Source organism: Microcystis aeruginosa FD4, from assembly GCF_009792235.1.
Taxonomy (GTDB): Bacteria; Cyanobacteriota; Cyanobacteriia; order Cyanobacteriales; family Microcystaceae; genus Microcystis; species Microcystis viridis.
Genome location: NZ_CP046973.1, coordinates 864940 through 980282 on the forward strand (window position 1 = coordinate 864940; position 115343 = coordinate 980282).

Sequence of the window (115343 nt, forward strand, 5' to 3'; positions counted from 1 at the left end):
AAAGACGAATACAGTCAATCCTGCTAGAATTGTCCCCGCTAGTCCCGACGAAACCACGTTATTAACCGCGTTTTGGATAAATACAGACTCATCGGTAGTGGTGACGACTTGTATTCCCCCAGTGATTAACCCGGATTTTTTTAATTCGGCAATGCGTTTTTTGACCCCTTCTACCACAGCAATCGTGTTCGCATTCGGTTGTTTTTGGACGCTAACCCGCACGGCATTTTTTCCATTTAGGGTGACAAAAATTCTTTGTTCTTCTGTCCCATCGATAACTCTGGCCACATCCCGCAGATAGATTTTTTCTTCGGGATTATTACTATCGGTCAGTGCTAAATCTTGGATATCCGCTACGTTGTTAAATTTCCCCACCGTGCGGGTTAAAGGTTCCCCGGTTTCTCCCTCTAGTCGGCCCCCAGAGATGTCCTGATTACGTCTTTTTAGGGTGTCTAAAACCTGATTTAATCCCACTCCTAAAGATTGTAATCGCTGCAGGTCAATATTAACTTGAATTTCTTCTCTAACTCCCCCAATCACGTCCACCACTGCCACTCCTTCCACAAATCCTAATTCTCTCCCTAATTCTTCATCAGCAAATAATCTTAAATCTTTTAGGGGTAGGGTATCAGAAACGAGAGCGAATTCATAGACGGGTAAACGAGAGGGTTCAAATTTGTTTAAGCGCGGTTCCTCAATAATATCGGGTAAATTTTGTCGGACACGATTAAAACTTTCGGTAGCTTCATTTAAAGCAACATTTAAATCTCCCCCCGGTTGAAAAAATAAATCTACTCGCATCCTTCCCTCGCGAGTTTCTGAATAAACTTGCACTACTCCCTCGGTGGCACTCATTCCTTCTTCTAGGGGTTTAGTTACTTCTTCGAGAATAACTTCCGGGGAAACTCCCGGGACATTCATTCTTAAACTAATGCGGGGATAAGTGATAGAAGGAAGCAAATCTACTTGTAACCGATTTAGAAAAAAAAGACCGATGATGATAACTGCTATAGTTAACATCAATACTCCTATGTGACGACGAATTGACAGACCGCTTAGGGAGATTTTTTCTGACATGATTATCTATGGGGGAGAGTGAGAAGTTAGGGGTTAGGGTTTTGGGGTTTTGGGGTTTTAGGGTTTTAGGGTTTTGGGGTTTTGGGGTTTTGGGGTTTTGGGGTTTTGGGGTTTTGGGGTTTTAGGGTTTTAGGGTTTTGGGGTTTTAGTTGAAATTTCCCCATTTCCCCATTTCCCCATTTCCCCATTTCCCCATTTCCCCATTTCCCCATTTCCCCATTTCCCCATTTCCCCATTTCCCCATTTCCCTGATAACTGCTCACTGATAACTGATAACTGATTAATTGTGCATAACTCGACCGAAACTCCATAATTTTTGATAATAATGACGACTGACGCTATCCCTATCATCGGTGAGCAGATTTATAGCGATACCATTATTACCTGTTTCTTTTCCTGAACTGTGGATATATTGATTATTCCCTAGATATAAAGCCACATGATTAACTCTTTTATCACCAAAGAAAATTAAATCTCCCAGTAGTAATTCCTCTCGGTTTATTTTTTGACAAAAAGCTTCTTGTTGATAGGAATCCCTCGGCAACCAAATGCCAAAAGTGGCAAAAGCAGCCTGGATTAATCCTGAACAATCGTAATTAGGTGCAAGGGTTCCCCCCCAGAGATAATGATTGGTACGGTTCATTGCTTCCTGAGTAAAAGTGATAATCTCAGGAATATGTTTTTCTATTTCTGAACGAGTTAGAGGAATTTTTTGATAAGCTGTGGCGGCTGCCGCAATTGCATCTAAATCTTCTAGAGATAACCAAGCTAAATAATTATCTTCCCTTAGCTGAATTTGTAGTCCTTTTTCGGTAATTTCTAGGGAAATAAATATTAATTGTCTTCCCTGTTGTGCTTGGGTCGCTAACTCTTGACAACTGGGAGAATTGTAGAGATTTAAGTCTCTTATACAGAGATATTCCTGGGTGAATGATGGGGTAAGAGAGATGATTTTCATAAAAAATAGATCAGAAGTATATTGACAGAAAAAACTGCATTACTAGCCAAAAGCTAAGGTATAAAATCGAGGATTGAATCAGAAAATAAATAAGGAGAATAACCTTAGTTCTGTCATCTTCAAGTTTCCACCTCTCTTAATTCTTGGCCACAAAGATAATCTAAGACGCATTTTAACCGCCTATCCTTAGATTAACTCAATCTCCCCCAATCCCTTTGCTGTTAACTCTTGCCTGTTACCTCTTGCCTTATCTCAACAACCAATTTAAATGTGCGGGCAGCTTAATCTATAACCGAACCGAATCCCTGAAAAATTATTAAACCTCTTGCATAATTAACTTTTCAGGCTTCAAAAACCGCAAAAATAAGGATTAAATGGCATAAAATCTGGAAATAGACTATTTAATGGCTTATTATTCATCTTTAATTCTTCTGACTACTGACTCCTAACCCTAACAACAATTTTGGGTTTTTACAAGAGGTCTATTATAGCCAGTTCCTTAACAATATGTTACAATAGCCGGCGAGAGGGGAGTGACCAATATCTGGAACTTTTGCGCTAGAGATAGATTCTATGGATCAGCAGTCACATCCTAAAGTAAGCTTTTAATCAGATGTTGAGGTTAGTCCATGGCCAATGTTTCGGGGCGGTTTGAAAAGCAGGAATACAGCCAAAACTCAGAAAATACCGTCACGGTGGTCAGTTCGGTCATGTCCGGTTTAAAAAAAGCATCTCCCCTGCAAAAGGGCTTATTTTGGGGAATAACCCTCAGTTTTACCGCCCTAGTTTCCGCCACTGTTGGGGCTGCCGTCGCTTTGATTAGTCCCTTACCCGCACCAATTGGGGCCATCTTCCAAAAAACATCTTTTCCCACCCAAACAGACATCCTTGAGGCTCAAGCTTGGAATAGCTTAATTAACCAGCAGCTTTCTCGTCCTGTTAATATTTTAGTTATGGGCATCGATCGAGTTTTAGATGCCAAAAACGGCGACGATGTATTTAAAGGTCGCAGCGATACCATGCTCCTAGTGCGCTTCGATCCCAGCGATAAAACCGTGAGAATGTTGTCTATCCCTCGCGATAGCCGCGTCAGAATCCCCGGCCACGGTTTCACTAAAATCAACGATGCCAATGTTCACGGCGGACCAACTCTAGCGGCAGAAGTGGTCAATAATACTTTAGGGGGTGTCACCGTTGATCGCTATGTGCGGGTGACTACCGATGCCTTTAAGGAATTAGTCGATTTAGTCGGGGGTGTAGAGGTTTATGTACCCGAACGAATGTATCATAAAGATGTCACCCAAAAATTAGAAATTGATTTACAAGAGGGTTGGCAAAATCTCAACGGCGACCAAGCAGAACAGTTTGCCCGTTTTCGTAACCAGCAATACGGCGATATCGGTCGCGTACAAAGACAACAAATTTTATTAAAAGCACTACAACAAAAGATTTTTAGTCCGACAATTCTCCCCAGTCTCCCGAAAGCAGTACAGGTTTTACAACAATATATCGATACGAATTTAACCGTCGAGGAAATGCTGGCTATCGCTAATTTTGGCCGGGAAATTAAACAGGATGACTTGAGAATGATCCTACTCCCCGGCCGGTTTAATAACCTCGAGGAATACGATGGTCGCAGTTATTGGGTTTTGAACCGTCGCGAAATTAGAACCATTGTGGCTAATAATTTTACCGATAACTACACGGGGGGAGAAACCTCCGTTTATAGTCTGCGGATTGCCATTCAAAATGCCACCCATACCAAAGGTTTAGCCCGTCGTACTCGTAATTATCTGGCCAAACGGGGCTATACAAATGTTTATATTAGCGATGACTCCTCCCAAAAGCTAGAAACCACGGCAATTATTGCCCAAAAAGGTGATATTCAGTCCGCTAACCTCTTGAAAAATCAATTGGGAATCGGTAAAGTAGAATCATCCTCCACTGGTGCTTTAGACTCAGACCTAACTATTCGGGTGGGTGATGATGTGGCCCAGTTTCTCGACGCTCAACAGTAACAATGTTGAAAAATTTTTTCAGTCTGGTTTTAATTATTTTGCTGGCGATTCTTTGGCTACTTTTCGCGGCCCGTCCGGTGGCCTTGGCCCAAGATAAAACGATTAACTATAGTTTTGCCCAGCTGCAAGATCGGGATTTTTCCCATCAGGATTTGCGCGGAGGGGTTTTCGCAGCTGCCGCAATGCGGGGAGTTAACCTAGAAGGGGCCGATTTATCCTATAGCATTCTCACCGAGGCTGTCCTCTTAAAAGCTAACTTAAAAGGGGCCGATTTAACCGCCTCTTTGGTAGATAGAGTTACCCTCGATTTTGCCGATTTAACTAATACTATTTTTACCGATGCGATCGCTACTCGCAGCCGTTTTTATGACACAATTATTACTGGGGCCGATTTCACTAACGCGATAATTGATAACTATCAGGTCAAGTTAATGTGTAAAAGGGCCGATGGCATTAATCCAGTCACGGGAGTGGCCACAAGGGATAGTTTAGGCTGTAATTAGCAATTCCGGGCAGATTCTAGCTGACGGCACAAAAATAGCTGACCTCCTATGGCGCTGCTATCTCGATCGAGACAGCAGAGATGTAGAATGAAAATAATGAGCGAGGCTAAAGAAAGGAGAGGGACTCTTGATAATCGTCATCGATAACTATGATAGTTTTACCTACAATTTAGTCCAGTATTTGGGAGAATTAGCGGCTGAGTTTCCGATCGCCTTACCGATCGAGGTCTATCGTAATGATAAAATCGATCTGGCCACAATCGAACAAAGGCGGCCCGATGGGATTGTCATTTCCCCAGGTCCCGGTCGTCCAGTCGATGCGGGCATATCTCTGGAATTAATCGCCAAATTTAGCCCCCATTTGCCAATCTTGGGGGTCTGTCTCGGTCATCAAAGTATCGGTCAGGTATTCGGAGGGGATGTGGTCTCGGCCCCGGTCTTGATGCACGGCAAAACTTCCCCAATCTATCACAACAATGAAGGGGTATTTCAAGGCTTAGAAAATCCTTTTACTGCCACCCGTTACCATAGTTTAGTGATCGATCGCTCCACCATGCCGGATAATTTAGAGATCACGGCCTGGGTCGAAGATGGTACGGTCATGGGAGTCCGTCATCGGGATTACCCCCACATTCAAGGAGTACAATTTCATCCCGAAAGTATTTTAACCACTGCCGGCAAGGAACTTTTAAGAAACTTTCTCCGATCCCTCTAGTGTTCACTAATCCCCAACCCCTGAAATTAACCTTAACTTGATTAATTCTGCATCTATATCTATGAAAAGGCGAGATTTTATCTTATCGGCGGGGGCAAGTTTCTTAACCGTGGCAGTAAGCTCAGTTTTAGCGGAAACTAAACCCAAACCCACTGCCCCCCAAAAACCCGATGATTCCCTTTTAGTTCAATGGTTGGGTCATAGTTGCTTTTTATTCACCGGAGAAGGACAAAGAGTCCTAGTTAATCCTTTCCGGGCCATTGGTTGTACGGCGGGTTTTCCTTTGCCAAAAGTAGAAGCAGATATCGTTTTAATTAGTAGTCAACTGTGGGATGAAGGGGCTGCCGAGGGTTTACCCGGTAATCCGAAAATTTTGTTTGAGCCGGGGGCCTACGATCTGGGTAAATTAAAATTACAGGGCATTAGTATCGCCCACGATCGCATGGGGGGGCAACGTTTCGGTATGAATGTAGCCTGGCGTTGGACCCAAGCGGGGATTAGTATTGTCCATTTAGGGGGGGCAGCGGCCCCAATTGAATTAGAACAAAGAATTCTCTTAGGTTCGCCGGATTTAGCTTTTATTCCCGTGGGAGGTGGTCCCAAAAATTATAATCCCCAAGAGGCAAAACAGGCGATCGAAGTTTTACAGCCGCGCATTGCTATACCGACCCAATATTTTACCAGTGCCGCCGATAAAAAGGCCTGTGAATTGGTCTCTGTAGATGAGTTTCTCAAGTTGGTCAAGGATAAAAATATCCGTTTAATCGAGGACAATAAATTACGGATTCGTGCCGCCGATTTACCCCAAAAAGGGACTCTCATTCGCGTGTTTGACTACCGCAAACTGTTACAGAAATCCTAATTTTTAGGAGCCAATGAACTAGGCCTATTGATTAACTAATTTTCCTCGCTCAAGGGCGATCTAGAGCATCTCCTAGTTAGGCTTACAGAAAATGAGTTATACTAAAATCTATAGGGAGCATCTCCTAGTTATGCAAGCGAGTAATTATACTTGAAGGTCAGAGAGTTCATTCAAGAGGCAAATGTTTCTATTCAGCATAAAGTTGAAGAAGAAATTCAGGCCATGCAAGAAGAAGTTGACAAGTTAAACCGCAGTGATCTTTTTCTTGCATTCCAAGCTAGATTAGAAGCAGCAGAGGGTAATAGAGTCTCTATGTCTGATTTTGACTTGGCAATGCTAAGAGAGCAAGTTGAAGGATTTAGAGATGTCACCAAAGAACTAACAATGGAGATTTACAGGCTGTCCAAGATAGCCCTACAGCCCTGATCATAATCAAGGTTATAATTATTTTTAATAAATTCCGGAATATTCAGCCCCAAGCAATGTCTATGTTACTGCAAGACCTAAAGGAAGAAGCGGTTAAGCTATCACCGAGCGATCGACTTGATCTGGTTAGCGCCATTATTGAGTCCTTGCAGAAGACCCCAATTGCTAGACCTGATCGTTCTGGTGCAATTCAACGGATGCGTGGCTTACTCAAAACAGACCAACTTGCACCAACCGACCAAGAAGTAGCTGCCATGTTGGAAGATCGTCGGGTGGAGAAATATCTTTAGTGAGAGTTTTAATTGATACTAATGTTCTTCTAGATTTTCTATTGCAGAGAGAGCTATTTTTCCAAGATGCAGAACGACTATTTCAGGCGATCGATTCTGGTCAGATCGTCGGGTATGTCACAGCTACAACGCTCACGGACATTTTTTATATTGCTCGAAGACACACTCGCAGTATTGAGCAGGCACGGCAAGCAGTTTCAGAGACATTGACAGCAATGGAAATCTGCCCTGTAAACCGGGAGGTTCTAGAGGTAGCGTTTAGTTCAGGTTTGGCTGATTATGAGGATGCGATTCAGGTCGCTTGTGCTGTAGATCAAGGACTTGATGCTATCTTGACCCGCGATAGTCAAGGGTTTTTGAATTCATCCGTACCTGTGTTATCAGTTCAGGAGTGCTTGCATCGCTTGGAAGAGCCAAATAATAGCAAATCCACCTGATAAAATCCAGTTTACAGGCTTTTTGGTTCGTGAGGGGGTGAGGAGTGAAAAGTGAGCAGTTACAGCCAAAATTTGGCGGCATGGGCAAAGAGCCTTTGTGGCAGATTGATGACAGCATTATTACCGAAATTTTGGGTTAAAGCCCCGTCCTTTTAGGACGGCTTTTTAAACTATAGCTTGTTAACTTAACTTTTATTGTGCTATACTGATTTTATCTAAGTACCCCCTGCGTAAAATGTTTGTCTTAGAGTTTAAAGTTAAAGCTAAAACTCAACAGTATCAAGCCATAGACGATGCTATTCGTACTGCTCAATTCATCCGTAACAAATGTGTAAGGTTATGGATGGATACAAAAGGTACGGGTAAGAACGATTTATACCGATATTCTAAAGAATTAGCTCAGGACTTTAAATTTGCCGATGAACTTAATTCAACTGCTAGACAGGCAAGTGCTGAACGTGCTTGGAGTTCAATTAGTCGTTTTTACGACAACTGTAAACGTAAAGTATCAGGCAAAAAGGGGTATCCTCAATTTAAGAAGTTTAGTCGTTCGGTTGAATACAAACAATCAGGATGGAAGCTTCTTAGCCCGAAAACTGTTAAGTTCACTGACAAGAAAAACCTTGGTGTTCTTAAGTTGGTAGGAACTTGGGATTTAGGGTACTTTCAAGAATCCGATATTAAACGGGTTAGGTTGATTCGGAGAGCGGACGGTTATTATTGTCAATTTGTCCTTTCTTGTGACGTTAAAGAAGATGTTAAACCATCAGGTAAGTGTATTGGCTTAGATGTAGGTTTGGCTTCTTTCTATACAGATCACAATGGCAACAAGGTTGATAATCCTCAATTCTTGAGAAAGTCCGAGAAACGATTAAAACGACTTCAAAGGCGATTATATAAAAAGAAAAAGGGAAGTAAAAATCGTCAAAAAGCTAGACAAAGATTAGCTAAAGCTCACCTTAAAGTAAGTAGGCAACGTAAAGACTTTGCTGTGAAATTAGCAAGGTGCGTAGTTCACTCTAGCGATGTGATAGCCTACGAGGATTTAAGAGTTAAGAACTTAGTCAAGAATCATTGTCTAGCTAAATCGATAAATGATGCGGCCTGGTATCAGTTTCGGGAATGGATAGAGTATTTTGGGGTTAAATTCGGCAAGATAACGATTGCTGTCGCACCGAATTATACAAGCCAAAACTGTTCAAACTGTGGTGAAACTGTCAAAAAATCTTTATCGACTAGAACCCATCAGTGCAAGTGTGGATGTGTTTTGGATAGGGATGAAAACGCCGCAATCAACATCCTTAAAAGGGGACTAAGTACGGTAGGGCATACCGGAACCTTTGGGCTCGACCCAATAAACGCTTGGGGAGAGAATACCTCTACTTTTTCAGAAGCAATTCTGTCTAAGCAAGTAATCTCTGTGAACCAAGAATCCCCGTCTCTTTAGAGCGGGGAGTGTCAATCTATCAGTCCCTAGGATTTGCCCCCACCTTAAAAATTGCTTTAACAATCTTATTAAAAATGTTTTTACTGAAAGAATCTCGCTCTTTTTTTAGACAGGGATGGACAATTGCGGTTTTACTAATTGCCCTGCTTGTTTCCCTGCCGATTTTATCGGTTGCCAGTAGTTTATTAACTAATTCCAGTCAAGTCTGGCAACATCTGATCGAAACTGTTCTCTGGGATTATCTAGTTAATTCTTTTTGGTTAATGTGCGGGGTGGGCAGCGGCGTTTTAATCATCGGTGTCGGCACAGCTTGGTTAATAACGATGTGTCAATTTCCCGGTCGTCAACAATTTCAATGGTTATTATTACTACCCCTTGCCGCTCCTGCCTATCTCTTGGCCTATACTTATACCAATATGATGGACTATTTTGGTCCGGTGCAGACGTTCTTAAGAAGTGTTTTCGCTTGGAATAGTGTCGAAGATTATTGGTTTCCTAATATCCGTTCTCTTTGGGGGGGGATTCTGATGTTAATTCTTGTCCTTTATCCCTACGTTTATCTGTTAGCAAGGGTCGGTTTTTTAGAACAATCTGTCTGCACAGTGGAGGCAAGTCGCTCCTTAGGATGTAATCCTTGGCGCAGTTTTTTTACTGTCGCTTTACCCCTAACAAGACCGGCAATTATGGCGGGATTAGCCCTAGCTTTAATGGAAACTCTGAACGATTTTGGTACGGTGCAGTATTTCGGTATTAATGCTTTTACCACGGGGATTTATAATACTTGGTTCGGCATGGGCGATCGCATAGCGGCGGGGCAGTTATCCACAGTTTTAATGGTATTTATCCTCGTTTTAGTTTTCCTTGAACAATCCTCCCGTCGTCAAGCTCGTTACTATGAAATGACCAATCGTTTCCAGTCACCGACTAAGTACGAACTAGGATTTGTTCGGAGTTTTTTGGCAATGATCTCCTGTTTTTTGCCAGTATTTCTTGGGTTTATTGCTCCTGCTTTTTATCTAGCTTATCTAGCCTTTAATCATGCCCAAGAAACTTTTAATAATGACTTTATTAGTTTATCGGGAAACAGTTTTTTTCTGGCTAGTTTAAGCGCAATTATTGCGGTAGTTTTAGCTTTAATTCTCGCCTACGGGGAAAGACTTAATCCGAATAAAACTATTAAGGGTTCTGTGCGGATTGCCGCCGCTGGTTATGCTATCCCCGGCATCGTTATCGCAGTGGGGGTTTTAATTCCTCTCGGCAAATTAGATAACTTTTTCAACCAAGGATTAAATATCAATTTAATTCTGAGCGGCACGATTTTCTGTGTGGTTTTTGCCTATATTGTCCGGTTTTTAGCCGTAGCTTTTTCCACATTAGAATCGAGTTTAAGTAAAATTAAACCTAGTTTAGATGATGCTTCCCGCAGCCTTGGCTATGGCACTGGTGCCACTTTAATTAAAGTGCATATTCCTCTTTTGTCAGGGGGATTATTGACCGCAGCCATGTTAGTTTTTGTCGATGTGATGAAAGAATTACCCGCTACTTTGGTGTTAAGACCTTTTAATTTTGATACCCTAGCGGTGCGCGTTTATCAATACGCCAGTGATGAACGTTTAGTGGAAGCGGCGGCACCGGCCCTGGCCATTGTCTTAGTGGGATTAATTCCGGTAATTTTTTTAAGTTGGCAAATTTCCCGACGGGCGATCGATTAAAGTGGTGGCCGATTCCTAGACAAGTTGGCGATCGGCCAGCAGCTTAGTTCTATAGTCTAGTACAAAATAATGTTACAGTTCTTGACAAGACTACTAGAGAGAGGGGGTGTCAGTGATAGGATTCCCTAAAACCCCTTTTCTTTATTTGTGTAGAGAGAACAAAATCCTATGACAGAACTTTCTGGAAAAGCTCCTAAGTTCGGTGGCAGCACGGGCGGTTTACTCGCCAAAGCCGATCTGGAAGAAAAGTACGCCATCACCTGGACAAGCAGCAAAGAACAAGTCTTTGAAATGCCCACCGGTGGCGCCGCTATCATGAACGAAGGCGAAAATCTCCTCTATTTGGCCCGCAAAGAACACGCGCTCGCTCTTGGTACCCAATTCCGGACGAAATTTAAGCCCAAAATCGAAGATTACAAAATCTATCGGATTTACCCCAGTGGTGAAGTGCAGTATCTCCACCCCGCTGATGGTGTCTTCCCCGAAAAAGTTAACGCCGGTCGTGAATTTTTCGGCAAAAAAGACCGCAATATCGGCAAAAACCCCGAACCGGCGACAATTAAGTTCTCTGGTGTCACTCCCTACGAAGCATAAATAAACCCTAAAATCGAGAGTGGGGAGTTAGATTTAGAAGCTATTTAGCCCGAAGATTTAACTTCTGACTCTCGATTTCTCTGATCGCAATCGCAATCAATTGCTAGTTAGGGTTTGCTGAAAAAGTTTTTCCTGGGGTTAGGAGTTAGGAACCAGTCGTCAGGAGTCAGGGTGATCACTGCGTGCGCGTTGCGGGGGGTTTTGGGGTGTTAGGGTGATGAGACAACTTTCCCATCTCCCCACTCCCCCACTCCCCCATTCCCCCATTCCCCCACTTCCCCACTTCCCCACTCCCCCACTTCCCCACTCCCCCACTTCCCCACTTCCCCACTTCCCCACTTCCCCACTCCCCCACTTCCCCACTCCCCCACTTTCCCACTCCCCCACTTCCCCACTCCCCCACTCCCCCACTTCCCCACTCCCCCACTTTCCCATTCCCCCACTTTCCCACTCCTTCATAATTCATAATTTATAATTCATAATTCATAATTCCTTCCGTTTCCTGAACCATCAAAATATGATCTTCCCCGACTTCGATCGCTTTCGTCAACTCGCTGGTCAAGGTAACTTTATTCCTGTCTATCAAGAATGGATCGCTGACCTAGAAACACCCGTTTCGGCCTGGTATAAAGTTTGTGCCAATCAAGCCTACAATTTTTTATTAGAGTCGGTGGAAGGGGGTGAAACCTTGGGACGCTACAGCTTTTTAGGAGGCGATCCCGTCTGGGTATTAGAAGCACGAGGAAACACCACCACCCAAACTTTTCGCGATGGTTCTCAAGAGATTTTTTCGGGGGATCCTTTCGAGATTTTAACCCAATGTTTAGCCCCGATTATTCCGGTTAAATTGCCGCAATTACCCGCGGGAATAGGTGGTTTATTTGGTTTTTGGGGTTATGAATTAATTAATTGGATTGAACCGCGAGTGCCTATTTATCCCGCTACCGATGCCGATCTACCGGATGGTATTTGGATGCAGGTGGATAATCTAATTATTTTCGATCAAGTTAAACGGAAAATCTGGGCGATCGCTTATGCCGATATCCGGGGTAAAAATCCCGATTTAGCAGCCGCTTATCAAGCGGCCTGCGATCGAGTGACACAATTAGTTCTGAAGTTACGATTACCCCTACCAACTAATGCCAAAACCCTGGAATTATTACCCGTTGGTCAGGGGAAAGAATTAGTCTATGAAAGCAATACAACTCAGGAAAAATTCTGTCAAAATGTCCTAAAAGCGAAGGATTACATCAAAGCGGGGGATATTTTTCAGGTGGTTATTTCCCAGCGTTTAAATGCCAATTATCAGGGTCATCCCTTCGATTTATATCGTTCCCTGCGTCTGATTAATCCTTCTCCCTACATGGCTTTTTATAACTTTAAGGATTGGCAGATTATTGGCTCTAGTCCTGAAGTGATGGTTAAGGCAGAACGGGACGAATTAGGTAAAATAAAGGCTACGGTCAGACCAATTGCTGGAACCCGTCGCCGGGGACAAAACTTCAGTGAAGACCAAGCTTTAGCAACAGATTTACTGCAAGATCCCAAAGAAATTGCCGAGCATATTATGTTAGTGGATTTGGGGAGAAATGATCTAGGTCGAGTCTGCGATCGAGGTACGGTCAAAGTGGATGAATTAATGATAATTGAACGTTATTCCCACGTTATGCACATTGTTAGTAATGTGGTGGGGGATTTAGCAACCAATAAAAGTGCTTGGGATTTATTAAAAGCTTGTTTTCCTGCGGGGACCGTCAGTGGGGCCCCGAAAATTCGCGCCATGGAAATTATTCATGGATTAGAACCCTGTCGTCGTGGTCCCTATTCAGGGGTTTATGGTTACTACGATTTCGAGGGACAGTTAAATAGTGCCATCACAATTCGCACTATGATTGTTCGTCCCCAAGGTAATCAAAATTATCTGGTTTCTGTGCAAGCGGGAGCGGGGTTAGTAGCCGATTCTGAGCCAGAGAAAGAGTATGAAGAAACCCTCAACAAAGCGAGGGGTTTATTGGAGGCAATTCGCTGTTTAAGTTAGATTTTTTAGACCGGGATCCAGTTAAGGGGATTTTGCCATGATTTCCGAGAAAGAATAGGTTGACGCTCCCCGCTCTAAAGAGACGGGGATTCTTCGTTCATTGAGTCTCCGTTAGCCAGCAGGATTTCTCCAACCAACCAAGAGGGAATCTCTCCCGAAGCGTTTCAAGTTTGCGTGCGCCCCACGCTACTTAATCCCTTTTGCAAGATGTTTAAAGCGGCGTTTCTATCTCGACAATCTGTGTACCCATAATCAGGACAAACATGGGTTCGAGTAGATAGCGACTTTTGGACTTTTTGCCCACAATTAGAACAATCTTGAGACGTATTATGAGGTGAGACAGCTATAGTTAACTTGCAGTATTTGTCCCCAAAATACTCTAGCCATTGCCTAAAAACAGACCATCCTGCATCGGTTATCGACTTCGCTAAATGACGATTCTTAACCATGCCTTTGATATTTAAGTCTTCATACGCGATTAAGTCGTTAGACTTAACTAGGGTTTGCAGCAAAAAGTACGGGCGAAGCATTCGGATAGAAAATCTCCGGTTTCACCGATAGGTTATTGCCCGAATGCTTCGCCCCTACAGGACGCGGGCCGATGAAGATGCAAGGTTTTGAACCACGATTCTCTCAAAATCTTGCACCTGTTTCGCTCGTAAAGCCCCAAAACCCTTACTTTGCATACATTTCACATTTATTCAGCAAGCCCTAACTAAACGGAGTGCCACACTCTTGACAAACTCTTCTCGTTGCCTACTTACTCTTAAATGTTTCCGAGCAGATCGCTTTCTAGCTTTGTGATAATTACGAGATTGTTTTTTACCCTTACGGTATTTCTTTGACTTTTTCCTGTTTAATCGGTTTAATTGTTTTTCAGCTTTTGGATAGTAGTTCGGAAAATCAATTTGATTACCTTCGCTATCTACTAAGAAAAACTTTAATCCGACATCAATCCCAGTGGCTTTCTGGGAAGGTGTTAAAGGTTTAACCGTGTCTCTGGGGTCTAATTTAATGCAGAACTGCACATAATAACCATCGGCACGATTAAGGATTCTTACCCGTTTAATCTGGTCTGGTTGATAGTAATTAATATCTCTAGAGCCAATCAGTTTAAGAGTGCCAATACCTTTTTTGTCTGTAGAGGCAATATGACGTTTATCTTTTGATAGCTTCCATCCAGATACTTTATACTCAACGGAACGGGAATGTTTTTTAAACTTAGGGTAGCCTTTCTTTCCTTTAACTTGATTTTGGCAATTATCGTCAAACCGAGTAATTGCCCGCCAGGTTCTTTCTACAGCAGTCTGGCAAGCATGGGAGTTTAAATCATCAACAAATTTCAACTCTTTCCTTAATGCTGTGTTGTACCGAAATAACTCGGTTTTGCCAACACCCCGATTATCCATCCAATAACGCAGAACTTTATTCCGAACAAATTGAGTTGTCCGTATTGCTTCGTTAAGGGCTTCTATCTGATTAGGTCAACTAACCAGGATAAAAAATAAAATTTTGACAAAAAAAGCTTCAAGTTAGCTCGGGGTGGTTTCAACTTGGGGAAACGTATCAAAATATACAGCCTAGCTGCGTAAAATAGGCATCTGTCTGAAATGGCAAAATTTTGTCAAAAAAATAACATCGAGGTTCCAGCTTATTGCCATAAGTTTAACGAGGGGTAATAGTTACTAAAACCTGATATGTGGCGGAGGAGTTCTTAAACTCGAATAAAATTTGGTTACTATTAAAACTTTCATCTTTCATAATACTTTCGATGTTTTTAGGTAAAGTGCTGCTATCAGAGGTATAGGTATAGACAGTTACGGTGTCACTGAGGGGCCCATAGACATTACGCATCCCATACACAAGAATCCTAATGCTATCCCCAGGATTTGCCTCAACAGCTGAACCCACCATATGCTCGCCCCATTTTGCCAGATCAGGGTTGGCAAGGCTTTTCGGTATAACAGCAATACGGCATTTGTCAGATGCACAATCTGGTTCTCCAATAACTTTAGCTGTAACAGTTGCTGGCTGGGTAACGATGGGTAGAGTGCTAGCTCCCGACATCCCCCCACCTGTACTCAGAGCAAAAGGAGGGGTCAGGAAAAATGGCTTTCCATCATCGGTAGTTCTCGGGAAAACTCTGGTACTGACAGAGTAGTTAACTTCCTCATTGGTAGTCATCTTTACCTGAGCGTTGGCATTCAAAATCACTTGACGACCACCATCGCGAACACAGGCATAAAAACCGTCCACACTGCTAGGACTAGGACTGGCGGCGATTAGCTTAAAACTCTCACAAACAGGCTTAACAGCCGCTGCTAACATATCGGTGACAGGGGATTCGTTCCAGGATGTAATATCGTCGGGGGTGATGTAGTTGCCATTTTCGTCCAAGTCTGGACCATAGCGCCACAAGACTCGCGGACCGGTCAAGCTATCTCCAGGGCCTTTAGTATAGTAAAGGATCTTCTGGTCGAGCGCCCTACTGGGAGCGTTGGGGTCGGGAATTTGGAAAGATAGAACTGATTGCGCTCCGTCGGGTAATCCATCATCCTTACTAGCTACAGTCTCAGTGATAATTCTTGCCCGTCTCACGTCGTCTGAAACAAACTCTAGAGTACGATTAAGATTATTTTGGATTTCACTATCGGCATTAGCTCGATAATTGCTTCTGAGCAGGTTAATCACGCCAATTCCCGACACCAAGACGGCAATCAGCATCATTAAACCTGCCAGTAAAACTTCTGTAATTGTGAAACCCGCTTGCAGACGACGGTGAGAGGATTTTTTCTGTAAACGACCTAAGTGATTGATATACTCTAAATAAAAACGCATAGCTTTAACCCGTCTCAATTTCTCTGTTCTGTACTCCCCTAAATATTTAACATTTATTGCAGTCACAGAGGTTTTATTAAACTATAGGTCAATCAAGTCGAAAGGGGTTTTCAGAAACCAGTGAAAATTTACTACTACCTACTACCTTCACAATTTCCCCAGAAAACTCCCGCTCAAAAATGTCTTGACCTAACTAACTTTACCACTAACTACACAATAGACCGAGAAAATCCTCTAGATAGTGATTTAGGTATGGCCAAAAATGTGATTTTGGTTACAGCTATCGCTTTTGGGAGTAGGTGATTTTACAGGTGAGTTTTCTGTACACTTGTATTGGTATAATTGTTGACCCCCAAGGAGATAAGAAGGCACAAGGACTGGTTACAATCAAGGATGAGTAATTTTTCGATCGATGTCATCTAAAAATAATCATGCGTCTCTTACACACCATGCTCCGGGTCAATAACTTGCAGGAATCTCTACAATTTTACTGCGATGTGCTAGGAATGAAGTTATTGCGCCAGAAAGACTATCCCAATGGTCAATTTACCCTCGCTTTCGTCGGTTATGGTGATGAAGCTAATCATGCTGTCATCGAACTGACCTATAATTGGGGAGTCGATCGCTATGAAGTCGGTAATGCTTACGGTCATATTGCCCTGGGGGTGGATGATATCTATAGCACCTGTGAGAAAATTAAAGCTCTTGGTGGCAATGTCACCAGGGAACCGGGCCCGATGAAACACGGTTCTACGGTGATTGCTTTCGTGGAAGATCCTAATGGCTACAAGATCGAGTTAATTCAACTAGGAACCCCAGCTGCTGCCGTGGCTACGGCTTAAATTTATTGTCGTCAAAAGCTTATGTCTGTGGAAATCGAACGGAAGTTTCTGGTTAAAGGGGATCACTGGCGATCGCTTGCGACCGGCAAGTTGTATCGTCAGGGATATATTCCCACCCAAGATGGATTGACAACCGTGCGGGTTCGTGTGGTTGGAGATCGGGGTTATTTAACCATTAAAGGCAAGACTGAGGGCATTAGTCGCCAGGAATTCGAGTATGCAATTCCCCTAGAAGATGCGGCACTCATGTTAGAAAACCTCTGTAAAAAACCTTTAATTGAAAAGATTCGTCATCGCATTTCTCTGGAGAATTTAACTTGGGAAGTTGATGAATTTTTGGGAGATAATCAAGGTTTAATTATGGCTGAAATTGAGCTAGAACAAGAGGATCAAGTCATTATTATTCCTGATTGGATCGGCGAAGAAGTCACGGGAGATGAGCGATACTACAATATCAATTTACAGAAACTTCCCTATAAAATGTGGTCATTGTAGTATTAATTTCTTTCGGGGTTAACTCTGGGTAGATACGGCTTTTTCTGCTTCGTTTAGCTTATTCGTTACCCGTCGGAGAACGCCATTAATAAAACGATAACCTTCATCATCAGAATAACGTTTTGCTAACTCGATCGCCTCATTAATCGCCACTTTTTGAGGTATATCGAGATAGAGCATTTCTGCCACGGCAATTTGCAGGATATCCCGATCGATTCTCGGTAAACGATGTAGTTGCCAATCCACTAAAGCGCCGGTTAATTCCTGTTCGATTTCCGCACGACGACGATAGACTGTACCGATTAATTCTAGGGCATATTCCCGCACTTCGTACTGACTAGATAACTGGACAATTTCGGGAAAATCTATCACGGTTCCTAAACGATTAATGGCATTGTGGGTAAGAGAAATTGCTTCTTTTACCATGGTTTGGGCGCTTTTTAGATTTGTTGCCTTAGTGTCACTAGCGAGAATCCGTTCATTACCACGACTAATTTCGGCAGCGGCAGTTTCTAAGGTTTCTTGAATTTCCAGGGTTAAGGTTCTAACTGCGACTAAAATTAAATCGCTTAAAGTTTGCTGTTCTAGGTTTTCAGGATTGCCTTTAATCTGACTTAAACTCAAAAGGGCAAGTTCTCGAGCAATGCGGCGGGGTTGTTGACGGGGAGACATAGAAGTTTAGAAGTAGAGGAAAGAAAATTATACAACTTTATCGATCGCTATTCGGTTGGGTTAATTTTTCTCGGCGATCAATTCTTGACTAACCTCTATTTTAGCATAAAAGCTGCCAAGATTTAACTTTTCAGGTTTTAATTAGACAAAAGACAATATCTATCTTGAATCTCCCCTAATTTAGTCTCAGCTTCTTGAGCATTAATAGCTAATTTGGCAAACTCTAGAAAGCGTTTTAATTCCTTGCGTAATAAATTCCTTTCTACTTCCCAGGTTTCTCGATCTAAGGTCGGTGGCATAACAATCATATCAAATAAAGTCGCCTGTTTTTTATCGGGATGGGGGCGCAATATTCGCCCGCGACGCTGAATAAATTGGCGAGGATTACCGCTACTAGCCAGAATGACTGCGTTTTGAATTGATGGCAGATCTACTCCTTCATCTAAACATCTAATTGCCACTAATCCTTGCAGATAACCCTCCTCAAATTGTTGGCGAATTTTTTCTCGTTCTTCTAGGGAAGTTTCTGCGGTGTAGGTAGCAACTCGATAACCTAATTGATTGCCCAATAAATGAGTAACTGCCGCTACCTGACGACGATAATTAGCAGTATAATTTTCCAGATAACCATCCCCACAATAAAACAAAGTATGATCCGTATCTAACCGCTCTTGCATCAGTTGTTGTAAAGCCTGTAATTTATTACTCGCTGAACCAACTAATCGTGACCTTTGCATTAACAAAGCGGTGAGGTTTTCATTGCCATTAAAATTACTATTTTTCTGTAAAGTCCAGCCGATTCTTTGGGTTAATTTTGCGTATAATAAAGCCTCGCCATCGGTTAATTCAACCAAGACTGGATAATAAAAATAATTGACTAAAGCTCCTTTGCTAATAGCATCAGCTAGGGTAAATTCTGGTTGTAGAATTTGTCCAAAATATTCAAAAATAGCGTCGGTTCCTTCCTCATCAAAATATCTTTCAGGAGTAGCAGATAAAGCTAATCTTAGACCTAAAGAACGGGGTAATAATTCTTCTAATCGGGGGGAACCTAAATTATGGGCTTCATCACCAACGATTAAAGTTTTATCGGGAAAAAATTTTATTTGTGATTGAAACCCTTCGCTAATAAAAGTTGAGTTAGTAGTTAAAATAGTGACAAATTTTTGATTACCCGCTTGCACATTATATAATTCTGTGGATAGTTGACTTTGCCATGTATGGACACTTTCGTAGGCTAAAATCGGTTTAAGATTAAATTTTTCCGCTTCTCGTTGCCATTGATTGACTAGGTGACGATAGGGGCAAATTACTAATAATACTTGCAGTTCTATCGCTTCGTAAAGTTCCATGGCAATAGCTAAAGCAGTAATAGTTTTACCGCTGCCGGTGGCCATTTTTAAAGTTCCTCGTCCCCGATTACGAAACCAACTGATAATCGCTGTATTTTGGTAGTCTCTCAATTCCAAATCGGGAGGAATTCTAGGAATACCAGAGGGATTAACTCGATAGAATCCTCGCAATTCAGCAACTTGCTTGATTTTGCGGGAACTAAGAAAATCCCTAGTTATTTTTTCCCAATCTATCCAGCAACTATTCATAGGACCTCTTGTAAAAATCAAAAATTGTTGTTAGGGTTAGGAGCCAGTAGCCAGGAGTCAGGAGAATTAAGAATAAATAATAATCAGTTCAATGGTCTATTTACAGATTTTAGGCAATTTAATCCTTATTTTTGCCGTTTTTGAACCCTGAAAAATTAATTATGCAAGAGGTTTATAATAATAAATCCTGTTTAAAAGGTATCGGGGAGCAGCGGAGCGCCGGAGCAGGGAGAAACAATCCATAACTTGGGAGTTCATCACACTATTAAAAATAGTTTTTGTATAAGCTCAAAAATAGCAGAAAGCCAAAAACCTAAAAGCTCAAGGTTGCCACCTATACAATGGGGATGGACTAAAAAGACCATCCCACAGCTATCAAACCACTCTTAACTGTTATCCTGGAAACCTAGGGGATGATTGAGATAATTTACCTGGTCGCTACTTCTTCTTTTTGGGGAGTATTTTGTCGAAGTTTTTCTTGATCTTGGCGACGTTTTTTAGCATAAAGTTGGATTGTCACCGCCATTAATACCACTAAAGCTACAATTAACCAAGTGGTCAAATCGAGGGGTAATTGATTCTTAAATACTGCCAAAAGGACAATAACCACTAATAACAGGGTTGGTGCTTCATTTAAGGCCCGAAATTGCTGTCCTGTCCAATTACATTCCCCTTTTTCTAGCTTCTTCATGATGCGACCACAGTAGAAATGATAGAGCAGTAAAAGAGCCACAAAGGATAATTTAATATGTAACCATCCCGATTTTAAAATTTCCGGTTCTGTGGAGATTAAACCGATCGCCATGGCCACGGTGACAATCATCCCCGGTGTGGTGATGATATTGTAGAGTCGCTTTTCCATGATCTCGTATTGCGCTTTCAGAATAGCTTGTGCGGGTTCCGTTTCTGTTGCTGCCTCCGCATGATAGACAAACAAACGTACTAAATAAAATAGTCCCGCAAACCAAACAACTACCCCAATCAGGTGAAATGCTTTAAACCAATAGTAAGCCATAGTCTATATTGTGATGTGAGTCCCGAATTAATTAGTCTAAGAGTTATCCATACTTTCCCAGACTATCCCTATACAAAAGTTTAGACGCAAAATAGGGGTTGCGGGTTAGGGAGCAGGGAGAGGGATGTGGGGTGTGGGGTGTGGGGTGTGGGGTGTAGGGTGTAGGGTGTGGGGTGTGGGGAGCTTTTTCAGTAAACAATAAACTAAAAACTCACATCTGATAACTGATAACTGATAACTGATAACTGATAACTGATAACTGTCTCCTAACCCAATTTTGGACAAAGATAAGCAAAAATTATTGATTGAATCCAAAAACTTGAGAATATTTAAATTAACATTCCGCAATATTTACAAATTCTTAAGAATTAATTGAGAAAGATTTTTATTTAACAACGATGTTATGAAGGTTACAGCGATTTGATAGAATTTCAGAATGGGTTGTTCTATGCTTTTTTAGGCAGCAACGATTGAAACCCTTACCACATCTAGAAGGTAATCCTAATTAAGACAGGTAAATGAGTCAATTTCACCCACAACGATGATCTTTTTTTTGTGTAGTTTTATTGCAAAAAAAAAGTTTTTTTGACAAAAAGCACAAAGTATGATAGGGTCTAGCGGATTTCTAGCTGCGAGTAGTTATTGGAGAGAGGGGAGCAGGGAAGTGGGAAGTGGGGAGGTGGGGAGGTGGGGAAGTGGGGGGATAGGGAGAAGGGAAAATAAATAAAAATAATCTCCTGACGACCGACTCCGATCTCCTATCTCCTGACGACCGATAGCTAATTATCTAAAAGCAAGGGTCGCAGAAAACCGCCATAATTCTCGTCATCTGTACCGATAAAGACTTCTACTTCACCTCTAGGAGATTCTCTGGTGGTTACAGCTTCCACTTTGGAGCCGTCGATTTCCGCAATTTTTTGGGGATTAGGGGCAAGAATGAGGCTATTATCGGCTGTAACTTGACCAATACGGTAAACAGCACTCCTAAACACTCCCGCACTATCTGGATCGTAAGCGGAAGCTATGTAGATATTACCTTGCTTATCTACGGCTAAATCGGAGATGGGGCGAATATTTTTACCACTACCAAAAGGACTCCGAAAAGTTACCGACTGAAATTCCCCGAATTTTAAGGGATTGAACGAGATATCCGTCCAGCGAATTTTTGTACTCTCTTGACTATCGGCCCGTTCTGCGTAGATAAATAGATAACGATCGCCCTGTTTGCTAACAGCGATCGCCTCTACATTTTTCACTGGAATTGGCCAATTTATTTGCTCAACTATCTTGACTTTTTGCTGGCTGTATGCTGCTAAAAATAGTCGTTGAAAAGGTTTTTTCTCGCCACTTTCAGCCAACAAAAATAAATTAGTTTCTGGGATAGAAGTAATACTTTCGAGATCGTTGCTCAATCCCTCTGGATTGGGCCAATCTACCCTTAAAACCTGCCATAATAGCGGTTTTTCCTGCGTAGGTAACTGTAAAAGACTCAGCCTTGGTTGAGATGGATCACTGTTTTTGCCCTTATTTTTGGCATCGTGAACCCCTAGAAAAATATCCGCTTCTACCCAAGCTAAACCACTGAGATCTGGGAGATAAGTCTCCAGTCGTCTCGATGCTTGGGCAAAAGAGACTTGAGCGGCCGAAAAAAAGAAAACTAGGACTAAAATCGCTGAAAAAACAGTTTTTAATCGGCTATTCTTGCTAAAAAATGCTCTCTTCTCTAACACCTATTCCCTAACTCCTAATATCACTGATTAACTCCTCCACCACGCGATTTAAACCGACGGAATGGGAAGCCTTGCATAAAATGCGATCGCCTGAATCGATCACTTCCTGTAAACGATTAATTAAATCTGCGTGAGTTTGAAAACATTCGCAATCGACCCCAGTAGCCGCCTCAGCAATAAACTTAGCTTCTGGGTCATCCACCAAGACAAACAAGCGATCTATGCCTAGTTTTTGCACCCTCTCACCCACTTGGCGATGTAATTGCTCCGAAAAAGACCCCAACTCCTTCATCGTGCCTAAAACAGCAATATGACGCTGACCGGGGGTAGCTTTCAGTAAATCCAAGGCCGCTAACATTGATTCTAGACCGGCGTTATAGGTTTCATCGAGGAGTAGGATATCGGGAGCTAATTGGTAACGTTTAGCCCGACCACTGGGTAAATTAACCTTAATTCCCTGTTGCAAAGAAGTCCAATCGATGCCTAAAATTTTCGCTACGGCCAAGGCTGCCATAAAATTTAAAGCATGATGACGGCCGGATAACGGTAAGTTAAAATCTAGTCCATTGACTCGTAAAGTAGTTAAATCCAGTAATTCCCCGACTACATCCCCTCCAGAGAAGCCATAGGTAAGCGTTTCCCCCTGCCATACCCGTTTAGCTGTTTCAGTAAGTAAAGGATGATCGTAGTTAAGAACAGCTATACTACTAGAAGCAGACTCGGCCAATAACTCGCATTTGGCCTCTGCGATCGCATCTTCCGACCCTAAACGACCGATGTGAGCGGTTCCCACATTAGTAATCACTGCGATCGTTGGTTGGGCGATTTGAGCAAGCAGGGCAATTTCTCCCCGTCCCCGCATTCCCATCTCGATTACGGCACTATCGTGAGTTTCATCCAGTTCGAGGAGAGTTTTCGGCACTCCGATCTCATTGTTATAATTAGCCAGGGTTTTATGTACCTTTCCCTGGGTTGCTAATACGGAGGCGATTAATTCTTTAGTGGTAGTTTTTCCCACCGATCCCGTAATAGCAATCACGGGTATAGTGAATTGATTCCGCCACCAGTGGGCTAATTGCTGATAGGTTTCTAGGGTATTCTTAACTAGGAATACAGGAATATTTTTAGAATAATTTACCGAAACTGGCTGATCGACAATCAAGGTCGCCGCTCCTCTTTCGATAGCCATATCGATAAAATCATGACCATTAAAATTATCACCCTTTAATGCCAAAAATGCTTGTCCTGGCTCAATACTGCGGCTATCGGTATTAATGCCAGATACTAAACTATCGGGTCTAAAACTTATGTCAACCTTATTTTGTAAGAACAATAATTGAGCTAGTTGCTTGAGGGATAAATGACAGGGCATAGACAATAAAAATACTTAGGAGTAAATTCCGAATAATTTAGAAGATAGATTGAGGTTTAACGGAGACTTAGATCAGATAAAATCGATTTTTCTTGGCTCTCTCAATCAGACTGGGTGCAATGTAGGGACGCAACGTGGTCAGTGAGTTTATCGAACTGCTTGCGCCCATAATGTAATATTGTGAATATTTTTCAGCCAATGTCCGAGAGAACCAACTCGATCAGTAGAATAACCCAAAACAGGGACAGCCTAAGAAGGGAGCATCTACTATCTAATCACAATTGACTCCTTTACAGCAGTTAGGGACTTGCGCTTTGATAATGTACCTTTTGGGCGAACGCAGTTCGCCCCTACATTGTGGACAAAATCCGTTACTGTAGGGGCGCAATGCTTGCGCCCTCCGCGCGCAGGGGGTTTGCTGATCACCCTAAGTAGGGGGAGAGCCTTCGAGATGTTAGGGACTTGCGCTTTGATAATCTGCCATCTGGCTGGTCTGGTTCTTCTACAGAGCGATTTTCAAAGCTGGGATATTATTCCTACGCAAGTCCCTTATCTAATCACCTCCGTAGGACTAGGGTTATTGCTCAACAGGTGGGGAGCGAGGATTAAAAAGTTAAGTAATCTCAACTTCTAGCCAATGGCACCCCGGAGCTAGGGGATAATTAAACCATTGTCATTTAGGCTGCGTTTATCCGTGAAAATTATCGTTATCGGCAGTGGTGGTCGAGAACACGCTCTAGCTTGGAAACTGCTGCAATCGCCTCAAGTAGAACAAGTGTTCTGTATTCCAGGTAATGGGGGAACGGCAATTTTACCTCAATGTGAAAATATCCCGATATCAATGGAGGATTTTGCCGAAATTAGCCGCTTTGCCCGAGAAAATTGCGTCGATCTGGTGGTTGTCGGGCCAGAATATCCCCTCTCCCTCGGTATTACCGATTATTTTCTCAGCCAGGAAATTGCCGTTTTTGGCCCCACACAAACCGGGGCCTTAATTGAAGCGAGCAAATCCTGGGCAAAAGAATTAATGAGCGAAGCTGGAGTGATCACCGCCGCCGCGGAAACCTTTACCGATGCAGAATTAGCAAAAACCTATATCCGAGAGCAAGGAGCGCCAATTGTGGTGAAAGCCGACGGATTAGCCGCAGGAAAAGGGGTAATTGTCGCCGAAACCGTAGATACAGCCCTAGAAGCGATCGATGATCTTTTTACCAGTGGCTTTACTAAAGTCGTGGTGGAAGAATTCCTAGAAGGGGAAGAAGTGTCTATCCTCACCCTCACCGATGGGATCAGCTTTCGTTCCCTACTACCCGCCCAAGATCACAAGCGCATCGGTGAAGGCGATACCGGCAAAAATACCGGCGGTATGGGAGTTTATGCCCCCGCACCCATAGCCACCGCCGCCATTATCGAAGCGGTGGACCGAGACATCCTCGCCCCCATCGTCGCCACCCTGCAAAAACGCGGCATTGACTATCGGGGAGTCCTCTATGCGGGTTTAATGATTTCCCCCGCCGGAGAGCCAAAAGTTCTCGAATTTAACTGTCGTTTTGGCGATCCCGAAACCCAAGCGGTTTTACCCCTACTGGAAACTCCCCTGGCACCGCTGCTGCTGGCTTGCGCTCAACAAAAATTAACTGATTTCCCCTCTTTACAATGGCGATCTGGTAGTGCCGTTTGTGTGGTGGCCGCGTCTGCTGGTTATCCCGACCACTACGAAAAAGGCCAGTTAATCACTGGAATTAAGGCCGCTGAAACCGCAGGGGCGATCGTTTTCCACGCCGGCACGGTTTTAAAACACGGCGATATCTTCACCGATGGCGGCCGGGTTTTGGGTGTCACGGCGATGGGAGCCAATTTTAATCAGGCGATCGAACTTGCCTATCAATCGGTGAACAGGATACACTTTCAGGGCATCTATTATCGTCGTGATATCGGCCACCGGGTAAGGGAAAAATAAGGGTCAGTATTTAGGCCGGAGTAAGGGGGAATAGTTACACCGCTAATCCTCACCTCTTTCTAGGGTAATCCCTGACAAAAGCGCATCTGATTTGTCAAAAAACCAGTAACTATTGATAAAATCATGAAACTGAATCGCCCAACCAAATTACCCTCCCTATGCGAATTTTGCTCTATTCTTATAACTATTATCCCGAACCGATCGGCATTGCTCCCCTAATGACAGAATTAGCGGAAGGATTGGTTAAAAGAGGTCATCAAGTCAGGGTTTTGACGGCTTTTCCTTGGTATCCTAATAGTGAAATCGATCCCGAATACCGAGGAAAAATCTATCTGGAAGAAGAACGAAATGGTGTTAAAATTCAACGTTCCTACGTTTGGGCGCGCCCCCAAAGAAGTTTAAAAAATCGAATTTTCTTTGAGTTGAGCTTTGTTTTTTTGAGCTTCTTTCAGGCTCTCAAAGGTGAAAAACCCGCTCTAATTTTCTTAACTGTCCCCGGATTACCCGTTTGCGTTCCCGCCGCTTTATTGAGTAAATTATATGGGGTGCCGATTATTCTAAACTTACAGGATATTCTGCCCGATGCGGCAGTTCATGTGGGATTATTAACTAATGAGAAAATGATTAAGGTTTTTAGTAGCCTCGAAAAATTTGCCTACAAAACTGCCAGCAAAATCTCAGTTATTGCCGATGGTTTTACCAAAAATCTCCTCACTAAAAATGTGCCGAGTCAGAAAATTATTGAAATTCCTAATTGGGTGGATGTAAGCTTTATTAAACCTCTGCCGAAAAACCATAATTATTTCCGCCAAGAAAATCATCTTGAGGGCAAGTTTGTTGTTTTATATTCTGGCAATATTGCCCTAACTCAACCCTTAGAAACTTTGATCGATGCTGCGGTTCAATTAGTTAATATTCCTGAGATTAAAGTGGTAATTGTTGGTAAAAAAGAAGCCCTTGATCGTCTAGAAAAGTATCGCCAACAACAGGGGGCCAGTAATGTGCTTTTATTACCCTTTCAACCCCGGGAAAAATTACCCGAAATGTTAGCGGCAGCCGATGTGGGTATGGTGATGCAAAAACATAACGTTATTTCCTTTAATATGCCGTCCAAAATTCAGGTATTATTAGCTAGTGGTCGTGCTATTATTGCTTCTGTTCCCGCCGATGGAACCGCTGCTAGGGCGATCGAGCGTAGTGGTGGTGGTTTGGTGGTTAATCCTGAAGATCCAGAGGCATTAGCTACAGCTATTTTAAAGCTATACAAAAACCCAGATTTAGCAACTATACTAGGAGAAAAAGGACGACAATACGCAGAAGAAAATTATGCCTTTGAAAAGACTTTGGATCAATACGAAAAGCTTTTTTCTCAAGTAGTTAGTTAATAATTAGGGTATAGGGATTAGGGATAGGGAAATGGGGGAATGGGGAAATGGGGAAATGGGGGAATTTCAACTAAAACCCTAAAACCCTAAAACCCTAAAACCCTAAAACCCCAACACCTATTACCCAACCCCCATCACCCCATCACCTAACCCCTAACTCCCACTTAACTATTTTCATGTTTGATAATTTCTCAAAAAAACTACCCTGGCAAAGTCTCAAACAAGCGATCGCTTTTGTCTTAACAATTATTGCCTTAACCCCAGTGGTTACAGCTTTAATTTCTAGTGTTAACCAGCCCCAAATCCAATCGAATATTCAACTATATCAAACCAATCTCAACCTACAAGCTACGACTCTAAGCACCGATGCTGACCCTAATAGCGAGGAATTTGCTAATCTTAAATTAATGCAAACTTCCCTGATCGGTGAAGAACCCTACAGCACCGCCGAAGAACAGTATTTATCAGCGCAGAAAAGTGCCAAAAAAACAATCACCGAACTAGAAAAATCAGCAGTTAATCCCGAACAAAAAAAATCCCTTGAGCGGGAAATCAATTCCCTAAAGGATTTAGAACTGAAATTAAGTCTCATTCAAGCTAGTCAAGGTGACTTGGATTCAGCACGGCAAATCTGGCAAAACATCAAGGAAAAATCAGAATTTGAACAGTATAAACCTGCTGTTTTAGGAAATGCGCTGCTGTTAGAGGGATTGTACAGTGAACCCCCCCAAATTGCTGCCGATGCTGAAGCGAGAATCGATCGCAATTTTCAAGGATGGTTTCGTTATACCATTCTGGAAAAATTATATAGTCTCGAAAATCGTCAAGAGGATTTACTCGCTTTAGAGGAAGAACAGAGTGAAGTGGCGGCTAATGCGTTAATTAAACTAATTTTACTGGCTTTGTTGCCTCTTATCGGCGGTTTAATCGGTTTTGTTCTGTTGATCTTTTTATTAGTGCAGTGGCTTCTCCGCCAACAGCGATCGCTACTCTTTTTAGATGATAGTCTCGCTTGGCAAACTAAGTGGGGAGGAGAAACCCTCTGGTGGGCAATAATTATCGGTTTCTTTTTCGTCGGACAAATTGTTTTACCGGTAATTTTCGGGATTTTATCGAGTTTCTTGAGTCTCAATCCGGAACAATTTAACCTAGAAGCTAAAGCAATATACGTTGTAGTTAGTTATTTAGCCTTAACAGTGAGCAGTTTATCGGTTTTATATCTAGCAATCAAGCCTTTTCGCCCTTTACCTCCCGATTGGTTTCGTTTTAACCTCTTTAGTCCTTGGCTTCTCTGGGGATTAGCCGGCTATTTTGTCGCTTTACCCCTCGTTATTATCGTTTCTTTGCTCAATCAACTAATTTGGCAAGGACAAGGAGGCAGTAACCCGCTGCTGACTTTAGCCCTAGAATCCCAGAATACCTTCGCTTTACTCTGTTTTGCCTTTACTGCTTCCCTTGCCGCTCCTTTTTTCGAGGAAATTGTTTTTCGCGGCTTTTTACTAGCTTCTTTGACTCGTTATCTACCCGTCTGGGGTGCAATCGCTCTTAGTAGTTTGATTTTCGCCCTTGCTCACCAAAATTTGTCAGAAGTGCTGCCTTTAACCGTTCTAGGTTGTGTTCTTGGCTTTGTTTACACCCGCTCGAAAAATTTATTATCCTCAATGTTGGTTCATAGTCTCTGGAATGGTGGCACCCTGTTAAGTTTATTTTTATTGGGCAGCGGTGCGGGTTAGGTGAGGTCTCTGGTTTTCGGGGTAGCCTAGAGATGATGACAAATACCGTCTAATAAATTATCAACCTATCTCTGTTGGATAAACCATGACTATCGCTCAAAGCTTACCCCTAGTCGAGTCTCATGTCAACCCTGAGATAATCTTCCCAGAAGGCGAATTTTGGAGTCATGAACCCCCTTTGGAAAGTAACCTACATCTACAACAAATTATTTTATTAATTCAGTGTTTAAAATGGTGGTGGCGCGAGCGAGAAGATTATTTTGCCGCCGACAATTTAACCATTTATTACAGTCCCCACCAGAAAAAGTCAGAATTCTGCCCTGGTCCCGATTTTTTCGTCGTTTTGGGGACAAATCCCAACCATAACCGCAGAAGTTGGGTAGTTTGGCGAGAAGAGGGCAAATATCCCAATTTAATTATCGAAATTCTCTCCGATAGTACCGCCAAAGTTGACCGAGAGGAGAAAAAACAAATTTATCAAGATATATTTCGCACTCCCGATTATTTTTGGTTTGACCCAGAAAGCTTAGAATTTGAAGGATTTACCCTAATTAGCGGTCAATATCAACCGATTACCCCCAATGCCCAGGGATGGCTCTGGAGTCAACAATTAGGCTTATATTTGGGTTTATCTGCCAATAAATTGCGCTATTTTACCCCCGAAGGCGAATTAGTACCCACTCCCGCAGAAGCGGCACAACAGGCGGAAAACCAAGTTGAACAGGAAAGGCAGAAATCCGCAAAATTAGCGGCTAAACTGCGGGAATTGGGCATAAATCCCGATGAAAATCTCTAATCTTTTTCTGTCATCCCTTGGACTTAATTAGGGTTTGCAGCAAAAAGTACGGGCGAAGCATTCGGATAGAAAATCTATGGTTTCACCGATAGGTTATTGCCCGAATGCTTCGCCCCTACAGGACGCGGGCCGATGAAGACGCAAGGTTTTGAAGCACGATTCTCTCAAAATCTTGCACCTGTTTCGCTCGTAAAGCCACAAAACCCTTACCTTGCCTACATTTCACATTTATTCAGCAAGTCCTAATTAGATAACCACATCGTTGCTCACCTTGGTTGATCCAGTGAGTCCGTTCGATCGTACAATCGGGTAGCAGCAGCGCAAACATTTCTAATTCATGGCCACAGATACTGGGATAGGAACCAGCCACCTCAGCAATAGCGCAATGATGCTCGGCTAGGACATAACTTTTTTCTGCTTCCAGTGCCACTAATTCTGCCATGTAACCCTCTTCTTGGCGAATTTCCAGCAATTTTCTCATTCTTTCCCCTAAAGACCCCTTCCCGACCCGCAATTGATATTCTGCCGCTTTGTGTTGCCACTGTTTTTTGAGAATTTCCCCCACCTGTTGCTCTCCCACCGTCTCCACCAGAGTATTGAGGAAAGAAACAGCGAAATTATCGTAATTATGGGGAAAACGGCCACGACCTTGACGACTGAGACGATAAATGTGCTGGGGTCGTCCTATCTTATTTTGTACCGCAAAATATTCGATCAGTCCTTCCCCCTCCAAATCCTTAAGATGGCGGCGCGTCGCTTGCGGACTAATACTTAACTCCTCAGCCAAGTCTTGGGCGGTAGATTGACCGTTTTTGAGCAAATATTGCAGAATATCGTCTTTCGTCGAGGCGGGTTGAGTCGTGGTCATGATACCAAAAACAGAGGCTTTAGCGTACAATCGCTGAGGGTCAAGGAGCGGCCAATTACCCCTACAGAGTAACTTGAATAACAGAGGTTTACCAGAATCCTCTGAAATTTTCCCTGACTTTGACAACAGCTTTGTTGTTAATCTATTATATAATCAATTTAAACAACAAGAAAGTTGTTTTACTGCCTCCCCTGCCTACCGCGTAGAGAGAACACTAACCCCCATGAGTGCAACCACCGTTAAAAACCTCGTTAACCAACCCTACAAGTACGGTTTCATCACCGATATCGAATCGGAAACCATCCCTCGCGGTTTGAATGAGGAGATTATTCGCCTAATTTCAGCGAAAAAGAAGGAACCGGAATTCATGCTCGATTTTCGTCTCCGGGCCTACCATCAATGGCAAAAGATGACCGAACCCAGTTGGCCGCACGTTTCCTATCCTGCCATTGATTATCAAAATATTATCTACTACTCTGCACCTAAACAGAAAAAAGAAAAACTCAACAGTCTTGAAGAAGTTGACCCCACTTTAATCGAAACCTTTGAAAAATTAGGCATTCCCCTTTCGGAACAAAAACGCCTTTCTAACGTCGCTGTCGATGCTATCTTTGACAGCGTTTCTATCGCCACAACTTTTAAAGAAAAACTAGCAGAACAGGGGGTTATTTTCTGTTCTATTTCGGAAGCTTTACAGGAACATCCCGACTTAGTGCAGAAATATCTCGGCAGTGTGGTTCCCGTGGGTGATAATTATTTTGCCGCCCTTAATTCTGCCGTTTTTAGCGATGGTTCCTTTGTTTTTATCCCCAAAGGTGTCGCCTGTCCGATGGAATTGTCCACCTATTTTCGGATTAATAACGGTGAGACGGGACAATTTGAAAGAACTTTAATTGTCGCTGAAGAAGGGGCATCGGTAAGTTATTTAGAAGGTTGCACCGCTCCGATGTACGATAGTAATCAACTTCATGCCGCCGTCGTGGAATTAGTCGCCCTCGATAATGCGGATATTAAATATTCGACTGTACAAAATTGGTACGCTGGCGATGCCAATGGTAAGGGAGGTATATACAATTTCGTCACTAAACGGGGTCTGTGTAAAGGAGTTAATTCTAAAATTTCTTGGACGCAGGTGGAAACTGGTTCGGCGATTACTTGGAAGTATCCCAGTTGTGTCTTAGTTGGCGATAATTCCGTCGGGGAATTCTACTCAATTGCCCTAACTAATAACAAACAACAGGCCGATACAGGTACGAAAATGATTCACATCGGCCGCAACACCAAAAGTACGATTATTTCTAAGGGAATTTCGGCAGGTAATTCCCAAAATAGTTATCGCGGGTTAGTGAAAATGGGACCGAAAGCCAAGGGAGCAAGAAATTACTCCCAGTGTGATTCTATGCTCATTGGAGATAATGCCGAAGCTAACACTTTTCCCTATATTCAGGTGGATAATAACAGTGCTAAAGTAGAACATGAAGCTTCCACTTCTAAAATCGGTGAAGACCAATTATTCTACTTTGCACAACGAGGCATTTCCGAAGAAGATGCTGTCTCTATGTTAGTCAGTGGTTTCTGTAAGGATGTCCTCAGTAAATTACCGATGGAATTCGCCGCCGAAGCTGATAAACTCCTCAGTCTCAAGCTAGAAGGAACCGTCGGATAATCAGTAAACAGTAATCAGTAATCAGTAATCAGTAAACAGTAATCAGTAATCAGTGAAAATATAATTAGGTAGGTGTTAAAAATTGTCATATCCCCCCCTTATTAAGGAGGGCGGGTTAGAACCACTTACTTGATTAGTCTCTAGAAATATTTGCACCTGCCAACAAAAAAAACATGAGTGAAGTAATTTTATCGGTAAAAAATCTGACCGCTAGTATTGATGGAAACCAGATTCTTAAAGGAGTTAACCTCGAAATTAAAGCGGGTGAAACCCACGCAATTATGGGACGCAAAATTACCTTTCCCCCTACAAACCCTACCATATTACACTACATCCTACAATTTTTTCTCCCACTCTCCAAATAAACAACCCCTTTCCCCCAAAACTCACCTACCTCATTTCCCTCATTAACATTTACACCAATAAACCCACAAACTCCCATTCTAACTACCCCCCATCAAAAATTATTAACCAGCTCCCACCCACAACTTATTCTCCAACTCACTAAATCAAATCTTTTCCAACTATCTACCCCAACTCCATAAACCCTAATCCAAAACTAAACTATTCCTCTAAACCCTCATTACAACACCTTAATATCGTCCCCCACCCCCTACCATCCCACACTCCACAATTTCCAACAACTCACCCTCCAAATTCCCTTGACACTTTCGAAGAACTTGACTCGGTCTCCTCAGACACCCCCGAAGCTCTTCCCCCGCGACCTAGCATGACCCGCGGACCCCCACCCCCCCGTCAATCAATTAGCTACCCCCGATAACGCTTTTTTACTTATCACTCACTACCAGCGTCTGCTCAACTACATTGAACCCGATGTTATTCATGTTATGTACGATGGACGCATTGTCACCAGTGGCAGTAAAGAATTAGCCCTCGAATTAGAAAGAACTGGCTACGATTTCCTCGACGAACAATTATTAGCCGTTAAATAATCTAGCTATCAGTTATCAGTTATCAGTTATCAGTTATCAGTTACCAGTTACCAGTAGTCAGGAGATTATTTTTACTTATTCTTCCTACACCCCACACCCTACACCCCACACCCTACACCCCACACCCTACACCCTACACCCCGCACCCCACACCCTACACCCCACATCCCCTCCTACCAATGACAGCCATAATCACGAAACCTGAACAATCAGGAGAATTATTGTTAAAATTGTCCCGAGAAACGGTTCCCACTATCGATAACGGTAAAATTCTCGAATTAAGAGAATCGGGAGCCAGTAAAGCTCAAGAATTAGCCATTCCTGGCAAAAAAGACGAAGAATGGCAATTCACCGATTTAAGTCAACTCTGGGCGATCGATTTTCGCGCCCCCCAAACCGTTACAATCGATAAAAATGCCCTAGCTGTTTTTTTACTGCCCGAAGCCAAAAACAGCCGTTTAGTCTTCGTTAACGGCATTTATCAGCCTGAATTGTCCGATATCTCCGCTTTACCCCCCGGTGTCAGCGTCAGCAATCTTGCCAATGCACAAAAAGATGTTCTTGTCAACTATCTAGGGAAAGAAAAAACACCCGAATTTTTTACCGCACTCAACCAAGCTGGTTTAAGCGATGGGGCAGTAATTCACGTCACCGCTAACACCGTCGTCACAACTCCGATACATCTCTTATTTATCACCGTTGTGGAGGAAATTCCCCGCTTTTATCAGCCCCATAGCCTAATCGTGGCCGAAACGGGAGCTAGTGTCAATATTATCGAGAATTACGGAGCCTTAGCCGAATATTGCTCCGATTTACCTGTAAATTACGCTTATTTTACCAACGCTGTCACGGAAATTTACCTCGAAGCCAACGCCGAGGTCATCCATACCAGAGTACAACGGGAATCGGGAGATGGTTTTCACATCGGACGCACGATAATTGAACAAGGGCGCGATAGCCGTTACACTCTCAACGAGATAAATCTGGGTGCTAAACTCTGCCGTCATAACCTCGATATCCTGCAAAAAGGAGAACAAACCGAGACAAATCTGCACGGATTAGCCATGATTACCGGACAACAAACCGCCGATACCCACAGCGCCATCTATCTCAACCATCCCCACGGCATCGCCAAGCAACTGCATAAATGTATCGTTGATGGTAGCGCTCACGCCATCTTTAATGGTAGAGTGTTTGTTCCCAAACCTGCCCAATTAACCAACGCCTCCCAGTTAAATCGGAATTTGTTAATTTCTAACAAGGCACGAGTCAACACCAAACCCGAATTACAAATTACCGCCGATAACGTCAAATGTTCCCACGGGGCAACCGTTAGCCAACTGGAAGCCGATGATTTATTCTATCTGCAAAGCCGGGGCTTAAGCGCCGACACCGCCCGCAGTTTGTTAATTGATGCTTTCTCGGCCGAGATTTTAGCTAAAATTCCTCTAGAATCCCTCCGCCAAAGATTGGGGCAATGTGTCGCCTGTCGCACTGTGGAATAACTCTACCGGGGTGGGTGCAAACCCGCCCAAAGTACCCCTCTGACTCCTGACTAAAATGACAATTATCCAAGAAAAAACCCTCGCCCAAAAAGTCCGCGCCGATTTCCCTATCCTCCATCAAACCGTACACGATAAACCCCTTATCTATCTCGATAGTGCTGCCACTTCCCAAAAACCAATTCAAGTATTAGAAACCCTGCGAAACTATTACGAAAAAGATAACGCCAATGTGCATCGGGGGGCGCATACTTTAAGTGTTCGGGCAACGGAAGCCTACGAAGGAGCCAGAGATAAGGTGGCTAGGTTTATTAATGCCGCTTCTCGTCAGGAAATTGTCTATACTCGCAACGCCACGGAAGCGATTAATTTAGTCGCCTACAGTTGGGCATTAAATACCCTGAAAGCAGGGGATGAAATTATTCTCTCGGTTATGGAACACCACAGTAATTTAATCCCCTGGCAAATTGTCTGCCAAAAGACGGGGGCGGTGATTAAATATGTGCAATTAACCGGCGAAGAAAGCTTTGATTTAGAACAATATAAATACTTATTATCTGAGAAAACTAAATTAGTTGCTGTCCTCCATGTTTCCAATACCTTAGGCTGTATTAATCCCGTTGCCGAAATAGTCAGCCTTGCCCATCAAGTCAGGGCGAAAGTGTTAATTGATGCCTGTCAAAGTGTACCCCATTTAGCCATTGATGTGCAGGCCATAGATTGTGATTGGTTGGTGGCTAGTGGTCATAAAATGTGCGCCCCCACCGGTATTGGATTTTTGTACGGTAAAGAGGCTATTTTAGAGGTAATGCCGCCCTTTTTTGGTGGTGGCGAAATGATTGCGGAAGTCTATTTAGACCATTTTACCTGTGCCGAACTGCCCCACAAATTTGAAGCGGGAACCCCCGCTATTGGCGAAGCGATTGCCCTCGGTGCTGCGGTAGAATATTTAATGGGTTTAGGGATGGATAATATTCATGCCTACGAAGAAGAATTAACCGCCCATTTGTTCAAAAAACTAGGAGAAATTGAGGGTTTAAGAATTTACGGGCCGCCACCTAGTTTAACAGGCCAAGGTCGGGCTAGTTTAGCCTCCTTTAATGTGGAAGGGATTCATGCTAGTGATTTAGCCACTTTATTAGACCACGAAGGAATTGCTATTCGTTCCGGTCATCACTGTACCCAACCTCTACACCGCCTTTTTGATGCTTCCGGCAGCGCGCGGGCAAGTCTATATTTTTATAATACCCGCGAAGAAATCGAGCGCTTTATTGTCGCTTTACAGGAAACTATTGATTTCTTTGCCAATTGTTTTTCTTAGGGGTATCTCTAGCCCTTTTCCTGTTCTTAAAGAGTGAAGGAAGTTACTTATTATTATCAAGGAATTTGTACCGAAACGGGCGAGTTATTGCGCTTGCCCCGCACTCTTTTGGCTGAAAAAATTGCCCAAGATTTGATGACAACTATCAGCAATCCTCAAGGCAAAATGTATGGAATTTTGTTAGGAGAAAATGCTGCTGGCGAAATAGAGATTTTAAAAGCTTTTTCTGGACAGGGAGAAGCTACTGGCTGGGTTCCGTCCCTAGTGGGGAGAGAAAAAATTATGCTGGAAGAAAAGCGCGTTTTGCAACTTTTAGAAACAATTAAACAGGAAATTATCACCCTACAATCAATCCCAGAACATAACTTATATCGACTCAATCAAGCAAGTTTTGATCGCAAAATACAAGCTTTACAGCAACAACATCAAAGCAATAAACAGGAACGAGATAGATTAAGAAATTTAGGAAATTTAAAACCAGAGGAATTAGAAAATTTAAATAATATCAGTCGTCAGGAAAAAAGAGCAAGAAAGCAATTAAAACAGGAACAAAAACAAGTTTTAACCCCATTAATTGAGAAAATAAACTTAGCTAATCAGAGAATTATTGAACTTAAGCAACAGCGTAGGAACCTCTCCAAACAGTTACAGGAATTGCTGTATCAATCCTACTGTTTAAATAACTTTTCTGGACAATCTCTCTCCTTAGCTAAATTGATGGGCAGTAATTTGTTACCGACGGGAACAGGGGAATGTTGCGCCCCAAAATTATTAAATTATGCCGCCATGAAAGGATTAAAACCTATCGCTATGGCCGAATTTTGGTGGGGAGAATCGAATCGAGATAGAAAACAGGGAGAATTTTATGGCGCTTGTCAAGAAAGATGTCAACCTCTCATGGGTTTTTTACTCTCTGGTTTACGTTCATCCCTAGAAATTATCTACGAAGACGAGGGAATAATTGCTATTAATAAACCCGCAGGATTATTATCGGTAGCAGGACGTTATCAAGATAGTCAAGATGCTGTGGTTAATCGGTTTCGTCGTCAAGGAAAAAATGTCATTCCCGTTCATCGTTTAGATCGAGAAACTTCTGGCATATTATTACTAGCTAAAAATTTAGATATTTATCGTTGTTTATCCCAACAATTTCAACGGCGACAAGTGGAGAAAATCTACGAAGCTATATTATCAGAAATTGTTGAGCGAGAATCGGGTATAATTGACCTACCCCTCTGGGGAAATCCGCAAAATCGACCCTATCAAACTGTGGATTGGCAAAGGGGAAAAGCTAGTCAAACCTATTTTAAAGTTGTCGGCAAAGAAGGCAATTATTCTCGCCTCGAATTTATTCCCTACACGGGAAGAACCCATCAAATTCGTGTTCATAGTCAACAGGGATTAGGGATAGGAATTTTAGGCGATCGCTTGTACGATGGTAAGCAGTCCCACCGTTTACACCTACACGCTAAACAATTATCTTTTCGTCATCCTCAGACCGAAACTAAACTTGATCTAATCATTCCCACCCCTTTTTGAGAGCTATAATTGCTAACGGCAACAAATTAGCCATAATAAACCGATTTACTGACGCTCTTCTTGATCATTAGGATAAGTCTTGCTAGGCAAGGCATTGAAGACCCTGTTTCTGGAAAATCATCCCTATTCTTCTTCCTTGCACACAGAACCTAGAAGAGCCAAACAACCTTGATCCTATTCCTTTTGTCTCGTGCCAAGGTTCTACATTGGCACGAGAAAAGGGAGGATATCCCTCCCTTCCCTGATGGGTTACACAAGAGGTAGAACCTCTGGAAGTGCGTTGTCAGGGTATCCCTTGCAACGAGATGGAAACGAGAAGAACCCTTTACTGATTAATTTTTCACAAAAGTAAATTTACCATTCTTACCATCGGCATCCATTTTAATTTGTGCCACGGAGAATTTATCCTGAATGATTTCCCCTTCGGGAGTAAAAGCAATATCTCCCAGGACAGTGACATACTTACCCGCTAAAATCTCCTGATTTAATTGTTGGCGAATTTGTTCGAGGGAAAGTGTACTGAGTTTATTTTTATCATCTACCCGTTTTAAGGCCTCGACAAAAACTTGAATTCCCGTAAAAGCTTGAGCGGTAAATTGGGGGGGTGCTTTTTTATTTTCTGCTGTATAAGCGGCGACAAAATCCCGATTAATAGGATTATCTAATTCCGGGTTATAAGCTTGAGCAATGATAATGCCATCACATTGAGCTTGACAAACCGGGAAAATATTAGAAGTATTTAAACCATTGCCCCCAATAATTAACCCCTGATAGCCTAATTGTCGCAACTGTTTGACCAAATTTCCTCCGTCAGCAACCAAACCAGAAATAACCACTAAATCTGGTTTAATATTAATAGCGGCGGTGGCTTGGTTTTGAAAATCTGTATCGGTGGTTTGGAATTTCTGCACGGTGATAATATCAAGATTTAAACTCTTTAGGGTTTCTTGAAAAGTTTCCGTTTCCGATTTACTAAAAGCATCATTTTGGGCAAAAAAGACAGCCACTTTTTTAATCTTGGGATCGATTTTTAAAGCGGTTTTAACCGCATTGGGAGCGACCACAGCCACAGGAGCAGACACCCTACCCACATATTCACCGATCTGGGGGATACCTTTAGCCGTGTTAGACGGACCGAGAATGGGAACTTTGGCTCGATCGGCGATCGGACTAGCGGCAAAAGCTTGCTGGGACAGAGACGGACTGAGAATACCCACCACCTTATCTTGAGTGATTAGGGTATTAATGGCGTTGATCGCGCCCGGTTCGTCCCCGGCCACATCCTGGATAATAACTTTAATCGGTGTTCCATTGACTCCGCCCTTTTTATTAAAATATGTTTCAGCCATCTTGACACCGATCACCTGTTCCTGTCCCAATAGGGCGAGATTGCTGGTTTGAGCTAAAGCTGCACCGATGGGAATAGCAGCAGTGGCGGCGTTTTCTGCGGGACTGGGGTTAGTTTGACCGGTGGGAGTGCCAGAATTACAGGCCACCACTAGACCGAAAGTGACTAGGGATAGTATTAAGGGGATTAATAAACGTTTTCCGAGCATCTTAACTCTCCTAGGGCTGATATTGTTGATGACACTATTATTTCGCTAATCGGGTTGATTTCAGCGAAATTCTCGACGCGATCGAACCAGATTTTGCTCCCTTAGCGCCCTTTGTTTCTCATAATCTTGTCGATTAACCTCCCCGTCTCACACTAAATCCTGTTTAAAAGGGATAGGAGAGTGGGGTGTGGGTTGTGGGGAGAAGGGAGAAACAATTGATAACTTGAGAGTTAATCACACTATTGAAAACGGATTTGATCTCACCTCCCTTTTCAGAAAAACGATTTGCCTTTTCTGGTTCTGTCGCCTAACCTAGTAGTTAGGGAATTTATTATCGCCTTTCCCGTCCACAAACCCCAGCAAGCGAAAACATCCATTTAAGATTATGACTAACCCCGTTATTCACGCCTTTTTCCTCGGACGAGCGATCGCTGAAGTGATCGGTGAACAGCTAGAAGATGCGTTCACCAACGCTTTAAGCGAATTAGGCAAATTTGATGCCGAACAACGGGAAAACCTGCGGCAATTCGTCGAAGAAGTGCAAATGAGGGCCGATCGAGCCATGGAAAAGGGAGTATATACTGGTACAGACTCCAGTGGTTCCTCCAGTGCCGATGTGCAGGAAAACATCGACGAAATGCGCGCCGAAATCGCCCAATTGCGCTCGGAACTAAAAAACTACCGGAATTAACCCAAAACCCTCTTTTAGTCGCTTTAAAGCCCCAAAAATTGCGTGTCAGCCCTTCTACCCGTCCCCGTTACCCTAGAGTTAAACCCAGCAATGCCGGCCCTTCAAGTCGCCAAAAATAGCTATCGTTGGAATCAAGAAAACTATTCCATCAATCGTCGTCGTCTAGATATTTGGCGATTCGTTCTGACTGTACTTTATCAATTCTGGCTCAACGGTAAAAAATGGAGCTATAACGGCAGCTATAGCGAGGAAAAACTCGCCAGCAGACGCAGAAAACAAGCCGCTTGGATTCGGGAAACCATGCTAGAATTGGGACCGACTTTTATTAAAGTCGGTCAACTGTTCTCCACCCGGGCCGATCTTTTTCCCCTCGAATATGTGGAAGAACTCTCGAAACTACAGGATCAGGTTCCCGCATTTACCTACGAACAGGCCAGCAAAATTATCGAGGTATCCCTCGGTAAACCCCTCAATCAACTCTTTAAAAGCTTTGATCCTATTCCCCTGGCAGCCGCTAGTTTAGGGCAAGTTCACCGGGCCCAACTGAAGACTGGGGAAGATGTGGTGGTCAAAGTCCAACGGCCCGGATTGAAAAAATTATTTAGTATCGATCTGACCATCCTCAAAAAAATCGCCCAATACTTCCAAAATCATCCCAAATGGGGTAAAGGTCGCGATTGGACGGGTATTTATGAAGAATGCTGTAAAATCCTCTGGGAAGAAACCGATTATCTCAACGAAGGTCGTAACGCTGACACTTTTCGCCGTAATTTTCGCGGGGAAGATTGGGTAAAAGTACCAAAAGTCTATTGGCGCTACACCTCTCCCCGGGTTTTAACCCTAGAATACCTCCCCGGCATCAAAATCAGTCATTATGAAGCCCTAGAAGCGGCTGGACTCGATCGCAAATTGTTGGCTAAACTAGGGGCAAAAGCCTATCTAATTCAACTACTCAATAACGGCTTTTTTCACGCAGATCCTCACCCCGGCAATATTGCTGTTGATAGTGATGGCTCGTTAATTTTCTACGATTTCGGCATGATGGGACAAATTAAAACCAACGTGCGCGAAAAATTAATGCAGACTCTCTTGGGAATTGCCCAAAAAGATGCCGATCGCGTGGTCACTTCTCTGGTGGATTTAGGAGCATTAACTGCTAATGGTGATATGGGAGCAGTGCGGCGATCAATCCAGTATATGCTTGATAACTTCATGGATAAACCCTTTGAGGAGCAATCCGTGGCCTCTATCAGCGATGATCTCTATGAAATCGCCTACGATCAGCCTTTTCGCTTTCCCGCTACCTTTACCTTCGTTATGCGAGCATTTTCTACCCTAGAAGGGGTAGGCAAAGGACTCGATCCCGAATTTAACTTTATGGAAGTGGCCCAACCTTTTGCCCTGCAATTAGTAAATGATATGACAGGAAATAATGGCAGTAATATCCTCGATGAGTTAGGACGACAAGCAGCCCAAGTGAGCAGCACCGCCCTGAGTTTACCCCGACGCATCGATGATACGATCGAAAAATTAGAACGGGGTGATATCCGTGTCCGGGTGCGTTCCAGCGAATCCGAGCGACTTTTGCGGCGATTGGGTATGATTCAAATGGCAACCAACTATACTTTAATTATCAGTGCTTTAATTATCTCAGCGACGCTTCTATTTGTCAGTGGTTTTGGTTGGTTGACCTTATTGCCGTTAGGAATTGCGCTCTTCCCGGGGGTAGCTTTGTTGAGACTTTGGCAGAAAATTCAACGTCAGGATCGCATGATGTAATTGATCACGGGATAATAGATTATTGTGTTAGAAACAGAAATTTCGATGAACAACCTTTCTTTTGGAGGAATGACCGATCCTGGTGTAGTGCGATCGGTTAATCAGGATAGTTATTATATCGACCCCGAGCAGCGCTTTTTTATCGTTGCTGATGGTATGGGGGGTCATGCGGGTGGCCAAGAAGCTAGTCAAATCGCCACTGAAACTATCCAAGCTCATCTAGAAGAACACTGGAATTCGCCCCGGGCTGCCGGAGAATTGCTGCAGGAGGCAATTACTGCCGCTAACGAGAAGATTATTGAAGATCAACTCAAAAATCCCGAAAGACAGGACATGGGGACAACCCTAGTCATGGCTATCTTCCGAGATGATGGCTCTTGGTACACCCATATTGGTGATTCCCGTCTCTATCGCTTTCGTGAGCAAAAATTAGAACAGGTGACGGAAGATCATACTTGGATAGCTAGGGCGATAAAAATGGGCGATCTGTCCGAAGAAGAAGCGAAAAACCACCCTTGGCGACACATTTTATTTCAATGTCTCGGTCGTCGCGATTTGCCCCCAGTGACGGTATCTCCCCTCGATGTGCAATCTGGCGATAGTTTAATTCTCTGTAGTGATGGTTTGACGGAAGAAGTGTCCGACGAGGAAATTAGCGATTATTTGCAAACCAGTGCCGATTGTCAGGAAATTGTCGAGAATTTAGTGGCAGCGGCCAAAGAAGCCGGCGGTTCCGATAATATCACTGTGGTCATGGTAAGCTGTTGACTATCTAGGGTTTGCGGCAAAAAGTTTCTCGTGGGGAAGTGGGAAGTGGGGAAGTGGGGAAGTGGGGGATTGGGGAAGTGGGGAAGTGGGGAAGTGGGGAAGTGGGGAAGTGGGGAAGTGGGGAAGTGGGGAAGTGGGGGAGTGGAGAAGTGGGGAAGTGGGGGAGTGGGGAAGTGGGGAAGTGGGGTGATGGGGGATTGGGGAAGTGGGGAAGTGGGGTGATGGGGGATTGGGGAAGTGGGGAAGTGGGGAAGTGGGGAAGTGGGGAAGTGGGGAAGTGGGGGAGTGGAGAAGTGGGGAAGTGGGGGAGTGGGGTGATGGGGGATTGGGGAAGTGGGGAAGTGGGGTGATGGGGGATTGGGGAAGTGGGGGATTGGGGAAGTGGGGAAGTGGGGAAGTGGGGAAGTGGGGAAGTGGGGAAGTGGGGAAGTGGGGAAGTGGGGGAATTTCAACTAAAACCCTAAAACCCTAAAACCCTAACACCCTAACACCCTAACACCCTAACACCCTAACACCCTATCACCCTAAAACCCTAAAACCCTAACACCCTAACACCCTAACACCCTAACACCCTAACACCCTAAAACCCTAACACCCTATCTCCTGCCGATCGCCGATCGCCTCATCTCCACAAGCAATTTAAATGCGCGGGCAGCTTACTCGATCGCTCCCGCTTGTTGTAATAAAGAAACGATCGCCTGATGGTGATTAAATTTAGCTAACATTAAAGCGGTCATTCCCCCTTGATTTTTCTGATTTAAGTTCACCTTTCCCCTCTCTAACAAAACTTTAACCGTGTCGAGACAACCGTGATAACTCGCCCACATTAAAGGGGAAGCACCGCTAAAATCGAGTTTATTGACATCAGCGCCGATATCGATTAACCGGCGCACCAATTGACTATTATTGCCCTCACAAGCTTTCATGAGGACGGTTTTGCCATCGGGATAAACGGCGTTGGCATTGGCCCCGTAGTCGAGGAGATAACGGCAGATTTCCGTAAATTGGTGCTGTAGAGCTAAAGTTAACGGTGTTTCTCCCTGCTGAGTTAGGTTAGGGTCGGCTCCCTGTTTTAACAATTCTAAAACGATCGCTTCGTATCCCTGCACCGTGGCGATGAGCAAGGGTGTATCGCCAAAATGGTTACGATGATTGACAAAAGCGCCAGCTTGTAGTAAGGCCTGGACGATCTCTAAATGTCCTTCGATCGTGGCTAAATGCAGGGCCGTTTCTCCAGCCTGATTTTGATTGTCAACACTGGCCTCCTGAGCAAGTAAAAGTCGGACAATATCGAAATATCCCTCAGCAGCGGCGATCATCAGGGCAGTTTCTCCCTCCTCCGTGCTAATATTCGGATTTGCTCCCGCTTGCAGTAAAGTTTGTACGCTGCCGAGATTTCCCCTCTCTACAGCCAAAATTAGGGGAGTTTCCCCGGATAAAGTGGGAGAATCGAGAGGCATACCACGGTTAATAAACAATTCGAGGATTTCTGGACGATTAGCGTTGAGAGCCTCTAACCAAGCTTCTTGACGGATTTCTTCATCTATACCACTATCGAGCAGTAAACGGACAATTGCGGCGTAATTTTGGCTAATCGCTACAGATAAAGCCGTATCTCCATCCCGATCGCGCATATTGACCCGAGCACCGGCGGTTAATAACTGTTCTGCGATCGCTGTATGACCCTTATAAGTGGCAATCATTAGTGCAGGAGTACCATCTTGATTGACCTGATTGACATTAGCACCGGCGGCGATTAGTTGAGCGAGGATTTGACTGTGATTGAGGGCAGCCGCTAACATGAGAGGGCTTAAACCTTGGGGTTGTTTACTTTTGTTGATATCAGCCCCAAATTCTCGCAAAATTGCCACAATTTCCCGATGACCCCCCTGCACGGCATAGATTAAAGCCGTCGTATTTTGGCCATCAGTGGCGTTGACATTTGCCCCCTGACTTAGTAAAGCTTGAACCCGCGTCCGATTGCCCTGACGCGCCGCTTGTATTAACAAGATATCCCAATTAGAAGCCATTAACAGTGACCGATCGGCAGCAAGTATTTTTTCTATTATCGATCTTTCTAGGCAGGTAAACGGACAGAAAAGCGACTACCCCGTCCTAATTCTGAGGTGACGATAATAGTTCCCCCATGAGCATCGATAATGCGACGGGAGAGATAAAGTCCTAACCCACTGGTGGAACTTTCTTGGGAACCAGAGTACAGGCGATCAAAAATCCGGGGTAGTTCTTCGGCTGCAATGCCGATACCAGTATCCTCAATGACAATGGTGACAAAAGCATCTTCTTCTGTAGCGGCGATGAGATCAATTTTCACATAACCCTGTTCGGTGAATTTAATCCCATTGCCGATGAGATTGCTAAAAACGCGCCGCAGTTCTAAGCGATCGCCAGTTAGGAAAACTTCCCCGGTATTTTCGGCATTTAAGCTTAATTCTAGTCCTTTTTCTCTGGCGATGGGAGCTAACTCCTGACACAATTCTCCGAGAAGATCGACAATCTTGAATTTAGTAAAATTAAGTTTTTTTTCCCCGTTTTCATGAAAATAAACTTCCAAAAGATTACTAACCATTTCCAAGAGATTTTTATTACTGCGAATAATCACCTGAATAACTCGACTCATTTCGGGAGTAATCTCACCGTATAAACCTTCTTGAAATAGTTCTAATATGTGATTAGCCGACAGTAAGGGAGTTCGTAAATCGTGGGTCATCCTCGCAATAAAATCTTCTTTTTGTTTAGCTAAATGCTCTTTTTCTTGTTTGGCAATCACCGTCTCTTGTTCCGCTTTATAGATGCGTAGGGCGTTTCGCATTGCTTGATTTAAGCGCGAAGGAGAAAGACGAAATTTACTCAGATAATCGGAAGCACCAGCCTTCATCATATCGACGGCAATTTCTTCGTCTCCGTGACCTGTTAAGACAATTAGGGGGATTTTAACTCCCTGTTGCCGAATTTCCCGCACCAAAGTCAACCCATCTTGATCAGGTAGAAGATAATCGATAAATACACAGTCGAAAAGATTATTAGACATCTTTTCTTTAGCCTCTTCATAGTTAGCGGCTTCTGTTATTTGTGTCTCCATCCCCGATGTTCTTAACAATCGGCGCACTGTGCGCCGATCCGCTTCCTCATCATCAACAATTAGAATTTTTAACTGGTCTAACATCGCCAATTTAAGTCCGAATTGCATTACTATCTAATTTACCCTGATAGAGTAACTTGAATCGGGTTCAGTAGTCAAGACATTCGAGGTCGATTCTGTTCGAGGTCGATTCTGACAGCTTTTTTCGTCAAAGATGAAGTGTAACCTAATTTGCTATTGACGGCCGAATCCTGACAACCGGCTCCGCAAAAGGAAAACATGGGTAAAACCCTACACCCCACACCCTGCCCCCAGGAAAGACTTTTTCAGCCAACCCTACTTAAACAAAATGGCAATGCTTGAGCAGAGCGCTTTCTAGTAGGGAATGATATTCTTTTTCGCCGATAGTATAGGCCCCAAATCTAGCCAGATGGGGATTTTGCATTTGGGCATCAAATAGACAGAAATCCCGTTCTCTGAGGTGTTCAACTAACTTGACCATAGCTACCTTAGAACCATCGGGAATTTGATAAAACATCGATTCCCCGATAAAAACCCCGCCAATGGCCAAACCTAAAATCCCTCCCGCTAATTGATCCCCTTGCCAAGTCTCGAAACTGTAGGCCCAACCGGCTTGGTGTAATTGCTGATAGATTTGCATTAACTCCGGGGAAATCCAAGTCAGCGAGCGATCAGCACAACCGGCACAAACCCCAGCAAAATTGCGGTTAATAGCCACGGTAAAGCGATTTTGATTCAAAACTCGTTTTAGGGACTTGGGATACCTAAAACGCCGATCGAGAGGGATAAGAGCGCGATTTCTACTAGAATACCAATCCAATCGCCCCCCCTCATCGGCCATGAGAAAGTAACCGCGTGCGTATCCTTGTATAATAGAGGCGATATCCACGACTCCCCCCAAGAATTCAGTCTCGTAGCCTGATCATTCTCTAATTATGCCTGACAATCCCGCACCAATTCCGCCTATTACTTTACCACCGATCGAAAATCCCCAACAGGAACAAACTTGGCTGCGCACAGCTTTGCATCGTTGGTTAGATGCAGAATTTATTCCCGAAGCTATTAATGAAACTATCGCTGAACGCGCTAGTCAAATTTTTCTGCGTCAGCGTTTGGAAGGAGAAAACGATCTCGGTAACTTGGTGATTGCGATCGTTACCGAGATGCAAGCTTTTGATTTTCGCGAAAGTTTTTATAGTGAATTTGCCATCGCTAACGCCGTCAGTGATTTAATTTTAGATAGTTTAGGAATCGATCGCTGTTGTGGGCAAAGTTAGACAGTTTTTCCCTGCTACTGGAGTTTAATTTCTATGAGCGGCCCTGCTAATTTTTCTGTACGAATTGGGTACTGCTCATTTAAAAAGTTAACAAAATCTTCTTCGGGATGTGCCACGACGATATTACTGTAGTTTTGGGCTAATTCCTTGAGATTGAGTTTTTGCCGCCAGGATTCCACATCGCCATCCCGAAATAATTGAAACTTAACTTGATCGTTAACTAAATAGGATAATGCCAAAAAGAAACTAGGGGTATTATCGCTGATAACTATCGGCTTAGTCATGGAGTTTAAAACAGGGGCGATTTCTAGATTAGCTCCACTGGCTGTACCTCTTTGATCGTCTAAAGCCGCATCAGGAGTTAAACCCAGAAATACACCCGATACTATACCTAGTAGCAGGAAAATTAGCAAGATTTGTTGTCCTAAATAGTGAAGCCAATTTTTTGGCGATTTTGAGCCGATATAACTAGCGATTAGGTGGGAAATAGAAATCTGCATTCCTAAAAATACTGGTAGATAATATCTGGCTTGTAGGGAGCGAATCGATGGTTTTAATAAATCAGGTACAATTTGAAACAGTGTCGGAACAACAATCAAAGTTATGAGGAATAACCAAACTTTCGGGGATGTGTATCGGATGAGATGATAAAGAGAATAGACCACTAACAATAATATTAATAGATGAAAAGCAGACTCTAATCTTCCTCGGCGGTGAAAGAAATCCACAAATACATGACCAGTATGACGAAATAAGGTTTGAGATATTTGGATGATATTAGTCTTAAACTGTCGATAGTATTGGGTGTTACGATCAATTTTGTCTAGCTTGCTAAAAATCACGAATAGCCAAGGGCTAAATAAAACTAAGCTGCCAACAGCTGCCAATACATAGCTAACAACTGTTCTTGTAATTTTCAATCTCTCTAGAAGAATCACATACAAAGCTTGGGCGATGGCTAGGGAATAGGAGAATAAATGAGCATAAAAAGTTAGGGAGAGACTCAAGCTATACCAGAGCCAACTTTTAAGGGTATTTTTACGGATTGCTCGTAAAAGAGCAATTCCTGATAAAAGAATTGTCAGCGTCCAGAAACTATATTGGGTAGCGTTTTGCGCCGAAAGTATCTGAAAGGGAGAAACAGCGAATAAAGCGATCGCTATCCAGCCCGTTAGGGAGGAATCGAACAATTCTAGGCATAACCAATAAAGGCAGGGAATGGCCAGGACGCTTAAGAAAATCGAGAAAGTTCTAGCTGAATTTGTCCAAGGAAATGCCCGCATCCAAAAGCGGTTCAACAAATTATAGAGTGGGGGATGCTCAGGATTACCAATTAAGGCCTGCATTGTATCATTCAGAGATGTTTCAAGATGCGGATATTGGAAACGCTGCAACTCTTCGACTCCAATAATATCTCCTATAAAAGCCTGCTCCCGCACCTCTTGGGTCGTGTATCCTGAAGAACGCATAATTCTTCGCACTTCATCGGCACTATAAACTTTTTGCTCTATATGAAAAAACCGCAATCCCATACCGATCACTAAAATAGTGATAATCAAAAACTTTCCGAAATTAGCGGCCGATTGATCGGGTAAATATTTTTTCTGGTTCATCATAGGTTTATTTGTCCGTAGGTCATCAATCAACAAGAATTAATTGATATTTGTTGTTTTAAAAGTTTAATTGATTTCCAACCCAGCCATCTCAGTGATCGTATAAGCGGGTCTGCCTTTAACTTCTTCGTCAATTCGCCCGATGTATTCCCCTAATATGCCAATACTGATTAATTGTACCGCACCCAAGAAAAACACAGCGATCAAAATGGTAGCTAAACCAGTGACGGGAGAGCCTAGTTGCTGTAAGCGCCAGTAGAGAACCAGTAAAGCCATAAACAGGGCAATTAAAGCGGAAAATAAGCCTAAATAACTGGAAATACGCAGAGGAATCCTAGAAAAAGACACCAAGCTATTAATCGCTAAAGCTAGGGATTTTTTAAAAGTGTACTTGACTTCCCCAGCAAACCGGGGATGCCGCTCAAATTTAACAGCAGTTTGTTGGAAACCAATCCAAGCGCGCAAACCGCGAATATAACGATTCCGTTCTGGCATAGAATTTAATACGTCCACTACCTGACGATCCATCAGACAAAAATCCCCCGTGTCCGCAGGGATATCTAGGTCGGCTAATTGTCGCAGCAATCTATAGAAAACGTAGGCAGTTAGGCGTTTAAACCAACTTTCTTTTTTCCGTTTTGTTCTCTGGGCGTAAACCACATGATAACCTGCTTGCCAAGACTCAATCATTTTGGGAATCAATTCTGGTGGATCTTGCAAGTCGGCATCGAGGACAACAATAACTTGACCCCTAGCGAAATTGAGTCCTGCCGTTACTGCTGCCTGATGGCCAAAGTTACGAGCAAAGCTAATGTAACATACCCTAGCATCTCTTTCCTGTAGTTCCAGGATTAATTTTAAGGAACGGTCGCGACTGCCATCATTAATCAGAATCAGTTCCACAGAATCATCTAAACTATCCATGACGTCACTGACACGGCGATAGAGTTCTGGAATGGTTTCTTCCTCGTTATAAATCGGGATAATTAGCGAATATTTCGGCATTTTCGACAGTTGGAACGGACAAAAGCTGGGTTTTTATGGCGGCTGCTACGCTCTAAATATTCTGCCAAAGTATCCCTTTTGTCAACTTAATACATTACTGCTAGACAGTTCACGGGGGATTGCCTTAAGACGGACTTACGCCCAGCTTTTGGTCTTACATCCCCTCCGAAAGTTTTTATAGTGAATTTGCGATCGCTAACATCGTCAGGGATTTAATTTTAGATAGTTTAGGGATCGATCGCTGTTGTGGCCAAAGTTGGACAGTTTTTCTCTGCTATTGGATTAAATAGCCAAGGAATGATCGACCATTGCTTGCCGACGTAAACAATTCCAGTAGGCTGCGTAGAGATCTGTCTGTTGACCGCGCAAGGAAGCGATCGCAGGCGCAGCAGGAAAAGGCCAGAGACGATCAAAAACCACTTCCCGATGAGACAGACGAAACTGTAGCAAATAAACAGAAGCAGGAGCCTGTAAATTATCCAGTAATTGCGCTGCCAGCCGATGTAAAGACTTAAGACTCTCTCTTTCTAGACTAATGGGTTGACTGTAGGCGTTGGGGATCATACCCTCCCCGATTACCTCACCGTATTCTAAACCCTTAGATGTCACCGTGATCGGCAACCAAAGATCCCCAAAAGAAAAATCTCCCTGACTGGTTTTATAGTGCAGGGTATGGGAAACCCAAGCGCGTCTTTCCTCGATATCCCGACAAGCTTGATAAACTTTTTTACCCGGAAAATTCACCCAATTGGGCAATTGAATTGTTAGGGGACACCAGATTAAATTATTTTGGCTAGTTTTACCCGACTCCATTTTTGACCACAAAGAAGCCGTCCCCGTCACCTCCACGGCCAAGGATTTAGGAACCGCATTTTTTAAGGCAATCACCATCTTTTCGGTAACGGGCGATAGCCGAGACATCTGACCACTGGCTTGAGCTTCGGCATTAACGAGAATGATAACTTTGTCCATTTCTTCTTGTGGGTTGGGTGAACTTGAACGAGCAGCGGTGAGGTTGGTTAAGAGTGAGAACTGACTGGGGTTCAATGCTTCTGTAGTCGCCATGGCAAAAGCTATTTCTCTGGATTTTAGCCGATTATACAAGAGCGCAACTATTTTTTACGGATTTTTTCAACAACAACCATCTTCGAGGCGGGATTTTTCTCTCCCCCTCATAGAATACCCTAATTGACACTCCCGTCGCACTAAGGGACTTGCGCTTTGATAATGTACCTTTTGGGCGAACGCAGTTCGCCCCTACATTGTGGACAAAATCCGTTACTGTAGGGGCGCAAAGCTTGCGCCCTCCGCGCCGGGGGGGTTTGCTGATCACCCTAAGTAGGGGGAGAGCCTTCGAGAACCCCCTTCCAATAAGGGACTTGCGCTTTGATCCTGTGCCATCTGGCTGGTCTGATTCTTCTACAGAGCGATTTTCAAAGCTGGGATATTATTCGCACGCAAGTCCCTAAGCGCTTCGGGATTCTTGGTTCCGCCGAGTTTCCTTAGAGCTTGACAGAACCTATCCAACAGTCGCCCGCGGGAATCTCTCTAGACCAGTTGTTCCACTTGGGGAGCCCCCAAGACAAGACCGCACCGGCTTCCAAGCGTATGAGTTCCGCTATCCTAAGTGCGTACTTAGTCCCTTTTTGAGGATGTTGATAGCGGCGTTAACATCTCTATCTTCTTTCTACATAGCCACAATCGGGACAAACAGGGGTTCTTGTAGATAGAGATTTAGCTACTTTCTGACCACAATGAGCATCGATTTTGACTGGTATTATCGGGGGCTACTGCTACCGTAACCTTACCCGAATAACACGGGAGCATGAAAGCCAAGTCGTTTTACCTCTCACGCATAACTTTTCTGGAACGTTAAGCTAAGACGCATTTTAACCGCCTATCCTTAGATTAGCTGAATCTCCCCCAATCCCTTTACCGTTGCACTCATGCAAGAGGTAGTTAGATATGTGTAAGTATCTAAGCACAATTAATTACACATCTAAGCCACTACTCCGTCAGACTGCTGCTGTGATCCGTAAACAGTGAACTGAAAACTCAAATCCGATCCCTAATAGCTGTCTTGTGAGTCTCGGAGTCTCCGAGTCTCCGAGTCGGGAGGGGAAGTCAGAATAACAGAATGACCTCGCAGGTCTGGAAGCGGAACCCTTCGAAATCGAAGAGCGAAAGTGCAAGGGTTTTGAGTCCCTCGGATCGATTTCTCAACCTTTGTTTCTGGCACTTTTTTGGCTAAAAAAGTGCCGAAACCGTTTTCTAGTAAGGCTTCCAGTAATTTTCAGCCAGCCCTAATTAATTGTGTCTAGCTACTTATTTTGGCAGCATTCCGCTCAAAATCAACACCCTAGGTTGGGGGTGGGGACTATGGGGAGAGTCAGGGTTGGGGGTTGGGGAAGTGGAGAGAAAAAAGCTGGTAAAATAACTCTAGGCAACCTGAAAAAGAAGGGTCACTAACCCCGCCCTAAAGGACGGAGCTTGCCTAGACCAATTTAGGCGACGCAAGTAGAGACTACCGCATCGAGACACAATCTGGCACAGACCTCCGAATGCTTCCCTAGTTCGGATTCCCTCTAAGCTTTATTGGTAAAGCGTTGTTAGACAAGACATCTTGATTGTGTTGCGGAAAGGGACTTTAACTTTACTCTTAAGGATTATCTCCATGGAAAGAGTTCCTGTTATCTCAAAAGACGGAAAGCCATTGATGCCCACTAAACCCAGTCGGGCCAGACGGTGGATTAAAGAAGGAAAAGCCATCGGTAAATTCAACGACTTAGATATTTTCTATGTCCAGCTAACCACTGAACCTTCCGACAACAAAACCCAACCGATTGCCATTGGTATTGACCCAGGTAAATTATTCTCTGGAATTGGCGTTCAATCCTCTCTTTTTACTCTTTGGAAGGCTCACTTAGAACTTCCTTTTAAGCGAGTAAAAGAGTGCCTGGACAATAGACGGTTAATGCGAAGAGGACGTAGAGGAAGACGGATTAACCGCCAACTTCCTTTTAATCTAAGAGCGCATCGAAAAAAACGATTTTCAAATAGAAAACAAGGAAATGAGCTTCCCTCAATCAGAGCCAATCGTCAACTTGAACTTCGAGTCGTTTCTGAACTCACCAAAATCTATCCAATTACCGATATTTACTTTGAGTACATCAAAGCCGATATTGCTCTAACTTCCGGTAGAAAAGGGGCTAAGTCTGGAAAAGGTTTCTCGTCGGTTATGGTCGGACAGAAATGGGCTATTGAGCAACTATCTCAATTGGCAACAGTCCATACTCGCTTCGGTTGGCAAACCTCTAATCTTAGAAAATATTGGCGACTAGAAAAGTCCAAAAATAAAGCAGAACAATCACCAGAAAGTCATGCTAACGATGGAATTGCTCTTGCCTGTTTTCAATTTTTAGATTATTGTCCATTCCACAATTCTAATGGTCATGGATATGATTGGAAGGGTTCTGTTAAAGTAACAAACGCTCCCTTTGCTGTCATCAAACGTCCTCCTATTAGTCGTCGTCAACTTCACCTGATGGTTTTTTCCAAAGGTGGTAAACGACGTAAATATGGTGGCTCTACCACAAGACATGGGTTCCGTAAAGGAGATTTAGTTTCTTCTCCCAAAGGAATTGGTTATGTTAGTGGAGATACCGAAAAACAGCTATCTGTAAGCGATACCAATGGTCAACGATTGGGACAGATGGCTGTTAGCAAGATTCAGTTAATTCGTCGTTCTAACGGTTTAATTGTTTCTCACTAAATTATATAAAGCCGCCCTCTGCTATCGCTAAAGGGCGGGGTTTCAGACCCAGTTTTTCGATGAAAGCGCAAACAACAAGTAAAGATAGCCTGATCCTACGGCAAGAAGTAATGGGATCTCGTCGCCCTAGTAACTATTTTTGGGCTGTAATCGTCTCCATTGGCGGTCTAGGGTTTCTCCTCGCTGGTCTTTCCAGTTATTTGAAGGTCAATCTACTTCTCGTTAGCGATACCAGTGCCTTACAATTTATTCCCCAAGGAGTCGCCCTACTCTTTTATGGCACTGCGGGAACCCTTTTAGCCACCTATCTCTGGTTATCTCTCCTCTGGAATGTCGGAGGTGGTTACAACGAGTTTAATAAGGAAACCGGCAAAGTTAAAATCTTTCGTTGGGGCTACCCTGGCAAAAATCGCCGCCTTGATCTCGATTGGCCCCTCGAAGATGTGCAAGCTGTGCGGGCCGAAGTGCGAGAAGGACTCAACCCGAAACGGGAACTATTCCTGCGGATTAAACAGCGTCGTGATATCCCTTTAACTCGCGTCGGCGATCCTATGTCCCTCTCGGAATTGGAAAATCAAGGGGCGGAACTCGCTCGTTTTCTGGAAATTCCTCTAGAGGGATTGTAAGCCTTTTTTCGCTCTTTTTGGCTATAATAATGATGAAGATAAGAAAATCTGGCTGGCTGTCTGTAGTTTGTGTTTTTTTAATCGCAGCGACGACACTTTTCGGCTGTTCTTCCCCAGAAGCTAATTCCACCCCCGATAATTCTAGTATCGTCCAAACCTCTCAACCTGCCAGTTCGGGCAGTGTCAACATGGATAATTACAAACCCCGCTTAGATGGAACTGCCGTCGTCGAGATGATCATCAAAGGTAAACCGGTAACGATCGAAATTGATGGTAATGCGGCCCCAATTACTGCCGGTAACTTTGTGGATCTGGTCGGGAGAGGTTTTTATAATGGTTTAACTTTCCATCGCGTGGTTAAGGAACCGCAGCCTTTTGTCGCCCAAGGTGGTGATCCCCAGGGTCGCGGGACTGGTGGTTTTGTCGATCCAGAAACCAAGCAAACCCGTTATGTTCCCCTGGAAATTCTCCTCAAAGACAAAAAAGAGCCGATTTATGAGCAACCAATCGGTCAACAGGCCACGGCGCGCACTCCCATCGTCGCTTTACCCCATAAACGCGGTGCGATTGCGATGGCCCGTTCTCAACAACCTAATTCCGCTTCTTCTCAGTTTTATTTTGCCCTGTCGGATATCAATTTCCTCGATGGTGATTATGCCGTTTTTGGTTATGTAACTAAGGGAATGGAAGTGATTGATACGATCAAACAAGGGGATAAAATTGACTCGGCCAAGGTTGTTTCCGGCGCAGAAAATCTGAAAAAATAGCGATCGGTTAGGGGGGGCTGCGCGAGGATAAGTTATACCATTGTTCAAAAGTAATGGCAGGGATGGTTAATTGCCCTCACCCCCAACCCCTTTTTAGCCATGCTGTCTAATAGACAAGCTTCTCTCCACTCTTGCCTGTTGCATGAGTTGTTCCTTGCCATAATCTAGATGTTTCGGCTCTTCGGTAATTGTTATGCAAATAATTAACTTAAAATAAAATTCGATAAGAGTACCTACGCTCAAAAATAGCTCAAACCCAAACAGGGAAAGATTTTAGGCACAAACAGGTTAATACCAAAAGATAGACAATTGAGTTAAGATTTGATATAATAGCCAAAAACGAGATTATTTTACTTATGATGCTTGACAAATTTTTGAACCTAAAAGGAACGTCTATTCAAGGCTATCTACACCTAGAAAATATCGGTATAGTTTGCCGAATCGAATCGAAAAATCAAAAAGCAACCTGTCCTCATTGTGGGTTAGAGAGCGATAAACTACACCAAAATCATCGACATTTAGTCAAAGATTTACCAATCTCAGGACAACCAGTGTACCTACAAGTTAATCGTCGTCAATTTAAGTGCAATAATTGTCGAAAACCCTTTAGTGAAGAGTTAGATTTTGTCGCCAAGAAACGAACCTATACGAAAAGACTAGCCGAGAATATACTCGAACAATTAAAAGAAGGAGATATTTTAAATGTTAGCCGAAGAAATGACGTAACGGAAGAAGAGATTCAAAGAATGATAGAGGACATAGCTGAAGAAATTACAGAGACAGACCTATCGAAATTAAAAAGACTAGGAATTGACGAAATCGCTCTAGTCAAAGGACAAAAAAATTATTGTGCGGTTTTAGTAAATTTAGATACGGGAAAACTAATAGCTATTCTAGAGAAGCGAACACAAGAAGAATTGAGGGAAACGCTTACGGGATGGGGAAAAGAGGTGTTAGAGCAAATTGAAGAAGTCAGCATAGACCTTTGGTTGCCCTATAAAAATTTGGTGAAAGAATTGATGCCATCGGCCGAGGTAGTCGCCGATAGATTCCATGTCATGAAACAAATTAATCAAGAGTTAGATGAACAGAGAAGAGCAGAAAAAAGAGCCGTAGAAGCGCAGAAAAATAAAAAACAGAAAGCGGAAAAAGAAGCAAAACTAGAAGTTTTAAAGCGAAGTAAATATAGTCTGTTAAAAAATGAAGAAAATTTAACGGAACCCCAAAAACTCAAACTAGAAGCTATCAAAGAAAATTTGCCAAATTTGAAAAAGATGCACGAGTTAAAGGAAGAATTTAGAAAGATTTATGAAACCTCAGAGAATCCGACAGAGGGAATGCTATCCATCTCAGAATGGTTGGCAAAATCCTCCAGTGTTTTTACCAAGAGTTGTCAAACAATCCGAAACTGGTTTGGAGAAATTATTAGTTATTTCGAGCAAAGGACAACGAATGGGGTGGTCGAGGGAATCAATAATAAACTTAAACTAATAAAACGGAGAGGCTATGGCTTTAGAAACTTTCGGAATTTTTGGGTTAGAAGTATGTTATCTTGGCATCTTGTATGTTGATTTAGCATAAAGAGTAACGAAGAGCCGATGTTTCCCTGTCTATGGCTGGGTGGAGAGACTCTAATAAGTCTTCAATTCTTTACCTTCAATCAGTCCCAAAATTAAGGTTGACAGCTAGTTACTGATTTGCCAATGTTAACAAACATACGCTAATTTTTAGGCGAATGTTTGTGACCCTGAGAAAAGCCCTTGAGCTATTGGGATACATCCCAATACATTAAGTATCTAAGCACAATTAATTACACATCTAAGCCACTAATTCGTCAGACTTCTGCTGTGAGTAAACAGTGAACTGAAAACTCAAATCCGATCCCTAATAGCTGTATCCCGTCTCGGAGTCTCCTGTCTCCTGACTCCTGTCTCGGAGTCTCGACTAGGAAATTAATTTTGCACGACTACTTATCAAAAACGAAGCAGGGCAACGATTGTACGATGTCCAGTCTTACGTCAATGGTGCAGCTAGAGCTTCCCTTGTTTGCTACTGCCGAGTCAGTTCAATCAAGCAACGAGATGACCTTGAGGGACAAGTCAGCTTTATGCGCGGATTCTATCCAGAGGCAGAAATCATCAAAGACATCGGTAGTGGGCTTAACTTCCAAAGAAAAGGACTTAGAGCCATACGGGACTTGCGCTTTGATCATGTACCTTTTGGGCGAACGCAGTTCGCCCCTACATTGTGGACAAAATCCGTTACTGTCGGGGCGCCTGGAACCTGCGCCCTCCGCGCGGAGGGGGTTTGCTGATCACCCTAAGTAGGGGGAGAGCCTTCGAGAGTTCCCTTCCAATAAGGGACTTGCCCTTTGATAATATGCCATCTGGCTGGTCTGATTCTTCTACAGAGCGATTTTCAAAGCTGGGATATTATTCCCACGCCAGTCCCTACTGGACGGATTATTGTGGGGAAATAAACTCACAATTGTTATGTCCACACTGGACAGATTATGCCGATTTAGATTCGAGCTTATACAGTGCATGGTCGAACAAAACGGTGGCACAATCTTGGTTCTCGACCAAACTGTTCACAGTCCCGAATCAGAACTTACCTAAAATGTCGGATGAATGCCCCCGCTACATTTTTCGACAAGATACTCAGCTTTGCGGGGGATGAAATCCGACCAGAAGATCAACGTCTCGACTCTTCGGCGTAGCTTCGGAGGACACTTCGCTCGACGTTGACCCCAGAGCATCGGTTTAACTCTACCATCTGTGGGTAAACTGTGTTATACCTAACTTAGCCAAGGGTCGAGGATTGTTAGATGCTAGTCGTAGAAGCAAAGCTAAAAAACGGAACACCAGAGCAATATCAGAAACTTGATGAAGCTATCAGAACTTCTCAGTTTGTGCGTAACTCTTGTGTTTGTCATTGGCGGTCAAATCAAGGAACAACCCGTAATGACCTCCAAAAGCTTTGTGCGGTACTAGCTAATAATAAAGAGACACCATCGGTTAATAAATTAAACTCTCAAGCTCGTCAATCGGCTAAAGTCATTAAATCCAAGATTGATGGTAAGACGTCGGTAAAGTGACCTTGGGCTTCTTTTATTTTTTTATTGTTCCCTAGCTTTCGTTCCACTGAAATACAGTTGGCTCGCCCAATCCAAGCGAGTAGATCAGTCTATTTGTATTTAGGACACAAGAAAGACAATGAACCCGATTTTTTCCGATATATTTGACGGCAATCTCTTAGACAATAACACAACTAACGGTCTTGGCTCCGATGATCTTATCGTTCTTGATAACGGTAATGACACTTCTAACGGTGGTGCTGGTAATGATCTAATCTATGGTAATGGGGGCAATGACACCCTAGTGGGAGGCGCGGGGATAGATACCCTCAACGGTGGTGACGGTAATGATGTTATCACCTCCGATGGCGACGGCGGAACCTATCGGGGCGATGGGGGTAACGACACCCTCTCTTCGGGACTTGGCAACGAAACTATGGACGGTGGCACTGGCACCGATACCATCGACCACACTATCTTTGCTGGTAACTACGTGTTCAATATGGCCACTGGGTTAACCAACTTTGGCGGTGAAAGCTTCATCAACTTTGAAAACGCCAATATGGGTGCTGGTAACGACTCGGTGACGGGTAATGCCTCCGCCAACATAATCAACGGCGGCGCTGGCAACGACACCCTAGGGGGAGGCGCAGGGATAGATACCCTCAACGGTGGTGACGGTAATGATGTTATCACCTCCGATGGCGACGGCGGAACCTATCGGGGCGATGGGGGTAACGACACCCTCTCTTCGGGACTTGGCAACGAAACTATGGACGGTGGCACTGGCACCGATACCATCGACCACACTATCTTTGCTGGTAACTACGTGTTCAATATGACCACTGGTTTAACTAACTTTGTCGGTGAAAGCTTCATCAACTTTGAAAACGCCAATATGGGTGCCGGTAACGACTCGGTAACGGGTAATGCCTCCGCCAACCTGATTAACGGCGGCGTTGGTAACGACACCCTCGAAGGTGGTTTGGGTCAGGATACCCTTACCGGTGGCACTGGAAACGATTTCTTCCGGCTCACGGAAGTGTCGTTGATATCACTTCCATCCCCCAACCCAATTAATCCCCAGAGCCGTGATCTGATCACTGATTTCTCCGTACCCGCTGATACAATCATTCTGGCGAACAGTCTTGACAGCACCTTGGCCGGCCCCATTAATCCGGGGATCAAGGGTCTGAGCTTTGTTGGTGGTAATGTGGCCGGAAATATCCTTAACGCTGCCCAGTTCTTCAAGGGACCGGGGTTAGACGGGCGACCATTAGGAAACGCCTCCGGCATCTACGTCAATACTACCGACGGCAACATCTGGTATAACGATTTCACCAGTGCCGGCAGTTACCTAATTGCCAATGTTGGGGCTGCGGCCGCAGCTAGCATGACTAATGCTGACTTCGTTTACGGGCTGTAAGTCTCAGCTAGGCATCACAGCAGAACTATGCCATATCCCCCGCCTTTAGCGGGGGTTTTTTGTCGGCTCTTCATCATTCAGTTACTAAAAATCGCAACTTTAACCAAGCAAAACTCTGGTCTATTCAGCGATATTAATCCTTTCAAAAACAGCATTATTTTTCAGTATTTATTAACCAGGGAACCAATCTTCATCAAGAATTTTCTCAATTGTCCAAGGACAGTCAACTGGTAAAGTTAAGCCACTTTTGCGGCTCGCTTTTCGCCGAGCTTTTTGATAACAATAACCAAATCGTTCTAAGGCATGATTGTAGATTACCTGAGAGCGAAACAGCAAGCTCAATTCCAATCTGAAATTATCTATCTCGTCTGTCCAGTGGGGTAGGTAGTAAGGATGCTTCCAGTAGGCGTAAAGTAGCAGGTGACTGAGGAGTTGAATCAGAAAGCTTTCGGCTTTGTATTTGCGTTCATCAACCATTTCCTCTAACTCCTCGGCTAAAGTTTGCCAATCTAAAGTATTGCGATTAGGCGATCGCAGTTTTGCTGCTTGGTCTTGCAGCCAAGCTACATAGTCTTTTTCATATAGCGTTTCAGCCATTAATTTTACCTCTATACTAAATCTTTTTTATTATATAAAAATCTAGATCTCAGGGTATAGCTCAAGCAGCAAGAAAATGCTGGTTATTGAAATATTACAGCCCATCATTGAGTCAATTACTAAAAACTCTCAGTTTAACTAATCAAAACTCGTTAGTTCGGGTTAGGGAAATTTTGCCATCTCCCATTTGGGACTTTTTCTCACTGGCAGAAGTTATTAAAAGAGGGCGAAGACAATTCGCCCCGACAATAATATTATCGGCCATTTCTAGACCATAATAGCTAGAAATTACTGAAATTTAATGGGCGGAGTCGGACTCGAACCGACATGAGGGGCTGCCTCGCCACATTTTGAGTGTGGTGCGTCTACCAATTTCGCCATTCGCCCTTGGCATTAGCTTTATCATTATAACCCATTTTTGGCCCTTTTAACAAATTTTGATAATCGGGGGAACCGGCCCAACGATCGATTTCTCGCGCGCGCAGGACGGGGAGGGGATGGGTTAACTGTTGGGTTTGCAAACCCTTTAACATTTCGCCCATTTCCGAGGCGCTGACGGCATCGTAGGACTTGGCCTGATCGATAAAAGCCTCTAAATTTAATAAAGGTGCGAGACTGGGGGAACCTCCGGCTAACTTCATTAACACCGACATGACGATTTTTGGGTCTTGAACTGCCAATAATGCCGCTCGATCGCAACTAAACTCGGCGCAGCGCACCCATGCTAACATTCTCTCCTGTAGGGATCGTGCTAACATTGTCCCCCAATTGGGCAGTAATCCTGCCGCTAGGACCATAATATTGGCTAAAGTCAGATAAACGCCGTGTTCACATTTGAGATGACCTAATTCGTGGGCCATTACCGCTTGAATTTCTGCGGGAGTCAGCATTTCGATTAGGGAAGTGTGCATCACCATAAACGGTTTTTTGCCGCGCATGGCGAAGGTATAGGCGTTAGGAACGGGGTTTTGTTGAATGTATAATTGAGGTGGTTCTAAGTCGAGGATTCGGCAAGCTTCTAGGAGGAGATTATGCAGGTCGGGTAATTGTTTTTCTCCCACCAAAACACTAGCAGCAATATTATTTAAGTAAAAGAATTCTTCAGCGACGGAACCTAACAAACTTCTCACGGCTATATCTAACCCAGGCAATTGTTTGAGGGAATTAGTGGCCTCTAGGTCGATGGGATGCCGAAAATCATTGGCTTTTAAGCCGAGTAATAACTGTCTTGATAATTCCATATTCTTATTCATTTAACCAAGCTTTGATGCGTTCTAAACTTTTCCAGTTGGGTTTTCTAGCTAAACCATCGGCAATATTTTCATCCACTTCTTGGCGAACTTCTTTGTTTAAACTAACTAATTGTTGCACCAGTTCGATATGTTCTCTAACTCCGGCGGTTTTGGTTTCTAACATAGCCAAAACCAAATTGATCCGGTTTTGGGGGGAAACTTTGTCCAGTTTAACGGCTTTTTGGGCGGCTTTTAGGGCTAATTCCGGTTTATCGGTGAGCATATATAACCAAGCTAAACAGGACCAAACGGCGGCATTTTTCGGAGTGCGATCGCTTAATTGTTTAAATTCCGGCAATAAACTGGCGGCGCTTTCTCCCTGTTGGTAGCGTTCTAAACCTTGTTCGAGGGTAAAATTGGCGGTTTCTGTCATTTTCAGCTGCGGGGTTAGTCAAGGAGCAATTTTAACGGTTATCGGTGTATTACATAGAGTTAGTACAATTCACCTTTATCTAGTATTTTAGCAAAATTTGTCCCCTTGTCAGCAAAATTTTAAAAGACGATGCCGCGTTCTCGCCAGATCATCAATAAGCCACTCATCGAAACGAATAACATCACTGCTTGTTTAAATTGTTGGGGACTCATTTTTTCTAAAACTTTTTGTCCTAACCAATTACCTGGCCAGGCCGCTAATCCTAATAATAAACCGTAACCGAGAAAGGGCAGATGTAAAACTCCAAAGGCCGCGTAAGCGATTAATTTGGCCACATGAACCACTACCATGTGAACGGATTTCGTTGCCACCATTGGTTCTTTAACTAGGCCATAGTTGATATAAAAAAGGTTCATCATTGGGCCGGTACTACCGACTAATCCCGACAGGAAAGCGTAGATAAATCCCGAGGGCATAAAATACCAAGTTTTAATCTCAAAAAAAGGATTTTCTTCTTGGGGAAATAATTGTTTAAGCGAGGAGAAAACCAGAAAAATTCCCAAAACTAGCGGCAACCATTTGAATTGTAAATGGGCAAAGACAAAAGCGCCGAGGGTAGATCCCATAATTGCCCCAGGTAAATACCACACCGTCGAGGGCCAGTCAATGGCGCGCCAATACATTCCCATGCGTTGGACGTTACCGAGTAGCATCCCCGTGGTCAAAACCGGAGGAATGACGGCAGCATCGAGAAACCAACCTAAAACGGGGAGTAGAATCAGGGGGCTGCCCCCACCAGCAAGGCTACTAAAAAACCAAGCTAGACTACCTGCCAACATCAAGGTAACAATGATCATCGAGTTGTAAAGTTAATTCACAAAGAGTTACTTAATCTATTATGATATCTTCTTTTGGGTCTTCATCGGTATAATGCCATTCCACATTGGGCATAGCCTCGAAAGCTTGCCGGACGTAATCCTCCCAGAGTTTCCGCATTTTAGCTAGGTAGGGGTCTCCTAGGCGTAATTGTAACTTATGACGTAGGCTTAGGCTATTAGCTTCATACATACTCAAATAGATAGGCGGTCCGACGGAAATATTCGATTTCATGGTCGAATCGATGGAAAGTAAGGCACATTTGGCCATTTCCTCTAGGGGTGTATCATAGGTAATGGTGCGATCAAGAATCGGTTTACCGTATTTAGTTTCACCTATCTGTAAAAATGGCGTTTCTTTGGTGGCTTGAATATGATTTCCCTGGGAATAAATCAGGAATAATTGCGGTTCTTCTCCTTTAATTTGTCCCCCGAGAATAAAGTTACATTGAAAATCAATATTATCTTTTTCTAGCCAAGTTCTTTCCCTAGCTTGTACTTGACGACTTTTATCACCGATATAGTGGGCGATATCGTAGAGATGAGTCAGAGAATGAAGACTTTTATCCTCTTGATTGTGCAGATCTCTTTTTAGTTCGTGAATCACTCCTTGGCTAATCGATAAATTGCCCGATGTACAGACCATAATTACCCTTTCTCCCGACACCGAAAAATCAAATAATTTCCGATAGGCCGAGATATAATCGACTCCCGCATTCGTGCGAGAATCCGCCCCCATAACAATGCCAAAACGATTGATAATTCCTAAACAGTAAGTCATTTTCAGTTATCAGTAATCAGTAATCAGTAATCAGTGAACAGTAAACAGTGAACAGTAATCAGTGAACAGTAATCAGTGAACAGTAATCAGTGAACAGTAATCAGTAATTAGGGCTTGCTGAATAATGGTAAAACCCTTTTAAAATAAAGCTTTTGACCTGTTAAAGTCCGATGTTAGTGCAAGAAAATAGGATTGGGACTTTCAAAAACCTTGCATTATCCTTCTTGTAGTACATCGCTTGGTACAAAAAACAAGGGCAACAAAGCCTGAAACGACCGGCTACTGACTCCTGACGACCGACTCCTACCCCCAGGAAAAACTTTTTCAGCAGACCCTAATTAGTGAAGATTGATCGGTGATAATATCATTTAAAGCTTAAAACTTAAAACTTACCACTTTAATCTGATAACTAATCACTGATAACTGATAACTGATAACTGATAACTGAATTAAGCCATAACCATACCACCATCGACGTTAAAGACTTGACCGGTGATATAAATAGCGGCGGGATCGGCGGCTAAAAAACGCACCATCCCGGCGACTTCTTCCGGTTTTCCATAACGGGAGAGGGGGATATATTTGAGAATTTCATCTGCTTTGAGGTCATGAGTCATATCAGTTTCAATAAAGCCGGGGGCCACGGCATTAACAGTGATGCCTCGACTGGCAAATTCTTTGGCTAAAGTTTTCGTTAAACCGATGACACCGGCTTTAGCGGCGCTGTAATTAGATTGACCCGGATTACCCATCAAACCAGATACAGAAGTGATGTTAATTATGCGGCCGCTTTTCTGTTTTAACATCAATTTACCGACGGCGCGAGTGCAGAGAAAAACCCCGGTTAAATTGAGATCGATGACCGCTTGCCAGTCTTCTAATTTCATTCTTAACATCAGGGTATCCCGGGTAATACCAGCATTATTAACCAAGACATCAATAGGACCGAATTTTTCTTTGGTACTATCTACTAAATTATCCACTTCTTCGCTTTTAGCCACATCTGCTTGTAGAGCTATTGCCTTCCCCCCGGCCGCGGTAATTTCTTCGACAACGGCATCGGCAGCACTGCTAGATTTAGCATAGTTCACCACTACAGTAGCACCCTGGCTGGCTAATTCCAAGGCGATCGCTTTTCCGATCCCTCGCGAGGCCCCGGTTACTATGGCTACTTTGTCTTGTAAATGCTGGCATTCTGCGGGTAATAGTTTCATAATTTTCTGCATTCCCCAAATAATCGTCAAATTTCAAGAGAAAACTCTGTACTGATAACTTTGCTCAAAACACTTCATTATCTCACAAGCGGGTTAATCTGACCGCAGCAATGCTCAATTGCGATCGCTCTTTCCCCACTTTCCCGTATAGGATCAGGGAGAATTGGCTGCCACTAATTGATCGAGTTGTTGCTGCATCAAATAACAGACTTTCTCATAACATTCCCGTACATAACGGCGGTCCCGGGCCGCTTTTTTGCCGTAACGTTCAAAAATAATTGGGGGACAAACCCGCGTATGTATCGGTACGGGTAAGGGAATATTCGGCAAGGGACCGATAGCTAGTCCCCAGGGTAAACCGAAATAGATGGGACAGGTTCCGGGGTCAATACCGAAAGGCCAAGGCATACCCTTTTCATGTAATTCTTTTAATTGAGGATAAATATCGTCGAGGACAAACAGAGTCGAGTGAGCGCCGTGAGAAATGGCGGGAATAATCGGCACTTCGTACTGTAAAGCTAGTTTAACAAAAGCTTGATTACCGGCAAAATGAATTTTATTTCTTAAACTGTGGGGACGGAAAACATCTGTAGCGCCTCCTGGATAAATTAGGACACTAGCGCCACTATTCAAAGCAGCGATCGCCATTTTCGGATGAGCATGAATAGCTCCTATTTGGGCCGCTAGACCAGCTTGGGGTGGAAAAACTCGCCAGACTCGCGCATCCATCAAACCATAGATTAAGCGATCGCTGCCAAAGCGTTGGAACCAATCATACATCATCATAAACATATCGGGAGCCGCTAAACCGCCGTTATGGGAGCCGATGAATAATACCTGTCCTGAAGGGGGAATATTTTCCCAACCATCGGTTTTAACGCGAAAATAATGGTGATAAAACCAATCCAGAAGGGGGACAAATTTTTCGATCACTTGCGGATCGCGATCCTCTAATGACCAACCGGTGAGGGTATCAGCAGGGGCCTTGGCCGCTTGTAGGGATAATTCGGCAAAAGTTGCGGTAGATGAGATAAAAGAACTAAAAATCTGCATTGATGCCCAGTTGATAATTTAAGCGCATCTTATTATCGCAAATTTGGGTTGAAAACCCCGTCGTTTGACGACGGCTTTCCTTGATCTATAATACCAAATTTCTAAATCCATGACAGACATCCACGCTCGAATGCTTGCCAAGCCTGCATTCGTTGTGACGCGAATAAAGAAAAATGGTATCCTATTGGTGATTTTCTCTCACTTAAGGTGAGCAGCAGAAGTTGTTCAAAGAGGGCGAAGGCAATTCGCCCCTACAATAATATTATTTCGCCAATGGTAGGGGCGCACCGCGTGCGCCCAAAATGTCATCTGGATATTTCGACAAAATTGAGATGCACCAGGCATAACCATCTCTGTCATTACTTTTGAAAAATGGTATAATAAACCTCTGGCATAATTAATTTTTGATGGTTCAAAAATGAGAAAAATAGGCATAAAATTGCATAAAATCACTAAATAGAGCATTGAATTGATTAATGCTCATTCTTAATTCTCCTGACTCCGAGACTACTGGCTCCTTACTCCTCACCTAAAGGAAGATTTTTGATTTTTGCCAGAGGTCTATTACTGTTTACTGTTCACTGTTCACTGAAAATATTCCCCACTTCCCCATCTTCAAACCCGATCGAGTTTGCACTTATTAACGGAAAAGTGACAGAATAGGGGGATAGATCGCCACAAATCAAGGTTAGCATGAGTGAACAGCCCCTCGGATCGGTTATTCAAGGTTCCCTGAGTGAAGGTTTAGAAATCCGTCTTTATCCGGATATTTCCGTGGAAGATATGCGCGTCGGTAAATTTTTGGTGGTGCAAGGCACTCGCTCGCGTTTTTTCTGTCTCCTCACCGATGTCTCGTTGGGTAACTCCAGTCCCCGGATTATCGCGAATCCTCCCCATCCCGAGGATAGTTTTATGCGCGATGTTTTAGCGGGTAGCGGCACTTATGGTACTATTGAACTATCGCCTATGCTCATGTTTACTCCGACTGGAGGTAATTCCCCGGCAGTTTCTGACACTTCTTTAGGCTCTTTTCAACCCCAAACTAGCGCCGATTTAGAATTACTGCCAGTTAAAACTATTCCCGCGCATTTTAGCCAAGTTTATGAAGCTTGTGAGCAGGATTTTCGCATGGTTTTCGGTTGGGAAGATGACCCCACCAGAAAGAATTTTGCTATTGGTCAACCCCTTGACATGGACGTGCCAATATGTATTAATCTCGATCGCTTTGTCGAACGTAGTAACGGTGTTTTTGGCAAATCCGGGACGGGAAAATCCTTTTTAACTAGATTACTAATTTCGGGCATTATTCGCAAACAAGCAGGGGTTAACCTCATGTTTGATATGCACTCGGAATACGGTTGGGAAGCGATGAAAGAAGGGAAGGATGTTTCTACGGTGAAAGGATTATCTCAATTATTCCCCGGACAGGTGGAAATTTATACCCTCGATCCCGATTCTACCAAACGCCGGGGAGTACGAGGATCGCAGGAATTATTCTTAAGTTATAATCAAATTGAAATCGAGGATATTCGTTTAATCGGTCGGGAATTAGGCATCTCGGAAGCTAGTTTAGATAATGCCAATATTCTCTATAACGAGTATGGAGAATCTTGGATCGTTCAGTTATTAAATATGAGTAACGAGGACATTAAAATCTTCTGTACCGAAAAACAGGGCCATGCGGGATCAATTATGTCCCTCCAGAGAAAATTAATGCGTCTAGATAGTTTAAAATATTTAAAAACTGTTTGTCCCCACAATTATATCGATCAGGTTTTACAAGCTTTAGATGCAGGTAAGCACGTTGTCATTGAATTTGGCTCCCAGAGTAATATGCTTTCCTATATGTTAGCCACCAATATGATCACCCGTCGGATTCATGCTAATTATGTTAAAAAAGCTGAATATTTTTTACAAACCAAAAACCCCGTTGATCGGCCGCAACAGTTAGTGATTACCATTGAAGAAGCTCATCGATTTTTAGATTCTGCCGTAGTCCATCAAACTATCTTTGGAACCATCGCCAGGGAGATGCGAAAATACTTTGTTACTCTCTTAATTGTCGATCAAAGACCTTCAGGAATTGATAACGAAGTCATGTCTCAGGTAGGGACGAGAATCACCTGTTTATTAAACGATGAAAAGGACATCGAAGCCATATTTACTGGGGTTTCTGGCGGGGGAAGTTTGCGATCGGTTTTAGCGAAATTAGACTCAAAACAACAAGCTTTAGTTTTAGGTCATGCGGTTCCTATGCCGGTAGTAATTCGTACTCGCGCCTACGATCAAAAATTCTATGCTGAAATAGGTGCAACCGACTGGAAAGAATTACCCGATGAGGAAGTATTAGCGGCGGCCAAAATTGCTAAAGCCGATCTAGGATTTTAGAAAAATTTATCTTGAGGATTTCTCTACTGTAAAGAAGTAATAAAATCTTCAGTACCCGGAATAATACCAAAAATTTGCTCGGATAATTCAAGTAATTGCGGGGTTTTAAAAAGATGATAATATTCGGGATCGTCTCGAAATATTTGCCAACGACTAAGGACATCCATTTTCTGCCCATCCTGTTGATAGGATAAGCCATCAAAAGAACTACCACCAGCAAAATTAGCAACTCGATCTTTTTTCGAGTCATCAAAAGGAATTTGTAATCTTTCTGTAATTGCTTGTCGATAATTGACATCTACTAACCATTGATTATAGTTAATTCCTAAAAGACAATGATCGGTACTTGCTTGGTAGCTTAGATAAGTTTTAGCGTATTCTACCCAGAGAGAAGCAATATTTTTTAAGTTTTCCTTACCCCATTTTTTGTAAATACTAGCTAGAAGATTAAAGGGATCTCGCAGGATAACTATAGAAAAAACCTCTTTACTTTTACCTACCCATTCTTGATGATGCCGATTCATTAATTCACTGAATTGTGCAATATCTTTGTCTTCAAAGCTAACAATTACCGCCTCTTTGGGGTGTTGTTTAAGCTTTTGTCCGTTAAATCTTTGATCATTTTTTGAATAGGTAACAATCTCTTGATTGAAGAAAGGATTTTTTTCAAAAAAGAAGTATTTTCGCTTAAAATCCCAGTAATTAATCCCTCTACAGTCAATTCTTCCTGTACCTTTATAGATGCGAATTTCTTTTCCCGCTAAATAGCAGTGATTGGCAAAAACTACTTGACCAGGTATCTGATAAAAAATCCAGTTGATAATGGCATGATTTCCACTTCTTTTAATGCCAAATACTCGAATTTCTTTATTGTTGATTATGGTTGACATTTGATTGATGACACTAGCAAGAGAAAGTAATTTATCTAAAAACTGTTGGTTCGAAGTTTTTGAGTGTAATAATATACAAAAAATAGGTATATCGATACACCAATCTCAACTGAGAGTGTTACAAAGATCAAATATTTTGTCAATAAGTATTTATACTCAAACAATCATCCCTTGACTCTGAGGACAAGTCACAGTCAAGGTAATTTTCTCAAAACCTTTTGTTAGAATCAGAAAGCTCGACAGTCTTAACCCTGGATGAAAACTGGTTTCCCTAACTATGCAACAAGGTGATTTAATCGAGATCGAGATTACCGACCTCAACCATACGGGCGAAGGTGTGGGAAAATACCGAGGACAAGTGATTTTTGTGCCGGATACGGTCATTGGCGATCGCATTCAAACTCGCATCACCTATATCAAAAAAAGTCATGCGATCGGCAAACTACAAACTATTCTACAGGCTTCTCCCCATCGTATCCGTCCCCGCTGCATTGTCGCCGATAAATGTGGTGGCTGTCAATGGCAACACATCGAGGATCAATTTCAGCACCTGGTGAAAAAAGAGCAAGTACAAGAGGTATTAACCAGAATTGGCGGTTTTACCGATCCTTTGGTTTATCCTCCCCTCACCGGTAATTCTCCCCTCGCTTATCGCAATAAAGCTACCTATCCCCTCGGATTTTCCCCCACTGGCAATGTGCAAGCGGGTTATTATCGTCGCGGCAGCCATCATCTGATTAATCTCAATCAATGTCCGATTCAAGATCAGGCTTTAAATCCGTTTCTAGCAGAGATAAAACAGGATATTCAGGAGCAAGGCTGGTCAATTTACGATGAAAAGACCCATCAAGGACAATTACGCCATTTATCCCTAAGAATTGGCCGGCACACGGGAGAAATTTTATTAACCCTGATTAGTACCGATAATAATTTACAGGGAATTGAGGCACAGGCGCAGCAATGGCTGGCAAAATACGCCAATTTAGTCGGTGTAACCGTGAATTATAACCCCGATCGAGGTAATGCTATTTTTGGCAGTCAGACCACAACTATCGCCGGACGGGACTATATTACCGAAAAGTTCGCCGGATTAACCTATCAATTGGCTGCCGATACCTTTTTTCAGGTTAATACAGAGGCTGCTGAAGCCTTATTTGCGCTTATTTGCCAGAAATTAGACCTTAAAGGTGAAGAAATTCTTATTGATGCCTACTGTGGCATCGGTACTTTTACTTTACCCCTCGCTAAACGGGTTAAAGAGGTGATTGGACTAGAATCCTATAGCTTTTCCCTCGATCGAGCCAAGATTAACGCCCAATTAAATAATATTACCAACACAACCTTTATTTTGGGGGCAGTAGAAAAAACTTTACCGCAACTGACAGTTAAACCCGACATTATTCTACTCGATCCGCCCCGCAAAGGTTGCGATCGATCTGTCCTCGATAGTCTGTTACAGCTGCAAAGTCAACTCATTGTTTATATCAGTTGTCAAAGTGCAACTTTAGCCAGAGACTTGCAATATCTCTGTCAAACAGGCGATTATCAACTGCTAGAAGTGCAAACCGCCGATTTCTTTCCCCAAACTCCCCACGTCGAATGCGCTGCTTTTCTTAGACAAAAAACAGCGAATATGGTAGGATGAAACAAGGGGAAAAACTAGGCCCTTTAGCCGTTTATGGCTGAAAAGTCAACGGTTAAGGATAATAGCATATTAAGCCCCGTTCCAGTCAACTACTTTTTTGATTAACTACTCGCTCAAAGCTGCCTTGATTCTCGGTTGGTGTGTAGATCAATCATCGAAAATTTGGGTCTGAAACCCCGTCGTTCTACGACGGCTTTACCGTTAAATATGAGCATCGTTTACGAAATATATGCTAAAATGTGAGACATGGAAAAAGCCTATTCTTACCGATTTTACCCCACACCAGAACAAGAGTCGCTATTGCGGCGCACTTTGGGCTGTGTAAGATTAGTTTACAATAAAGCTCTCCATCTCAGAACACAAGCATGGTACGAAAAGCAAGAAAGAGTAGGCTACGCTCAAACTTCTTCAATGCTAACCGAGTGGAAAAAGCAAGAAGAATTAGAGTTTTTAAACGAAGTTAGCTGTGTACCTTTACAACAAGGGTTAAGACACCTACAAACAGCTTTTACCAATTTCTTTGCTGGTCGTACTAAGTATCCTAACTTTAAGAAAAAACATCAGGGAGGAAGTGCCGAATTTACTAAATCTGCTTTTAAATTTAAAGACAAACAAATCTATTTAGCCAAATGCACAGAACCTTTACCTATTCGATGGTCAAGACAAATACCAGAAGCTTGTGAACCAAGCACAGTAACAGTCAGATTACATCCTTCTGGGCGTTGGCATATCTCAATAAGATTTGATGACCCAACAATTAAGCCATTACCAGTAACAGATAAAGCCATCGGAATTGACTTAGGAATTAGTAGCCTAGTAATTACCAGCGATGGTGACAAAGTATCTAATCCTAAGCATTTTAAAAAGCATTATCAGAGACTGCGAAGAGCATCGAAAAGCCTTTCTAGAAAACAGAAAGGGTCAAAGAATCGAGAAAAGGCAAGAATCAAAGTAGCCAAAATTCACGCCAAAATCACCGATAGTAGAAAAGACCATTTACACAAGCTAACCACTCAATTAGTTCGTGAAAACCAAACGATTGTGGTTGAGAATTTAGCCGTCAAGAATCTGGTCAAAAACCCGAAATTATCTCAGGCAATATCTGACGTTAGTTGGGGAGAAATTACCCGACAATTAGCCTATAAATGCCGTTGGTATGGGAGAAATTACATCGAAGTAGATAGATGGTTTCCTAGTTCTAAGCGGTGTAGTAATTGCGGGTATATTGCTGAGAAGATGCCGTTAAATGTTCGAGAGTGGGACTGTCCAGACTGCGGGACGCACCATGACCGAGATATTAACGCCAGTAAAAACATTTTGGCCGCAGGACTTGCGGTGTCAGTCTGTAGAGCGACCATAAGACCAGAACAGAGTAAAACTGTTAAGGCAGGTGCGAAACCCCGCAAGGGAAAGAAGCAGAAACCTAAATCGTGAGGTTTGGGAATCGCCGTCCGTTTTACGGCGGCGAGGATGTCAAAAAAATATCTAATCCATCTCAGAGACAGAAAAGGGACAAAATATGAATTATTAGGTATGGCAATCATCTAGATCGACGGTTAAGAGACCTTAATCTTTCTGTAAGAGAACAGTCATTGAATAAAAGCTAGAGGTAAAGCGCGTGATTGCTATTTCACTGCCCACAAGCAAACGAAGCTGGAACACCATGAGTTTCGCTTCCACCTTGTATCTTTGTCCGATTTTAGATTTATTGACCGCTAGTATTCCCGAAGAATTAGAACCAGAAATTAGATTAGGATTGCAAGAAGCTTTAGTTAATGCCGCTAAACACGGCAATCATCTCGATCCGGGCAAAACCGTGGTTGTTCAATTTTCTAGCAGTAAAGACGAGTATTCTTGGGTAATTACCGACGAAGGTGGTGGATTTACCCCCCGTTGTCCCCATCATGGCTGTAGTTGCGATTGTCCCGATTTACCCCCCGAGGAAGCGGAAAATGGCCGAGGACTATGTATATTATATCAAATCTTCGACCAGGTTCACTGGAATCAAACAGGAACTCAACTGAAACTTTGTAAACAAATTAAACAGGAACGCTGGTTTAATTAATGACCATGACCGTGAGAAGGACAGGGAGGAGCAGAAATTGAGCGATCGAGCCAGCCTGTAGCCTGTTGTAGCCGAGGAAGTGCTTCTTCTGGCTGATTATCTAATAAAAACACCAAAGCCGTCCCCAATTGTTCAGCAGCCCGAGCATTACGGTTGGCCTTCAGACGATGCCAGTCAATCGGTGCGATCGCTAAACGTTCCGCCAAAATCCGCGCCAATTCCAAGGTAGATAGATGATCAAGAGTCTGAGATGGGGAGGAGACAGGGGATGGAATCATAATCAAAAGGTTTCGTAAAACCGTAAAATCGTCTATAACTATAGTTTAGACGCAGGAAATCGGATCGAGTCCATGTCCTTAGAAGAAAACCCCTACCCTAACGATGAATCGGCAGAATTTACCCAAGCGATGGAAGAAGTCGAAGCGGCGATCGCAACACTAAAAGACCGTTATCGACAGATCAACGAAGCAGAACAGCAAAAAAAAGACCTAGAGGCACAATTTAGCCAAATAGAACCCCAATGGCGGGAAAATCCCCTACCTGAACTAGAAAAGGAATTGGCACAAATTCGCGAACAGATTCAAGAATTAGAGGTAATTTTAGAAAGCAATTTACTCAAAGAAGGGGAATTAAAGCGCCTATTCTGGGAAGGAATCCGTCGCGGACTGCTGGGGGAAGTTTTTTGGCAAATTGTCCGCTTTGGTGGCATCGGAGTCTTATTGGGTTGGATTCTGCGATCCTGCAGCGGGTGATTAACTGCACCGGAAGTGGGGTGTGGGGTGTGGGGTGTGGGGTGTGGGGTGTGGGGAGATGGGGAAGTGGGGAGACCACTTCGTGCGCGTTGCGGGGGGGAGTGAGGAGAATAAATAAAAATAATCTCCTGATACTAAATCCGGTTATTAAAAACTGATTATTTATTCTCCGTTTTGCATGAGTGCATGAGTAGAAAACGGGTTTCTCGGAGAAACCCGTTTTCTGTGTATAGGAATAGAGCCTGAAACTCTACTCCTCAATCAAAATTTTCAGTTAATTTTTAACCCTATACCAGCGCAGAAGTCAAAGCTTCTTTGAGGATAGCGGCTTTATCGGTCTTTTCCCAGGGTAAATCGAGATCATTGCGACCAAAATGACCATAAGCGGCCACATCTTGGTAAAAACGATCGCCTCTTTCCGAGGGTAAACCACGCAGGTTAAAGGTTTGGATAATACCGGCCGGACGGAGTTCAAAGTATTTATTGATTAAGTCCAGAATCACATCATCGGCGACTTTGCTGGTGCCAAAGGTTTCCACGAAGACACTCACTGGACGAGCTACCCCAATCGCATAACCCACTTGAATCTCGCACTTATCGGCCAAACCAGCAGCGACGATATTTTTGGCCACATAACGGCAAGCATAGGCCGCGGAGCGATCAACTTTGGTAGGATCCTTACCAGAGAAAGCGCCGCCACCGTGACGAGAATAGCCACCGTAGGTATCGACGATAATTTTCCGTCCTGTTAATCCCGCGTCGCCTTGGGGTCCACCAATGACGAATTTGCCGGTGGGGTTAACCAGATAACGGGTATTGGCATCGGGTTTAATCTCTAAATCGCTGAAGACCGGCTGTACTACCGCTTCCCAGAGATCACTTTTAATCTTTTGTTGGACGAGATCATTATCGGTGATATCGCCGATAGTAGCATCGTGTTGGGTAGAAACAAGGATAGTATCGATACCCACGGGACGACCATCTTCATAAATGACCGATACTTGCGTTTTACCGTCGGGACGCAGATAGGATAGTTCACCCGTTTTTCTGACTGCCGCTAGACGGCGAGCGATGCGGTGGGCTAAACTAATCGGTAAGGGCATAAATTCGGGGGTTTCATTGCAAGCGAAACCGAAGACAATACCCTGGTCTCCCGCACCAATTTTATCGAGTTCATCATTGCTGAGAAGTTCGCGATTTTCCTGAGCGGCCGTGACACCCTGGGAAATATCGGGAGATTGTTCATCTAAAGCGACTAAAACGGTGCAACTATTCGAGGAAAAGCCGTTATCTGCGTTGATATAGCCGATTTCAGCGATTTTCTTGCGAACTAAATCGACGAAATGAACCTGTGCTTTCGAGGTGATTTCACCAGTAATCAAGACTAACCCTGTATTGACAACCACTTCAGCCGCTACACGACTGTGGTCATCTTGGGATAACAGAGCATCGAGAATAGTATCAGAAATCTGGTCACAAATTTTATCGGGATGTCCCTCTGTCACCGATTCGGAGGTGAACAAATAACGTTTAGACAAGTGATGTCCCTCACATGGTAGTACATTTGAACGCAAAAAGATTCCAAGAAATCTTTGATCATACAGTGTAACAGGGAATTTGTAGAGATCGAGTATTTTCAATAAGAAACCGCCCGAACATTGTCCGGACGGAGTGTGGTGTGAGGAGTGAACGGAAACTTTCGTCTCCGCTAATTCCATTGTAGATGACAACTTAGAATCTTGAGCGATTTGAAGCAAACTAGCCAAAAAAATTTTTATTTCTTGAAGGGGTTGACTAATGCCCGATCCCCGTCTCGATGATGTAGCCTGAATAATAGAGGTCGCAGAGCTATATGCAAAGATTATGACAGTCACAGCCGATTATTTAGAACAACTCAATCCTTCCCAGCGCCTTGCTGTGGAGCATTTTTGCGGCCCCTTGTTGGTGGTTGCTGGAGCAGGATCGGGAAAAACCAGCGCTTTAACCTATCGTATCGCCCATTTGATCCGTCATCACAAGGTCGATCCAGAAAATATTCTCGCAGTCACTTTTACCAATAAGGCGGCCCGGGAAATGAAAACTAGAATTGAAAAAACTTTTGCTCAACAAAAAGCACAGGAAAAATACGGTCAAAGATTAGAACTTTTGGAAGAATACGAACAGAAAAAACTCTTTTCTCAAGTTTATCGGAATTATACTAAAAAACTCTGGATCGGGACTTTTCACAGTCTTTGCGGTCGGATTTTGCGCTATGACATTAATAAATATCAGGATGAATATGGTCATAGTTGGCAAAGGAATTTCTCAATTATGGACGAATCTGATGCCCAGAGTTTAGTCAAAAATATCGTCACTAAACAGATGAATTTAGACGATAAAAAATTTGATGCTCGCCATCTACGTTATGCGATTAGTAATGCCAAAAACTTAGGTTTAACTCCCAGGGATTACGCTAGAGAAAACCCTCATTTTCGGGGAAAGGTCATTTCTGAGGTTTATCAGGCTTATCAGATGCAATTGGCAGAAAATAATGCCCTAGATTTTGATGATTTGATACTGGTTCCAGTCCGTCTTTTTCAGCAAAATGAATCGATTCTCGGTTATTGGCACAAGCAATTTAAGCATATTTTAGTCGATGAATACCAAGATACTAACCGGATTCAGTACGAGTTAATTCGGCTTTTATCGACCAATGGTGAAACGAAAAAAAGTGAGTGGAATTGGACGGATCGATCAATTTTTGTGGTAGGTGATGCCGACCAATCTATCTATAGTTTTCGGATGGCGGATTTTACTATTCTGCTCAATTTTCAAGCGGACTTTGGCGATGGTTTACCCGATGATGATACTCGCACGATGGTGAAATTACAGGAAAACTATCGTTCACGGGAAAATATTCTGCAAGCGGCTAATAAATTAATTGAAAATAATAGTCAAAGAATCGATAAAGTCCTTGTTCCCACCAGAGAAGGAGGCGAGAGTATCTATGTTTTTAAAGCCAGAGATGAACAGGAAGAAGCAGCTTTTGTTATCGATAAAATTCGAGAATTTACCCAAGAAAACCCCGAATTAAATTGGGGTAGTTTTGCTATACTCTACCGAATTAATGCCCAATCTCGTCCCTTTGAAGATGGGTTAATTCGCAATAATATTCCCTATAATATTGTCGGGGGATTTAAATTCTATGATCGACAGGAGATTAAAGATGCGATCGCTTATTTACGAGTGATTGCCAATCCTGCTGATACCGTTAGTTTACTGAGAATTATTAACACTCCCCGGCGCGGTATTGGTAAAACCACAATCGATAATTTGCTCAAAGCTGCCCAAGAATTAGGAGTGCCTTTATGGGAAATTATCAGCGATGAAACTTCCGTTAATACTCTCGCTGGTCGTGCGACTAAAAGCGTCAATAAGTTGGCTAAAATTATCCAAAACCTGCAAGAAAAAATTACCGATTTATCCGCTAGTGAAATCTTAGACCAAATCATGGAAGATTCGGGATATATCGATGAATTAAAACAGCAGGGAACCGAGGAAGCTGATACCCGGATCGAGAATATTCAAGAATTGTATAGCGCCGTCGTACAATTTCAAGAGGAAAACGAAGAAACCAATCTCCAGGAATTTCTCGCTAGTGCGAGTTTAGCCTCGGATTTAGATAATCTTCAGGAAGGTCAAGAAAAAGTCTCCTTAATGACCCTTCATTCGGCCAAAGGTTTAGAGTTTCCTATCGTCTTTTTAGTTGGTTTAGAACAGGGCATTTTTCCCCATAATCGTAGTTTAAACGATCCCATTGCCCTTGAGGAAGAACGCCGTTTGTGTTATGTGGGAGTGACTCGGGCCAAGGAACAATTATTTTTAACCTACGCAAAAGAAAGATATGTCTGGGGGAATAAAGAGATGAAGGTAGCTTCCCAATTTTTACAGGAATTGCCCCCAGAATTGCTCACAAGCAACCTGAAACCGAAAAAGACCCCAAAAGTGGTTCCCATGGAAAAAGCTGTCTCTAATCAAAGAAAATGGGGCGTAGGCGATCGAGTGTTACACTCTACTTTTGGAGAAGGAGAAGTGACCCATATCCTCGGTGAGGATAAAAAAATGAATCTAGCGGTCAAATTTTCGGGTTTAGGTCAGAAAATCATCGATCCTCGCACCGCACATATCCAACTTATCCACGAATAGGTAATCATCTGTAGGGTGGGTTAGGCGAAAATAAGTTATACTCTGACTAAAAATTGAGTATTCGCCGTAACCCACCGGCTTTTTTCTCCCTATCTCCCCACTGATAACTGATTACTGTTCACTGATAACTGACACCCCCTGATTCCTCAACTCCGATCGCTACCTGCTGTTAGAATGGAGAATTGCGGTCAGACTGACGATAAAATTGAGAAGCTAAATCCTTGATTCTTAATAGTTGTTGAGCAACTTTCCGCCTAGTATCGAAATTATCCGATAATATGGGCAACAGCGAGTTAGTCTATTCAGTCTGTTAAAATTGACCCCCGTTGGTCGTATTCGCGCACTGTCTAACCTTTATGATGAGGATCAGTTAATATGGAATCAATGCAACCGACCGAGACCCAAAATCCGATTAGAACGGATTTACCCGGGTCTCTGAGCAAACCCAGCAGCAGCAGCACCGAACAGATTTGGTCTGAGTATGTAGAACCAGTTTGGGATTCGGTGATGTCCTATCTGGCTAACGTCCCCGATTATATCGGTAGTTTCTTCTCTGGATACAAAAAACCTTTAATCGTTCTAGGGGCAATTTTAGCGAGTTTTGTCACCGTGAAAGTTACCCTAGCGGTCTTAGATGCGATCGATGATATTCCCCTCCTTGCTCCTATCCTACAATTAGTTGGGATCGTTTATACTGGTTGGTTTGTCTGGCGCTATCTGCTCAAAGATGAAAATCGTCGCGAGTTGTTAGCGGAAATTGATGCACTAAAAGCGCAAGTTTTTGGCAGTCACAATAACCCTTTATAGAATCAAGCATAGAAAACCAAGGAGTTGAGTGTTTCCGCTCAACTCTTTTGTTTTTGCACAACAGCAACAATCGAGGCCGTCTGGTTCTTAGGGACTTGCGCTTTGATAATGTACCTTTTGGGCGAACGCAGTTCGCCCCTACATTGTGGACAAAATCCGTTACTGTCGGGGCGCCTGGAACCTGCGCCCTCCGCGCGGAGGGGGTTTGCTGATCACCCTAAGTAGGGGGAGAGCCTTCGAGATGTTAGGGACTTGCGCTTTGATAATCTGCCATCTGGCTGGTCTGGTTCTTCTACAGAGCGATTTTCAAAGCTGGGATATTATTCCTACGCAAGTCCCTTATCACTGTAGATTAGGGCTTTTCTCTCTATTCTAACTCTCCTCCTCTGACAGAAGAGGAATATCTAAGAGCTAATTTCACGACCGAGGTACTCAAGCTTCTCTAGAACAGATTGAAGCAGAGATCGCCGCTGCTCTACCACAATATCTAAGTTAGCCAACATATACTTTACGTCTTTGTAGGCATTGTCCAGCAAGGTAAGTAATAATTCGCGATCGCTGGCAATCTCTTTTTCTGATGGGTCACAAGTTGGTTGAAGTAATAAGTCCGCTGGTGGGGAAGGAAGGGAGGGCGATCGCTCGGACTCTAGCTGTTGAATCGTTTGTTGTAAATTTTCAATCACCCCATACATTTCCATCGGGTCAAAAACCCTTAACAGACTGGTTTGTGTGACAATACCCAACCCCCGACCCCAGTTCCAAGAAACCACCAAACGCCCCACCCGCCGTTTTTGCATTTCCTGATGGGCCGTCCACAGGGAATCCTCGGGGCTGAGAAGAAATAACGGCGTACTCATCACCGTCTTGGCCCTAGTTTTGTGCAGATCGATTTGAACTGCTTGAAACTGGACAAGATCTCGCTCTGTCACAATACCAACGGGGTAGTCATTGTCTTCTGAATTTCTCTGGGTGATCACCACACAACTGACACGATGTTCGGCCATTAACTGGGCCAATTGCAAGACTGTGGCGGTGAGTGGGGCCTGTACCACTTGAGTGGTCATCACATCCGATACGCGACGAAACCGCAATAGATTAGCCGGACGCAAAATCTGGCGAATACTTTCATGGGAGATCACCCCGATTAAGTGTCCTTGGTCATCCACAATCGGCAAATGGCGAATTCGGTAGCGACGAAACAAAAACAGGGCAGCAAAAATGTCTTGAGCAGATTGCTGGGGCAACGTGATCAGGGGATGTACCATCACATCGGCAACGGTTGTCTCGGTCAGGTTAATTCCTTGAGCGGTGAGTCGCACCACATCGCGTTCTGTCAAAATTCCTAATAGCTCTTGCCCTTGTACCACCAGCAGACAGCTAACACGCGCTTCTCCGGCCGGAGCAGCTAGAGGGGATAGGTCATCGGTGAGTACACACAGACGGTTATGGGCCTGACCGATTATGGCGATCGCATCTGCCAGAGAAGTCGTTGGCGGCACCGTCAAGGGCTGGCGCTCGATCGCCTTCTCTAGATCGGGGGCCCAACTCAGAGGTGTATCGAGGGACATCAGCACCATCCTGCAATCGCAAAAGCCAATAGGCAGACTAGCCACCGGGCAAAGAACCCCGGCTCTCAGAGTTGCCAAAATCCTTTCTAAAACTATCTCAAAGTGTAGCGTCATTTAACTTTTTCTAGAAAGATGTAACGTTTTATTACAATTTTTATTAAACTCGTAAAGATTTTAGACCCACTTCGGTGTATCATAGAGGGATGTAACAGGTTAAAGCCTGAAACTATTTATTTAGGGGTCATTGAGCCTCTAATGGTTTTAGGGACGGCATCACCAGACGCTGGGGTGAGTAATTCCTGGTTCTGCTCGGTCTGAGGGGTTACTCCAGAAATTCTGGACACCTTTCCATATAGTCGATCAAGCACTCGCTTTACGGAAATACGCTGCCATGGTTGACCACGTTTGGTGGTGTAGCCCTGTTCATTAAGCCAATCGGCGATCTTCTGCAAGGATTTCCCCGATTTGTGATGGCGGCGAATCAGTTCAATGACCCGGCACTCTTCCGGATCATCCACTAATTCCCCATCGATCGATCGTTGTCCAAAGGCAGGGGAGCCGTAGCCCGCATAACCACCGTTGCTTGCTTTTGCTTGTCTGCCTTGTTCTAGCCGCTCCCAGGCAGATAAATCGTTGGAAGGGGTCGCTGTCATAGGGGATGTCAATGCAATAACTTGCAAAACCATATTATCGCAACTTAACGTCGCAAATTTGTTTTGAGCAGCCGATGACGACTTACAAAGTAAAACCCCTGCATGAGGAGGGACTAGATGTCACCATCGATGTCTGGGACGACCAAACTATAGACGATACCCCCGGGAGGCGGACATTGACTGATGCCATTTTTTTCTATTCATAGTCCTGAACCCCAACCCCTGTCTAGGGGAAAGTTAAAGGGTCAAAGGCTAAAAATTTTTAGAGGAGGAGCGGTTCAAGGCTGAATTTATCTTGTAAAACGCAGCGAGCAGAGAATTTGTACTAAGTTACACAGCATCAATTTGGAGATATAAACATGGGTACGGCTACATTTATTCAAGATGAAACTGAATTTGATTCGCTGTTAAAGAGTGAATCACTGTTGGTGGTAGATTGCACAGCAACCTGGTGTGGACCTTGCAAACTGGTGGCACCGTTGATCGATCGATTGGCCGATGACTATCGCGATCGCGCCAAAGTCTTCAAACTCGACCTGGACAGTAACAAACCCGTGGCCAAACGCTTTGGGATTAGAAGTATTCCGGCTGTCATGGTATTTAAACAGGGGGAATTGATAGAAACATTAGTTGGGGTTAAACCCTATGAAGAATTTACGGCTGCCGTAGAACGACAATTATAGTCTTCCACCGTGAACAAACACTCTGGGCAAACGTCCGACGTTGACCCTTTCCTTCTCACACCAATATTCAATTTTGAGGTATGGCGATGAACAAGCTTATGGAAATTCGATGTCCCAACTGTGGCAGCGTAGCTCAACGGCTCTTGAGCGATCGCCTGCCCGCAGGATATAAGTGTCCGGCCCGACAGGTTGCTCAGACGGAATGCCCAGTGTGTGATTATTTCATCGCCATGTGTTGGCAAAACGGTGCTGTGCTGGAGGCCTATGCTCCAGGCATTCAGGGGAACACAGCTGCGGCCATGCCGTCCCACCCTAAACCAGCGATCGCCCATTGGTCTCTGTCATCTCTGTTGACAGTGGCACTCAGCCCACAAGAGTCTAGGAAATTGCTATCGGGACAACCCTAGTCAACTTTTGCATTTATACCGGTCCTTTTATTTGACAAAACCATCCAAATCATCCTATGCTGCAAGCCCAAGAAATTATGACCCGAAACGTTGTCACCATTCGTGGTTCGGCAACGGTTGCCGATGCCGTGAAATTGATGAAAGAAAAACAACTGCGGGGGTTGATTGTCGAACCGCGCCATGAACAGGACCCTTATGGAATTGTTACCGAAACCGACATCGTTTACAAAGTGGCGGCCTTTGGCCACGATCCTAAAACTATGCGGGTTTACGAAATTATGGTCAAGCCCTGTGTGGTCGTTAATCCCGAACTGGGGGTGGAATATGTGGCTCGGTTATTTGCTCAAACCCGTATTCGCCGCGCCCCGGTGATTCAGGGTAAAACTTTGCTGGGCATTATTTCTGTGAGTGATATTCTCTTCAAGAGCGATTTTGTCGAAAAGCCAAAGCGGTTGTTCATTGAAGATGAAATTGAAGCAGCCCGGGAAGACGCACGGGCAATTTGTGCGGCCAAGGGTGACACCTCTTCAGATTGCGCTGCAGCTTGGGATGTGGTGGAGGAACTCCAGGCGGAAGCCTCCCATCAACGGGCCAAAAAACAGGGGAATAACTCACTCCAAGCTTACTGCGAAGCCAATCCTGATGCCTTAGAGTGCCGCATTTATGACGATTAAATCCTCGCAGGTTTTGGGAGAATCGATCGATCGCCTTTAGGGTGACTTCTGCCCTTAATGCGCTTAGGTTAATACCATTTTTCTTTATTCGTAGCAGGCATAACCGGGTGCATCTCCTGCTGGTGATTTTCTCTCACCTATAGGTGAGCAGCAGAAGTTGTTCAAAGAGGGCGAAGGCAATTCGCCCCTACAATCATATCATTGCGCCAATGGTAGGGGCGCACCGCGTGCGCCCAAAATGTCATCTAGATATTTCGACAAAATTGAGATGTACCAGGCATAACCATCTCTGTCATTACTTTTGAAAAATGGTATAACTTCAAAGCCGCCTGTCAGTTACTGAAAAATCAAGGGCAATGTTTTCTTCATTGCTGTGTATGCTGCCTAGTCATGGTTTCGATCTCCGCCGTGAATAGCTTTTGCTTGTCAAGGTAAGGATTTGGTTTGATCGCCCTGACATTTGGCAGCTTCCAAGCGTATCGGTGGGGTTGCCAATCCCCCACTATACGCTCCAATTTTAGAATCGAAAAGATTAAAAGAAAATGACTTAAATAATATTCGATTATTTGTCGAGCCTTTCGGTTACTTGAATCGCTTAAAAGCTTGGCTCTGTGTTTTCTTTACTCCTCGATTAATTAACTATTTTTCTTTTCTATATACTCAACTTAATCGATTTATAAATTCTCTGTTGGCATCCGTTTTTCCCTGTCATTTCTGTTTTCCCGTTCCCTAGAGTGACGGAAAAGGGATATTCTGACTGCTGCCTTCCCAAAACGAAAACTTTGTACCGCACCATTAAGATAACTGCTATAGCTTCACACCATAGTTCGGAAACCCGTACCGATCGAGCAGTTGTCAGGGGGCCTTCTATTTCGGTAAATTAGCACTCGGAAGGTAAGAGTGCTAATCTGAAAAAAGCACTTACCAAAATACAAGACAAACGGAGGATATTCCATGGCTGCAGTCAGCATCAACGTAACTACTGTTAAACCCCTAGGCGATCGAGTTTTCGTTAAAGTTAGCCCCAGCGAAGAAAAAACCGCCGGTGGCATTTTCCTTCCCGATGCCGCTAAAGAAAAACCCCAAATCGGAGAAGTCGTGGCCGTCGGCGCTGGCAAACGCAACGATGACGGTAGCCGTACCCCTGTGGAAGTGGGTGTGGGTGACAAAGTTCTCTACTCCAAATATGCCGGAACCGATATCAAACTTGGTGGCGAAGAATACGTTCTCCTCTCCGAAAAAGACATTCTTGCCGCCGTTTCCTAATCATCTACCCTTGAAAACCCCTATTTTGCACGAATAACGAGACATTATGGCTAAATCTATTATCTACAACGAAGATGCTCGTCGCGCCTTAGAAAAAGGCATGGATCTCCTGGCCGAAGCGGTAGCCGTCACCCTTGGCCCCAAAGGTCGTAACGTCGTCCTCGAAAAGAAATTCGGCGCACCCCAAATCGTCAATGATGGCATCACCATCGCTAAAGAAATCGAACTGGAAGACCATATCGAGAACACCGGTGTGGCTTTAATTCGCCAAGCCGCCTCAAAAACCAACGATGTAGCGGGGGATGGTACAACTACCGCCACCGTTCTCGCCCACGCTATCGTTAAAGAAGGTTTACGCAACGTCGCCGCCGGTGCTAACCCCATTTCTCTGAAAAAAGGTATCGATAAAGCTGCCGATTTCCTCGTCAGTCAAATCGCCAAACACTCGAAACCCGTAGAAGATTCCAAAGCGATCGCACAAGTGGGCGCTATCTCTGCTGGTAACGATGATGAAGTCGGTCAAATGATCGCCTCGGCCATGGATAAAGTCGGTAAAGAAGGCGTAATTTCCCTAGAAGAAGGGAAATCGATGACCACCGAACTAGAAATCACCGAAGGGATGCGTTTTGACAAAGGTTATATCTCTCCCTACTTTGTCACCGACACCGAACGCATGGAATGCGTCTTTGAAGATCCCGCTATTCTGATTACCGACAAAAAAATCGGTTTAGTACAGGATTTGGTTCCCATTCTCGAACAAGTGGCCCGTCAAGGTAAACCCCTAGTAATTATCGCTGAAGACATCGAAAAAGAAGCTTTGGCAACCCTAGTGGTTAACCGTCTGCGCGGTGTTCTTAACGTTACTGCGGTGAAAGCTCCTGGATTTGGCGATCGCAGAAAAGCGATGTTAGAAGATATCGCCGTTTTAACCGGTGGTCAAGTCATCAGCGAAGATGCGGGTTTAAAACTGGAAACCACCAAAATTGACAGCTTAGGTACGGCCCGTCGTATCACCATGAACAAAGATACTACCACCATCGTCGCCGAAGGCAACGACGTGGCAGTGAAAACCCGTTGTGAGCAAATTCGCCGTCAAATCGAGGAAACCGATTCTTCCTACGATAAAGAAAAACTGCAAGAACGTCTGGCTAAATTAGCCGGGGGTGTGGCAGTGATTAAAGTCGGTGCCGCTACCGAAACGGAAATGAAAGACCGCAAATTGCGCTTAGAAGACGCGATTAACGCCACTAAAGCAGCCGTAGAAGAAGGTATCGTCCCCGGGGGTGGTACTACTTTAGCTCACCTGGCTCCCCAATTGGAAACTTGGGCAAAAGAAACCCTACACCATGAAGAATTAACCGGCGCTTTAATCGTTTCTCGCGCCATTGCTGCTCCCTTAAAACGGATTGCTGAAAATGCAGGCCAAAACGGTGCAGTGATTGCCGAACGGGTGAAGGAAAAGCCCTTTAATGTCGGTTATAATGCCGCTACCGGTGAGTTCTCCGATATGTTTGAGGCGGGTATCGTTGACCCCGCGAAAGTGACTCGTTCTGCCCTACAAAATGCCGCTTCTATCGCCGGTATGGTTTTAACTACCGAGTGTATTGTGGTGGATAAACCCGAAAAAGAAAAAGCCGCTGCTCCCGCCGGCGGTGGTGACTTCGACTATTAGTAATTAGTCTATTTTTTCTCGACTCGATCGCAATTAAGCGATCGAGTTTTTTTTGATGGAAAAAACGTCACTTCGGGTTAAGGAAAGTACAATTTTATCCCCGGTGCTTTTTCCTTGCGGTAAAATGTTGATAGCTTGATCGGGTATCCCGATTTACAGCCCACCATGGGGAACAAATCTGGATTGTTAACTTATACCACGATGCTACAGCAATTTTTAAAAGCAAATATTAATAAACAGCAATTCTCATTTTGAAATAAATAGAGCATTAACCCCGATTTTGGCAGGGAAAATATAGTACAAAGTAACTATTTTTCAGGAGAGGCGATCACTAAAAAAACAATTGGTTGGACAAATTAAGTATAAATACTCAAGCAATCAAAGAGGTTGGCTGAGAACGAACGGGGTTAATTCAGGAAGATAGTTCTGTTTTTAGAATAGGGAATTCAAGGGAAATAAAAATTTATAATTATTGTCAGCTAAGGTAAAATGGGTGAGTTAGAAATCCACCAGCACGTCAAATTATTCCAAGATGGCTCAAAAAGCGGCAACCCTAGAAATTTCGGAATTAAGGCAATTTTTACGTCAAGAATTACATGATTTACCCGATGAGAGGAAACCTGGAAATAATAGAAAATATCAGGTAGAAGATGCCGTGATGGCTGCATTTTCAGTCTTTTTTACTCAGTCGCCGTCTTTTTTAGACCATCAACGTTTAATGAAAAGCAATAAGGGAAAAGATAAGGCTGAAAGTTTATTTTCAATTGAAAAAATTCCTGGGGATAATCAAATAAGAAATCTGTTAGAGCCAGTGCCAGCCTCTAATGTCTCTAGGACTTTTCAAAAAGTCTATCAATGGTTAAAGGAAAAGGGAGTTTTGAAAAAGTTTCTCTACTTAGATGGAGAAATTTTAGTGGCGTTAGATGGCACAGAATATTTCTCATCCAAGAAAATTCATTGCCCTCATTGTAACTGTCGTAATCATCGAAATGGAACTACAACTTATTTTCACGGCTGTGTCACACCTAGGGTGGTTTCTCCTAAGCAAAAACAAGTAATTAATTTAGAGCCAGAATTCATTAAAAAACAAGATGGGCATCAAAAACAAGACTGTGAAAATGCGGCCGTTAAAAGATGGTTAAATAAGAATCATAAAAATAAGTATGGTTATCCTGTAACTCTTTTAGGAGACGACTTATATTCTCACGAACCTGTTTGTGAATTAGCGGTAAAACAAGGTTATAGTTTTATTTTTGTTTGTTTAGAAACGTCGCATAAAACTTTATATGAATGGCTAGAATTTTTAGAAAAAAGTGGCGAAGTTACGACCGTTGAAAAGAAACAATGGGATGGACGAAAAAATCTAATTTATCGTTATCGTTATGCTTCTAGAGTTCCCTTAAGAGAGGGGGACTCAAGTCTCGAAGTTAATTGGTGTGAAGTGACTGTTATTAATGAGAAAACCCAGAAAACTATCTACCAAAATAATTGGATAACTAATCATAAAATCACGGAAAATAATGTCGAAGAAATTGTCAAAGCTGGGCGCAGCAGATGGAAAGTTGAAAATGAAGGCAAGAACGTTCTTAAAAATCACGGTTATAATTTAGAGCATAACTTTGGTCATGGTCAGAATCATTTGTGCGAGTTCTTATTGTCTTTGAATTTACTAGCTTTTTTATTTCATACCGTTTTGGATTTAGTTAATTACACCTATCAAAAGATTCGTGAGCTATTAGTAACTCGGACTTCTTTCTTTAAAGATATGATATTCGTACCCTATTAAAATTTATTTGGTTTAAGAATTGGTCGGAATTTTTCTCATTTATTCTCACCGAATATGTCCCATTTAAAAAAGTAAATTCTAGTTGAAAATGTCACATCTCTTGAAGGAGAAAAAGAAAGTTGTTTATAAAAAAACTAAAAATTTTGTTAGAATTTCATCTGAATTTATGAGTTGAAATCTATTTTTCATGGACAGAGTTCTTAAAACCTGTCTATCTCCAGCGTTGGATGATAATTATCTGTCAAAAAATAATGCTTCTACACAAGTTCTCTATTTAAATAAGAGAATTTTATCTGATTTTTTTCAAAATGAGAATTGCTGGACTGATCCCGATAAAGTGGAGGAGATAGACATTATTTATCAAGCTTCTCGACGGGCGATCGAACGACAAACCAGCGAGGTATATATATGACAAGTGCCGATGATCTTTTTAAGCAATCCTCTGACAATATCCAACGGTTAGGATGGAAGGAAATCCCCTTTACCGAAAGCCCGATCGATTTAAACAGCGATACCCTCGATCGTGTTTTTACCTGGCGACAAAATGAATTGACGCGGGTGTTTAATCTGTTCCAAAGTCGCGAGCGTCGTCGGATTCTGGTTTCTGGTCGTTTAGGAATCGGCAAAAGTGCTTTTTTACTGGAAGTATTGTCGGTTATACGCCGCAATCGTCCGCAAATGTTGACTACCTATATATCTCTACCCGCAGGTTTAGATATCGCCACTACAGCACTGATCGCCCTCGCTAGAGCGATGCCAAATGACGATTGGGCGCAACGTCAGCTTTATCAGATGGGAATTCCCACCGAAAAACTATTGAAGGAGCGTAGTGCTGAAATTAGCGGTAGTTTAGGAATCGGTGGTAAAATCGGCGAGAAAGATTTACCGCTCACCAAATTTCAATATCCGACTGTGAGCTTCGATACATTGTTAGAGCGGGCGCAAGAAGAATATCCGCAGGGGATTCTGATCGCGATCGATGATCTAGATAAACAAAATCCTGCTGTGGTACGGCAAATGATGCACGACGCGCAGGGAATGTTAAAAGGTCGGGCTTGGTTTATGCTGACGGCCCACCCCATCGGGATGACGGGAGATTTATTAACCAGTGAACGCGGTTTATTTGACTTGCATTTGCCACTAGAAGAACTAGATGCCGATACCACATACCAGATGTTAATTAACTATCTCAAAAGTGCCAGAATTAACAACGATTGTACGGATCCGAAAGATGACAGGTTTGACACTCTGCGCGCTAAAGCGACGCAGATTCTAGCACAGAATTAGACCAAAATCTAATTCTGATGGGCATTGTCAAGATGCCTCTAGTAACTCTGCTCAAATCTAATTTAAGCATTGTCTTTACTTTTCTTAGAATATTTGCGCCGCCGTTACAATCGGCATTGACTAACCAATTATCAGCAGTACGATATAAACCGCGCTTAATTCGTTTTCCTGAAGACTGCCACCCGTCGGGTTTTTCACCATATTTAGGTAGCTCATCATTGTCCAAAAAAGAAGCTTTTGAGGTATAACTTTCTTCCGTCTCAACAAACTTAATGCCGTATTGTTCGCAAAGTTGAACAATTCTGTCCTTAAGTTTAGCTGTGGGAATTTGTACAAAATTTTGATTATTTTTCGCCCCCATATTTGACTCGTTTTTCTGACCTTGATTCCAGCCAAAAACAATAGTACCAATACCATGGATAAGACAATGATTGATTACTATTCTGGCTGCTTTATTAACGGCATCTCTCATTTGTTGATTACGTTTTTCGGTGACATGAGCTAAAGTTCTTGACCAAAATCCTTTAGGTTTTCCTTCTTTCAATGTCGCTATTTGTTTGTTGTACCATTGGTTAACCGATTTAAGATGTTTTCCATCAATAATAAAGCTGGTTTCAATATTAGAAACACAAGTTAACCAATTATTTAATCCGTGATCTATCCCTAGTACCTTGGTTGAGTCAAGATGCGTCGGTAGGCTTTGCCCCTCTTTGAGTTCACAATGTATTTGTTGATAAACAAATTCTGCATAAAGACAAGTATTTCTAGGAACTATTCTGACTTCTTTAATTAATTCCCATTTTAAATTAACAGGAAAAGGCAGAAAAAATTCTGTTAATCCAAACCACGCTCTAACTTGCTCTCCTAGAGGGAACCTTATTTTGCCCTCGATTAACTTTAACCATTTTTTAGGATAAGTAACCGTAAACAATCCTCCGCTTTTACGATACTTCGGGACATTAGGCTTTTGATTTAACTCTCCTTTAATAGACTTTTTTAAAAGTTTCTTAAAAGATTTAAAGGATTCACCAACGTTTAAGCAAGTTTGCTGCATTGACGAAGCATATCCAGCCTTAAAGTGAGGATTAAACTTCATTTCTTTTGTCAGAGCAAATCCAGTAACAATCTTACCCGTCTTCAACCAAATTTGACGAGCATAATAAACAGAACAATTGTATAAACTATTCGACTCACGACATAGATATTCAATAATTGCTCTTGTCTCTTTGTCTGCTTTAATTAAAACCTGCTGGCATCCAAACAATTTAATTTACTCCTGCTAACGGAATAATATTCATGTTAACCTATTGGTTGTCTACTGTCAAGCTATCAACCAGTATATATGAGAAAAGATTCGTTTGGATATAGACACAACAACCATTCGGTAGGGCTTGCAACTATTCACTTAGTTTGGATTCCCAAACGTCGTAAGCCAGTGCTAAGGGGCGACATTAAACTAAGATTAGCAACAATCTTGGAATCGGTTGCATCTGATAAAGGTTGGATTATTAAGGCTAAAGAGATAGCCCCAGATCATGTTCACTTGTTAGTAGAATATGATGAGAAAACAGCTATATCTGAAGTGGTCAAGGCTTTTAAAGGAAGAAGTTCAAGAATGCTAAGAGAAGAATTTCCAGAATTAACAAAACTACCCTCTCTTTGGACAAAAAGCTATTTTTATGACACTTCGGGTAAAGTTAGTACAGCAAAAGTAATGGCTTATATTAATGACCCACATCATGACAGACATTAGGACGGCGGATAAATCCGCTCGCGTCGCTTTTCCGCCCCGTGTTGAAACGACGGGGCTACCAAGCTCCCGTCTTTTTTCGTGTACTTCCCTTTTTACCAGATGCGGCAAGACGTTTTTGCAAGGTTTCTCCTTATCTGTGAACAGTGCCTAGGTTATGATGATGGTGAGGAGAATTCCGGGGAACAAAAAAAGCGCATTTGTCCCAGCCTTGATTTCAGTTAAGCTTTGATTAGAGGTTATTGCAGGAGGGAGTTATTGATACCGAATAGATTCACCGATAGGTATTGCGCTGAAGCTAAGTAGGGAGGCACAATTATTTGTAGGATGGGTTAGCGCACTTCAACATAATCGGGCGTTGGGTTTCATGCTTCAACCGTTCGGCAAAAGCTCACGGCCGAAGCCCAACCTACGTTCATCTTAATATTTAATTCCACCCACCTACTTATCTTGTCCTCGGTTTTTTATCCTCTGATTAATTTCTAAGTTGTACTGCATTCTCCCCATCTCCCCACTTCCCCACTTCCCCACTTCCCCACTTCCCCACTTCCCCACTTCCCCACTTCCCCACTTCCCCACTTCCCCACTTCCCCACTTCCCCACTTCCCCACTTCCCCACTTCCCCACTTCCCCACTTCCCCACTTCCCCACTTCCCCACTTCCCCACTTCCCCACTTCCCCACTTCCCCACTTCCCCACTTCCCCACTTCCCACTTCATAATTCATAATTGATAATTCATAATTCCTCCCAGCTTATGATTCCCCTACAATTAACCCTGAAAAATTTTCTCAGTTATCGCGAGGCAGTGCTGGATTTTCGCGGATTACATACTGCCTGTATTTGTGGTGCCAATGGTGCGGGAAAATCCTCTTTACTCGAAGCAATTACTTGGGCAATTTGGGGAGAAAGTCGCGTCTCGATTGGTGATGATGTGATTCATGCGGGCAGCGATTATGTGCGGGTGGATTTCGAGTTTAGTTATGGGGGAGAAATCTATAAAATTATCCGTAGTCGTCACCGGGGAGGGAAAGCTTCTAGTTTAGATTTTCAGGTGATCGATGATCGAAGTTTTCGTCCTTTATCGGGTAAAAGTATTAAAGATACCCAAGCACAGATTAATACTTATCTAAAAATAGACCATAAAACTTTCATTAATTCTGCTTATTTACGGCAGGGACAAGCGGACGAGTTTATGAAACAGCCTCCCAGTGGTCGTAAACAGATTTTAGCAGAATTATTACAACTCGATCGCTATGAAATTTTAGCGAATAAAGCTAAGGATATATCGAAACAATTTGATGGACAGTCCCTCCAGATCGAGCAGCAATTAGAAACTATCAAATTCCGTCTTCAGGAGAAAAATTCTTATCAAGAAAACCTGCAAGAGTTAAGCAGCCAAATTAACCAAATTAATCAAGAACAAGAGTTAAATAATTGGCGTTTACAGCAACTGCAAGGGGAAGAAAATCAACGTCAGAATTGGGAAAAACAGCTGCATTGGCAAAGAGAACAGGAGCGAGCTTTATTAGCAGAAATTGAGAGATTAGACCGGGAAAAAGTTAGTCTAGACAATCAATTAAATCAAATTAGGACTATTCTTCATCGCAAAAATGACATTATTACCGCACACGAGCGCCTAATCAATTTAGACCAGAAAGAGGCAAGTTTGTCAAGTCAATTGCAAGCTTGGCAACAGGCCCAGTATGATAAACAACAATTAGAACAGAAATTACAGCAAAAAATTAACGAATTTACCCTTCCCATCCAACAAACGAGCGCTCGTTTAGAAGAATTGCGAAGACAGGAACAAGAAACTCAAAAAATTATCGAGCAAGCGGGGGATATTCAAGCAGGATTAGAGAAGTTAAATTATCATCGTCAACGTCTTCAGGAATTGGATAGATTAGCTTTAAAATATGCTCCTTTAAATAGCCGAAAAGCTGATCTAAATATGCAGTTGGAACGGGAAAAAGCTGGAATCAATGCTCGTCGGGAACAACTGCAAAGAAATCGGCAACAATTAGAGACAGAAATCGCTCGTATTCCTCTACTAAGAGAGGAAGCTCTCAATTTAGCCAAACGAATTAAGGAACTAGATAAAAAACAAACCTATTGTGAACGAGTTGAAGAAAAGGAAACTCTTAAACAAGTGGATAAAAAAAGTTTATTGGATCAACAGAAAAGATATGAAGAACAACTTTTAGAGTTAACTGATAAATTGGAAAAATTAAATATTCCCGATTCGGTTTGTCCTCTATGTGAACAGAATTTAGACAGTCATCACCGTCATCAGGTAATCAGGAAAACCCATCAACATCAAGAACAAATTCAAGAGCAAATTTGGTCTTTACAGGAACGGATGGCAGACTGCGATCGAGATTTAAAACGTTTACGGGAGGAATTAGCCCAAATTAAACAAGAATTGCCCGTAAGATCGAATCTACAACAAAAATATGTGCAGTTAGAAGTCAAGTTAGAAACTATTGAAGAAAAGGAAATAGAACTAGAGAAAACCGAGGAGATACTTGTGGAGTTAGAAGCACTTTTAAGTAGTGGCAATTATGCCCTAGAATTACAGCAAGAATTGCAAATTGTCAATCAAGAAATTGCCTTTTTAAACTATGATGAACAAAGTCATGCTTTAGTCAGAGGAGAAGAAAAAAGATGGCGTTGGGCAGAAATTCAAGAATCAGAACTTAAGCAAGCAAACCGTCGTTTTGCTAATATCAAGGCTGAGAAACCTAATTTAATTAATCAATTAGCTAGACTAGAACAAGAGAAGCAAGAACTATGTCAAAATTCCCCACTTAAACAGGAAATTGAACGCTTGGAAAAGTTTATTCAAAACTTAAATTATGATCGCAGTGAACATCAGAATATTCAAAATCTGCTCCGACAATTACAGGGAGTAAGATTACAGTATCAAGACTGGCAACAAGCCGAAAAAAATTATCCAGAAATAGCCGCTAAAATCGCTGACATTGAGCAAAGATTACAGCTGCGAAATCAGGATCGCCAGAAGCTGAATCAGGAGTTAGCAAATATTAGTCAAAAGATTGGTACTTTGACTGACTATCGTCAAGAAATCGCTGCTTTATCGACTAATATTCAACAGCGAAGACAGATAATTGATGGATTGCTCTCCCAAAAAGGTCGGGTTGAGGAGAAGTTACATCAACTAGAAACTTTAGGTAAACAACTGACAGAAAAAGAGAGCGATTTAGCTAAAGTTAAAAAACAATATACAGTTTATAAAGAGTTAGCCATAGCTTTCGGCAAAAATGGTTTACAAACTCTGATGATTGAGAATGTTTTACCAGAGTTAGAAGCACAAACTAATCATATTTTAGCTCGCTTAACTGGTAATCAATTTCATGTGCAGTTTTTAACCCAAAAAAGCGGTAAAGGTACGAAGAAACAGCGACAAAAGTTAATCGATACTTTAGATATTATTATTGGCGATACCCGCGGCTCTCGTCCCTACGAAACCTATTCAGGAGGGGAAGCTTTTCGGATTAATTTCTCGATTCGATTAGCTTTAGCGAGATTATTGGCACAAAGAGCCGGAACAGCCCTACAAATGCTCATTGTTGACGAGGGATTCGGAACTCAGGATGGGGAAGGATGCGATCGCTTAATTGCGGCAATTAACGCTATATCCGCCGATTTTGCCTGTATTTTGACTGTCACCCATATGCCCCAATTTAAAGAAGCTTTTCAACATCGCATCGAAGTCCGCAAAACCGAACAGGGTTCCCAATTGATGTTATTATCCTAGGAAAAATATTGATGTAAATATGGAAAAAATTACGGTTACAGTGAAACTATTTGCTATTTATCAAGAAGTCTATCAAACTTCACAATTAAACCTCGAATTTCCTGCCCACACTTCCGTTACAGAAGTGTTAAACTATATTATAGCCCCCTATCCTCAATTAGAAAGATGGCGCAATGTTACTCGTTTTGGAGTCAATCTTCAGTTTGTTTCGGGAGAGAAAATCCTCAAAAATGGTGATGAGATAGTTTTAATTCCCCCCGTTAGTGGTGGCTAAATGGAGATAGGGAAAATCACAAAAGTTGACTGCCACCTTTTTTACTTTTTCCTTGATATCCCGTGTCTAACTGGCAAATTCCCCCATCGGTAGAGCTTCCCCAAGAGTTTTTAAAAATAGTCCAAGACTACACCCCAGAGTCGGATGGCAGCGTCGTGGCACAAATATTACGGCATCGCGGTGTCCAAGATGGGGCGACTCTGCGGACGTTTCTGGATGAGAAAGCTTATCAGTCAAAAACTCCCTTTGATTTTGGGCAAGAAATGAACTTCGCCGTCAAAAGACTGGAAAAAGCCCTAAATAAAGACGAAAAAGTGACTATTTGGGGTGATTTCGATGCCGATGGTGTCACCGCTACCAGTGTCCTCTGGGAAGGATTAGGGCAGTTTTTCCCAGCTGATCAACAGTTAGATTATTACATACCCGATCGCCAAAAAGAATCCCACGGCCTCAATTGTCCCGGTATCGAGAAACTAGCGCATCAAGGAACCCGTTTAATCGTCACCTGTGACACGGGAAGCACGAATATCGCTGAAATTGACTATGCAAACAGTCTAGGCATCGATATTATCATCACCGATCATCATACCCTACCCGACGAGCGCCCCGAGGTGATTGCCCTGATTAATCCCCGCTATTTTGTGGAAACCCATCCTTTCTATCATCTTTCTGGGGTTGCTGTTGCTTATAAATTAGTGGAAGCGATGTATTTAACCCTGGCAGATATTCCCAGAAAACCCCTAGAAAATTTACTGGATTTAGTTGCGATTGGTTTAATTGCCGATTTAGTCAAATTGACGGGAGAATGTCGTTATTTAGCCCAAAAAGGTCTTCAAAAACTGCAAAATACTCAGCGTTTGGGAGTTAAAAAATTACTCGATTTATGTAACAAAACCGGAGATAGACCGCTGGATATATCCTTCGGTATTGGACCGCGCATTAATGCCGTCAGTCGCATTTATGGTGATGCTAGATTTTGTGTGGAATTACTCACCAGTGAAGATGAAAAACGTTGTCACGAATTAGCTGAACAAGCGGAATTGGCCAATATTCGTCGCCAAGAAATCCAACGGGATATTATTAAACAAGTTCAAAAAAAATTAGAGAGAATTGATCTTTCTACCACTAATGTAATTATTTTAGATGATCCCCAATGGCTGGCGGGAATTTTAGGATTAGTTGCGGGACAAATTGCCCAAGAATACCAGCGACCAACAATTTTATTAAGTACCAGTGAACCACCTTTTGCTAAGGGTTCCGCTCGGTCAATTCGTGAGATCGATCTCTATCAATTAGTATCCTCTCAATCCCATCTTTTACATCGTTTTGGTGGTCATCCTTTGGCCGCGGGTTTAAGTATAACTATAGAAAATTTACCCCTATTTATTGAGGGAATTAATCAACAGTTGCGACGCACAGGAATTGATTTAACTTCCCTTTCTCCCCAGATAGAAGTGGATGCAGTGGTGACGGTTTCCCAATTGGGAAAAAGTCTATTTCGAGAATTAAAATTACTGGAACCCTGCGGGATGGGTAATCCGACACCGAAGCTATTAATCCAAAATTGTTATTTTCAAAATCTTTGGCATAAAAATCTTGCAGATTTAAAAGGCAAAAAAATTGCTTATCCCCGGACAACTTTTGAGATTTGGGATAGTTCAATCGAGCAGGGATTCCCCGGTATGTGGTGGGGTCATCACAAAGAGGAAATCGCTGCCGATACCTGTTATGATGCAGTAGTAGAATTAGATTTTAATACCTACAAAAATCGCTATGAAGTGCGCTTAATTGCCCTGAAAACCTATCAACAAGAATCCCTAAGCTATAGCAATAAAAAAGATTTTTTAATCGACAATCGTAATCGAGAAATTAATCAAGAAGTTAACCAATTAAATCCCCTTTTTCTCTGGGAATGTCCCCGGGATTGGACAAAACTTTCCCGGGAATATCAACAGGCAATTTTACGGGATAAAAAGTTAGTTCTTGCCTATGGTAGTCCTTTGAAAAAATCCGCTCACAGCACATGGATAAACCTTGTGGGGATTGGGAAATATTTAGCTAGAACTAAAACCAGTATTTCCCGTCAACAATTACAAAACCGCTTAAACCTCAGTTATCATACCCTAGAATTAGGATTAATTTCCTTAGCAGAAAATGGCTTTAAAGTCAATAAAAATCAAGAAAATTTATCCTTTGAATTAGTCAATCATGAGGCAAAAATTAATAAGATTGAGCATTTTCTGGAAGCGGTGGCCCTAGAAAACTTTCTCCAGCAATACTTTGCTACTGTTCCCCTAGAAATTCTGCAAACAATTCTTAATCACGAAGACTCGATCGATTTCTAATACTAAATCCGTTGAGTATATTATAACCCTTATTTACTGATGACTGATTACTGATAACTGATTACTGATAACTGATTACTGATAACTGATAACTGATAACTGATTACTGATTACTGATTACTCCTTGACCGAAGAATTTCGGGGGTTTTGCTAGGGTATAAACTTCCGTATTTTGCGCGATTGCTTGACGAATATAGAGAGGAGTTTGTAACATTCCGAGCAAACTCATGCCATCAATTAAACGTAATCCTCCCGTAGTTGTATCACTGATTAATTCATCCACCACATCGGGATCGGGACGAGTATTTAAAGGATGATTAGCACAGAGAGTAAAACCCCAAGGGGAACCATAACTAGGAGTGGGAGCGCAATAGGAATGAACATAGGGAAAAACTGCTTTTAAAGTATTCACCAAACGCGCATGATACATCACCGAAGGAGGAGAAACCGGGCCAGATTGGACAACAACAATGCCATTTTCGGCCAAAACTCTTTGCAGTTTTTCAAAGTATTCTTTAGTGAATAGGGGGAAAGAAGGACCCTCTCCGATGGGATCAACCAGATCGGAGATAATAATATCCCATTGATCGTTAGTGGTGTCTAAAACTTCTAAAGCATCAGCGACAACTAACTGAAAACGAGGATCATCAAAAGTGCCTTGGTGCATTTCGGGAAGATGTTCCTTACAAGCTGCTACCACATCCCCATCGATATCGATCATCATCACTTTTTCGATTGTTTTCCAACGCAATAATTCCCGCGTTGTCGCACCTTCACCACCTCCCAGAATTAAAGCAGTTTTTGGTTCTTGGTGGGCAATCATTGCCGGTTGCACTAATGCTTCATGATAAATAAATTCATCCCCCGTACAAGATTGCCATTTGCCATCCAGTACCAAGGCTTTTCCATAGGCCCCCGATTCAACAATATACATCTCCTGAAAAGCGGTTTTTTTGTAGGCTAAAATCTGCGAAACCCCATGACTATAAATGTCCCAGGGGGTAATATATTCGTTAACCCATAGATCCGCTTTTAGTTCACTTCCTGCCATAACTAATCCTCCTTGGGGTGAAAAAGGCACGATCTATTATTATACGACAATTGACAAAATTCGCTCGATAACCTGAAATCATCTCCCGGTCATCCCGAAGCTGTCGATAATCGATCGCTGAAAAACGGTAAGCTAGAAAAGATTAGCTTCTAGTAAACTTCTAGCCACTAACCTATGACCAAAAACGAGACTACCGAGAAAAAGATTTTTCTCTTAGATTTTGAGAAACCCCTCTACGAATTAGAATCCCGCATCGAACAGATTAAAGAATTAGCCCAAGAAAATGGCGTGGATGTCTCGGAACAAATTAGTCAACTAGACGAACGAGCTAATCAATTACGTCGTGAAATTTTTAGCAATCTCACCCCTTCCCAAAGGCTACAATTAGCTCGTCATCCCCGGCGCCCCAGTACCCTAGACTATATTCAAGCAATCACCGATGAATGGTTCGAGTTACACGGTGATCGCGGTGGTTACGACGATCCCGCTCTTGTGGGGGGTGTTGCCCGTTTTAACGGTCGTCCCGTGGTGATTATCGGGCATCAAAAAGGCCGGGATACTAAGGATAATGTGGCTAGAAATTTCGGCATGGCTGCCCCCGGTGGTTATCGTAAAGCCATGCGTTTAATGGAACACGCCCATCAGTTTAATCAGCCAATTTTAACCTTTATTGACACCCCTGGCGCCTGGGCGGGGGTAGAAGCGGAAAAATTAGGTCAAGGGCAAGCGATCGCCTATAATCTCCGGGAAATGTTCCGTTTAGATGTGCCGATCATTTGTACTGTTATCGGCGAAGGTGGTTCCGGCGGTGCTTTGGGCATTGGTGTCGGTGATCGCCTGTTAATGTTAGAGCATTCTGTCTATACCGTGGCGACTCCCGAAGCTTGTGCCGCCATTCTCTGGAAAGATGCCAAAAAATCGGATAAAGCAGCAGTTGCCCTCAAAATTACCTCAAAAGATTTAAAAGAGTTAAATATTATCGATCAGATCGTTCCTGAACCCTCCAGAGGGGCCCATGCTGATCCGATTAAAGCGGCAGCCAATTTAAAAGCCGCTATTAGTGACAATTTAGAGGCTTTATCTTTGTTAACTCCCCAACAACGGCGCGAATCTCGTTATCAAAAATTCCGCAATTTAGGCGTATTTTTAGAAGCTACAGCTTAATCAGTGAGCAGTGATCAGTTAAGTATCTAAGCACAATTAATTACACATCTAAGCCACTACTCCGTCAGACTGCTGCTGTGATCAGTAAACAGTGAACTGAAAACTCAAATCCGATCCCTAATAGCTGTCTTGTGAGTCTTGTGAGTCTTGTGAGTCTGCTGTCTCGACTAGGAAATTAATTTTGCACGACTACTTATCAGTTATCAGATGTGAGTTGTCAGTTCACAAGGGCCGAATCTAAAACCTAATTGGTTAAGCTAAAAGCTTTGATGTACTTAGGGTCTGCTGAATATCAGTAGAAGCTTTGCTAGAAAAGGGTTTTGCGCTTTTTTTAGCCAAAAAAGTCCCCAAACCGTTTTCTAGTAAGGCTTCCAGTAATTTTCAGCCAGCCCTAACTAGGCTTTAGCCAAAGAAAGGATTATCATTGAACATTTGACACTCTCCGCCCTAAAAGTGCGGAGATTCTTGGGCTGAATCCTGCCTCTACTAGCAAAGCTAATTTTGGTCTTACAGCTTCATGTCTAGTCCGACTACACCTACAAGGCAAGCACTCTTAGGGACTACTCCCCAAGCGTAAATTCGGGTATGCCCTACCCTATTTAATTTTTTTGCTCTCCCACCTATGCCGTACTTTTTTTTGATTAGAGCAGTGAGGTATTGGGGCAACCCGAAATGGGTTGGTGACACTAGCCTTTGTCCAACGGTCAGTTCGCGTGTCACGACTACACATCTGATTTTCCGCTTACCAATCAGTTTAACACAAAGCCGTCCTAAAAGGACGGGGTTTTAACCCAAATTTTCGATAAATAGGGTCTGCTGAAAAAGTTTTTCGTGGGGACAGGGTGTGGGGTGTGGGGTGTAGGTTTTTACCGATTTTGAGGGGGTCAGTTACCTAATTTTCAGGGAAAAAGTCCCGGAATTTTCCCCCCGATCACTCCAAGGGTTGGCACTTTTTGAGGTCAAAAAAGTCTAAAAGTCTTATCCAACAAGGTTTTTAGATTTATTCAGCAACCCCTATATAGTCAAGAGAATCTTCAACTAATTCAACATCTAAAATGGATAAGTAGAGTTCCCATGACGATAAAAAGAGCCAAAGAATTAGTCCAAAATGCAGAAATGGAAGAAATAGATGCCAAGGAAAGAGAAAAAAGGGCAGAGCTAAATTTAGAAGGATATACCTGGAAAGAAGAAAAAGTGACTTATGGAGGAATCCAAGAAATCTGGCTAATAGTACCCAGTGAAAAAAGACAAATAAGTGACTTAAAAAAACTAGAAAAGAACCTTAAAAAAGCAAAAGACAAAGGAAGGGGAGAGAATTCTCAAGAGCTTGCAGAAAGAATAGTTGAAAAATCCCCAACAAGCCCGATATAAATTAAGAGCAATTAATCAAAAACTAAACCTCGTTAAAATCCGAGAAATTGACCTAATTGCCAGTCAATCAAAAGACCATAAAACGATTGATAAAATTAGCGGCGTAGGGCAAGCAAAAACTGAAGAGATAGTCAGAAGAAGAAAGGAAGCAGGCAGATTTATTTTAGCAACTAACTTAGTTGATGAAGAAGACAAATTAGACCCAGCCGAAATGGTGACAACTTATAAAAATCAACAGTCTTGTGAAAGAGGATTTAGATTTTTGAAAGACCCTTGATTTTTTGCGGATAGTTTCTTTGTTGAAAAAACGGAAAGAATCGAGACAATGTTATTCTTGATGTCTTTCTGCTTGTTAACTTCGAGCTGCCCTTTGAGGGTAAATTATCCCAAGACAATCGTTGGGTAATTATGGCCAACCTCATTCCCTGGTCAGAATTTGAAGCGGAATACGCATCACTTTTTTCAGAAGAAATGGGCGCACCCGCCAAAACATTTAGGATAGCATTGGTAGCATTAATTATTAAAGAAAAATTAGGAACAAGCGATAGAGAAACGGTAGAACAAATCAAAGAAAATCCTTATTTACAATACTTCTTGGGCAGAAGTGTTGAACGTTGAGAAAAGTCAGACAAAAATGCTATTATAGATAGAATCTAGACAACTTATTCCCCTCACAATAGGGAGTTTGCCCTGATGACGAATTTCTCAAAACTCATAAAAGAGCTTCTCAAACCACTGCCTAAAAATAACTCCCCCGCTTTAGACACTTTTACATTTTTGTCCTGTTGGATTGGTTTTGCTTTAGATAAAAGCATCGTCAGTATGAGGGACTTATGCAGTCGAATGGTACTTCAAGGAATTAATGTAAATTTATCCACATTTTCTAAGGCAAGCAAAATTAGAGAAACAAGTGCGTTTGAGAAAGTCATTCGTCGAATTAAATAAACGTTTAGTTGCCAAAAAAGGAATAGAGAATGCCCGAGCTTTATTTCCCATTGACTAAACAATAATTAGCTTAACCAGTAAACTACTATGGTCGCAAGGATGGCATCAAGTAAAACTATTCTCTGGTCTTAATAGTATCACAACAGAGGTGGTCGGAATCCTCATCCATTTTGGTCAAGGTCATGACTCGCTCATAAGGAGGAAAAACGATAGAAGCAATTCCTGTAAATGGATTTGGCGTAATGGATAGAGGATTTGCTTCTAATCAAAGAATCACCGAATTATTAGAGAGTAGTGACCAGCATTTTGTCTGGAGAGTGAAAAATAATATTAGCCTAGAGATGCTCGAAAATGGCCAGTGTAAACTCGGAAAAGATAAAAGACAAATAGAAGTAAGAGTAGCCGCTTTTTGCGACCTAGAAAGTTAAACAGAATTTCGGCTGGCGACCGATTTACCTCTAGAAGGGGCAGTTAGCAATGAAGAAGTTGCCGAAATTTACATCCAAAGATGGCAAATAGAACTGCTGTGGAAATTTTTAAAAATGCCTCTAAAGTTGGATAATCTAATCACTAAAAACGAGAACGGAATCCGCCTACAGATCTATAGCTGCATTATCGCTTATCTGATTCTACAGCTAATAGATATTGAAGAAGGATTTGGGAAAAGCTTATTAGACAAACTGCGCTATTTACAGAGTTTCATGTGTCAACATATTAGCTATGTACACTGGTTCCGGAGGATTGTCTATTCAACTTAAAATTTGATGTTATAGGGGTATTATGCTTGTCAATGTAAAGTTTTATTACAGGATTCAACGTTTCTGCTTCTTGGGGTTTTCAGCTTACAGCAATGAACCCCAGTTTGAAGCGTCAATGTTGGTTCACTTTCGAGAAAGAATCACTCTGGAACTAATTAATAAAGTGAATCGCTTTATGGTCAAAAATGCGAGAGAAATAAAGGGAGAAGAAAACACCGCAAAAAAGTTAGAAAGTGAAACCCAAAGTCAACCCGAAAATCGAGGCAAATTAATTTTAGATGCAAGTTGTGCCCCCGCAGATATTAGTTATCCTACGGATTTAAACCTGTTAAATTAAGGAAGAAAACAAACCGAAAAAAATTATTGATATTCTCTATGAAACTTTAAAAGGAAAACTTGTTCACAAACCGAGAACCTATCGTCTTCTAGCCAGAAAAAGTTATTGAGAAGTAGCGAAAAAAAGAAAACCTACCGCCAAACAAAGACGATAGGTTCCCTGAAAAAACAACTGCAATATCTGAAAAGAAATCTCGACCATATTGAACAACTTTTAGCAGAAGTAGCCTCTCTACAAAGCTTGAAAAAAAGAGACTATAAACTGTTGTTAGTAGTCACAGAAGTTGCTCGCCAACAACTCTGGATGTACCAAAATAACAAACAGAGTATTGAAGACAGAGTTGTCAGCTTAACTCAACCCCACATCCGTCCGATAGTCAGAGTAAAAGCTGGAAACCCCGGAGAATTTGGGGCAAAATTCTCAGCAAGCTGTATAGATGGTTACATATTTTTAGACCGGATTAGTTGGGATAACTTTAATGAATCAGGAGATTTAAAAGCACAAATAGAAGCTTATTATGACTATACAGGATACTATCCAGAATCAGTTCATGTGGACAAAATTTATCGAACCAGAGAAAACCGAGCTTGGTGTAAAGAAAGGGGAATCAGAATCAGTAGTCCCCCATTAGGAAGACCAGCCAAAAATGTTAGTAAAGAACAAAAGAAACAAGCTACCGATGATGAGAGGATTCGGAATTGTATAGAGGGCAAATTTGGACAAGGGAAAAGAAGATTTAGTTTAGGTAAAGTGAGGGCTAAACTTCCTCATACTTCCTTTTCAGCGATTGCTATTACTTTTTTAGTCATGAATCTTTCTAACCTGTTGAGGCAGGTTTTTTGGGCTTTTTTATGTCTGAAATGGAAAAACAGCACTTTTTCTCGGTCAATGATTAGGATAAGTTATAACTTAGAAATTAATAAACAACGAAAGCTTATGCTTGTAGCTAAGTGAAATCATTGATTAAGAGACCTGTACTTTTCAATAACTTTTTGCCGCAAACCCTACTTAGGGACTTCCAAAAAATAAACTATTCATTCTCAAGAATAATAATCATTCTCGGAGTGTAGGAGGTAGGGGTCGATGGTTGCCTCCTCCTTCCAATTTTGTAGTAGAATTAATCCTGTACATTATTAATCAAGTTTTTCTTTGTAAGTGTATATGGAATTAACTGATTCCCTCAAGAAATTGCTCAGTGAAACTGCACTTCAATTAAAAGGTGCAGCTAAAAGAAGATTCATGGCCCAAACAGTCTTAGAATTAGGCTATGGGGGACAAACCCTTGCTGCACAGGAGTTAGGCTGGAATCTAACTACTATTCGTCAAGGAATTAAAGAACTAAAAAGAGGTATTATTTGTGTTGATAATCATTCAGCTAAGGGGCGGAAAAAAGCAGAAGAACATTTACCTTTTCTATTGGAAAACATCAAAAATTTAGTGGATTCTCAAAGCCAAACTGACCCAAGTTTTAAAAGCCAAAGGCTTTATGTGAGACTGAGTGCGGCCGAAGTCCGAAAGCAATTAATCTCTAAATATGGGTACAGTGATGAGGATTTACCGAGCGAGGAAACTATTCGGGTTAAATTAAATAACTTAGGTTATCGTCTGAAAAGAGTCGCTAAAGTTTTACCTCAAAAAAAATTCCAGAAACCGAGGCAATCTTTGAGGAATTAGCTAACATTAATCGGGAAGCGGATGAAGACCCTACGATGTTACGTCTTAGTTTAGATGCCAAAGCCCGTGTTAATATTGGACTGTTGGATCGAGGAGGTAAAAATAGAATAACTGTCGAAACAAACGATCATGATTTTAATCCGAAAACAACCCTAACCCCTTACGGAATATTTATTCCAGAATTTGATGAGTTGTTTTTGTATTTCACTGCCTCCACAGTCACCCGTGACTTTATTGTTGATATATTAGAAGATTTCTGGGAGTCGGAAAAATCTCGTTTTGAGAAAATTAAAACTTTGATAATTAATCAAGATAATGGCCCAGAAAATAATTCGAGACGAACTCAGTTCATGAAACGTATAGTTGAGTTTTCCCAAAAATATCAAGTTAATATACGTTTAGCTTACTATCCCCCCTACCATAGTAAATATAATCCTATTGAACGAACCTGGGCTGTGTTAGAAAACCCTTGGAATGGGAGTATTTTAGATGAAATCGAAACCGCTTTGAAATTCGCCCAAACTATGACTTGGAAAGGAAAACACCCGATTGTTAAGTTGATTACTGAAACTTATGAAAAAGGAGTAAAGCTTACTAAAAAAGCCAGGGAAAAAATCGAAGAAAAAAATCGAACGTCTCACAGAATCAACGAATCAAGACTTTCCCGATTTGGGACAATGGTTTATTGATATCTATTATGATAAGACCTAGTTTGTAGTTAACTAAGATGGTTAGCTAAAAACTGTCTTTGATTCTTTAACTTGTCCTTGTTATACTCGAAAAAGCTCGGAAGTATAAGAGTTTGTGCTGCCTATTTTTTCGGAAAAATAGCTTGTAATGGGAGATTCTTTGTTTTCCTAGACAAAAATAATTACTTTTTCAAAAAAACACTTTTCTATTTTTTTGTTGGGTATTTTATTCTCTGGAAGTCCCTTATCAAGATTAGGGATTGCAAAAAAGCTATCACCACCTATGTCTAATGGACCACCTCTCCAACTAATATCAAGAACTGTGAGGCTATCGGTATCTACTTGGGCTTGTAGAATAGCCGCTTGAACAGGTTCAGCTAATACTCCTACACCAGCAATAATACCAATTACCGCAGTTTTAGGGACAAGAGACTTAGTGACTTGATTTGGCAACATATTCATTATCAGTAACATCAAGATAGGTTAAGTACGATCGCCCCCCTCGCAGCTAGGTCAAGCAGCAGCCCCACCCAACACCAAAGACGGAATAACAAAACAATACACACTACCCCCCCCCCGCACAGTATCCTAAGCTACAATTTAATAAATATTTACATTTCTCTCCCTGGCAGCTATCCACCCCGGACAATAGCGACATCCCCTCCTTCCGCCTGGAAACGCCTCCTCAACGCCCAGATGATTTCGGAAGTTAGAGGACAACCAGAATAAGGACCAATATCAACTGACGGGACTCAACTGCCCCAATTCGACGCTCACCGCATCAAAGCGATTGTCCCCGGGACGATAGGAGAGAATTTCCAAGCCAATCGGCTCGCCACTGGTGGAATCCTTAATCAAAATCACCCCATCCCCCAGTTCAGTACAAATCTGCTCCTTTCTGGGTTCCTGCCAGAAGACAGTCAGTAATTCCGTTTCCGGTTCATAGAAAACTTTTACTTGAGCCATAGCGTTTCCCCTTCTTTAATCCCATCGGTTTGGTAGGCAGTAATCAAGAACCCATCTCCATTTAAACGCCGAGCCACTGCCACAACCCAACGTTTTTCCCGTCGCTGGCGATAGAATAGCAGTACCCCAGCATCGCCGCTACTGCGTCGGATTTCATCCGGTGAAGCTAGGGTAAGGGTCACTAATTCCCCCAACTCCTCAAGGTCAGGATGTTTGCCTATTAGCCTCTGCCAATAACCTTCTGAAGTTCTAACTGTAAATCCCAACGGGGTAACAATTTCAAATTTCATTCCTCTAAGCAGAATTCACGCCACCTCAAGTTCAATGCAAGACCAGAAGCTCATCAGAGCAACTCGATTGGCAATTGGCGGTCTACCACATCCGCCTATCCGCTCCCTAATCGGCAATAACGGGTACGGTAGGGATCGAACCTACAACCGTCCGCTTAGAAGGCGGATGCTCTATCCATTGAGCTACGTACCCAGGAAAGCACAATTATAGATCATACCTCCAACAGTGACAAGTGGTAGGACTAATTTTTGCCGTTGCCCCTCTTTGCCACTGTCCAAGCTTAATGATGATGGTGATGTCCGTGGTGGTGATGATGGTGATCGGAATGAATGTGAGGAATTGTTACAGAACTATTGACAGATAAGGCCTCTTGTGATAGCAAAGCTTCGATATGTTCCCGGGCCCAATCGGCAGCCATCCGGCAAAATTCGGGGTTATCGTTGACACAGGCCATCTGCACATAGTTAACTTGGTCGTGTTTGCGGCGTAAAGCTTCGATAATATGCTCTACATCTAGTAAAGTTTCGTGATTTTCCGTAGCAAAGCCAATTGGCATGAAAATTAAAGCTTTTGCCCCTAATTCGATTAAATTCTTCGCCGCTAACTCCGCATTCGGTTGCGTCCATTTAATTAAAGGGGTTTGGTGATTTAACCAACCCACAGAAATCAAGGGATAACGATAGATTAATTTTTCCCGGACCAACTCGTATAAAGCTTGACTTTCATCGATTCCCGACGTAAATCCCTTCGCTTCGTGGGGACAACCGTGATTCATTAAAATAATGCCAATTTGCGAGGGAAGACAGCTACTAGCTACCTCAGCAGTGATTTTTTCCTCCACTAACCGCGCCATTAGATCTATATAAGCGGGTTGGTTGTAAAACGAGGGAATGTAGCGCAATCCTTTCACCCAATGTTCCCCCGTTTGTCCTTGAGCTAAAGCTTTGTTAACTTGTTCGATCGCAATGCCACTGGTAAAGATAGAATCAACAACTAGGAGAGGATAGATCAAAATTTTCTCGAATCCCCGTTCGCGGATTTCCGTTAATACCTGTGCCGGTAAAAAAGGCGCGCAGAAGTTAAACGCTTTGAATACCTCCACCCGATTACCCCATTTTGCCTGTAAATTGCGCTCGATTTCCTGTCTTTGATGCTCGAAAATGTGGTTATGGGGTGAAATAAAGTGATTATGCTGGTGCTGCCATTCGTGCAGGTCAAATATAGCCAATAATTTCCCTAGGGGAGGATAAACCCAAGTCGGTACAGGAGCGAACTTAGCCGTCAGCAGATTTAAGGCCTGTTCATTATAGTTGGCAAAGTCCTCGTAACTCTCCACTTCCCCGTATCCCATCAATAATACCGCCACTCGATCGCTGTGGTGGTGGGTAGCGGCTAACTGTTGTTGATCTGAAATGGCAACCACGTTTTTAACCCCGATTTTCTAAGTGAAAAACGCTATATCACTGGGATAGTAGCACTTTTCTATCCTATCCCCTGGCACGGCATAGACCGCTAAAAATTTATAACCTCTACAGAATTATACAGATTGCTTATCATCTTCATTAATAAAACGAGATGTAAAGAAACTTTAAATAATGTTAAGATCGTTGTAGTCCCACTTATGAGAGATATGACAGCAGGCGTGTTTGGTAGCTTACCTTTTCCCAATCAGAGCGGCGATCAACTCATCAGTAAGGCGGTGAGTGCTGCGATCGCTGCATTATTCAAACGCACAGGCAAGCTGACAGCGACTGTCCGCGCCGAACCCGTAGCCAAATTACTGCAAGGCAGTATCGACGGTTTTGACTTTATCGGTCAGTCGATGCTGATGTACAATGGCCTACGCATCGAAGCTATGGAATTGTATGTGCAAGCGGTGGCGATCGATTTTAGTGCCATTTTTACCGGACAGGTGAAACTCCGTCAACCGACGCGGGCCACTTTGCGGGTAGTTTTAACGGAAGAAGACTTAACCACCTCTTTTAATACACCTTTTATCGTCGAAAAACTGCAAAGATTGGAGTACGAAGGTAAATCAATTCACTGTCAGAATACAGAATTAATTCTCAATGACGACAAAACTTTAACTCTGAAAAGTCTGATTAAATTGGCAGAAGAAGAACCAATTCTTCTAGAAATGACCGCTGCTGTCATTGTGGAAGAACGGCGAAAAATTCAATTTGTTGAGGTAGTTTACCAAGGGGACGAAAGATCAAAAGCTTTAGGAGAAGCTTTAATCAGCCATGTTAACAACCTCATGGATTTAGATAAATTTGCCCTCGATGGTACTCAATTAAGGGTCGATCGACTACGTTTAAAAGATAAACAGATCATCTTTTATGGTATCGCCGATATCGAGCGTTTTCCCCAAAGAAAATAGGCAGTATTTTTGGCTTTTAATCGTGCTTGTGGCTACAGGGAGGCACAGGATCGTAACCTCCGGGGTGAAAAGGATGACAACGGAGAATACGCTTAATTGCTAACCAAGAACCGCGCAGCACACCAAAGCGATCAATCGCTTCCATGGCATACTGGGAACAGGTGGGTTGAAAACGACAGGAAGGGGGAAATAGCGGCGAAATAAACCGTCGATATCCCTCAATTAAGCCAATAAAAATTCCTTTCATCAATGTCACCTCGATCGCCTAAACTAAATAGATAGTCAATTTTCGCTTTTGCCCCGTGGAACTATCCCACTCTCTCCTATTTTCGATCGGTTTGGTCGCCTGTTACTTAGCTGTTCTGATTCTGATCGCTGAAAAATTAAAAAGTCTTTTCAGTACCGATGGCGAAATTACCCGCAAAGTTGTCCACATTGGCACGGGAAACGTCATCCTTTTTGCTTGGTGGTTAAATATCCCCGCTTGGGTGGGAATAAGTGCCGCAATCCTAGCGGCAACTATCGCTATCCTATCCTATTTTTTCCCATTTTTACCCAGTCTTAATAGTGTTGGTCGCCGCAGTTGGGGAACTTTTTTTTATGCTGTTAGTATCGGTGTTCTCGTGGCTTATTTTTGGCCAATTTCTCACCCCGAATACGCAGCAATGGGTATTTTAATTATGGCTTTGGGAGACGGATTAGCGGCCCTAGTCGGACAAAATTTTGGTCAACATCCCTACAAAATTTTCGGCAGTGGCAAAAGTCTGGAAGGTTCCCTGACTATGTTAGGAGTCAGCTTTTTAGTCAGCTTGATTATTTTATCTTTTATTAATGGCATTAATCCGCCAATTATTTTAGTATCTTTATTAACAGCGATCGGAGCTACTATTCTAGAAACTTTCTCGAAACTAGGTATAGATAATCTCACTGTACCGATTGGTAGCGCCGCCATGGCCTATTTTCTTACCCAAATTTTCATCTCAAGCTAGTTTATCTCAGCTTGGCCGAATCTAAAACCTCATTGGTTAAGCTAAGTAGGGAGGCACAATTATTTGTAGGATGGGTTAGTGGTAGCGTAACATGATCGGGTGTTGGGTTTCATGCTTCAACCCAACCTACGTTCTGTACCGATAACTGATAACTGATAACTGATAACTGAAATGGCATTTACTATCACTCAAAACCAAAATCAATACCTTACCTATTGTCTCAAGGATGAAGATGCTGACGCTTATCTGGAAGTGGTTCCCGCTAGGGGAGGAATCATCACCCGTTGGCAAATTTGCGGAGAAGATATTTTATATCTGGACAGAGAAAGATTCAAAGATACTAACCTCAGTGTCCGCGGAGGCATCCCAATTTTATTCCCTATCTGCGGCAACTTACCCGATAATACCTATCAACACCAAGGCCGAAACTATACCCTGAAACAACACGGATTTGCGCGTGATTTACCCTGGCAAGTCTGCAAACAAAGCAGCGAAACCGCCGCTAGTTTAACCCTAGAATTAAACAGTAATGAAGCCACTCGTCAAGTCTATCCCTTTGATTTTCAATTAATCTTTACCTATCAACTGCAAGGAAACAGCCTCAAAATTCACCAAAAAGTTATTAATCTTTCCCCCGAAAAAATGCCCTTTTCTATCGGGTTCCATCCCTATTTTCAAGTCACCGATAAAACCAGATTATCCTTTGATATTCCCTCCTCCCAATACCTCGATCAACGCACGAAAACCTTCCACTCCTACTCTGGTAACTTTGATTTTAATCTCGAAGAAATTGATGCCGCTTTTCCGCAAATTACGCGCCATCAAAGTAGTTTTAGGGATTCCTCTCATCAGCGTCAAATTATCCTCGGTTACGATGATCTCTATACAACTATAGTTTTTTGGACCCTGAAAGATAAAAATTATATCTGTCTCGAACCTTGGAGCGCTCCCCGCAACGCCCTCAACACAGGCGAACATTTGACCTACTTAGAACCCCAGAGTAGCCGTGAGGCGATCGTGGAAATGCGAGTCAATCAAATTTAAATTTCCCCTTGACTTAGCCCCAATAAGATGTTATATTGATAAATCGTGTGCAGAACACGAAACGGGTCGCTAGCTCAGCGGTAGAGCACTCGGCTTTTAACCGATTGGTCTTGGGTTCGAATCCCAGGCGACCCATAAAAACTTACTGATACAGAAAGATTGACTTGTCTTCCCCTGTCTATGGATTAGCCTTGCATACCAGCAGTCCCCAACTAGGACTGGCCCTCTCTAATTTCAGCGATGATAGTCGTCAACAAACTTGGGACTTAGACAGGGACTTATCGAACCTATTCCACCCCTATCTAAAACAGTTCCTAGCCCCGCAAAAATGGGCTGATTTAGCCTTTCTAGCCACCGCTAAGGGGCCGGGTAGCTTTACCAGTACCCGCATCGGTATAGTCACCGCTAGAACCCTAGCACAACAATTACAGCTACCGATTTTTACCGTCTCCAGTTTAGCGGCCTTTGCTTGGTCACAACGGGATTTTTATCCCCTCGATACCTATCTAGCCCTAGAAATGCCCGCCACTAGGGGACAATTGTATGTGGGCATCTATCGGGGTAATCGGGTATATTTAGCTGATAGCCTGATGACTCCAGAACAATGGCAGCAGACTTTAGAAAACTTAACTATTCCCTATCAAAGATTAGCCACACCCAGTTATTTAGGCATAAATGCCCCCGCTATCCTCAATTTAGCCTATTTAGATTGGCAAACGGGAAAACGCCCCCATTGGTCGGAGGCGCTACCATTTTACGGGATGTGATTAGCAATTCCCTCTTTTTTTCAAACTATAACCAGCTAATCCGAGGGTTACTAATCCTAAAACTGCGCTAGGTTCTGGGACAGGTTTCACGGAATAAATTGCCAGATTACGACTAAGTTCATTGGCAACAATTAACAGGGGAGTACCATTAGGACTATCGGCAGCGGGAATAAATAATAATCCTTCGGGGGAGATATCGCCTAATTGCCAATCGTTGATATAATTAACAAAGAAAGGATTACTAGGGTTGGTAATATCATAAACCATGAAACCGCCAGCCCTTTCTATTCCCACAAAACTATAGAGACGATTGCCCACGGTTCCCACGGCTAAACCTTCCGGTTCTGGGCCGCGGTTATCGCTACGACTATCGAAACTGCTAGGAGTACCATCGGAATTAAAAATACTAGGAGTTAGGGGAGTTGCTGAAAAACCCGCTAAAATTTGTTCAAAATCATCGCCACTATCGAAGACTTGGGACAGTCCATTAGTTACATTCCAGATCGAAAAAGAACGACCACCATAGGCAAAAAGTTGGCTATATTGACCTTGGGCATTAAGTCCGTCGATGGTGGAAACATCTAAACGGCCGAGATTTCGGGCTAATTGCAAGTCTGCCGCATTAAGGAAAACATTGGGGTCTAAAGTTAGAGTAGAAACTCGTCCGGCCTCATTTCTAGTATCCCCTTCATTGGCAGTAATTAAATAGGTTTGTCCAGCGATGGTAACGGTAGCAATCGTATCCGGTTGATATAAGCCAAAAACCGGCCAATTCTTAATTCTCACTGCTGGGGAATTAGCCGATCCTCCAAATACTACCCCATCTCGATCGCTTGCATCTAAACCATTACCCGGTGCGTTAAAATCCTTAGCTCCTAGGGGTAAAATACTGGTGACTTGAGCGTTAACAATATCGACTATCGCAATAGCATTATTTTCCTGTAGAGACACCCAGGCAGTGGTTCCATCGTCGGCAACGGTGATGTATTCTGGTTCCACATCTTGGGAAACCGTTTGACCTGGAAAAATACGGACTCCCTGATTTCTTAAAGCATTCTCTTGACCATTAAAACTGGTAAAGGTAGCAGTGTTGACCGTGGCATTGAGAACACCAGCACTAAGGTCAATGATACTAACGGAACCATCGGGATTGATCGCGCCTCTCGCTTCCCCTTCATTAGCGACCAAAACCCGATTACCGTCAGGAGTAAAGGTTAACATATCCGGTAAAGCACCCACAGTCACCTGACTCTGAAAGACACCATTAGTATTAAAAAAGACCACACTGCCGTTATTGGTAATCGGACTAGCTTCCATGGCCAGGGCCACGATACCATTTTTGATGGCGACACTGTTCACACCCGCACCGTAGGAGCTAAGATCGATCGAGGGTAAGCGAATTGGACTAGCGGGATTGCTGATATCGGCAATATCTAGACGATTATTGGGACCGATTACGAATAATTTTCGACTAGCTGGGTCATAAGCGGGAATTTCTGCCCCGAAGTTATTAGCAGCATTTGTACTATTGCCAAGACTGCTCAATCGGGTGATATTTAAAGCTGAGGCCGATTCAGTAACAATATTGATACTGCCAGCAATTGACAGCAAGGTTAATAAAAATTTCCCATGGTGACGACAGATAGCATGAATCATATTTTTAGCTGAAAACCTGCAAAAAAAAGGCTAAACAATCGCATTTTTTCAGACCCAAGTTAAAGGCAGATTAAACAAGAGGGAAATTAAGGATATCTTCAAAATTTGGCCAAGGACAGTAAAAGCGATCGAGGAGATGGGGAGACCCGATCGCTTTTTAGTTGAACGGCTCATTTACCGGAGTGATAACATGGTTTAGTATAAGCTCGATCAATATGGAATCAAGACTCGTGTTATCTATTCTCCTAGCCGATTTCAAGATCATTTTTGAACGTGACCCCGCTGCCCGCAACTGGTTAGAGGTACTGTTTTGTTATCCTGGATTACAGGCTTTACTGTGCCATCGCTTCGCCCATTGGCTATATCAGATCGGGATTCCCTTTATTCCCCGTTTAATTTCCCATCTTGCCCGTTTTCTGACTGGTATTGAAATTCACCCTGGCGCCCAAATTGGTCAGGGTGTGTTTATCGACCATGGTATGGGAGTTGTCATCGGAGAAACCGCCATTATCGGTGATTATGCCCTCATCTATCAGGGAGTTACTTTAGGAGGGACGGGGAAAGAAAGCGGTAAACGTCACCCGACTCTAGGGGAAAATGTGGTCGTCGGCGCTGGGGCTAAGGTTTTGGGTAATATTTATCTGGGTAATAACGTTCGCGTCGGCGCTGGTTCTGTGGTTCTGCGCGATATTCCCGCCGATTGTACCGTTGTTGGTGTACCCGGTCGTTTAATCTATCGCGCCGGGACGCGGGTGGAACCCCTCGAACACGGTGATTTACCCGACTCGGAAGCGGTGGCTATTCGCGCTTTGGTGGACCGCATCGAACAACTGGAAAAACAAGTGTACGAATTGCGGCTAGAACGGTCAAAAGAACCAGATTATCGGATTAATTGCCCAGTTTTAGCCCATTTAGAAGAAGAAGCGAGTCATAGCTGTTGTCCTGGGGCCGAGCGAGATATGCGCGAGTTTCTCGAACGGGCGGTTTAACCCCGAGAATCTTTTGATATGATAGAAGACTGGTTTTTTAGTAGCTGAAACCCATTCGTCAAAGCTATGATTGTTTAGGACTACTTGGCATCGTCCGATGGCTCAAACTGACTCGATCCGTATCCGTGGCGCTCGACAACACAATCTGAAAAATGTTGATCTCGAATTACCCCGCAATCAGTTGATTGTTTTTACCGGAGTTTCGGGATCGGGCAAATCTTCCCTCGCTTTCGACACCATTTTTGCCGAGGGACAGCGCCGCTATGTGGAGTCCCTCAGCGCCTATGCGCGCCAATTTTTGGGACAATTAGATAAACCCGATGTGGATGCGATCGAGGGTTTAAGTCCAGCTATTTCCATTGACCAAAAATCCACTTCCCACAATCCCCGTTCTAGTGTGGGAACTGTAACGGAAATTTACGATTACTTGCGTTTATTGTTCGGTCGTGCTGGGGAACCCCATTGTCCCCATTGCGATCGCAATATTGCCCCCCAAACCATCGATCAAATGTGCGATCGAGTGATGGAATTAGCCGATAAAACCCGATTTCAAATCTTAGCCCCGGTAATTCGCGGCAAAAAAGGCACTCATAAGCAATTAATCTCTAGTTTAGCCTCCCAAGGCTTTGCCCGGGTGCGGATTGACGGCAAGGTAGTAGAATTATCCGAGGGCATCGAGTTAGATAAAAAACATCTTCATGATCTTGAAATTGTTATCGATCGCCTGATCAAAAAAGAGGGTTTACAGGAAAGATTAGTGGATTCTTTAACCACTTGTTTAAAGCATTCCGACGGTGTAGCGATTGTGGAAATTCTCGATGAGAATAACGAAGATAATCCCGAAGTTACCAAAGAAATTGTCTTTTCTGAGAAATTTGCCTGTCCCGAACACGGGGCAGTTATGGAGGAATTATCCCCCCGTTTATTCTCTTTTAATTCTCCCTATGGTGCTTGTCCCAACTGTCACGGATTGGGCAGTTTACGGAAATTTTCGGCAGATTTAGTCATTCCAGACCCGAAACAACCGGTTTATTCTGCTATTGCCCCTTGGTCAGATAAGGATAATTCCTACTATCTTTCTCTCCTCTACGGTTTAGGGCAAGCTTTAGGTTTTGAAATTCAAACTCCTTGGCAGAAACTAACAAAAACCCAGCAAGATATCATTCTCTATGGGAGTAAAGAACCGATCTATTTTGAAGATGATTACCGTTACGATACTGGCCGCGGTTACTATCGAGAATTTGCGGGAGTTATCAATATCTTAGATAGGAATTATCAAGAAACCACCTCGGAAGTTATTAAACAAAGACTAGAGAAATATATTGTTAACCAAACCTGTGAAGTTTGTCACGGAAAAAGATTAAAACCGGAAGCTTTATCGGTACGTTTAGGACAATATACGATCACGGATTTTACTGGAGTTCCCATTCGGGATTGTTTGCAGAGAATTAATGATTGTCATTTAACCCCAAGACAAGCATTAATTGGGGAATTAGCTCTCAAAGAAATCAAAGCGAGACTACAATTTTTAATCGATGTGGGATTAGATTATCTTACCCTCGATCGACCGGCGATGACTTTATCTGGGGGAGAATCCCAACGAATTAGATTAGCTACTCAAATCGGTTCGGGATTAACGGGAGTATTATACGTTCTCGATGAACCTAGCATCGGATTACACCAAAGAGATAATAGTAAACTGTTAGAAACCCTGCAAAGATTGCGAGATTTAGGTAATACTTTAATTGTCGTCGAACACGATGAAGAAACGATTCGGGCAGCCGATTATGTGGTCGATATCGGTCCGAAAGCGGGTATTCATGGCGGAGAAATCATCTGTCAAGGTAGTTTTAAAAATCTTTTAAAGTCGAAAAAATCAATAACAGGGGCCTACCTATCGGGACGCAAAGTTATTGAAACTCCTCCCCAAAGAAGGTATGGGAATGGTAATGCTTTAGTTTTAAAAAATTGCCATCAAAATAACCTAAGAAATATTGATGTAACGATTCCTTTAGGAAAATTAGTCTCGATTACGGGGGTATCTGGTTCAGGTAAATCCACCTTAATTAATGAGTTATTATATCCAGCTTTACAACATCATTTAACCCGTTTAACTCCCTTCCCCAAAGAGTTAGATAAAGTGGAAGGATTGGACGCGGTTGATAAAGTAATTGTCATCGACCAATCACCGATCGGACGCACCCCTCGGTCAAATCCTGCCACCTATACGGGGGTTTTTGACATTATTCGCGAGATTTTCACCGAAACCATCGAAGCAAAAGCTAGAGGTTACAAAGCGGGGCAGTTTTCTTTTAATGTTAAGGGAGGACGCTGTGAAGCTTGCCTAGGCCAAGGGGTAAACGTGATCG

The 115343-nt window shown here is 42.9% G+C and carries 101 protein-coding genes, 3 tRNA genes and 11 pseudogenes (2 of these 115 only partly in view); 70 read left to right on the forward strand and 45 right to left on the reverse strand.

Annotated features, from left to right (window positions below; genetic code table 11):
- The 3 genes from GQR42_RS04485 to GQR42_RS04495 form a co-directional block, all read right to left on the reverse strand.
- A protein-coding gene (locus GQR42_RS04485) for an efflux RND transporter permease subunit (protein ID WP_158199062.1) crosses the window boundary here: on the reverse strand, positions 1 to 1077 show its 5' portion. Its footprint begins 2028 nt before the window's first position; only the first 1077 of its 3105 coding nucleotides appear in the window; its start codon is at positions 1075 to 1077; the stop codon falls past the left edge of the window.
- A gap of 65 nt (positions 1078 to 1142) precedes the next feature.
- A complete protein-coding gene (locus tag GQR42_RS04490; RefSeq protein WP_158199063.1) occupies positions 1143 to 1388 on the reverse strand; it encodes a hypothetical protein in 246 nt (81 codons plus the stop codon).
- Entirely contained in the window at positions 1358 to 2035 is a 678-nt protein-coding gene (locus GQR42_RS04495; RefSeq protein ID WP_158199064.1) for a C40 family peptidase, read from the reverse strand. The genes GQR42_RS04490 and GQR42_RS04495 overlap by 31 nt, the downstream gene beginning before the upstream one ends.
- A 629-nt stretch (positions 2036 to 2664) precedes the next feature.
- On the opposite strand from GQR42_RS04495, the gene GQR42_RS04500 reads away from it, so the two are divergent.
- The 10 genes from GQR42_RS04500 to GQR42_RS04545 all read left to right on the forward strand — a co-directional run bounded on the left by GQR42_RS04500 (position 2665) and on the right by GQR42_RS04545 (position 11039).
- On the forward strand, positions 2665 to 4053 hold the full coding sequence (locus GQR42_RS04500; protein WP_158199065.1) for an LCP family protein: 1389 nt from the start codon (positions 2665 to 2667) through the stop codon (positions 4051 to 4053).
- Positions 4054 to 4055: 2 nt separating this feature from the next.
- On the forward strand, positions 4056 to 4556 hold the full coding sequence (locus GQR42_RS04505) for a pentapeptide repeat-containing protein (protein WP_158199066.1): 501 nt from the start codon (positions 4056 to 4058) through the stop codon (positions 4554 to 4556).
- Between the two features lie 127 nt (positions 4557 to 4683).
- The gene (locus tag GQR42_RS04510; RefSeq protein ID WP_158199067.1) at positions 4684 to 5271 is read left to right on the forward strand and encodes an anthranilate synthase component II; all 588 of its coding nucleotides are present in this window, start codon (positions 4684 to 4686) and stop codon (positions 5269 to 5271) included.
- A gap of 61 nt (positions 5272 to 5332) precedes the next feature.
- Positions 5333 to 6133, forward strand: coding sequence for an MBL fold metallo-hydrolase (locus GQR42_RS04515; RefSeq protein WP_158199068.1), 801 nt, complete (start codon positions 5333 to 5335; stop codon positions 6131 to 6133).
- Between the two features lie 150 nt (positions 6134 to 6283).
- Positions 6284 to 6559 (forward strand): hypothetical protein, encoded by a 276-nt coding sequence (locus tag GQR42_RS04520; RefSeq protein WP_158199069.1) that lies wholly within the window; start codon positions 6284 to 6286, stop codon positions 6557 to 6559.
- Positions 6560 to 6621: 62 nt separating this feature from the next.
- Positions 6622 to 6849 carry a hypothetical protein gene (locus tag GQR42_RS04525; protein WP_158199070.1) on the forward strand — a complete coding sequence of 76 codons (228 nt, stop codon included), beginning with the start codon at positions 6622 to 6624 and terminating at the stop codon, positions 6847 to 6849.
- Complete coding sequence (locus GQR42_RS04530) at positions 6849 to 7286, forward strand: type II toxin-antitoxin system VapC family toxin (protein ID WP_158199071.1); 438 nt, start codon at positions 6849 to 6851, stop codon at positions 7284 to 7286. The genes GQR42_RS04525 and GQR42_RS04530 overlap by 1 nt, the downstream gene beginning before the upstream one ends.
- A 235-nt stretch (positions 7287 to 7521) precedes the next feature.
- Positions 7522 to 8733, forward strand: a complete 1212-nt coding sequence (locus GQR42_RS04535) for an RNA-guided endonuclease InsQ/TnpB family protein (RefSeq protein WP_158199072.1) — start codon at positions 7522 to 7524, stop codon at positions 8731 to 8733.
- Between the two features lie 74 nt (positions 8734 to 8807).
- Entirely contained in the window at positions 8808 to 10445 is a 1638-nt protein-coding gene (locus GQR42_RS04540) for an ABC transporter permease (RefSeq protein WP_158202382.1), read from the forward strand.
- A 168-nt stretch (positions 10446 to 10613) separates the two neighbouring features.
- Positions 10614 to 11039, forward strand: coding sequence for a photosystem I reaction center subunit II PsaD (locus GQR42_RS04545; RefSeq protein ID WP_002740397.1), 426 nt, complete (start codon positions 10614 to 10616; stop codon positions 11037 to 11039).
- A 159-nt stretch (positions 11040 to 11198) separates the two neighbouring features.
- Here the strand turns inward: GQR42_RS04545 and GQR42_RS28320 are convergent, their stop codons facing one another.
- On the reverse strand, positions 11199 to 11498 hold the full coding sequence (locus GQR42_RS28320) for a hypothetical protein (RefSeq protein WP_233271266.1): 300 nt from the start codon (positions 11496 to 11498) through the stop codon (positions 11199 to 11201).
- 58 nt (positions 11499 to 11556) lie between these two features.
- Here GQR42_RS28320 and trpE point away from each other — a divergent pair, with 58 nt between their 5' ends.
- Positions 11557 to 13077, forward strand: coding sequence for an anthranilate synthase component I (trpE, locus tag GQR42_RS04555; protein WP_158199073.1), 1521 nt, complete (start codon positions 11557 to 11559; stop codon positions 13075 to 13077).
- 74 nt (positions 13078 to 13151) lie between these two features.
- On the opposite strand, the pseudogene GQR42_RS04560 reads toward trpE, so the two are convergent.
- The 3 genes and pseudogenes from GQR42_RS04560 to GQR42_RS04570 form a co-directional block, all read right to left on the reverse strand.
- Positions 13152 to 13577: pseudogene (locus tag GQR42_RS04560) on the reverse strand (RNA-guided endonuclease InsQ/TnpB family protein); the annotation flags it as partial.
- A 219-nt stretch (positions 13578 to 13796) separates the two neighbouring features.
- A pseudogene (locus GQR42_RS04565) lies at positions 13797 to 14552 on the reverse strand (RNA-guided endonuclease InsQ/TnpB family protein); the annotation flags it as partial.
- Positions 14553 to 14742: 190 nt separating this feature from the next.
- On the reverse strand, positions 14743 to 15981 hold the full coding sequence (locus GQR42_RS04570; protein ID WP_371731303.1) for a PulJ/GspJ family protein: 1239 nt from the start codon (positions 15979 to 15981) through the stop codon (positions 14743 to 14745).
- Between the two features lie 54 nt (positions 15982 to 16035).
- On the opposite strand from GQR42_RS04570, the gene GQR42_RS04575 reads away from it, so the two are divergent.
- The 3 genes from GQR42_RS04575 (at position 16036) to GQR42_RS04585 (ending at position 17252) form a co-directional block, all read left to right on the forward strand.
- Complete coding sequence (locus GQR42_RS04575) at positions 16036 to 16218, forward strand: hypothetical protein (RefSeq protein ID WP_158199074.1); 183 nt, start codon at positions 16036 to 16038, stop codon at positions 16216 to 16218.
- A 128-nt stretch (positions 16219 to 16346) separates the two neighbouring features.
- Entirely contained in the window at positions 16347 to 16757 is a 411-nt protein-coding gene (gloA, locus tag GQR42_RS04580; protein ID WP_158199075.1) for a lactoylglutathione lyase, read from the forward strand.
- A gap of 21 nt (positions 16758 to 16778) precedes the next feature.
- Positions 16779 to 17252, forward strand: coding sequence for a CYTH domain-containing protein (locus GQR42_RS04585; RefSeq protein ID WP_158199076.1), 474 nt, complete (start codon positions 16779 to 16781; stop codon positions 17250 to 17252).
- Between the two features lie 18 nt (positions 17253 to 17270).
- Here the strand turns inward: GQR42_RS04585 and nusB are convergent, their stop codons facing one another.
- The 6 genes from nusB to GQR42_RS04615 form a co-directional block, all read right to left on the reverse strand.
- Positions 17271 to 17924: a transcription antitermination factor NusB gene (gene nusB, locus GQR42_RS04590; protein ID WP_158199077.1), complete on the reverse strand. Its 654-nt coding sequence runs from the start codon at positions 17922 to 17924 to the stop codon at positions 17271 to 17273.
- A gap of 137 nt (positions 17925 to 18061) precedes the next feature.
- Complete coding sequence (locus tag GQR42_RS04595) at positions 18062 to 19525, reverse strand: DNA phosphorothioation system restriction enzyme (RefSeq protein ID WP_158199078.1); 1464 nt, start codon at positions 19523 to 19525, stop codon at positions 18062 to 18064.
- A gap of 427 nt (positions 19526 to 19952) precedes the next feature.
- Positions 19953 to 20540 carry a protoporphyrinogen oxidase HemJ gene (gene hemJ / locus GQR42_RS04600; RefSeq protein WP_002756136.1) on the reverse strand — a complete coding sequence of 196 codons (588 nt, stop codon included), beginning with the start codon at positions 20538 to 20540 and terminating at the stop codon, positions 19953 to 19955.
- A 105-nt stretch (positions 20541 to 20645) separates the two neighbouring features.
- Positions 20646 to 20825 (reverse strand): hypothetical protein, encoded by a 180-nt coding sequence (locus GQR42_RS04605; protein ID WP_233271267.1) that lies wholly within the window; start codon positions 20823 to 20825, stop codon positions 20646 to 20648.
- 494 nt (positions 20826 to 21319) lie between these two features.
- Complete coding sequence (locus tag GQR42_RS04610) at positions 21320 to 22270, reverse strand: hypothetical protein (RefSeq protein ID WP_158199080.1); 951 nt, start codon at positions 22268 to 22270, stop codon at positions 21320 to 21322.
- 7 nt (positions 22271 to 22277) lie between these two features.
- Positions 22278 to 23642 carry a UDP-N-acetylmuramoyl-tripeptide--D-alanyl-D-alanine ligase gene (locus tag GQR42_RS04615; protein WP_158199081.1) on the reverse strand — a complete coding sequence of 455 codons (1365 nt, stop codon included), beginning with the start codon at positions 23640 to 23642 and terminating at the stop codon, positions 22278 to 22280.
- A 694-nt stretch (positions 23643 to 24336) separates the two neighbouring features.
- Between GQR42_RS04615 and purD the strand changes: the two genes are divergently transcribed.
- The 4 genes from purD to GQR42_RS04635 all read left to right on the forward strand — a co-directional run bounded on the left by purD (position 24337) and on the right by GQR42_RS04635 (position 29516).
- Entirely contained in the window at positions 24337 to 25602 is a 1266-nt protein-coding gene (gene purD / locus GQR42_RS04620) for a phosphoribosylamine--glycine ligase (protein WP_158202385.1), read from the forward strand.
- A gap of 158 nt (positions 25603 to 25760) precedes the next feature.
- On the forward strand, positions 25761 to 26987 hold the full coding sequence (locus GQR42_RS04625; protein WP_158199082.1) for a glycosyltransferase family 4 protein: 1227 nt from the start codon (positions 25761 to 25763) through the stop codon (positions 26985 to 26987).
- Between the two features lie 176 nt (positions 26988 to 27163).
- Positions 27164 to 28720, forward strand: a complete 1557-nt coding sequence (locus tag GQR42_RS04630; protein WP_158199083.1) for a CPBP family intramembrane glutamic endopeptidase — start codon at positions 27164 to 27166, stop codon at positions 28718 to 28720.
- Between the two features lie 85 nt (positions 28721 to 28805).
- Positions 28806 to 29516 (forward strand): Uma2 family endonuclease, encoded by a 711-nt coding sequence (locus GQR42_RS04635; RefSeq protein ID WP_158199084.1) that lies wholly within the window; start codon positions 28806 to 28808, stop codon positions 29514 to 29516.
- A gap of 232 nt (positions 29517 to 29748) precedes the next feature.
- Here the strand turns inward: GQR42_RS04635 and sufR are convergent, their stop codons facing one another.
- Positions 29749 to 30384 carry an iron-sulfur cluster biosynthesis transcriptional regulator SufR gene (sufR, locus tag GQR42_RS04640; protein WP_158199085.1) on the reverse strand — a complete coding sequence of 212 codons (636 nt, stop codon included), beginning with the start codon at positions 30382 to 30384 and terminating at the stop codon, positions 29749 to 29751.
- A gap of 223 nt (positions 30385 to 30607) precedes the next feature.
- On the opposite strand from sufR, the gene sufB reads away from it, so the two are divergent.
- The 6 genes and pseudogenes from sufB (at position 30608) to GQR42_RS04670 (ending at position 37365) form a co-directional block, all read left to right on the forward strand.
- Positions 30608 to 32050, forward strand: a complete 1443-nt coding sequence (gene sufB / locus GQR42_RS04645; protein ID WP_002758413.1) for a Fe-S cluster assembly protein SufB — start codon at positions 30608 to 30610, stop codon at positions 32048 to 32050.
- Between the two features lie 173 nt (positions 32051 to 32223).
- A pseudogene (locus tag GQR42_RS04650) lies at positions 32224 to 32340 on the forward strand (Fe-S cluster assembly ATPase SufC); the annotation flags it as partial.
- Between the two features lie 462 nt (positions 32341 to 32802).
- Positions 32803 to 33003: pseudogene (locus tag GQR42_RS04655) on the forward strand (Fe-S cluster assembly ATPase SufC); the annotation flags it as partial.
- A 179-nt stretch (positions 33004 to 33182) separates the two neighbouring features.
- The gene (gene sufD / locus GQR42_RS04660; protein ID WP_158199086.1) at positions 33183 to 34508 is read left to right on the forward strand and encodes a Fe-S cluster assembly protein SufD; all 1326 of its coding nucleotides are present in this window, start codon (positions 33183 to 33185) and stop codon (positions 34506 to 34508) included.
- Between the two features lie 55 nt (positions 34509 to 34563).
- Positions 34564 to 35826, forward strand: coding sequence for a SufS family cysteine desulfurase (locus GQR42_RS04665; RefSeq protein WP_158199087.1), 1263 nt, complete (start codon positions 34564 to 34566; stop codon positions 35824 to 35826).
- A gap of 33 nt (positions 35827 to 35859) precedes the next feature.
- Positions 35860 to 37365, forward strand: coding sequence for an RluA family pseudouridine synthase (locus tag GQR42_RS04670; RefSeq protein WP_158199088.1), 1506 nt, complete (start codon positions 35860 to 35862; stop codon positions 37363 to 37365).
- A gap of 332 nt (positions 37366 to 37697) precedes the next feature.
- Here GQR42_RS04670 and GQR42_RS04675 read toward each other — a convergent pair whose 3' ends face one another.
- Positions 37698 to 38921 carry an ABC transporter substrate-binding protein gene (locus tag GQR42_RS04675; RefSeq protein WP_158199089.1) on the reverse strand — a complete coding sequence of 408 codons (1224 nt, stop codon included), beginning with the start codon at positions 38919 to 38921 and terminating at the stop codon, positions 37698 to 37700.
- 385 nt (positions 38922 to 39306) lie between these two features.
- On the opposite strand from GQR42_RS04675, the gene GQR42_RS04680 reads away from it, so the two are divergent.
- The 5 genes from GQR42_RS04680 to GQR42_RS27435 all read left to right on the forward strand — a co-directional run bounded on the left by GQR42_RS04680 (position 39307) and on the right by GQR42_RS27435 (position 42631).
- Positions 39307 to 39612: a DUF6825 family protein gene (locus tag GQR42_RS04680; protein ID WP_158199090.1), complete on the forward strand. Its 306-nt coding sequence runs from the start codon at positions 39307 to 39309 to the stop codon at positions 39610 to 39612.
- A 90-nt stretch (positions 39613 to 39702) separates the two neighbouring features.
- Positions 39703 to 41391, forward strand: coding sequence for an ABC1 kinase family protein (locus GQR42_RS04685; protein ID WP_158202386.1), 1689 nt, complete (start codon positions 39703 to 39705; stop codon positions 41389 to 41391).
- A 45-nt stretch (positions 41392 to 41436) separates the two neighbouring features.
- Complete coding sequence (locus tag GQR42_RS04690; protein ID WP_158199091.1) at positions 41437 to 42159, forward strand: Stp1/IreP family PP2C-type Ser/Thr phosphatase; 723 nt, start codon at positions 41437 to 41439, stop codon at positions 42157 to 42159.
- 77 nt (positions 42160 to 42236) lie between these two features.
- Positions 42237 to 42509, forward strand: a complete 273-nt coding sequence (locus tag GQR42_RS29825) for a hypothetical protein (protein ID WP_199273268.1) — start codon at positions 42237 to 42239, stop codon at positions 42507 to 42509.
- On the forward strand, positions 42461 to 42631 hold the full coding sequence (locus GQR42_RS27435; protein WP_199273379.1) for a hypothetical protein: 171 nt from the start codon (positions 42461 to 42463) through the stop codon (positions 42629 to 42631). The genes GQR42_RS29825 and GQR42_RS27435 overlap by 49 nt, the downstream gene beginning before the upstream one ends.
- Before the next feature lie 184 nt (positions 42632 to 42815).
- Here the strand turns inward: GQR42_RS27435 and GQR42_RS04700 are convergent, their stop codons facing one another.
- From GQR42_RS04700 to aat, 3 genes are all read right to left on the reverse strand, one after another.
- Positions 42816 to 44189, reverse strand: a complete 1374-nt coding sequence (locus tag GQR42_RS04700) for an ankyrin repeat domain-containing protein (protein ID WP_158199092.1) — start codon at positions 44187 to 44189, stop codon at positions 42816 to 42818.
- 47 nt (positions 44190 to 44236) lie between these two features.
- Positions 44237 to 45343 carry a hybrid sensor histidine kinase/response regulator gene (locus tag GQR42_RS04705; RefSeq protein ID WP_158199093.1) on the reverse strand — a complete coding sequence of 369 codons (1107 nt, stop codon included), beginning with the start codon at positions 45341 to 45343 and terminating at the stop codon, positions 44237 to 44239.
- A gap of 256 nt (positions 45344 to 45599) precedes the next feature.
- On the reverse strand, positions 45600 to 46181 hold the full coding sequence (aat, locus tag GQR42_RS04710; protein ID WP_158199094.1) for a leucyl/phenylalanyl-tRNA--protein transferase: 582 nt from the start codon (positions 46179 to 46181) through the stop codon (positions 45600 to 45602).
- Positions 46182 to 46215: 34 nt separating this feature from the next.
- Here aat and GQR42_RS04715 point away from each other — a divergent pair, with 34 nt between their 5' ends.
- Entirely contained in the window at positions 46216 to 46557 is a 342-nt protein-coding gene (locus GQR42_RS04715; RefSeq protein ID WP_158199095.1) for a hypothetical protein, read from the forward strand.
- A 14-nt stretch (positions 46558 to 46571) separates the two neighbouring features.
- Here the strand turns inward: GQR42_RS04715 and GQR42_RS04720 are convergent, their stop codons facing one another.
- From GQR42_RS04720 to GQR42_RS28330, 4 genes and pseudogenes are all read right to left on the reverse strand, one after another.
- Positions 46572 to 48173: a glycosyltransferase family 39 protein gene (locus GQR42_RS04720; protein ID WP_158199096.1), complete on the reverse strand. Its 1602-nt coding sequence runs from the start codon at positions 48171 to 48173 to the stop codon at positions 46572 to 46574.
- A 63-nt stretch (positions 48174 to 48236) separates the two neighbouring features.
- Positions 48237 to 49175, reverse strand: coding sequence for a glycosyltransferase family 2 protein (locus GQR42_RS04725; protein ID WP_158199097.1), 939 nt, complete (start codon positions 49173 to 49175; stop codon positions 48237 to 48239).
- 282 nt (positions 49176 to 49457) lie between these two features.
- Positions 49458 to 50240, reverse strand: a complete 783-nt coding sequence (locus tag GQR42_RS04730) for a hypothetical protein (RefSeq protein WP_158199098.1) — start codon at positions 50238 to 50240, stop codon at positions 49458 to 49460.
- A 483-nt stretch (positions 50241 to 50723) separates the two neighbouring features.
- A pseudogene (locus GQR42_RS28330) lies at positions 50724 to 50984 on the reverse strand (zinc ribbon domain-containing protein); the annotation flags it as partial.
- Positions 50985 to 51849: 865 nt separating this feature from the next.
- Between GQR42_RS28330 and GQR42_RS04740 the strand changes: the two are divergent.
- The 7 genes and pseudogenes from GQR42_RS04740 to GQR42_RS04770 all read left to right on the forward strand — a co-directional run bounded on the left by GQR42_RS04740 (position 51850) and on the right by GQR42_RS04770 (position 58842).
- Positions 51850 to 52947: an RRXRR domain-containing protein gene (locus tag GQR42_RS04740; protein ID WP_158199099.1), complete on the forward strand. Its 1098-nt coding sequence runs from the start codon at positions 51850 to 51852 to the stop codon at positions 52945 to 52947.
- A 59-nt stretch (positions 52948 to 53006) separates the two neighbouring features.
- Positions 53007 to 53573 carry a photosystem I assembly protein Ycf4 gene (locus GQR42_RS04745; RefSeq protein ID WP_158199100.1) on the forward strand — a complete coding sequence of 189 codons (567 nt, stop codon included), beginning with the start codon at positions 53007 to 53009 and terminating at the stop codon, positions 53571 to 53573.
- A 29-nt stretch (positions 53574 to 53602) separates the two neighbouring features.
- Entirely contained in the window at positions 53603 to 54340 is a 738-nt protein-coding gene (locus tag GQR42_RS04750) for a peptidylprolyl isomerase (protein WP_158199101.1), read from the forward strand.
- 356 nt (positions 54341 to 54696) lie between these two features.
- Entirely contained in the window at positions 54697 to 55911 is a 1215-nt protein-coding gene (locus tag GQR42_RS04755) for an ISL3 family transposase (protein WP_158199102.1), read from the forward strand.
- A gap of 425 nt (positions 55912 to 56336) precedes the next feature.
- A complete protein-coding gene (locus GQR42_RS29830) occupies positions 56337 to 56654 on the forward strand; it encodes a recombinase family protein (protein WP_158199103.1) in 318 nt (105 codons plus the stop codon).
- Positions 56655 to 57167: 513 nt separating this feature from the next.
- Positions 57168 to 57392 (forward strand): annotated as a pseudogene (locus tag GQR42_RS04765) (hypothetical protein); the annotation flags it as partial.
- 163 nt (positions 57393 to 57555) lie between these two features.
- Positions 57556 to 58842, forward strand: coding sequence for a calcium-binding protein (locus GQR42_RS04770; protein ID WP_158199105.1), 1287 nt, complete (start codon positions 57556 to 57558; stop codon positions 58840 to 58842).
- A gap of 171 nt (positions 58843 to 59013) precedes the next feature.
- Here the strand turns inward: GQR42_RS04770 and GQR42_RS04775 are convergent, their stop codons facing one another.
- The 8 genes from GQR42_RS04775 to GQR42_RS04810 form a co-directional block, all read right to left on the reverse strand.
- Positions 59014 to 59439 carry a DUF29 domain-containing protein gene (locus tag GQR42_RS04775; RefSeq protein WP_158199106.1) on the reverse strand — a complete coding sequence of 142 codons (426 nt, stop codon included), beginning with the start codon at positions 59437 to 59439 and terminating at the stop codon, positions 59014 to 59016.
- Between the two features lie 302 nt (positions 59440 to 59741).
- Positions 59742 to 59826: transfer RNA gene (locus GQR42_RS04780), tRNA-Leu, on the reverse strand.
- Positions 59805 to 60692 carry a M48 family metallopeptidase gene (locus tag GQR42_RS04785; RefSeq protein WP_199273269.1) on the reverse strand — a complete coding sequence of 296 codons (888 nt, stop codon included), beginning with the start codon at positions 60690 to 60692 and terminating at the stop codon, positions 59805 to 59807. The genes GQR42_RS04780 and GQR42_RS04785 overlap by 22 nt, the downstream gene beginning before the upstream one ends.
- Positions 60685 to 61104: a tetratricopeptide repeat protein gene (locus GQR42_RS04790; protein WP_158199107.1), complete on the reverse strand. Its 420-nt coding sequence runs from the start codon at positions 61102 to 61104 to the stop codon at positions 60685 to 60687. The genes GQR42_RS04785 and GQR42_RS04790 overlap by 8 nt, the downstream gene beginning before the upstream one ends.
- 119 nt (positions 61105 to 61223) lie before the next feature.
- Positions 61224 to 61961: a sulfite exporter TauE/SafE family protein gene (locus GQR42_RS04795; RefSeq protein WP_158199108.1), complete on the reverse strand. Its 738-nt coding sequence runs from the start codon at positions 61959 to 61961 to the stop codon at positions 61224 to 61226.
- A gap of 31 nt (positions 61962 to 61992) precedes the next feature.
- Positions 61993 to 62760, reverse strand: a complete 768-nt coding sequence (locus tag GQR42_RS04800) for a peptidase (protein WP_158199109.1) — start codon at positions 62758 to 62760, stop codon at positions 61993 to 61995.
- Positions 62761 to 63209: 449 nt separating this feature from the next.
- Positions 63210 to 63986 carry a 3-oxoacyl-[acyl-carrier-protein] reductase gene (fabG, locus tag GQR42_RS04805; RefSeq protein WP_199273331.1) on the reverse strand — a complete coding sequence of 259 codons (777 nt, stop codon included), beginning with the start codon at positions 63984 to 63986 and terminating at the stop codon, positions 63210 to 63212.
- 141 nt (positions 63987 to 64127) lie between these two features.
- Entirely contained in the window at positions 64128 to 65027 is a 900-nt protein-coding gene (locus GQR42_RS04810) for a lysophospholipid acyltransferase family protein (protein WP_158199110.1), read from the reverse strand.
- A 693-nt stretch (positions 65028 to 65720) separates the two neighbouring features.
- Here GQR42_RS04810 and GQR42_RS04815 point away from each other — a divergent pair.
- A complete protein-coding gene (locus GQR42_RS04815) occupies positions 65721 to 67415 on the forward strand; it encodes a helicase HerA domain-containing protein (RefSeq protein WP_158199111.1) in 1695 nt (564 codons plus the stop codon).
- A gap of 23 nt (positions 67416 to 67438) precedes the next feature.
- Here the strand turns inward: GQR42_RS04815 and GQR42_RS04820 are convergent, their stop codons facing one another.
- The gene (locus GQR42_RS04820) at positions 67439 to 68305 is read right to left on the reverse strand and encodes a hypothetical protein (protein ID WP_158199112.1); all 867 of its coding nucleotides are present in this window, start codon (positions 68303 to 68305) and stop codon (positions 67439 to 67441) included.
- A gap of 277 nt (positions 68306 to 68582) precedes the next feature.
- On the opposite strand from GQR42_RS04820, the gene rlmD reads away from it, so the two are divergent.
- The 3 genes from rlmD to GQR42_RS04835 all read left to right on the forward strand — a co-directional run bounded on the left by rlmD (position 68583) and on the right by GQR42_RS04835 (position 72015).
- Positions 68583 to 69950: a 23S rRNA (uracil(1939)-C(5))-methyltransferase RlmD gene (rlmD, locus tag GQR42_RS04825; protein ID WP_158199113.1), complete on the forward strand. Its 1368-nt coding sequence runs from the start codon at positions 68583 to 68585 to the stop codon at positions 69948 to 69950.
- 246 nt (positions 69951 to 70196) lie between these two features.
- Positions 70197 to 71384, forward strand: coding sequence for an RNA-guided endonuclease InsQ/TnpB family protein (locus tag GQR42_RS04830; RefSeq protein ID WP_158199114.1), 1188 nt, complete (start codon positions 70197 to 70199; stop codon positions 71382 to 71384).
- 229 nt (positions 71385 to 71613) lie between these two features.
- Positions 71614 to 72015, forward strand: a complete 402-nt coding sequence (locus GQR42_RS04835; protein WP_158202389.1) for an ATP-binding protein — start codon at positions 71614 to 71616, stop codon at positions 72013 to 72015.
- Here GQR42_RS04835 and GQR42_RS04840 read toward each other — a convergent pair.
- Positions 72012 to 72293, reverse strand: coding sequence for a DUF6439 family protein (locus tag GQR42_RS04840; protein WP_151694406.1), 282 nt, complete (start codon positions 72291 to 72293; stop codon positions 72012 to 72014). The genes GQR42_RS04835 and GQR42_RS04840 overlap by 4 nt on opposite strands.
- Before the next feature lie 72 nt (positions 72294 to 72365).
- Here GQR42_RS04840 and GQR42_RS04845 point away from each other — a divergent pair, with 72 nt between their 5' ends.
- Positions 72366 to 72767, forward strand: a complete 402-nt coding sequence (locus GQR42_RS04845; RefSeq protein ID WP_158199115.1) for a DUF2203 domain-containing protein — start codon at positions 72366 to 72368, stop codon at positions 72765 to 72767.
- A gap of 287 nt (positions 72768 to 73054) precedes the next feature.
- On the opposite strand, the gene metK is transcribed toward GQR42_RS04845, so the two are convergent.
- Positions 73055 to 74305: a methionine adenosyltransferase gene (gene metK / locus GQR42_RS04850; protein ID WP_158199116.1), complete on the reverse strand. Its 1251-nt coding sequence runs from the start codon at positions 74303 to 74305 to the stop codon at positions 73055 to 73057.
- A gap of 325 nt (positions 74306 to 74630) precedes the next feature.
- Here metK and pcrA point away from each other — a divergent pair, with 325 nt between their 5' ends.
- Both pcrA and GQR42_RS04860 read left to right on the forward strand, forming a co-directional pair.
- On the forward strand, positions 74631 to 76952 hold the full coding sequence (pcrA, locus tag GQR42_RS04855; protein WP_158199117.1) for a DNA helicase PcrA: 2322 nt from the start codon (positions 74631 to 74633) through the stop codon (positions 76950 to 76952).
- 375 nt (positions 76953 to 77327) lie between these two features.
- The gene (locus tag GQR42_RS04860) at positions 77328 to 77759 is read left to right on the forward strand and encodes a CAAD domain-containing protein (protein WP_004162611.1); all 432 of its coding nucleotides are present in this window, start codon (positions 77328 to 77330) and stop codon (positions 77757 to 77759) included.
- Positions 77760 to 78163: 404 nt separating this feature from the next.
- Here GQR42_RS04860 and GQR42_RS04870 read toward each other — a convergent pair whose 3' ends face one another.
- Positions 78164 to 79336, reverse strand: a complete 1173-nt coding sequence (locus tag GQR42_RS04870; protein WP_158202390.1) for a CBS domain-containing protein — start codon at positions 79334 to 79336, stop codon at positions 78164 to 78166.
- A 221-nt stretch (positions 79337 to 79557) separates the two neighbouring features.
- Positions 79558 to 80013, reverse strand: coding sequence for a recombinase family protein (locus GQR42_RS04875; RefSeq protein ID WP_158199119.1), 456 nt, complete (start codon positions 80011 to 80013; stop codon positions 79558 to 79560).
- 41 nt (positions 80014 to 80054) lie between these two features.
- On the opposite strand from GQR42_RS04875, the gene GQR42_RS29405 reads away from it, so the two are divergent.
- From GQR42_RS29405 to GQR42_RS04915, 9 genes are all read left to right on the forward strand, one after another.
- On the forward strand, positions 80055 to 80186 hold the full coding sequence (locus tag GQR42_RS29405; protein ID WP_257792616.1) for a hypothetical protein: 132 nt from the start codon (positions 80055 to 80057) through the stop codon (positions 80184 to 80186).
- A 153-nt stretch (positions 80187 to 80339) separates the two neighbouring features.
- On the forward strand, positions 80340 to 80663 hold the full coding sequence (trxA, locus tag GQR42_RS04880; RefSeq protein WP_002790944.1) for a thioredoxin: 324 nt from the start codon (positions 80340 to 80342) through the stop codon (positions 80661 to 80663).
- An 80-nt stretch (positions 80664 to 80743) separates the two neighbouring features.
- Positions 80744 to 81070: a hypothetical protein gene (locus GQR42_RS04885; protein WP_158199120.1), complete on the forward strand. Its 327-nt coding sequence runs from the start codon at positions 80744 to 80746 to the stop codon at positions 81068 to 81070.
- Between the two features lie 56 nt (positions 81071 to 81126).
- Complete coding sequence (locus tag GQR42_RS04890) at positions 81127 to 81744, forward strand: CP12 domain-containing protein (protein WP_158199121.1); 618 nt, start codon at positions 81127 to 81129, stop codon at positions 81742 to 81744.
- Between the two features lie 954 nt (positions 81745 to 82698).
- Positions 82699 to 83010, forward strand: a complete 312-nt coding sequence (groES, locus tag GQR42_RS04895; RefSeq protein WP_158199122.1) for a co-chaperone GroES — start codon at positions 82699 to 82701, stop codon at positions 83008 to 83010.
- Positions 83011 to 83056: 46 nt separating this feature from the next.
- On the forward strand, positions 83057 to 84682 hold the full coding sequence (gene groL / locus GQR42_RS04900) for a chaperonin GroEL (protein WP_158199123.1): 1626 nt from the start codon (positions 83057 to 83059) through the stop codon (positions 84680 to 84682).
- A 532-nt stretch (positions 84683 to 85214) separates the two neighbouring features.
- Positions 85215 to 86468, forward strand: coding sequence for an ISNCY family transposase (locus GQR42_RS04905; RefSeq protein WP_158199124.1), 1254 nt, complete (start codon positions 85215 to 85217; stop codon positions 86466 to 86468).
- A 187-nt stretch (positions 86469 to 86655) separates the two neighbouring features.
- Positions 86656 to 86880, forward strand: coding sequence for a hypothetical protein (locus GQR42_RS28335; RefSeq protein WP_233271271.1), 225 nt, complete (start codon positions 86656 to 86658; stop codon positions 86878 to 86880).
- A complete protein-coding gene (locus GQR42_RS04915) occupies positions 86877 to 87755 on the forward strand; it encodes a hypothetical protein (RefSeq protein WP_233271272.1) in 879 nt (292 codons plus the stop codon). The genes GQR42_RS28335 and GQR42_RS04915 overlap by 4 nt, the downstream gene beginning before the upstream one ends.
- On the opposite strand, the gene GQR42_RS04920 is transcribed toward GQR42_RS04915, so the two are convergent.
- The gene (locus GQR42_RS04920) at positions 87724 to 89019 is read right to left on the reverse strand and encodes an RNA-guided endonuclease InsQ/TnpB family protein (protein ID WP_158199125.1); all 1296 of its coding nucleotides are present in this window, start codon (positions 89017 to 89019) and stop codon (positions 87724 to 87726) included. The genes GQR42_RS04915 and GQR42_RS04920 overlap by 32 nt on opposite strands.
- 78 nt (positions 89020 to 89097) lie before the next feature.
- Between GQR42_RS04920 and tnpA the strand changes: the two genes are divergently transcribed.
- Positions 89098 to 89508: an IS200/IS605 family transposase gene (tnpA, locus tag GQR42_RS04925; protein ID WP_158199126.1), complete on the forward strand. Its 411-nt coding sequence runs from the start codon at positions 89098 to 89100 to the stop codon at positions 89506 to 89508.
- A gap of 438 nt (positions 89509 to 89946) precedes the next feature.
- On the opposite strand, the gene GQR42_RS04930 is transcribed toward tnpA, so the two are convergent.
- Positions 89947 to 90231: a hypothetical protein gene (locus GQR42_RS04930; protein WP_233271273.1), complete on the reverse strand. Its 285-nt coding sequence runs from the start codon at positions 90229 to 90231 to the stop codon at positions 89947 to 89949.
- Positions 90232 to 90260: 29 nt separating this feature from the next.
- Here GQR42_RS04930 and sbcC point away from each other — a divergent pair, with 29 nt between their 5' ends.
- The 3 genes from sbcC (at position 90261) to recJ (ending at position 95903) form a co-directional block, all read left to right on the forward strand.
- A complete protein-coding gene (sbcC, locus tag GQR42_RS04935; protein ID WP_158199127.1) occupies positions 90261 to 93284 on the forward strand; it encodes an exonuclease subunit SbcC in 3024 nt (1007 codons plus the stop codon).
- A 19-nt stretch (positions 93285 to 93303) separates the two neighbouring features.
- Entirely contained in the window at positions 93304 to 93558 is a 255-nt protein-coding gene (locus tag GQR42_RS04940; RefSeq protein ID WP_158199128.1) for a MoaD/ThiS family protein, read from the forward strand.
- A gap of 62 nt (positions 93559 to 93620) precedes the next feature.
- A complete protein-coding gene (recJ, locus tag GQR42_RS04945; RefSeq protein ID WP_158199129.1) occupies positions 93621 to 95903 on the forward strand; it encodes a single-stranded-DNA-specific exonuclease RecJ in 2283 nt (760 codons plus the stop codon).
- Positions 95904 to 96006: 103 nt separating this feature from the next.
- Here recJ and GQR42_RS04950 read toward each other — a convergent pair whose 3' ends face one another.
- Entirely contained in the window at positions 96007 to 96954 is a 948-nt protein-coding gene (locus tag GQR42_RS04950; RefSeq protein WP_158199130.1) for a fused MFS/spermidine synthase, read from the reverse strand.
- A 174-nt stretch (positions 96955 to 97128) separates the two neighbouring features.
- Here GQR42_RS04950 and accA point away from each other — a divergent pair, with 174 nt between their 5' ends.
- The 6 genes and pseudogenes from accA (at position 97129) to GQR42_RS04980 (ending at position 103914) form a co-directional block, all read left to right on the forward strand.
- Complete coding sequence (gene accA, locus GQR42_RS04955; RefSeq protein WP_158199131.1) at positions 97129 to 98118, forward strand: acetyl-CoA carboxylase carboxyl transferase subunit alpha; 990 nt, start codon at positions 97129 to 97131, stop codon at positions 98116 to 98118.
- Positions 98119 to 99132: 1014 nt separating this feature from the next.
- Positions 99133 to 99844, forward strand: a pseudogene (locus tag GQR42_RS28340) (IS1634 family transposase); the annotation flags it as partial.
- Positions 99820 to 100089: pseudogene (locus GQR42_RS04965) on the forward strand (transposase); the annotation flags it as partial. The pseudogenes GQR42_RS28340 and GQR42_RS04965, both read left to right, overlap by 25 nt.
- A 90-nt stretch (positions 100090 to 100179) precedes the next feature.
- Positions 100180 to 101192, forward strand: a pseudogene (locus GQR42_RS04970) (IS4 family transposase).
- Positions 101193 to 101259: 67 nt separating this feature from the next.
- Positions 101260 to 102483: pseudogene (locus tag GQR42_RS04975) on the forward strand (IS5 family transposase); the annotation flags it as partial.
- A gap of 207 nt (positions 102484 to 102690) precedes the next feature.
- Positions 102691 to 103914: pseudogene (locus GQR42_RS04980) on the forward strand (ISAzo13-like element ISMae28 family transposase).
- Positions 103915 to 104060: 146 nt separating this feature from the next.
- Here the strand turns inward: GQR42_RS04980 and GQR42_RS04985 are convergent.
- From GQR42_RS04985 to GQR42_RS05005, 5 genes are all read right to left on the reverse strand, one after another.
- On the reverse strand, positions 104061 to 104348 hold the full coding sequence (locus tag GQR42_RS04985) for a hypothetical protein (RefSeq protein WP_158199132.1): 288 nt from the start codon (positions 104346 to 104348) through the stop codon (positions 104061 to 104063).
- 282 nt (positions 104349 to 104630) lie between these two features.
- Positions 104631 to 104858 carry a hypothetical protein gene (locus GQR42_RS04990; protein WP_158199133.1) on the reverse strand — a complete coding sequence of 76 codons (228 nt, stop codon included), beginning with the start codon at positions 104856 to 104858 and terminating at the stop codon, positions 104631 to 104633.
- Complete coding sequence (locus GQR42_RS04995) at positions 104846 to 105148, reverse strand: hypothetical protein (RefSeq protein ID WP_158199134.1); 303 nt, start codon at positions 105146 to 105148, stop codon at positions 104846 to 104848. Before GQR42_RS04995 ends, GQR42_RS04990 begins: the two co-directional genes overlap by 13 nt.
- 120 nt (positions 105149 to 105268) lie before the next feature.
- A tRNA-Arg gene (locus GQR42_RS05000) sits at positions 105269 to 105341 on the reverse strand.
- Between the two features lie 88 nt (positions 105342 to 105429).
- Positions 105430 to 106572 carry a ferrochelatase gene (locus GQR42_RS05005; RefSeq protein ID WP_158199135.1) on the reverse strand — a complete coding sequence of 381 codons (1143 nt, stop codon included), beginning with the start codon at positions 106570 to 106572 and terminating at the stop codon, positions 105430 to 105432.
- A 198-nt stretch (positions 106573 to 106770) separates the two neighbouring features.
- Here GQR42_RS05005 and GQR42_RS05010 point away from each other — a divergent pair, with 198 nt between their 5' ends.
- A complete protein-coding gene (locus GQR42_RS05010; RefSeq protein WP_158199136.1) occupies positions 106771 to 107529 on the forward strand; it encodes an LmeA family phospholipid-binding protein in 759 nt (252 codons plus the stop codon).
- Positions 107530 to 107545: 16 nt separating this feature from the next.
- On the opposite strand, the gene yidD is transcribed toward GQR42_RS05010, so the two are convergent.
- A complete protein-coding gene (gene yidD, locus GQR42_RS05015) occupies positions 107546 to 107776 on the reverse strand; it encodes a membrane protein insertion efficiency factor YidD (protein WP_002757748.1) in 231 nt (76 codons plus the stop codon).
- Positions 107777 to 107831: 55 nt separating this feature from the next.
- Here yidD and GQR42_RS05020 point away from each other — a divergent pair, with 55 nt between their 5' ends.
- The 4 genes from GQR42_RS05020 (at position 107832) to tsaB (ending at position 110329) form a co-directional block, all read left to right on the forward strand.
- Positions 107832 to 108518: a diacylglycerol/polyprenol kinase family protein gene (locus GQR42_RS05020; RefSeq protein WP_158199137.1), complete on the forward strand. Its 687-nt coding sequence runs from the start codon at positions 107832 to 107834 to the stop codon at positions 108516 to 108518.
- Positions 108519 to 108689: 171 nt separating this feature from the next.
- Positions 108690 to 109562, forward strand: a complete 873-nt coding sequence (locus GQR42_RS05025; protein WP_158199138.1) for an aldose epimerase family protein — start codon at positions 108690 to 108692, stop codon at positions 109560 to 109562.
- Positions 109563 to 109625: 63 nt separating this feature from the next.
- Positions 109626 to 109697 (forward strand) — tRNA-Lys (locus GQR42_RS05030).
- A 29-nt stretch (positions 109698 to 109726) separates the two neighbouring features.
- Entirely contained in the window at positions 109727 to 110329 is a 603-nt protein-coding gene (tsaB, locus tag GQR42_RS05035) for a tRNA (adenosine(37)-N6)-threonylcarbamoyltransferase complex dimerization subunit type 1 TsaB (protein WP_158199139.1), read from the forward strand.
- Here tsaB and GQR42_RS05040 read toward each other — a convergent pair whose 3' ends face one another.
- Positions 110330 to 111985 carry a choice-of-anchor I family protein gene (locus tag GQR42_RS05040; RefSeq protein WP_158199140.1) on the reverse strand — a complete coding sequence of 552 codons (1656 nt, stop codon included), beginning with the start codon at positions 111983 to 111985 and terminating at the stop codon, positions 110330 to 110332.
- Between the two features lie 215 nt (positions 111986 to 112200).
- Between GQR42_RS05040 and cysE the strand changes: the two genes are divergently transcribed.
- Together cysE and uvrA are read left to right on the forward strand one after the other, a co-directional pair.
- On the forward strand, positions 112201 to 112974 hold the full coding sequence (cysE, locus tag GQR42_RS05045; protein WP_158199141.1) for a serine O-acetyltransferase: 774 nt from the start codon (positions 112201 to 112203) through the stop codon (positions 112972 to 112974).
- A gap of 97 nt (positions 112975 to 113071) precedes the next feature.
- Positions 113072 to 115343: the 5' portion of an excinuclease ABC subunit UvrA gene (gene uvrA / locus GQR42_RS05050; RefSeq protein WP_158199142.1), read on the forward strand. The gene runs 602 nt beyond the window's last position; 2272 of the gene's 2874 nt are visible here — the first part of the coding sequence; the start codon lies at positions 113072 to 113074; the stop codon falls past the right edge of the window.

Excerpts from the sequence above, each read along its gene's own strand:
- pcrA (WP_158199117.1), top strand. The coding sequence starts at position 74,631 with ATGACAGTCACAGCCGATTATTTAGAACAACTCAATCCTTCCCAGCGC.
- sbcC (WP_158199127.1), top strand. The coding sequence starts at position 90,261 with ATGATTCCCCTACAATTAACCCTGAAAAATTTTCTCAGTTATCGCGAG.
- GQR42_RS04785 (WP_199273269.1), bottom strand. The coding sequence starts at position 60,692 with ATGAATAAGAATATGGAATTATCAAGACAGTTATTACTCGGCTTAAAA.
- rlmD (WP_158199113.1), top strand. The coding sequence starts at position 68,583 with ATGCAACAAGGTGATTTAATCGAGATCGAGATTACCGACCTCAACCAT.
- GQR42_RS04730 (WP_158199098.1), bottom strand. The coding sequence starts at position 50,240 with ATGGCGACTACAGAAGCATTGAACCCCAGTCAGTTCTCACTCTTAACC.
- accA (WP_158199131.1), top strand. The coding sequence starts at position 97,129 with ATGACCAAAAACGAGACTACCGAGAAAAAGATTTTTCTCTTAGATTTT.
- GQR42_RS04840 (WP_151694406.1), bottom strand. The coding sequence starts at position 72,293 with ATGATTCCATCCCCTGTCTCCTCCCCATCTCAGACTCTTGATCATCTA.
- GQR42_RS04540 (WP_158202382.1), top strand. The coding sequence starts at position 8,808 with ATGTTTTTACTGAAAGAATCTCGCTCTTTTTTTAGACAGGGATGGACA.
- yidD (WP_002757748.1), bottom strand. The coding sequence starts at position 107,776 with ATGAAAGGAATTTTTATTGGCTTAATTGAGGGATATCGACGGTTTATT.
- GQR42_RS04810 (WP_158199110.1), bottom strand. The coding sequence starts at position 65,027 with ATGCAGATTTTTAGTTCTTTTATCTCATCTACCGCAACTTTTGCCGAA.
- GQR42_RS04755 (WP_158199102.1), top strand. The coding sequence starts at position 54,697 with ATGATGCTTGACAAATTTTTGAACCTAAAAGGAACGTCTATTCAAGGC.
- GQR42_RS04525 (WP_158199070.1), top strand. The coding sequence starts at position 6,622 with ATGTTACTGCAAGACCTAAAGGAAGAAGCGGTTAAGCTATCACCGAGC.
- GQR42_RS04690 (WP_158199091.1), top strand. The coding sequence starts at position 41,437 with ATGAACAACCTTTCTTTTGGAGGAATGACCGATCCTGGTGTAGTGCGA.
- GQR42_RS04515 (WP_158199068.1), top strand. The coding sequence starts at position 5,333 with ATGAAAAGGCGAGATTTTATCTTATCGGCGGGGGCAAGTTTCTTAACC.
- GQR42_RS04625 (WP_158199082.1), top strand. The coding sequence starts at position 25,761 with ATGCGAATTTTGCTCTATTCTTATAACTATTATCCCGAACCGATCGGC.
- GQR42_RS04740 (WP_158199099.1), top strand. The coding sequence starts at position 51,850 with ATGGAAAGAGTTCCTGTTATCTCAAAAGACGGAAAGCCATTGATGCCC.
- GQR42_RS04800 (WP_158199109.1), bottom strand. The coding sequence starts at position 62,760 with ATGACTTACTGTTTAGGAATTATCAATCGTTTTGGCATTGTTATGGGG.
- GQR42_RS04495 (WP_158199064.1), bottom strand. The coding sequence starts at position 2,035 with ATGAAAATCATCTCTCTTACCCCATCATTCACCCAGGAATATCTCTGT.
- GQR42_RS04885 (WP_158199120.1), top strand. The coding sequence starts at position 80,744 with ATGGCGATGAACAAGCTTATGGAAATTCGATGTCCCAACTGTGGCAGC.
- GQR42_RS04940 (WP_158199128.1), top strand. The coding sequence starts at position 93,304 with ATGGAAAAAATTACGGTTACAGTGAAACTATTTGCTATTTATCAAGAA.
- GQR42_RS04815 (WP_158199111.1), top strand. The coding sequence starts at position 65,721 with ATGAGTGAACAGCCCCTCGGATCGGTTATTCAAGGTTCCCTGAGTGAA.
- nusB (WP_158199077.1), bottom strand. The coding sequence starts at position 17,924 with ATGTCTCCCCGTCAACAACCCCGCCGCATTGCTCGAGAACTTGCCCTT.
- GQR42_RS04500 (WP_158199065.1), top strand. The coding sequence starts at position 2,665 with ATGGCCAATGTTTCGGGGCGGTTTGAAAAGCAGGAATACAGCCAAAAC.
- tnpA (WP_158199126.1), top strand. The coding sequence starts at position 89,098 with ATGAGAAAAGATTCGTTTGGATATAGACACAACAACCATTCGGTAGGG.
- GQR42_RS04995 (WP_158199134.1), bottom strand. The coding sequence starts at position 105,148 with ATGAAATTTGAAATTGTTACCCCGTTGGGATTTACAGTTAGAACTTCA.
- sufB (WP_002758413.1), top strand. The coding sequence starts at position 30,608 with ATGAGTGCAACCACCGTTAAAAACCTCGTTAACCAACCCTACAAGTAC.
- GQR42_RS04490 (WP_158199063.1), bottom strand. The coding sequence starts at position 1,388 with ATGGAGTTTCGGTCGAGTTATGCACAATTAATCAGTTATCAGTTATCA.
- GQR42_RS04745 (WP_158199100.1), top strand. The coding sequence starts at position 53,007 with ATGAAAGCGCAAACAACAAGTAAAGATAGCCTGATCCTACGGCAAGAA.
- GQR42_RS04675 (WP_158199089.1), bottom strand. The coding sequence starts at position 38,921 with ATGCTCGGAAAACGTTTATTAATCCCCTTAATACTATCCCTAGTCACT.
- trpE (WP_158199073.1), top strand. The coding sequence starts at position 11,557 with ATGATCTTCCCCGACTTCGATCGCTTTCGTCAACTCGCTGGTCAAGGT.
- GQR42_RS04665 (WP_158199087.1), top strand. The coding sequence starts at position 34,564 with ATGACAATTATCCAAGAAAAAACCCTCGCCCAAAAAGTCCGCGCCGAT.
- GQR42_RS04845 (WP_158199115.1), top strand. The coding sequence starts at position 72,366 with ATGTCCTTAGAAGAAAACCCCTACCCTAACGATGAATCGGCAGAATTT.
- fabG (WP_199273331.1), bottom strand. The coding sequence starts at position 63,986 with ATGCAGAAAATTATGAAACTATTACCCGCAGAATGCCAGCATTTACAA.
- GQR42_RS04790 (WP_158199107.1), bottom strand. The coding sequence starts at position 61,104 with ATGACAGAAACCGCCAATTTTACCCTCGAACAAGGTTTAGAACGCTAC.
- groES (WP_158199122.1), top strand. The coding sequence starts at position 82,699 with ATGGCTGCAGTCAGCATCAACGTAACTACTGTTAAACCCCTAGGCGAT.
- GQR42_RS04535 (WP_158199072.1), top strand. The coding sequence starts at position 7,522 with ATGTTTGTCTTAGAGTTTAAAGTTAAAGCTAAAACTCAACAGTATCAA.
- GQR42_RS04700 (WP_158199092.1), bottom strand. The coding sequence starts at position 44,189 with ATGGCTTCTAATTGGGATATCTTGTTAATACAAGCGGCGCGTCAGGGC.
- GQR42_RS04795 (WP_158199108.1), bottom strand. The coding sequence starts at position 61,961 with ATGATCATTGTTACCTTGATGTTGGCAGGTAGTCTAGCTTGGTTTTTT.
- GQR42_RS04950 (WP_158199130.1), bottom strand. The coding sequence starts at position 96,954 with ATGGCAGGAAGTGAACTAAAAGCGGATCTATGGGTTAACGAATATATT.
- sufD (WP_158199086.1), top strand. The coding sequence starts at position 33,183 with ATGACAGCCATAATCACGAAACCTGAACAATCAGGAGAATTATTGTTA.
- GQR42_RS28320 (WP_233271266.1), bottom strand. The coding sequence starts at position 11,498 with ATGAAGGAGTGGGAAAGTGGGGGAATGGGAAAGTGGGGGAGTGGGGAA.
- GQR42_RS04585 (WP_158199076.1), top strand. The coding sequence starts at position 16,779 with ATGTCTGTGGAAATCGAACGGAAGTTTCTGGTTAAAGGGGATCACTGG.
- GQR42_RS04985 (WP_158199132.1), bottom strand. The coding sequence starts at position 104,348 with ATGTTGCCAAATCAAGTCACTAAGTCTCTTGTCCCTAAAACTGCGGTA.
- GQR42_RS04720 (WP_158199096.1), bottom strand. The coding sequence starts at position 48,173 with ATGATGAACCAGAAAAAATATTTACCCGATCAATCGGCCGCTAATTTC.
- GQR42_RS04505 (WP_158199066.1), top strand. The coding sequence starts at position 4,056 with ATGTTGAAAAATTTTTTCAGTCTGGTTTTAATTATTTTGCTGGCGATT.
- hemJ (WP_002756136.1), bottom strand. The coding sequence starts at position 20,540 with ATGGCTTACTATTGGTTTAAAGCATTTCACCTGATTGGGGTAGTTGTT.
- GQR42_RS04680 (WP_158199090.1), top strand. The coding sequence starts at position 39,307 with ATGACTAACCCCGTTATTCACGCCTTTTTCCTCGGACGAGCGATCGCT.
- GQR42_RS04875 (WP_158199119.1), bottom strand. The coding sequence starts at position 80,013 with ATGGTTTTGCAAGTTATTGCATTGACATCCCCTATGACAGCGACCCCT.
- GQR42_RS04725 (WP_158199097.1), bottom strand. The coding sequence starts at position 49,175 with ATGCCGAAATATTCGCTAATTATCCCGATTTATAACGAGGAAGAAACC.
- GQR42_RS04615 (WP_158199081.1), bottom strand. The coding sequence starts at position 23,642 with ATGCCCTGTCATTTATCCCTCAAGCAACTAGCTCAATTATTGTTCTTA.
- GQR42_RS04905 (WP_158199124.1), top strand. The coding sequence starts at position 85,215 with ATGGCTCAAAAAGCGGCAACCCTAGAAATTTCGGAATTAAGGCAATTT.
- GQR42_RS05040 (WP_158199140.1), bottom strand. The coding sequence starts at position 111,985 with ATGATTCATGCTATCTGTCGTCACCATGGGAAATTTTTATTAACCTTG.
- GQR42_RS04635 (WP_158199084.1), top strand. The coding sequence starts at position 28,806 with ATGACTATCGCTCAAAGCTTACCCCTAGTCGAGTCTCATGTCAACCCT.
- GQR42_RS04770 (WP_158199105.1), top strand. The coding sequence starts at position 57,556 with ATGAACCCGATTTTTTCCGATATATTTGACGGCAATCTCTTAGACAAT.
- GQR42_RS04630 (WP_158199083.1), top strand. The coding sequence starts at position 27,164 with ATGTTTGATAATTTCTCAAAAAAACTACCCTGGCAAAGTCTCAAACAA.
- GQR42_RS04685 (WP_158202386.1), top strand. The coding sequence starts at position 39,703 with ATGCCGGCCCTTCAAGTCGCCAAAAATAGCTATCGTTGGAATCAAGAA.
- GQR42_RS04830 (WP_158199114.1), top strand. The coding sequence starts at position 70,197 with ATGGAAAAAGCCTATTCTTACCGATTTTACCCCACACCAGAACAAGAG.
- GQR42_RS04870 (WP_158202390.1), bottom strand. The coding sequence starts at position 79,336 with ATGGTGCTGATGTCCCTCGATACACCTCTGAGTTGGGCCCCCGATCTA.
- GQR42_RS04715 (WP_158199095.1), top strand. The coding sequence starts at position 46,216 with ATGCCTGACAATCCCGCACCAATTCCGCCTATTACTTTACCACCGATC.
- GQR42_RS04930 (WP_233271273.1), bottom strand. The coding sequence starts at position 90,231 with ATGAATTATGAAGTGGGAAGTGGGGAAGTGGGGAAGTGGGGAAGTGGG.
- GQR42_RS04595 (WP_158199078.1), bottom strand. The coding sequence starts at position 19,525 with ATGAATAGTTGCTGGATAGATTGGGAAAAAATAACTAGGGATTTTCTT.
- GQR42_RS04820 (WP_158199112.1), bottom strand. The coding sequence starts at position 68,305 with ATGTCAACCATAATCAACAATAAAGAAATTCGAGTATTTGGCATTAAA.
- GQR42_RS04750 (WP_158199101.1), top strand. The coding sequence starts at position 53,603 with ATGATGAAGATAAGAAAATCTGGCTGGCTGTCTGTAGTTTGTGTTTTT.
- GQR42_RS04860 (WP_004162611.1), top strand. The coding sequence starts at position 77,328 with ATGGAATCAATGCAACCGACCGAGACCCAAAATCCGATTAGAACGGAT.
- GQR42_RS28335 (WP_233271271.1), top strand. The coding sequence starts at position 86,656 with ATGGACAGAGTTCTTAAAACCTGTCTATCTCCAGCGTTGGATGATAAT.
- GQR42_RS04915 (WP_233271272.1), top strand. The coding sequence starts at position 86,877 with ATGACAAGTGCCGATGATCTTTTTAAGCAATCCTCTGACAATATCCAA.
- sufR (WP_158199085.1), bottom strand. The coding sequence starts at position 30,384 with ATGACCACGACTCAACCCGCCTCGACGAAAGACGATATTCTGCAATAT.
- GQR42_RS29405 (WP_257792616.1), top strand. The coding sequence starts at position 80,055 with ATGACGACTTACAAAGTAAAACCCCTGCATGAGGAGGGACTAGATGTC.
- GQR42_RS04545 (WP_002740397.1), top strand. The coding sequence starts at position 10,614 with ATGACAGAACTTTCTGGAAAAGCTCCTAAGTTCGGTGGCAGCACGGGC.
- gloA (WP_158199075.1), top strand. The coding sequence starts at position 16,347 with ATGCGTCTCTTACACACCATGCTCCGGGTCAATAACTTGCAGGAATCT.
- GQR42_RS04705 (WP_158199093.1), bottom strand. The coding sequence starts at position 45,343 with ATGTTAGACCAGTTAAAAATTCTAATTGTTGATGATGAGGAAGCGGAT.
- GQR42_RS04890 (WP_158199121.1), top strand. The coding sequence starts at position 81,127 with ATGCTGCAAGCCCAAGAAATTATGACCCGAAACGTTGTCACCATTCGT.
- groL (WP_158199123.1), top strand. The coding sequence starts at position 83,057 with ATGGCTAAATCTATTATCTACAACGAAGATGCTCGTCGCGCCTTAGAA.
- GQR42_RS05010 (WP_158199136.1), top strand. The coding sequence starts at position 106,771 with ATGAGAGATATGACAGCAGGCGTGTTTGGTAGCTTACCTTTTCCCAAT.
- GQR42_RS04835 (WP_158202389.1), top strand. The coding sequence starts at position 71,614 with ATGAGTTTCGCTTCCACCTTGTATCTTTGTCCGATTTTAGATTTATTG.
- GQR42_RS04990 (WP_158199133.1), bottom strand. The coding sequence starts at position 104,858 with ATGGCTCAAGTAAAAGTTTTCTATGAACCGGAAACGGAATTACTGACT.
- GQR42_RS05025 (WP_158199138.1), top strand. The coding sequence starts at position 108,690 with ATGGCATTTACTATCACTCAAAACCAAAATCAATACCTTACCTATTGT.
- cysE (WP_158199141.1), top strand. The coding sequence starts at position 112,201 with ATGGAATCAAGACTCGTGTTATCTATTCTCCTAGCCGATTTCAAGATC.
- trxA (WP_002790944.1), top strand. The coding sequence starts at position 80,340 with ATGGGTACGGCTACATTTATTCAAGATGAAACTGAATTTGATTCGCTG.
- GQR42_RS04775 (WP_158199106.1), bottom strand. The coding sequence starts at position 59,439 with ATGGCTGAAACGCTATATGAAAAAGACTATGTAGCTTGGCTGCAAGAC.